This is a genomic window from Pseudogulbenkiania ferrooxidans 2002 (genome assembly GCF_000174355.1).
Lineage (GTDB): Bacteria > Pseudomonadota > Gammaproteobacteria > Burkholderiales > Chromobacteriaceae > Pseudogulbenkiania > Pseudogulbenkiania ferrooxidans.
The window spans coordinates 240,416-334,317 of the sequence record NZ_ACIS01000006.1; the positions used below are offsets into that span (position 1 = coordinate 240,416).

General features: G+C 66.6%; 76 protein-coding genes. 43 read left to right on the forward strand and 33 right to left on the reverse strand.

The window, feature by feature from the left end:
* Positions 1–342 (forward strand): S1 RNA-binding domain-containing protein (locus tag FURADRAFT_RS21425; RefSeq protein ID WP_456238949.1); only part of this gene is annotated, 342 nt, incomplete at its 5' end.
* Between the two features lie 81 nt (positions 343–423).
* Here the strand turns inward: FURADRAFT_RS21425 and FURADRAFT_RS12350 are convergent.
* The gene (locus FURADRAFT_RS12350) at positions 424–648 is read right to left on the reverse strand and encodes a DUF2249 domain-containing protein (protein ID WP_008954496.1); all 225 of its coding nucleotides are present in this window, start codon (positions 646–648) and stop codon (positions 424–426) included.
* A 58-nt stretch (positions 649–706) separates the two neighbouring features.
* Positions 707–1,972, reverse strand: coding sequence for an NnrS family protein (locus FURADRAFT_RS12355; protein ID WP_236261583.1), 1,266 nt, complete (start codon positions 1,970–1,972; stop codon positions 707–709).
* An 84-nt stretch (positions 1,973–2,056) separates the two neighbouring features.
* On the opposite strand from FURADRAFT_RS12355, the gene FURADRAFT_RS12360 reads away from it, so the two are divergent.
* The 13 genes from FURADRAFT_RS12360 (at position 2,057) to FURADRAFT_RS12420 (ending at position 15,710) form a co-directional block, all read left to right on the forward strand.
* Positions 2,057–2,737 carry a Crp/Fnr family transcriptional regulator gene (locus tag FURADRAFT_RS12360; RefSeq protein ID WP_008954498.1) on the forward strand — a complete coding sequence of 227 codons (681 nt, stop codon included), beginning with the start codon at positions 2,057–2,059 and terminating at the stop codon, positions 2,735–2,737.
* Positions 2,738–2,882: 145 nt separating this feature from the next.
* The gene (locus FURADRAFT_RS12365) at positions 2,883–4,097 is read left to right on the forward strand and encodes an aspartate aminotransferase family protein (RefSeq protein WP_008954499.1); all 1,215 of its coding nucleotides are present in this window, start codon (positions 2,883–2,885) and stop codon (positions 4,095–4,097) included.
* 127 nt (positions 4,098–4,224) lie between these two features.
* Positions 4,225–5,259 carry an arginine/ornithine succinyltransferase subunit alpha gene (gene aruF, locus FURADRAFT_RS12370; protein ID WP_008954500.1) on the forward strand — a complete coding sequence of 345 codons (1,035 nt, stop codon included), beginning with the start codon at positions 4,225–4,227 and terminating at the stop codon, positions 5,257–5,259.
* Complete coding sequence (astA, locus tag FURADRAFT_RS12375; RefSeq protein WP_008954501.1) at positions 5,256–6,290, forward strand: arginine N-succinyltransferase; 1,035 nt, start codon at positions 5,256–5,258, stop codon at positions 6,288–6,290. The genes aruF and astA overlap by 4 nt, the downstream gene beginning before the upstream one ends.
* Entirely contained in the window at positions 6,291–7,751 is a 1,461-nt protein-coding gene (astD, locus tag FURADRAFT_RS12380; RefSeq protein ID WP_008954502.1) for a succinylglutamate-semialdehyde dehydrogenase, read from the forward strand.
* Positions 7,748–9,097, forward strand: a complete 1,350-nt coding sequence (gene astB / locus FURADRAFT_RS12385; protein WP_008954503.1) for an N-succinylarginine dihydrolase — start codon at positions 7,748–7,750, stop codon at positions 9,095–9,097. The genes astD and astB overlap by 4 nt, the downstream gene beginning before the upstream one ends.
* A gap of 490 nt (positions 9,098–9,587) precedes the next feature.
* The gene (locus FURADRAFT_RS12390; protein ID WP_008954504.1) at positions 9,588–10,517 is read left to right on the forward strand and encodes a branched-chain amino acid ABC transporter permease; all 930 of its coding nucleotides are present in this window, start codon (positions 9,588–9,590) and stop codon (positions 10,515–10,517) included.
* Positions 10,518–10,536: 19 nt separating this feature from the next.
* Complete coding sequence (locus tag FURADRAFT_RS12395) at positions 10,537–11,622, forward strand: ABC transporter permease subunit (protein ID WP_008954505.1); 1,086 nt, start codon at positions 10,537–10,539, stop codon at positions 11,620–11,622.
* Positions 11,623–11,625: 3 nt separating this feature from the next.
* On the forward strand, positions 11,626–12,396 hold the full coding sequence (locus tag FURADRAFT_RS12400) for an ABC transporter ATP-binding protein (protein WP_008954506.1): 771 nt from the start codon (positions 11,626–11,628) through the stop codon (positions 12,394–12,396).
* Positions 12,393–13,103 carry an ABC transporter ATP-binding protein gene (locus FURADRAFT_RS12405; protein ID WP_008954507.1) on the forward strand — a complete coding sequence of 237 codons (711 nt, stop codon included), beginning with the start codon at positions 12,393–12,395 and terminating at the stop codon, positions 13,101–13,103. The genes FURADRAFT_RS12400 and FURADRAFT_RS12405 overlap by 4 nt, the downstream gene beginning before the upstream one ends.
* Before the next feature lie 12 nt (positions 13,104–13,115).
* Positions 13,116–13,919, forward strand: coding sequence for a YdcF family protein (locus FURADRAFT_RS12410; protein ID WP_008954508.1), 804 nt, complete (start codon positions 13,116–13,118; stop codon positions 13,917–13,919).
* Positions 13,920–14,043: 124 nt separating this feature from the next.
* The gene (locus tag FURADRAFT_RS12415; RefSeq protein WP_008954509.1) at positions 14,044–14,796 is read left to right on the forward strand and encodes a competence/damage-inducible protein A; all 753 of its coding nucleotides are present in this window, start codon (positions 14,044–14,046) and stop codon (positions 14,794–14,796) included.
* A gap of 128 nt (positions 14,797–14,924) precedes the next feature.
* Positions 14,925–15,710 carry an endonuclease gene (locus FURADRAFT_RS12420; RefSeq protein ID WP_008954510.1) on the forward strand — a complete coding sequence of 262 codons (786 nt, stop codon included), beginning with the start codon at positions 14,925–14,927 and terminating at the stop codon, positions 15,708–15,710.
* A 128-nt stretch (positions 15,711–15,838) separates the two neighbouring features.
* On the opposite strand, the gene mmsB is transcribed toward FURADRAFT_RS12420, so the two are convergent.
* The 7 genes from mmsB to FURADRAFT_RS12455 form a co-directional block, all read right to left on the reverse strand.
* Positions 15,839–16,726, reverse strand: a complete 888-nt coding sequence (gene mmsB / locus FURADRAFT_RS12425; RefSeq protein ID WP_008954511.1) for a 3-hydroxyisobutyrate dehydrogenase — start codon at positions 16,724–16,726, stop codon at positions 15,839–15,841.
* A gap of 244 nt (positions 16,727–16,970) precedes the next feature.
* Positions 16,971–18,095, reverse strand: coding sequence for an enoyl-CoA hydratase/isomerase family protein (locus FURADRAFT_RS12430; RefSeq protein ID WP_008954512.1), 1,125 nt, complete (start codon positions 18,093–18,095; stop codon positions 16,971–16,973).
* A 151-nt stretch (positions 18,096–18,246) separates the two neighbouring features.
* Positions 18,247–19,029, reverse strand: a complete 783-nt coding sequence (locus FURADRAFT_RS12435) for an enoyl-CoA hydratase (protein ID WP_008954513.1) — start codon at positions 19,027–19,029, stop codon at positions 18,247–18,249.
* Between the two features lie 196 nt (positions 19,030–19,225).
* Positions 19,226–20,386: an acyl-CoA dehydrogenase family protein gene (locus tag FURADRAFT_RS12440; RefSeq protein WP_008954514.1), complete on the reverse strand. Its 1,161-nt coding sequence runs from the start codon at positions 20,384–20,386 to the stop codon at positions 19,226–19,228.
* A 96-nt stretch (positions 20,387–20,482) separates the two neighbouring features.
* Positions 20,483–21,985, reverse strand: a complete 1,503-nt coding sequence (locus FURADRAFT_RS12445; protein ID WP_008954515.1) for a CoA-acylating methylmalonate-semialdehyde dehydrogenase — start codon at positions 21,983–21,985, stop codon at positions 20,483–20,485.
* 196 nt (positions 21,986–22,181) lie between these two features.
* Positions 22,182–23,033, reverse strand: coding sequence for a 3-hydroxybutyryl-CoA dehydrogenase (locus FURADRAFT_RS12450; RefSeq protein ID WP_008954516.1), 852 nt, complete (start codon positions 23,031–23,033; stop codon positions 22,182–22,184).
* A gap of 185 nt (positions 23,034–23,218) precedes the next feature.
* Positions 23,219–25,468: an HDOD domain-containing protein gene (locus tag FURADRAFT_RS12455; RefSeq protein ID WP_008954517.1), complete on the reverse strand. Its 2,250-nt coding sequence runs from the start codon at positions 25,466–25,468 to the stop codon at positions 23,219–23,221.
* A gap of 261 nt (positions 25,469–25,729) precedes the next feature.
* Here FURADRAFT_RS12455 and cysD point away from each other — a divergent pair, with 261 nt between their 5' ends.
* The 3 genes from cysD (at position 25,730) to pgaB (ending at position 30,412) form a co-directional block, all read left to right on the forward strand.
* Positions 25,730–26,644: a sulfate adenylyltransferase subunit CysD gene (gene cysD / locus FURADRAFT_RS12460; protein WP_008954518.1), complete on the forward strand. Its 915-nt coding sequence runs from the start codon at positions 25,730–25,732 to the stop codon at positions 26,642–26,644.
* A gap of 87 nt (positions 26,645–26,731) precedes the next feature.
* The gene (cysN, locus tag FURADRAFT_RS12465) at positions 26,732–28,168 is read left to right on the forward strand and encodes a sulfate adenylyltransferase subunit CysN (protein ID WP_008954519.1); all 1,437 of its coding nucleotides are present in this window, start codon (positions 26,732–26,734) and stop codon (positions 28,166–28,168) included.
* A 390-nt stretch (positions 28,169–28,558) separates the two neighbouring features.
* On the forward strand, positions 28,559–30,412 hold the full coding sequence (gene pgaB, locus FURADRAFT_RS12470; protein ID WP_236261584.1) for a poly-beta-1,6-N-acetyl-D-glucosamine N-deacetylase PgaB: 1,854 nt from the start codon (positions 28,559–28,561) through the stop codon (positions 30,410–30,412).
* Positions 30,413–30,503: 91 nt separating this feature from the next.
* On the opposite strand, the gene FURADRAFT_RS12475 is transcribed toward pgaB, so the two are convergent.
* On the reverse strand, positions 30,504–31,349 hold the full coding sequence (locus FURADRAFT_RS12475) for a 23S rRNA (adenine(2030)-N(6))-methyltransferase RlmJ (protein ID WP_008954521.1): 846 nt from the start codon (positions 31,347–31,349) through the stop codon (positions 30,504–30,506).
* A 148-nt stretch (positions 31,350–31,497) separates the two neighbouring features.
* On the reverse strand, positions 31,498–32,259 hold the full coding sequence (locus FURADRAFT_RS12480; RefSeq protein ID WP_008954522.1) for a tRNA pseudouridine(65) synthase TruC: 762 nt from the start codon (positions 32,257–32,259) through the stop codon (positions 31,498–31,500).
* A gap of 129 nt (positions 32,260–32,388) precedes the next feature.
* Between FURADRAFT_RS12480 and FURADRAFT_RS12485 the strand changes: the two genes are divergently transcribed.
* The 5 genes from FURADRAFT_RS12485 (at position 32,389) to FURADRAFT_RS12505 (ending at position 37,690) form a co-directional block, all read left to right on the forward strand.
* A complete protein-coding gene (locus tag FURADRAFT_RS12485) occupies positions 32,389–33,594 on the forward strand; it encodes a cation:proton antiporter (protein WP_008954523.1) in 1,206 nt (401 codons plus the stop codon).
* The gene (locus FURADRAFT_RS12490; RefSeq protein ID WP_008954524.1) at positions 33,591–34,706 is read left to right on the forward strand and encodes a YbdK family carboxylate-amine ligase; all 1,116 of its coding nucleotides are present in this window, start codon (positions 33,591–33,593) and stop codon (positions 34,704–34,706) included. The genes FURADRAFT_RS12485 and FURADRAFT_RS12490 overlap by 4 nt, the downstream gene beginning before the upstream one ends.
* A gap of 11 nt (positions 34,707–34,717) precedes the next feature.
* Complete coding sequence (locus tag FURADRAFT_RS12495) at positions 34,718–35,506, forward strand: gamma-glutamyl-gamma-aminobutyrate hydrolase family protein (RefSeq protein WP_008954525.1); 789 nt, start codon at positions 34,718–34,720, stop codon at positions 35,504–35,506.
* Positions 35,507–35,910: 404 nt separating this feature from the next.
* Positions 35,911–36,639, forward strand: a complete 729-nt coding sequence (locus FURADRAFT_RS12500) for a pseudouridine synthase (protein ID WP_008954526.1) — start codon at positions 35,911–35,913, stop codon at positions 36,637–36,639.
* A gap of 40 nt (positions 36,640–36,679) precedes the next feature.
* A complete protein-coding gene (locus tag FURADRAFT_RS12505) occupies positions 36,680–37,690 on the forward strand; it encodes a hypothetical protein (protein ID WP_008954527.1) in 1,011 nt (336 codons plus the stop codon).
* 11 nt (positions 37,691–37,701) lie between these two features.
* Here FURADRAFT_RS12505 and FURADRAFT_RS12510 read toward each other — a convergent pair whose 3' ends face one another.
* Together FURADRAFT_RS12510 and FURADRAFT_RS12515 are read right to left on the reverse strand one after the other, a co-directional pair.
* Positions 37,702–38,100: a putative zinc-binding protein gene (locus FURADRAFT_RS12510; RefSeq protein WP_008954528.1), complete on the reverse strand. Its 399-nt coding sequence runs from the start codon at positions 38,098–38,100 to the stop codon at positions 37,702–37,704.
* A 72-nt stretch (positions 38,101–38,172) separates the two neighbouring features.
* The gene (locus tag FURADRAFT_RS12515) at positions 38,173–39,354 is read right to left on the reverse strand and encodes an alkaline phosphatase family protein (RefSeq protein ID WP_008954529.1); all 1,182 of its coding nucleotides are present in this window, start codon (positions 39,352–39,354) and stop codon (positions 38,173–38,175) included.
* Positions 39,355–39,716: 362 nt separating this feature from the next.
* Between FURADRAFT_RS12515 and FURADRAFT_RS12520 the strand changes: the two genes are divergently transcribed.
* Together FURADRAFT_RS12520 and FURADRAFT_RS12525 are read left to right on the forward strand one after the other, a co-directional pair.
* Positions 39,717–40,064: a YkgJ family cysteine cluster protein gene (locus tag FURADRAFT_RS12520; RefSeq protein ID WP_008954530.1), complete on the forward strand. Its 348-nt coding sequence runs from the start codon at positions 39,717–39,719 to the stop codon at positions 40,062–40,064.
* Positions 40,065–40,143: 79 nt separating this feature from the next.
* On the forward strand, positions 40,144–41,328 hold the full coding sequence (locus FURADRAFT_RS12525) for an acetyl-CoA C-acyltransferase (RefSeq protein WP_008954531.1): 1,185 nt from the start codon (positions 40,144–40,146) through the stop codon (positions 41,326–41,328).
* A 42-nt stretch (positions 41,329–41,370) separates the two neighbouring features.
* Here the strand turns inward: FURADRAFT_RS12525 and FURADRAFT_RS12530 are convergent, their stop codons facing one another.
* Together FURADRAFT_RS12530 and dsbD are read right to left on the reverse strand one after the other, a co-directional pair.
* Positions 41,371–42,453, reverse strand: coding sequence for an AI-2E family transporter (locus FURADRAFT_RS12530; protein WP_008954532.1), 1,083 nt, complete (start codon positions 42,451–42,453; stop codon positions 41,371–41,373).
* Positions 42,454–42,699: 246 nt separating this feature from the next.
* Positions 42,700–44,490 carry a protein-disulfide reductase DsbD gene (dsbD, locus tag FURADRAFT_RS12535; protein ID WP_008954533.1) on the reverse strand — a complete coding sequence of 597 codons (1,791 nt, stop codon included), beginning with the start codon at positions 44,488–44,490 and terminating at the stop codon, positions 42,700–42,702.
* A gap of 157 nt (positions 44,491–44,647) precedes the next feature.
* Between dsbD and FURADRAFT_RS12540 the strand changes: the two genes are divergently transcribed.
* Positions 44,648–45,457, forward strand: a complete 810-nt coding sequence (locus FURADRAFT_RS12540) for an alpha/beta fold hydrolase (RefSeq protein ID WP_008954534.1) — start codon at positions 44,648–44,650, stop codon at positions 45,455–45,457.
* Positions 45,458–45,531: 74 nt separating this feature from the next.
* Here FURADRAFT_RS12540 and folE2 read toward each other — a convergent pair whose 3' ends face one another.
* From folE2 to FURADRAFT_RS12580, 8 genes are all read right to left on the reverse strand, one after another.
* Positions 45,532–46,326 (reverse strand): GTP cyclohydrolase FolE2, encoded by a 795-nt coding sequence (folE2, locus tag FURADRAFT_RS12545; protein WP_008954535.1) that lies wholly within the window; start codon positions 46,324–46,326, stop codon positions 45,532–45,534.
* Positions 46,327–46,414: 88 nt separating this feature from the next.
* The gene (locus FURADRAFT_RS12550; RefSeq protein WP_008954536.1) at positions 46,415–47,710 is read right to left on the reverse strand and encodes an MgtC/SapB family protein; all 1,296 of its coding nucleotides are present in this window, start codon (positions 47,708–47,710) and stop codon (positions 46,415–46,417) included.
* Between the two features lie 18 nt (positions 47,711–47,728).
* A complete protein-coding gene (gene dxs / locus FURADRAFT_RS12555) occupies positions 47,729–49,585 on the reverse strand; it encodes a 1-deoxy-D-xylulose-5-phosphate synthase (protein WP_008954537.1) in 1,857 nt (618 codons plus the stop codon).
* A gap of 20 nt (positions 49,586–49,605) precedes the next feature.
* Positions 49,606–50,502, reverse strand: coding sequence for a polyprenyl synthetase family protein (locus FURADRAFT_RS12560; RefSeq protein ID WP_008954538.1), 897 nt, complete (start codon positions 50,500–50,502; stop codon positions 49,606–49,608).
* Positions 50,492–50,725 (reverse strand): exodeoxyribonuclease VII small subunit, encoded by a 234-nt coding sequence (locus FURADRAFT_RS12565; RefSeq protein WP_008954539.1) that lies wholly within the window; start codon positions 50,723–50,725, stop codon positions 50,492–50,494. Before FURADRAFT_RS12565 ends, FURADRAFT_RS12560 begins: the two co-directional genes overlap by 11 nt.
* 243 nt (positions 50,726–50,968) lie before the next feature.
* Positions 50,969–52,075: a WD40/YVTN/BNR-like repeat-containing protein gene (locus FURADRAFT_RS12570; protein ID WP_008954540.1), complete on the reverse strand. Its 1,107-nt coding sequence runs from the start codon at positions 52,073–52,075 to the stop codon at positions 50,969–50,971.
* A 15-nt stretch (positions 52,076–52,090) separates the two neighbouring features.
* The gene (locus FURADRAFT_RS12575; RefSeq protein WP_008954541.1) at positions 52,091–52,360 is read right to left on the reverse strand and encodes a MoaD/ThiS family protein; all 270 of its coding nucleotides are present in this window, start codon (positions 52,358–52,360) and stop codon (positions 52,091–52,093) included.
* A gap of 84 nt (positions 52,361–52,444) precedes the next feature.
* Positions 52,445–53,338: a DMT family transporter gene (locus tag FURADRAFT_RS12580; protein WP_008954542.1), complete on the reverse strand. Its 894-nt coding sequence runs from the start codon at positions 53,336–53,338 to the stop codon at positions 52,445–52,447.
* 96 nt (positions 53,339–53,434) lie between these two features.
* On the opposite strand from FURADRAFT_RS12580, the gene FURADRAFT_RS12585 reads away from it, so the two are divergent.
* From FURADRAFT_RS12585 to lon, 4 genes are all read left to right on the forward strand, one after another.
* A complete protein-coding gene (locus FURADRAFT_RS12585; RefSeq protein WP_008954543.1) occupies positions 53,435–54,223 on the forward strand; it encodes an AraC family transcriptional regulator in 789 nt (262 codons plus the stop codon).
* A gap of 138 nt (positions 54,224–54,361) precedes the next feature.
* Positions 54,362–58,696: a DEAD/DEAH box helicase gene (locus FURADRAFT_RS12590; protein WP_008954544.1), complete on the forward strand. Its 4,335-nt coding sequence runs from the start codon at positions 54,362–54,364 to the stop codon at positions 58,694–58,696.
* 56 nt (positions 58,697–58,752) lie between these two features.
* Positions 58,753–59,172, forward strand: a complete 420-nt coding sequence (locus FURADRAFT_RS12595; RefSeq protein ID WP_150105064.1) for an Hsp20/alpha crystallin family protein — start codon at positions 58,753–58,755, stop codon at positions 59,170–59,172.
* The gene (gene lon, locus FURADRAFT_RS12600; protein WP_008954546.1) at positions 59,169–61,598 is read left to right on the forward strand and encodes an endopeptidase La; all 2,430 of its coding nucleotides are present in this window, start codon (positions 59,169–59,171) and stop codon (positions 61,596–61,598) included. Before FURADRAFT_RS12595 ends, lon begins: the two co-directional genes overlap by 4 nt.
* A 132-nt stretch (positions 61,599–61,730) precedes the next feature.
* On the opposite strand, the gene FURADRAFT_RS12605 is transcribed toward lon, so the two are convergent.
* Positions 61,731–62,432, reverse strand: a complete 702-nt coding sequence (locus FURADRAFT_RS12605; RefSeq protein WP_008954547.1) for a pirin family protein — start codon at positions 62,430–62,432, stop codon at positions 61,731–61,733.
* A gap of 392 nt (positions 62,433–62,824) precedes the next feature.
* On the opposite strand from FURADRAFT_RS12605, the gene FURADRAFT_RS12610 reads away from it, so the two are divergent.
* Complete coding sequence (locus FURADRAFT_RS12610) at positions 62,825–63,253, forward strand: hypothetical protein (protein ID WP_008954548.1); 429 nt, start codon at positions 62,825–62,827, stop codon at positions 63,251–63,253.
* A gap of 341 nt (positions 63,254–63,594) precedes the next feature.
* Positions 63,595–65,790 carry an FUSC family protein gene (locus tag FURADRAFT_RS12615; RefSeq protein ID WP_008954549.1) on the forward strand — a complete coding sequence of 732 codons (2,196 nt, stop codon included), beginning with the start codon at positions 63,595–63,597 and terminating at the stop codon, positions 65,788–65,790.
* A gap of 39 nt (positions 65,791–65,829) precedes the next feature.
* Here the strand turns inward: FURADRAFT_RS12615 and FURADRAFT_RS12620 are convergent, their stop codons facing one another.
* Complete coding sequence (locus tag FURADRAFT_RS12620) at positions 65,830–67,368, reverse strand: CYTH and CHAD domain-containing protein (protein ID WP_008954550.1); 1,539 nt, start codon at positions 67,366–67,368, stop codon at positions 65,830–65,832.
* Positions 67,369–67,874: 506 nt separating this feature from the next.
* On the opposite strand from FURADRAFT_RS12620, the gene FURADRAFT_RS12625 reads away from it, so the two are divergent.
* From FURADRAFT_RS12625 to FURADRAFT_RS12635, 3 genes are read left to right on the forward strand one after another with little or no spacing between them, the layout of a single operon-like run.
* Entirely contained in the window at positions 67,875–68,690 is an 816-nt protein-coding gene (locus FURADRAFT_RS12625; protein ID WP_008954551.1) for a polysaccharide deacetylase family protein, read from the forward strand.
* Positions 68,687–69,979, forward strand: a complete 1,293-nt coding sequence (locus FURADRAFT_RS12630) for a putative glycoside hydrolase (RefSeq protein WP_008954552.1) — start codon at positions 68,687–68,689, stop codon at positions 69,977–69,979. The genes FURADRAFT_RS12625 and FURADRAFT_RS12630 overlap by 4 nt, the downstream gene beginning before the upstream one ends.
* The gene (locus tag FURADRAFT_RS12635; RefSeq protein ID WP_008954553.1) at positions 69,976–72,312 is read left to right on the forward strand and encodes a serine hydrolase; all 2,337 of its coding nucleotides are present in this window, start codon (positions 69,976–69,978) and stop codon (positions 72,310–72,312) included. The genes FURADRAFT_RS12630 and FURADRAFT_RS12635 overlap by 4 nt, the downstream gene beginning before the upstream one ends.
* Positions 72,313–72,330: 18 nt before the next feature.
* Here the strand turns inward: FURADRAFT_RS12635 and FURADRAFT_RS12640 are convergent, their stop codons facing one another.
* The 4 genes from FURADRAFT_RS12640 to FURADRAFT_RS12655 form a co-directional block, all read right to left on the reverse strand.
* Complete coding sequence (locus FURADRAFT_RS12640) at positions 72,331–73,461, reverse strand: ABC transporter permease (RefSeq protein ID WP_008954554.1); 1,131 nt, start codon at positions 73,459–73,461, stop codon at positions 72,331–72,333.
* A gap of 8 nt (positions 73,462–73,469) precedes the next feature.
* On the reverse strand, positions 73,470–76,211 hold the full coding sequence (gene rbbA, locus FURADRAFT_RS12645; RefSeq protein ID WP_008954555.1) for a ribosome-associated ATPase/putative transporter RbbA: 2,742 nt from the start codon (positions 76,209–76,211) through the stop codon (positions 73,470–73,472).
* On the reverse strand, positions 76,208–77,467 hold the full coding sequence (locus FURADRAFT_RS12650; protein ID WP_236261585.1) for an HlyD family secretion protein: 1,260 nt from the start codon (positions 77,465–77,467) through the stop codon (positions 76,208–76,210). Before FURADRAFT_RS12650 ends, rbbA begins: the two co-directional genes overlap by 4 nt.
* A 173-nt stretch (positions 77,468–77,640) precedes the next feature.
* Entirely contained in the window at positions 77,641–78,306 is a 666-nt protein-coding gene (locus FURADRAFT_RS12655) for a GntR family transcriptional regulator (protein WP_008954557.1), read from the reverse strand.
* Between the two features lie 184 nt (positions 78,307–78,490).
* Between FURADRAFT_RS12655 and FURADRAFT_RS12660 the strand changes: the two genes are divergently transcribed.
* The 7 genes from FURADRAFT_RS12660 (at position 78,491) to tcuB (ending at position 88,010) form a co-directional block, all read left to right on the forward strand.
* Positions 78,491–79,828, forward strand: coding sequence for a glutamine synthetase family protein (locus FURADRAFT_RS12660; RefSeq protein ID WP_008954558.1), 1,338 nt, complete (start codon positions 78,491–78,493; stop codon positions 79,826–79,828).
* A 217-nt stretch (positions 79,829–80,045) separates the two neighbouring features.
* On the forward strand, positions 80,046–81,404 hold the full coding sequence (locus FURADRAFT_RS12665; RefSeq protein WP_008954559.1) for an aspartate aminotransferase family protein: 1,359 nt from the start codon (positions 80,046–80,048) through the stop codon (positions 81,402–81,404).
* 345 nt (positions 81,405–81,749) lie between these two features.
* On the forward strand, positions 81,750–82,847 hold the full coding sequence (locus FURADRAFT_RS12670) for a 4-oxalomesaconate tautomerase (protein ID WP_008954560.1): 1,098 nt from the start codon (positions 81,750–81,752) through the stop codon (positions 82,845–82,847).
* A gap of 29 nt (positions 82,848–82,876) precedes the next feature.
* The gene (gene dctA / locus FURADRAFT_RS12675) at positions 82,877–84,217 is read left to right on the forward strand and encodes a C4-dicarboxylate transporter DctA (RefSeq protein WP_008954561.1); all 1,341 of its coding nucleotides are present in this window, start codon (positions 82,877–82,879) and stop codon (positions 84,215–84,217) included.
* Positions 84,218–84,460: 243 nt separating this feature from the next.
* Positions 84,461–85,372: a LysR family transcriptional regulator gene (locus FURADRAFT_RS12680; protein WP_328269464.1), complete on the forward strand. Its 912-nt coding sequence runs from the start codon at positions 84,461–84,463 to the stop codon at positions 85,370–85,372.
* A 78-nt stretch (positions 85,373–85,450) separates the two neighbouring features.
* On the forward strand, positions 85,451–86,854 hold the full coding sequence (tcuA, locus tag FURADRAFT_RS12685) for an FAD-dependent tricarballylate dehydrogenase TcuA (protein ID WP_008954563.1): 1,404 nt from the start codon (positions 85,451–85,453) through the stop codon (positions 86,852–86,854).
* Complete coding sequence (gene tcuB / locus FURADRAFT_RS12690) at positions 86,841–88,010, forward strand: tricarballylate utilization 4Fe-4S protein TcuB (RefSeq protein WP_008954564.1); 1,170 nt, start codon at positions 86,841–86,843, stop codon at positions 88,008–88,010. The genes tcuA and tcuB overlap by 14 nt, the downstream gene beginning before the upstream one ends.
* Before the next feature lie 172 nt (positions 88,011–88,182).
* Here the strand turns inward: tcuB and FURADRAFT_RS12695 are convergent, their stop codons facing one another.
* The 4 genes from FURADRAFT_RS12695 to FURADRAFT_RS12710 all read right to left on the reverse strand — a co-directional run bounded on the left by FURADRAFT_RS12695 (position 88,183) and on the right by FURADRAFT_RS12710 (position 92,498).
* The gene (locus tag FURADRAFT_RS12695; protein ID WP_008954565.1) at positions 88,183–89,076 is read right to left on the reverse strand and encodes a transporter substrate-binding domain-containing protein; all 894 of its coding nucleotides are present in this window, start codon (positions 89,074–89,076) and stop codon (positions 88,183–88,185) included.
* Between the two features lie 167 nt (positions 89,077–89,243).
* A complete protein-coding gene (locus FURADRAFT_RS12700; RefSeq protein WP_008954566.1) occupies positions 89,244–89,615 on the reverse strand; it encodes a YfeK family protein in 372 nt (123 codons plus the stop codon).
* Complete coding sequence (locus tag FURADRAFT_RS12705; RefSeq protein ID WP_008954567.1) at positions 89,612–91,207, reverse strand: phospholipase D family protein; 1,596 nt, start codon at positions 91,205–91,207, stop codon at positions 89,612–89,614. Before FURADRAFT_RS12705 ends, FURADRAFT_RS12700 begins: the two co-directional genes overlap by 4 nt.
* A 379-nt stretch (positions 91,208–91,586) precedes the next feature.
* Complete coding sequence (locus tag FURADRAFT_RS12710) at positions 91,587–92,498, reverse strand: LysR family transcriptional regulator (protein ID WP_008954568.1); 912 nt, start codon at positions 92,496–92,498, stop codon at positions 91,587–91,589.
* 121 nt (positions 92,499–92,619) lie between these two features.
* Here FURADRAFT_RS12710 and FURADRAFT_RS12715 point away from each other — a divergent pair, with 121 nt between their 5' ends.
* Together FURADRAFT_RS12715 and FURADRAFT_RS21430 are read left to right on the forward strand one after the other, a co-directional pair.
* Positions 92,620–93,612, forward strand: a complete 993-nt coding sequence (locus tag FURADRAFT_RS12715) for a bile acid:sodium symporter family protein (RefSeq protein WP_008954569.1) — start codon at positions 92,620–92,622, stop codon at positions 93,610–93,612.
* A gap of 13 nt (positions 93,613–93,625) precedes the next feature.
* The gene (locus tag FURADRAFT_RS21430) at positions 93,626–93,766 is read left to right on the forward strand and encodes a bifunctional ornithine acetyltransferase/N-acetylglutamate synthase (RefSeq protein ID WP_086007384.1); all 141 of its coding nucleotides are present in this window, start codon (positions 93,626–93,628) and stop codon (positions 93,764–93,766) included.
* The last annotated feature ends 136 nt before the right edge of the window (positions 93,767–93,902 follow it).

Here is a 93,902-nt window from a genome sequence, read left to right on the forward strand (position 1 = left end):
AAGGTGCTGATGCCGCNNCAAGAAGCGCATCGAGGAAATCACCGTCGAAGTCGAAGTAGGCAAGATCTACGAAGGCACCGTGGTGAAGATTCTCGACACAACGTCGGCGCCATCGTATCGATCCTGCCGGGCAAGGATGGCCTGGTACACATCTCGCAGATCGCCAACGAGCGTATCAAGAACGTGTCCGACTACCTGAAAGAAGGCCAAGTGGTGAAGGTCAAGGCGATCGAGATGGACGACCGCGGCCGTATCCGCCTGTCGATCAAGGCCCTGCTGGAAGACGAAGCCAAGACGGCGCGCGAAACCGCCGACTCCTTCGGTCTGAAGGCCGGCAGCTGAGTCTGATCGCTGCCAGTGAAAAGCCCGCGCATGCGCGGGCTTTTTTGTTGCCTTGGGTGTGAGGGCACCGCCGTATCGCGTTTAGTCTTCCGCCGGACGGCGCAGGTGCAGCAGCACACCGCCTTCGCTGCCGGTTTCGAAGCGGTACTCGAGTGCGGCATACTCGTCCAGCATCGGGATCAGCGGGCCGGGAAAGTGCGGTAGGATGAAGGAGGCTTCGCCTCCTGCTTGAAGCTCATCGGCCGCATTGAGGATGATTTCGATCGGCCCGGGCGGGGCCATGTTTCTCAGGTCTTGGGCTGGCATGATGGGTCTCTTGGTCGGGTGGTCGGGTCGGTAGGTGCGCTACGGAGAAAATCGATACTTAGCCGGGCTTGCCGTCCTCGCGCCGCTTCAAGTAGGCCGGGATGAACAGCCTACCCCAGCATAGCAGCGTGAGCAGCCAGCCGCCGGCGGCGACCACATACAGCACGCTGGTCAGCCCAGCGGGGGGGAGGTCGGCGAGCACCCGCGCCAGCGCCATCCAGTGGGCGGCGAGGTAAAGCCGCCATATCCCAGGACTGGCTTCCAGCGGCCGCCCTGAATGGCCGAGACTGACCCGTGTCACGAAGGCGATCATCATGGTCAGGAAGAAGCCGGTGGTGATGGCGTGCAGCGGCGCGAGCCCCAGTAGGGGTTGGCCGAAGAGGGCGGCCCCTTCTTGCAGGACGTACAGGGTGAAACCGATCGCCAGCCAGGCAAAGGCCAGGTGCAGCATGCCCAGCAAGCGCACCGACAGGCTGGCACGCAACTGCCAGCGCCACGAGGTGTAGGCCAGCAGCAGGGCGAACGGCAGGTCGGCGGGCAGGGTGGTGACGCCGGCGATGTGCAGCAGGCCGTGGCCGAACGAGCCGCCCAGCAGGGCATAGAGCAGCCAGTTCGGTCGCCATACGGTATAGCCGGCAAGCACGCTCGAGGAAAAGAACGGTACCATGCGATGGCTGACGGTCAGGAAGACCGGCAGCAAAAAGCCCCATAGCGCCAGGTCACGCATCACTGCCCAGCCGAGGGTGTCACCGCTGAGCAGCCAGCAGAGGGCGGCCATCAGCCCGGCGAGGCCGACGATGAAGGCCAGTTCCACCGCGATGGCGTGGCGCCGGTCGGGTTGCGGGCTGGCCAGGATGATCTGGCCGAAGACCAGCACCAGTCCGGCAAAGCCCAGTGCATAACTCAATAGGCCGGCCACGGCCAGGCCCGGGCCCAGCGCCAGGGCGGCGAGCCACGCTACCAGGCCGCCCGCCATCAGGGCCGGAATGGCCAGGTAGCGGGCGCGAGACGGCGCGTCGACGTTGAGCCAGCGTGGTCCGGCGGTCAGGATGAAGCCGGTCATGAAGAACGGAAAAATGCCGTACAGCATCAGGAAGCCGTGCGCCAGCGTGGCGGGGATGGATAGCGGCAGGGCAAAGCCTGCCAGGCGGTGGCTCATTTCCAGCGACCAGCCTGCCAAGAGCGTGATGGCGAACACCATGCCGGGCAGGAAGGCCACGCGGTGCGGTGCCTGCAAGAAGGCCGGTAGCGTGACTGCCGGCGATGGTTTTGGAGCCAGGCCGGGGCCGGGAGTGGGGGTGGGGGATAGCGGTCGCATCTTCATACAACTCCGGATGGGGTATTAGGGAGTATCGGACGCACGTCGTCCGAGCTGAATGATCAGAGTCAAGAATCGAGGGAGAAAATCATGTCCGGGCCGTCAACGCACGCCTTTCTCAAGCACATTCCATTGTTCAGCGTTTGCCATGAGGATGAACTGTCCAGGTTGGCCGAAAGGGCGATCGAGCAGCGCTACGAAAAGGGGCAGATGCTGTTCCAGCGTGGCGACCCGTGCCAGGGCATGTACGTGCTGGTGTACGGCCGTATCAAGATCGCCATCGTCGCGCGCCAGGGAACCGAGAAAGTGATCGAAATCATTCACCCTTCGCAAAGCTTCGGCGAAGCCGTGATGTTTCTCGAGCAGCCCTATCCGGTGATGGCGCAGGCGGTGGAAGATTCGCTGGTGCTGTTCATCCCGGCCGAAACCCTGTTTACCGCGCTGGATGACGACAGCCGCCTGGCACGACGCATGCTGGCGGGCTTGTCGATGCGGCTGCGAACGCTACTCAAGGATGTCGAGACCTACACGCTGGAGTCGGCCGTGGAGCGCGTGGTGGGCTACCTGCTCAACAGCCTGGAGGACAGCGACGACAACGTGGTCAACCTGCCGGTCAACAAACAGACGCTGGCCTCACGCCTCAACCTGACCCCGGAAACGTTCTCCCGGGTTCTGCAAAAACTCTCCGAACAGGCCGGGATCGTGGTGGAAGGCCGGGAAATCCGCGTTCCTGACCGTAATAAGCTATCCGAAATGCGCAATCTGGCCTGATTTGCGCTGAATTCACGCGCTTTCGGGCTCCGAGGTTTTTGTAATCGCATGTCGCAAACCGGATATGGGGCTGTTTGCGGATTCGATTAGAATGATTCGGACAATTACCCAAAAGTACCCGTTACTGCACGAAGGAACTATCAAGATGAGCAACGCTGTTACCCGCGCTACCTTCGACCAGGTCATGGTCCCCAACTACTCTCCCGTCGAGTTCATTCCGGTGAAAGGGCTGGGTTCCCGTGTATGGGATCAGCAGGGCAATGAGTACATCGATTTCGCTGGCGGCATCGCCGTCAACTCGCTCGGTCACTGCCACCCGGAGCTGGTGGCCGCGCTGACCGAGCAGGGCAACAAGCTGTGGCACCTGTCCAACGTCTTCACCAACGAACCGGCGCTACAACTGGCGACTCGTCTGACCGAGCTGACCTTTGCCGAGCGTGTGTTCCTGTGCAACTCCGGTGCCGAAGCCAACGAAGCGGCTTTCAAACTGGCCCGCAAGTACGCCACCGACCATTTCGGCGCCGACAAGTACGAAATCATTTCCTGCAAGAACTCGTTCCACGGTCGTACCGTGTTCACCGTCAACGTCGGCGGGCAGCCCAAGTATAGCGAGGGTTTCGGCCCCAATCCGGCGGGCATCACCCACGTCGAGTTCAACAGTATCGAGGCCCTCAAGGCCGCCATCTCCGACAAGACCTGCGCCGTGGTGATCGAGCCGGTGCAAGGCGAGGGCGGCGTGCTGCCGGCTGACAAGGCCTACCTGGAGGCGGCCCGCGAGCTGTGTAACCAGCACAACGCGCTGCTGATCTTCGACGAAGTGCAGACCGGTGTCGGCCGTTGCGGCACGCTCTATGCCTACCAGTCTTACGGTGTGACCCCGGACATCCTGTCCTCGGCCAAGGGCTTGGGCGGCGGCTTCCCGGTTGGGGCCATCCTGACGACCGCTGCCATCGCCAAGAGTCTGGGCGTTGGCACCCACGGCACTACCTACGGCGGCAACCCGCTGGCATCCGCCATCGCCGGCAAGGTAGTCGAGATCGTCAGCCGTCCGGAAGTGCTGGAGGGTGTGCGCGTCAAGCACGACCGTTTCGTGGCCGGCCTGAACGCCATCAACGCCAAGTACCACGTGTTCAAGACCGTGCGCGGCATGGGTCTGTTGATCGGCTGCGTGCTGGCCGACGAGTACGCCGGTCGTGCCAAGGACTTCCTCAAGGCCGCCGAGAAAGAACGCCTGATGGTATTGGTCGCAGGGCTGAACGTGGTGCGCCTGGCGCCGTCCCTGGTGGTTGAGGACAAAGACATCGACGAGGGTCTCGCCCGCCTCGATGCCGCCATCGCCAGCTTGGTTAGCATCCGCTAAACCCGCCCCCTTCTCTTAACAATTGACGTTTTTCACCCGCGACCTGCCCGGCTGGGCAGGTCGTAGGGGACGGCTGCGCCTGAAAAACGTCGCGACAATGATTTGACATGCTTGGGAGGGCTTGCCCATGTTAGTCGTCCGTCCAGTCCGGACCTCCGATCTGCCTGCAATCGAGCGCATGGCAGTGGCCAGCGGCATCGGCGTGACCAGTTTGCCCAATGACCGGGACAAGTTGTTCGAGCGTATCCAGCAATCGGCCAGCGCTTTCGAGCACGAGGCGGTGCCGGATACCGGCCGCGAATTCTATATGTTCGTGCTGGAAGAGCACGGCGAGGTGGTGGGGACTGCCTCGATCAGCGCTTCCGCCGGTTTCGATGAACCATTCTACAGCTATCGCAGCGAGACCTTTGTGCACGCCTCGCGTCCGCTCAAGGTCAACAACCGCATCCATGTGCTGAATATCTGCCACGACCTGACCGGGATGGTGCAGTTGTGCGGCTTCTACGCCGACCCGGCCTACCGTGGCCTCGGCAGCGAGCTGCTGTCGCGTGCCCGCCTGCTGTTCATCGCCGGGCAGCGCGAGCGCTTCGGCAAGCGCATTCTGGCCGAGATGCAGGGTATTCACGACGAGCAGGGGCAGTCGCCGTTCTGGAACGCCATCGGCCGGCGCTTCTTCAATATGGATTTCATCCAGGTGGAGCAGGCCTTCGTCTCGCACAGCAAGACCTTCATCGCCGAACTGATGCCGGCCTACCCGATCTACGTGCCCTTGCTGCCGGACGAGGCGCAGAACGCCATCGGCCAGGTCCACCCGGATTTCGAGCGGCCGTTCATGCTGCTGACCAGCGAGGGCTTCGAGGCCGACAACTACCTCGACATCTTCGATGGCGGCGCGGTGCTGACCGCCGACGTCGACCGGCTGTGGACCGTCGAATGCAGCGGTACCTATCCGGTGGAAGTGTCGGTCAGCCTGCCGCCGTCCGCCACCACCATGCTGCTCAGCAATGGCTGCACCGACCGCTTTGCCGCGGTGGCGGCCCGCGTTGCCTTGGTCAACGGGATGGCGCTGATGACCCAGGATGTCGCTCAAGTGCTGGCGCTGTCGAACGGCCAGCCGGTGCGTGTGGTGCCGCTGCACGAGGCCAAGGAGAAACAATCATGATGGTGATCCGTCCCATTACCCGCGATGACCTGCCGGGGCTGATGAAGTTGGCGGCGAGTGCCGGCGTGGGCCTGACGTCGCTGCCGATCAACGAGGAACGTCTGGCCAAGCGCATCCTGCGCTCGGTGCGCTCGTTCAGCGGTGAGGCCGAGTTGGCCGAACAAGGCTACGTGTTTGTGCTGGAAGACGGCAGCAACGGCACCGTCGCTGGCATCTGCGCCCTGGAGGCTGCGGTCGGCCTGCACGAGCCTTGGTACAACTACCGTGTCGGCACCATCGTGCACGCCTCGGAAGAGTTGAACGTCTATTCACGCCACGACACCCTGTTCCTGTCCAACGACCACACCGGCTATTCGGAATTGTGCACGCTGTTCCTGCACCCGGATTACCGCGTCAACCGCAACGGTGGCTTGCTGTCGAAGAGCCGCTTCCTGTTCCTGGCCCAGTTCGCCGACCTGTTCGGCAAGATGGTGGTGGCCGAAATGCGCGGGGTCTCGGACAGCGACGGCAAGTCGCCGTTCTGGGAGGCGCTGGGCCGGCACTTCTTCTCCATGGAGTTCGCCGAAGCCGACTACCTGACCGGGGTCGGGCAGAAGGCCTTCGTTGCCGAACTGATGCCCAAGCACCCGGTGTACATCGATTTCCTGTCGCCAGAAGCCCGGGCCGTGATCGGGAAGACGCACGAGAACACCCGGCCGGCGGTCGCCATGCTGGAGTCCGAGGGCTTCCGTTACGAGGGCTACGTCGACATCTTCGACGCCGGTCCGACGGTGCAGGCCTATACCAGCGAAATTCGCGCCGTGAAGCAGAGCGTCATGGCCAGCGTCCGCGTCGTGACCGCTCCGGTCGAGGGCGAGCGCAAGAACCTGCTGGTGTCGAACACCCAGTTTGAAGGCTTCCGCGTGATTCTGGCGGAAACCACCGTCGTCGATAACGAGATTCTGCTGACGCCCGAAGAGGCGCACGCCCTGCAAGTGGGCGAAGGTGACCCGGTGCGCTGTGTCACGCTCTCGCCCAAGGAGACTATCTAAATGACAACGCTGTGTATCAATGGAACCTGGCTGGCCGGTGACGGCGAGCCGTTGAAAAAGACCAACCCGGCCACGACCGAGCTGATCTGGGAAGGCAAGGGCGCCTCGCCGGCTCAAATCGACGCCGCCGTTGCCGCCGCTCGCGCCGCCTTCAAGAGTTGGTCGCGCACTTCTTTTGACGAGCGGGTAGCCATTGCCCGTCGTTTCGGCGAGCTTCTGGCCGCCAACAAGAATGCTTTGGCCGAGGTGATCGCAAAGGAAACCGGCAAGCCGATGTGGGAAGCGCTGACCGAGGTGACCACCATGGTCAACAAGGTCGACATCTCGGTCAAATCGTACAACGAGCGCACCGGCGAGCGCGCCGCCCCCATGGGCGACGCTCAGGCGGTATTGCGCCACAAGCCCCACGGCGTGGTGGCGGTGTTCGGTCCGTACAACTTCCCGGGCCACCTGCCCAACGGCCATATCGTGCCGGCACTCTTGGCCGGCAACACCGTGATCTTCAAGCCGTCCGAACTGACGCCGTGGACCGCCGAGGAAACCGTCAAGCTGTGGCAGCAAGCCGGCTTGCCGGCGGGCGTGATCAACCTGGCCCAGGGCGCCAAGGAAACCGGCATCGCCTTGGCCAACCATGCCGGCATCGACGGCCTGTTCTTCACCGGCAGTTCCGCCACCGGCAACCTGCTGCACAAGACCTTCGGCGGCCAGCCGGAGAAGATCCTGGCGCTGGAGATGGGCGGCAACAATCCGCTGATCGTGGGTAAGGTGGCCGAGGTCGATGCCGCCGTGCACCACGTGATCCAGTCTGGCTTCATCTCCGCCGGCCAGCGCTGTACCTGCGCACGGCGTCTGCTGGTCCCGGCCGGGGAGTGGGGCGATGCCTTCGTCGGACGTTTGGTCGAGGTCGCCGCGAAGCTCAAGGTGGGGCTCTACAACGAAGAACCGGCTCCGTTCATGGGCTCGGTGATTTCCAACACCGCGGCCGACGCGCTGCTCAAGGCGCAGGCCACGTTGCGTGAGAACGGCGGCAAGGTGCTGCTGGAAATGCGCCGCCTGTCCGAGACCGGTGCCATTCTGTCGCCGGGCATCATCGATACCACCTCGGCACAGCGTCCGGATGACGAATTCTTCGGCCCGCTGCTGCAGGTGATCCGCTACACCTCGTTCGACCAGGCCATCGAGATCGCCAACGACACCCGCTTCGGCCTGGCTGGCGGCGTGCTGTCGGACGACCGCGCCGAATACGAGCGCTATCTGCTGGAAAGCCGTGCCGGCGTGGTGAACTGGAACAAGCCGCTGACGGGTGCCTCCAGCGCCGCTCCGTTCGGTGGCATCGGCGCCTCGGGCAATCATCGCCCCAGCGCCTACTATGCAGCCGATTACTGTGCCTGGCCGGTCGCTTCGCTGGAGTGCGACAGCCTGACCGTTCCGACTCAACTTTCTCCGGGGATCGTACTGTGAGCAACGCTTTTGAAGTGAACTTCGACGGCCTGGTTGGCCCGACGCACAACTACAGCGGCCTGTCCTACGGCAACGTCGCTTCCACCGGCAACCAGAACGCCGTGTCCAACCCGAGGCTGGCCGCCAAGCAGGGGCTGGCCAAGATGAAGGCGCTGCACGACCTGGGCTTCAAGCAAGGCGTGCTGGCGCCGCACGAGCGCCCGGATGTGGCGAGCCTGCGTCTCCTCGGCTTTGGCGGCAGCGATGCGCAAGTGATCGAGCGCGCGGCCAAGGAGGCACCGGCCATCCTGGCGGCCGCCTCGTCCGCCTCCTGCATGTGGACCGCCAACGCGGCCACCGTCAGCCCGTCCGGCGACACCGCCGACGGCCGCGTGCACTTTACCCCGGCCAACCTGAACAACAAGTTCCATCGTTCGATCGAGTACCCGACCACTCGACGCATCCTGCAGGCGATGTTTGCCGACCGCGAGCGCTTCATGGTGCACGAGGCGCTGCCGGCGCAGATGCACTTCGGCGACGAAGGCGCAGCCAACCATACCCGTTTCTGCGACCGTTACGACGGAGCCGGTGTGGAGTTCTTCGTGTTCGGTGCCGCTGCTTTCGACAACCGCTATCCGAAACCGGCCCGGTTCCCGGCACGCCAGACGCTGGAAGCGTGCCAGGCGGTGGCCCGGCTGCACGGCCTGAAGGAGGAGGGCGTGGTCTACGCCCAGCAGGACCCGGACACCATCGATGCCGGCGTGTTCCACAACGACGTGATCTCGGTCGGTAACCGCAACGTGCTGTTCCACCACGAGAAGTCCTTCCTGCATCAGGCCGAGGTGCTGGCCGAGCTGGACCGCAAGCTGGCGGCGGCAGGCGGCGACTTCATCGCCATTGAGGTGCCGCAGGCCGAAGTGTCGGTGGAGGAGGCGGTGAAGAGCTACCTCTTCAATAGTCAGCTGCTGTCCAAGCCGGGCGGCGGCATGATCATCGTGGTGCCGGAAGAGTGCCGCAATATCGAACGTGTCTGGGCCTACCTGGAGAAGCTCAAGGCCTCGGGCGGCCCGATCGACGAGGTGCGCGTGTTCGATCTCAAGCAAAGCATGCAGAACGGCGGCGGGCCGGCCTGCCTGCGTCTGCGCGTGGCCTTGTCCGAGTCGGAAATCGCCGCGGTCAACCCGCGCGTGATGATGTCCGAGCAATTGTTCGGCACGCTGAACGCCTGGGTGGACAAGCATTATCGCGATCGCCTGTCCCCGGAAGACCTCGGTGACCCGCAACTGTTGCTGGAATGCCGCACCGCGCTCGATGAATTGACCCAAATCATGGGACTTGGCGCGGTGTACCCGTTCCAGCTGGTTTGAGTCCGGTTCTGGTGCAAAAAAGGCAGCCCGATGCGGGTTGCCTTTTGTATTTTGTATACAACAAAAATTGCCGTTGCTCGACGCGAGTAGCAACGGAAAGAGCTTGTTTTCACGGCGTTTTCTTGCCAGCCCATCAGAGCTCATGACGGAAAATCGCTATTTGATCGAAAATCTGCAGGAAAATCGTCGGTTCAATCCGGGGCGTGCGATGTTTTGTTCTGGTGCAGTGCAGCGCGTTTCGGTTGTGTTTCGAGATTAATAAAAAAAATCCATAAAAAACAATTACTTGTGTCATGTTTGGGAGTCTATTCTTTAGGGGTTTTTGGGGCTCTTGTTAAGATTGACAGTCGATTGTAGACACACGCATAATCCGCCGAAGTTTCCGGATAGTGACAGCAAAAGTCATCAACCGGACGCTAGATGGACGATAACGAAAAGAGGGCCACCCCCGTCGTGTCGTCGGGTCTTCAATCAAAGGAGAATTCCCACCGTGGACATTTTTTTGCAACAGATACTCAATGGCCTCGTGCTGGGTAGCATCTACGCGCTGATCGCGCTGGGCTACACCATGGTGTACGGGATCATGGGGCTGATCAACTTCGCCCATGGCGAAGTCGTCATGATGGGGGCCATGGTCACCATCACCGTCGTGACCTCGCTGATGGGGGCCGGAGTCAACCTTCCGGGGCCGATACTGGTTCTGATTGGTCTCGTTATCGCCATTCCGGCCTGCGCGCTGTTGGGCTACACCATCGAACGCGTCGCCTACCGTCCGCTGCGCAACGCGCCGCGCCTGGCGCCGCTGATCACCGCGATCGGCCTGTCGATCGTGCTGCAGCAGGTGGCGATCCTGATCTGGGGCCGCAACTACATCCCGTTCCCGTCGATCCTCAGCCATGACACCGTCGAGATCTTCGGCGCCAGCATCACCGTGCTGCAGATCATGATCATCGTGCTGTGCCTGGTGATCATGGCCGGTCTGTTGATCATGGTCGAGAAGACCAAGCTCGGCCGCGCCATGCGCGCCACCAGCCAGAACCCGGGCGTGGCCTCGCTGATGGGCGTCAACGTCAACACCATCATCTCCTCCACCTTCATGCTGGGCTCCGCGCTGGGCGCCATCGCCGGCGTGATGGTCGCCACCAACTACGACCAGGCCCACTACTACATGGGCTTCCTGATCGGCCTGAAGGCGTTCACCGCGGCGGTCCTGGGCGGCATCGGCAACCTCGGCGGCGCCGTGGCGGGCGGTATCCTGCTCGGCATCATCGAGAGCCTGGGCGCCGGCTACATCGGCACCCTGACCGGCGGCTTCCTCGGCAGCCACTACCAGGACATCTTCGCCTTCATGGTGCTGATCCTGGTGCTGATCTTCCGTCCGTCCGGCCTGCTGGGCGAAAAAATGGCCGACCGTGCCTGATCGAAGGGGAGAAACAAACATGACCATGGCACTAGAAATGAACAAGCTCGACACCAACAAGAAGGTCGGCCTGTTCCTCGTGTCGGCCATCGTGCTCGCGGTGCTGCCGTTCGTCGTCGGCGGCCTGCTGGGCAACTCGTGGCTGCGCATCATCGACTTCGCGCTGCTGTACGTGATGCTGGCGCTGGGGCTCAACATCGTGGTCGGCTTCGCCGGCCTGCTGGACCTGGGCTTCATCGCCTTCTACGCCGTCGGCGCCTACACCTTTGCGCTGTTGGGTTCGCCGCACTTCGACATCCACCTGCCGTTCTACATCACCATCCCCCTCGGGGCGCTGGTGGCAGCGTTCTTCGGCATCCTGCTCGGCACCCCGGTGCTGCGCCTGAAGGGCGACTACCTGGCGATCGTGACGCTGGGCTTCGGTGAGATCGTGCGTATCTTCATGAACAACCTGAACGCGCCGATCAACATCACCAACGGCCCGCAGGGGATCAACCTGATCGATCCGGTCAAGATCGGCGGGCTGTCGTTCGGCAAGCCGCTGGAGATCGCCGGCCACAGCTTCAACAGCGTTTACCTGTACTACTACTTCTTCCTGGCGCTGACCGTGCTGGTGGTGATCATGGCCTGGCGCCTGCAGCACTCGCGCATCGGCCGTGCCTGGGTGGCGATGCGTGAAGACTCGATCGCCGCCGCCGCGATGGGGCTCAACATCCGCAACATCAAGCTCTTGGCGTTCTCGCTGGGCGCGCTGTCGGGTGGTGTGGCCGGTGGCCTGTTCGCCTCGTTCCAGGGCTTCATCTCGCCGGAATCGTTCGGTCTGTTGGAGTCGGTAATGATCCTGGCGATGATCGTGCTGGGCGGCATGGGCCACATCCCGGGCGTGATCCTGGGGGCGGTGGTGCTGACCGTGGCGCCGGAAGTGCTGCGCGACGTCATCGGCCCGCTGCAGATGCACACCTTCGGTCGCATGCTGATCGACCCGGAAAACGCCCGCATGCTGATCTTCGGCCTCGCCTTGGTCATCATGATGCTGCTGCGTCCGGAAGGCATGTGGCCGTCCAAGCGCCGCAAGGCCGAGTTCGACGACGCGAAGAAAGGTTAAGCCATGGCACACGCTCTGCTGAAAATCGAAGGCATCAACAAGCGCTTTGGCGGCCTGCATGCCCTGAACAATGTCGGTCTGACCATCAACAAGGGTGAGATCTACGGCCTGATCGGCCCGAACGGCGCCGGCAAGACCACGCTGTTCAACGTGTTGACCGGTCTCTATCAGCCCGACGAAGGTACCTTCACCTTCGACGGCCAGGACCTGTTCCGCGCCAAGCCGCACGTGGTGGTCGGCACCGGCATCGCCCGGACCTTCCAGAACATCCGCCTGTTCGGTGAGATGACCGCGCTGGAGAACGTCATGGTGGGTCGCCACATCCGCTCCAAGGCCAACGCCCTGGGTGCGATCCTGCGCGACAAGAAGACCATGGCCGAAGAGAAGGCGATCGAAGCCAAGGCGTGGGAGCTGCTGGCCTACGTCGGCATCACCGACGTTGCCTTTGAACGCGCCCGCAACCTGTCGTACGGCCACCAGCGCCGCCTGGAGATCGCCCGTGCGCTGGCCACCGAGCCCAAGCTGTTGGCGCTCGACGAACCGGCCGCCGGCATGAACCCGAGCGAAACCGAAGACCTCAAGGTGCTGATGGAAAAGATCCGCAAGGACGGCGTGACCGTGCTGCTGATCGAACACGACGTGAAGCTGATGATGGGCCTGTGCGACCGCATCGCCGTACTCGACTACGGCAAGAAGATCGCCGAAGGCGTGCCGGAAGTGGTGCGCAAGGACCCGAAAGTGATTGAAGCCTACCTGGGAGCGGCCCACGCATGAGTCTCTTGGACGTGAAGAACCTGCAGGTGTCGTACGGCGGCATCCATGCGGTGAAGGGGATCGACCTGCACATCGAGCAGGGCGAACTGGTGACGCTGATCGGTGCCAACGGCGCCGGCAAGACCTCGACGCTGCGCACGCTGGTGGGGATGGAGAAGAAGTCTGGCGGCAGCATCGTCTACGACGGCAAGGAAACCGCCGGGATTCCGGCGCACAACTTCGTGCGCCGCGGTCTGGCCATGGTGCCGGAAGGCCGCGGCATCTTCGCCAAGCTGACGGTGGAAGAGAACCTGCTGATGGGCGCGTTCTACCGCGACGACAAGGCGGCGATCCAGAACGAGCTGGAACACGTCTACGAGCTGTTCCCGCGCCTGAAGGAGCGCTTCAAACAGCTGGCCGGCACGCTGTCGGGCGGCGAGCAGCAGATGGTGGCGATGGGCCGGGCGATCCTGTCCAAGCCCAAGCTCTTGCTGCTGGACGAACCGTCGATGGGCCTGGCGCCGATCATCGTGCAGAAGATCTTCGAGATCATCCAGATGATCTCGGCGCAGGGCGTGACGATGCTGCTGGTTGAGCAGAACGCCAAGCTGGCGCTGGAGATCAGCCAGCGCGGCTACGTGATGGAGAGCGGCCGCATCACCATGAGCGGCCCGGCGCGCGAGCTGCTGGACGACGAGCGCGTGCGCAACGCCTATCTGGGCGGCTGACCCGAGCTGACAATGAATGCGACTCTTGGCCCCGGCGTGCTGGTTCACCAGCTCCTCGGGGCTTTTTTCTTGCCCCCGCTCAACGTCATCCTGCTTGTCCTGCTGGGGCTGTGGCTGAGGCGGCGCCATCCGAGGGCGGGGAGTGTGGTCGTTGCGCTCGCGCTGGGCTTGTCGTATGCCCTGGCGACCCCGCAGATGGCGATGTGGCTGAACCGTTCGCTCGAGCGTTTTCCGCTGGTGGCGCTGTCCCAGGTGCGGGAGACCGGTGCCATCGTGGTATTGGGGGGCGGCAAGAAGCCGGCACCAGAATACGGCCGTAACGAGCCGTCGGCCGACACCCTGATGCGGCTGCGTTATGCCGCCTACCTGGCGCGGCACAGTGGCCGTCCCGTGCTGGTCAGCGGCGGTGCACCGCTGGGGGGCGAGGCGGAAGCGCCGGTGATGGCCCGCACCTTGGTGAGCGATTATGGCGTTCAGCCGCGTTGGGTCGAGCAGGGCTCGGATACCACGTTCGACAACGCACGCCTGTCGGCGCAGCTACTCAAGGCCGACGGCGTGCGTTCCATCACGCTGGTCAGCCAGGGCTGGCACCTGGCACGGGCCGTGCCGCTGTTCGAAGAGCAGGGCCTGAAGGTGCTGCCGGCGCCGACCGGACTCGTACGCTACGATGGTGGTGGCGTGATGTGGTACCTGCCTTCCGGGCGGGCGATGCAGGAGACGCACGCCGCGCTGCGCGAATGGGTGGGGCGGCTGTATTATGCCGTACGCGAGCGGGGTACCGCGTTGCTCCGCTCGGTCTCGCATCTCAAATCCTGAGCGCGTCGGAGAACGGCATTGCCGCCAGTGTCGAAGCACCGTCGTGTCGGTGGGCGACGTGCCTCGCCCGGCCGGATGGGGCGCGCAGCAGATTTATTCACGAACACTCTGACAGGAGCCAGTCATGCAGGTAGCAGCCATCATCATCGGCGACGAATTGTTGTCTGGAAAGCGCCAGGACAAGCATTTGCAGGCGCTGATCCGTATCCTGGCCGCTCGCGGCATGCCACTTGCGGCGGCCGAGTACCTCGGAGACGATCCGCGTCGGATCGAGGCGGCGTTGAAGCATGCCTTCGCCAGTGGCGACCTGGTGTTCAGCTTCGGTGGCATCGGCGCCACCCCGGACGACCATACCCGTGGCTGTGCTGCCCGCGCGCTGGGGGTGGAGCTGGCGGTGCACCCGGAGGCGCGCGCCATTATCGAGGAGCGTTTCGGCGACGAGGCCTATCCGCACCGCATCAACATGGGGGCGTTCCCGCTCGGCGCGCGCCTGATCCCGAACCCGGTCAACCGCATCGCGGGTTTCTCGGTGCAGGACGTGCATTTCGTGCCGGGTTTTCCGGCCATGGCGTGGCCGATGATCGAGTGGGTGCTCGATACGCACTACCCGCACCTCCGGAACGATGTGCCGGATGTCGAACGTAGCGTGATCGCCATCAACGCCCGCGAGGGTGACCTGATCGGGCTGATGGAGGCGTTCAGTGCGCGCTACCCGGCGCTGAAGCTGTCCAGCCTGCCCAACTTCGGCAACGACGCCATCCCGCAGATGCACATCGAGTTCGGTTTCAGCGGCCAGCCGGCGCTGGTCGGCATCGCTTTGTCCGAGCTGGAGAAGGAATTGGTCAAGCGCGGCTACGAGGTGCGAAGCACAGCATGATTTGCAAGTATTTGTTTTGAAATAAACCATCTATTTGGCATTATTTTAAATTGTTTATATTTGTTTCCTGCGCTTGAGTTGTCCTGAGCAGGCGGGCTAGGGTGGCGGTTTTTTGCCTGCCACCCGCCATGAAACGCTTGCTGTTTTTGCTGTTGCCCTTGCTGCTGAGCGCCTGCCTCGGCCATGACCGTCCATCCCCCGTCGCCCGGGACGTTTCCTCGTACACTCCGCCCCCCGCCGAAGCAGTCACGTTGGTATCCGGCAAGCACAGCGTGGGTCACCGCGATTTCAATAACGCCAAGAAAGTGTTGCCGGAGGTCTTTGCCGGCATGGAGGAAGACTTCTACTGTGGCTGCAAGTACAGCGGCAAGGACGTCAATTTCGCTTCCTGTGGGTATCAGCCGCGCAAGAATGCCGCGCGTGCCAGTCGCATCGAGTGGGAGCACGTGGTGCCGGCCTGGGTACTGGGGCATCAGCGGCAATGCTGGCAGCAGGGCGGGCGCAAGAACTGCGTGGCCACCGACGCGGCGTTCCGCATGGCCGAGGGCGATTTGAACAACCTGGTTCCGGCGGTAGGCGAGGTTAACGGCGATCGCGGCAACCTGTCGTACGGCGCCTGGACGCGCACTCCGACCCCGATGTACGGCCAGTGCCGGACCATTGTCGACTTCAAGAACCGGCGCGTGCAGCCGCGCGAAGAGGTGCGCGGACGCGCCGCGCGCATCACCCTCTACATGCACGACCAGTACGGCCTGCGCATGAGCAGCCAGGATCGCCAACTGATGTGCGCCTGGGCCAAGACCTACCCGGTGGACGAATGGGAGCGACAGCGCGAAGCGCGCATCGTGGCGTTGCAGGGCAGCGGCAATCCTTACGTGAGCGACCCGCAGCAGCTGGCCAAGCGCTGCGGCTGAGCGCTTGCGAGGTACGATCTGACAGGAGACAGGGCAGGGCATGACTCTCGTGTGCCGGAGCGGCAGCCCGGCCGTCTCCCTGGATGTACGCAGAGACGGGGGCCGAAAGCGGCCGGGCGGCCTGCCGCTCAGTCGCGGTAGAAGTGCTTGAGGATGCTGGAGAAGTCGAGCTTGCCGTGGCCGTCGGCGACGTGCTCCTCGTATAGGTTGCGCGCCAAGGCACCGAGCGGGTTGGCGGCGTGGCAGGCCAGCGCCGCCTGTTCGGCCAGGCCCAGGTCCTTCAGCATCAGTTCCGCCATGAAGCCGCCGCTGTAGCCGCGGCTGGCCGGCACGTTTTCCATCACCCCTGGCCAGGGGTTGTACAGCTCCAGCGCCCAGTTACGGCCGGAGCTCTTGGCCATGATCTCGGACAGCACCTTGGGGTCGAGCCCGCTCTTGACCCCCAGCGCCAGCGCCTCGGCGGTGCCGGCCATCAGGATGCCGAGCATCATGTTGTTGCAGATCTTGGCGCTCTGGCCGGCGCCGTGGCCACCGGCGAGGAACACGTTCTTACCCATGGCCTCGAACAGCGGGCGTGCCTGTTCCAGGTCAGCCGCCTCGCCGCCGACGATGAAGGTCAGGGTGCCGGCGGCGGCGCCGGCGGTGCCGCCCGATACCGGCGCGTCGAGCATGCGCAGGCCGGCGGCGAGCGCGGCCTCGGCCACCTTGATGGCGCTGGCGGCGGCGATGGTGCTGCAGTCGATCACCAGCGTGCCCTTGGGCAGTTGGGCGAGCAGGCCGTTTTCACCCAGGTACAGGCCCTCGACGTGGTGGCTGGCGGGCAGCATCGACAGAACGATGTCGGCTCCGGCGACGCAATCGGCGGCGCTGGTGGCGACCGTGGCGCCGGCTTCGGCCAACCTTTGCATGGCCTCGGCGGAGAGGTCGAAGACCTTGATGGCAAAGCCTTTGCGGAGGAGATTGAGGGCCATCGGCCCGCCCATGTTGCCGAGGCCGATGAAAGCGGTGTGAGTCATGGTTGTCTCCTGAGGTGCCCATTTCATTTGAGTGTAGGCAGGCTGCGTGCGAATTTTTCGCTGGGCAAATCCCTGCGTGCCAAACTTCGATTGGCTCAGCGAGAGATTTGCACGCAGTCATCCGCTCGGCGATACGGAATCCTCATGGACTGCGTGTCCATTCCGGTTCCTGTGCGCTGGCGGCCCCCAATCTGCTTTGGCTCGCTCGCCTACTGTAACGGGCTCTCCCCTTTAAGTTGGTAACTCAGCCCAGTGCCGCCAGCGGGTGTTCGCCATCCCCCCACGGCGCGGTGAAGTGGCTGTCGACCCAGGCCTGGTCGACTTCGGCCAACGTCTTGCGGCTCCACTGCGGCTGGCGGTCCTTGTCCACCAGCAGCGCGCGCACGCCTTCGCGGAAGTCCGGCTTGCTGCAGAAGTTGACCGACAGGATCAGCTCCATGCGCAACGCCTCGGCCAGCGACAGGTGCTTGGCGCGGCGGTAGATTTCCCAGGTGACCGCGGCCGAGCTCGGGCTGCCGTGGGCGAAGCTGTGCGCCGCCGCCTGCAGCCAGGGGTCGTCGAAATGGCCGTCGGTCAGCGCCTGCGCCACGGCGGCCAGGCTGCCGCGGTTCATCAGGCGGTGGATGGCCACCAGCTGGCGCTCGACGTTGGACATCGGCAAGGAGGCGTGGGTAGCGCATTCCATGTCGTTAAGCAGGGCGGTGACGGCGGCGTGGTTGGCCGAAGCGGTATCGGACCAGGCGGTGTCGGTCAGACGTGCCAGCAGCTCGGGATAGCCGTCCAGCGCGACGACATGGTCGGCCAGGTTGACGATCAGCGCGTCGTGGGCGTTGAGCGGGGCGCCGGTCAGGCCGAGGAACAGCCCGAGCTTGGCCGGCATGCGCTGCAGGAACCAGCTGCCGGCCACGTCCGGGTATAGGCCGATGGTGATTTCGGGCATGGCGATGCGCGTGGCCGGCGTGGCGACACGGTGGCTGGCGCCGACCATCAGGCCGAGCCCGCCGCCCATGACGATGCCGTGACCCCAGACGATGACCGGTTTGGGGAAGGTGTGCAGGCGATGGTCGAGGGTGTATTCCTCGCGGAAGAACGTCACCACCTCGGGAATCGGACCGTCGCCGTGGTGGGCCAGGATGGCGTCGCGCACCGCGCGCACGTCGCCGCCGGCGCAGAACGCCCGTTCGCCGGCCCCGCGCAACAGCACGCAGGCGATGGTGTCGTCGGCGGCCCAGCGCTGAAATTGCGCGTCGAGCAGGCGGATCATGCCCAGCGTCAGCGCGTTGAGCGATTTCTCGGCGTTGAGCGTGGCCACGCCGATGCGCCGGCCGTTGCTGCTGGCCAGTTCTTCAAACAGGACTTCGTCGTTCATGGTGTTCCTTTCGGCCAACTAGTCAGAATCGACTTACGGTCTCGCGGCGCGTTCCCGATCGGGGTTCAGGTGTGCCGCGTGCGAATCTTTGCGGGTCTCCGCGGAAGATCGGCACGCAGCGATACGCTCGCGACGGATCGTGAGCCGGCTCTCAGGCATTCTTCCACTGCGGCGGACGCTTTTCCAGGAAGGCGCCGACGCCTTCCTTCTGATCCTCGGTGTCGAACAGCTTGATGAAGCGCTCGCGCTCGTGGATCAGATTGTACGACGGCGGCTCGACACGGGCGCGCTGCACCAGCGTCTTGCATGCCGCCACCGACGACGGCGACTGGCGTGCCACCTTCTCCGCCAGCGCCAGCGCGGCGGCGCGCGCCTGCCCCTTGCCGACCACTTCTTCCACCAGCCCGATGCGCAGCGCGGTGGCGGCGTCCACGCGCTCGCCGCACAGGATCATGCGCTTGGCCCAGCCTTCGCCCACCAGCCAGGGCAACAGCTGGGTGCCGCCGGCGCAGGGCAGCAGGCCGACGGCCGCTTCCGGCAGCGCCATCTGAGCTTGTTCCTCGGCGATGCGGATGTCGCAGGCCAGGGCGCATTCCAGCCCGCCGCCCATGGCGTAGCCGTTGACGGCGGCGATGCTGACGCCACGGAACGCCGAGAGCGCCTCGAAGGCCTCGCCGAACAGCATGGTCATCTCGGTGGCGACGGTCTTGTTGCCGTCGGCGAACAGCGTCAGGTCGGCGCCGGCCGAGAAGAACTTCTCGCCGTCGCCGGTGATGACCAGGGCGTAGATGTCGCGCTCGGCGTTGAGGTCGGCCACCAGCGCCTTGAGGGCGGAGAGGCTCTCCCGGTTCCAGGTGTTGGCGGGCGGGTTGGCGATGGTTACCAGCGCGGTGTGGCCGTGTTTTTCGACGTTGAGATGGGCGTAGCTTGGCAAAATGTTCTCCTTAGTTATATGGCAATCCTTGCTTAGCTCTTGTGAAAGAAATCGTCCCACGGGGATTCCCTGCGGTCATCGCCGCGCCTCCAGGCTGGTTCGACCCAGAGAAAATCGAAAGGCTCAGCCGTACAAATGGTACGGCGAGCATCACAGGCCCGGGACCGGGGCGCGCAGCAGATTTATTCACAAGAGCTCAGCGCAGTGTGTCGAGCGCGCCGTCCTTCAGCAGGTGGCGCGCCACGATCATGCGCATCACCTCGTTGGTGCCTTCCAGAATCTGGTGCACGCGCAGGTCGCGCACGTGGCGCTCGAGCGGGAAATCCTTCAGGTAGCCGTAGCCGCCAAACAGCTGCAGTGCCTGGTTGGCGACGTTGAAGGCAAGGTCGGTGGCGAGGCGCTTGGCCATGGCGCAGTAGGCGGTGGCGTCGGGGCTGCCGCTGTCGAGCTTCCACGCCGCCAGGCGCACCATCTGGCGCGCGGCGACGAGCTCGGTCAGCATGTCGGCGAGCTTGAACTGCACGGTCTGGAAGTCGGCCAGCGCATGGCCGAATTGCTGGCGCTCCTGCACGTAGCGCTGCGCGGCAGCGAGCGCGGCCTGGGCGGTGCCGACGGCGCAGGTGGCGATGTTGATGCGCCCGCCGTCCAGCCCCTTCATGGCGAAGGTGAAGCCCTGGCCTTCCTCGCCGAGCAGGTTGGCGGCCGGAATCTCGACGTTGTCGAAGGTGACAGCGCGCGTGGGCTGGCTGTTCCAGCCCATCTTCTTCTCCTTCTTGCCGTACTGGATTCCGGGCGCGTCGGCCGGCACCACGAAGGCGGACACCCCCTTCGGGCCGGGGCCGCCGGTGCGCGCCATCACGACCAGCACCTCGGTGCTGCCGGCGCCGGAGATGAACATCTTGGAGCCGTTGAGCAGGTAAACGTCGCCCTTCTTCTCGGCGTGGGTCTTGAGCGAGGCGGCGTCGGAGCCGGCGCCCGGTTCGGTCAGGCAGTAGCTGCCGAGCTTGGCGCCCGTCACCATCTGCGGCACCCAGTGCTCGGCCACCTCGGGCTTGGCGAAGCTGGCGATCATCCAGCTCACCATGTTGTGGATGGTGAGGTAGGCGGCGGTGGAGGTGCAGCCGGCGGCGAGCTCCTCGAACACGATGGCGGCGTCGAGACGGCTGAGCCCCAGCCCGCCGTAGGCTTCCGGGGTGTACAGGCTGAGAAAGCCCATCTCGCCGGCGCGGCGGATGACGTCGAGCGGGAACTCCTCGCGTTCGTCCCATTCCGCGGCATGCGGCGCCAGTTCGTGCGTGGCGAAGGCGCGCGCGGCGTCCTGGAAGGCGATCTGTTGTTCAGTCAGGGCAAAGTCCATGTTTTCAGCCAATCTTGTCAGCCCCGCCGGGTCGGCGGGAGGATGTCGATATGCGGCGCGTCCGGGTTGGATGAGCGCGCCGCGCCTGATGATGCGTCAGTGCAGCGCAATGGTGGTGTTGACCTTGCCGCTCGAGGCGGCGTCGTCGAACCAGCGGCTGGTGACGGTCTTGGTTTGGGTGTAGAACAGGATCACCTGCTTGCCGTACGGTCCCAGGTCGCCCAGTTTGGAACCGCGCGAGCCGGTGAACGAGAACAGCGGCACCGGCACCGGGATCGGCACGTTGATGCCGACCTGGCCGACGTCGATCTCCTCCTGGAACTTGCGCGCCGCGGCGCCGCTCTGGGTGAAGATGGCGGTGCCGTTGCCGTGCGGATTGGCGTTGATGAGTTCGATGGCCTCGTCGAGGCTATCCACCCCCACCAGGCACAGCACCGGCCCGAAGATTTCCTGGTCGTAGATCGCCATGCCGGGCTTCACGCCACTGAAGAGGGTTGGGCCGACGAAGTTGCCGTGCTCATGGCCGGGCACCTGCACGGCGCGGCCGTCCAGCTCCAGCTTGGCGCCTTGTTCGATGCCCTTGGCGATCAGTCCCGCGACGCGCGCCCGCGCCCGGGGGGAAATCAGCGGCCCGAGGTCAGGGTTGTCCCGGCCGGGGCCCACCTTGAGCGCCCGGGCCTTGACCACCAGCTCGGGAATCCAGCCCTGCGCCTCGCCCACCAGCACCGCCACCGAGATCGCCATGCAACGCTGGCCGGCGGCGCCGAATCCGGCGCCGACCAGCTGGTTGAGCGCCTGTTCCTTGTTGGCGTCGGGCAGCACGATGGCGTGGTTCTTGGCGCCCATCATGCACTGCACGCGCTTGCCGGCCTGGCTCGCGCGCTGGTAGACGTGGGTGCCGACCGGCGTGGAGCCGACGAAGGACAAGGCCTTGATGTCGGGGTGGTCGCACAGCGCGTTGACCACCTCGGGCCCGCCGTGCACCACGTTGAGCACGCCGGGCGGAATGCCGGCTTCGATCGCCAGTTCCACCAGGCGCATCGTCACCATCGGGTCCTGCTCGGACGGCTTGAGCACGAAGGTGTTGCCGCAGGCGATGGCCATCGGGAACATCCACAGCGGGATCATGGCCGGGAAGTTGAACGGCGTGATGCCGGCGCACACCCCGAGCGGTTGCTGCACGGTGTAGGTGTCGACGCCGCTGGCGACGTTCTCGGCGTGCTCGCCCAACTGCAGGTTGCCGATGTTGGCGGCGTGTTCGACCACTTCCAGGCCGCGGAACACGTCGCCCTCGGCATCGGCCAGGGTCTTGCCCTGCTCGGCGGTGAGGATCGCCGCCAGCTCCTTCATGTTGTCGCGGATCAGCTGCTGATACTTGAGGAAGAGGCGGGCGCGGGCGCCGATCGGCGTCTTCTTCCAGCTCTTGAAGGCTTCCTTGGCCGCCGATACGGCGGCGTCGACTTCCTCCGGCGTTGCCATCGGTACCCGCGCCAGCACTTGCTGCGTGGCCGGGTTGACGACGTCGCGCCAGTCGCTGGTGTTGGACTCGACGAATTCGCCGTTGATCAGCAGTTTGATGGTGGGGACGGCAGTGCTCATCGTGGTTTCTCCTCCGCGTGGCCGGACAGGAGCCGGTGTTCGATGCTGCCCGGCGCGGGCCGGCAGCGCATGGAAACCCTCTGCGCCGGGCCCGCGATCCGGTATGGCTCCCGCGACGGGTATGAACAGGGGCTTCGGCCAACCTTTATGATGTTCTGTTTAGACCATGCACCGGGTGCGCGTTCTCCCCATGTCGTCAGTCGTAGCGGTAGAAGCCGTGCCCGCTCTTGCGCCCGAGCCGGCCGGCCGCCACCAGCTGCGCCAGCAGCGGGCAGGCGCGGTACTTGCTGTCGCGGAACTCGTCGTGAAGGATGTCCATGATGGCGAGGCAGGTGTCCAGGCCGATCAGGTCGGCCAACGCCAGCGGGCCGATCGGGTGGTTCATGCCGAGCTTCATCACGGTGTCGATGTCCTCGGCGCTGGCCAGGTTCTCGTACAGCGCGAACGCCGCCTCGTTGATCATCGGCATCAGCACGCGGTTGGAGACGAAACCCGGGCCGTCCTTCACCGTTACCGGGGTCTTGCCGATTTCCACCGCCAGCGTGTGCACCGCCTGGTGGGTGGCATCGTCGGTCTGCAGCGCGCGGATGATCTCCACCAGCGGCATCAGCGGCACCGGGTTCATGAAGTGCATGCCGATCACCCGCTCCGGGCACTCCACCCAGGCCGCGATGCGGGTCAGCGAGATCGACGAGGTGTTGGACGCCAGGATGGCGTCGGCGGGCAGGGTGCGCGCCAGCTCGCGGAAAATCTTTTCCTTGATCGCGGGGTTCTCGGTGGCGGCTTCCACCACCAGCTGGCAGCCGGTCAGGGCGGCCAGCGTGTCGGCGGTGGTGATGTTGGAGAGGGTCAGCTCGACGTCGGCGGGGCTCAGCAGCGCCTTCTTTTCCAGCTTGGCGAGGCTCGTCCGGATGGTGGCGAGCCCTTTTTCCAGCGCTGCGGCCGAGGTGTCGACCAGGGTGACCTGAAAGCCGTGGCGGGCGAAGGTCTGGGCGATGCCGTTGCCCATGGTGCCGGCGCCGATAACGCCGATGCGGGTGATTGCCATGATGTCTCCTTGTGCACTGATTCCGTGAACATAAGATAACGTTTACGTAAACGTCAATATGCGACGCCGCAAAACGTTCGAATCCTTCTCTCACATTCCCGTCAATTATAGTCCGGCAGACCACGAAACCCGGCGCGAGCCATCGGCAAGACGGGCCGGGTAGGGGGTGTCGCGGCGTTCCGCCATCAGGCTCCGCCGGCGGACTGTTTCTGGCGGATCGCCAGCAGCGCCTGATTGCGCAGCGCCTTCAGCAGGTTCAGCGTTTCCGCGTCGGGCTTCAGGCTATGGGCATGCCTGCGTTCGCCGTACAGACAGCCGATCGGCTTGTTCTCCAGCACCAGCGGCAGGATCAGGAAGGTCTCCGCCGGCGTGGCGCGGCGCAGCCAGTTGGGGATGCGGCTGGCGATATTCGGCGCGTTGACGTCCTCGATCAGGATGTCGGCGTTGTGCTCCAGCGCCACGCAGAACACGTTGGCGGACTCCTGCAGGCTGAAGCGGAATGCCGGGATCATCGCGCCGATCCGCTCGCCAAAACCGGAACGCGCCACCATCTGTCCCAACCGCGGGTCGCGCGTGCACAGCAGCACGTGCTCGAACGGGGTGGCGCGAAACAACGTTTCCAGCACGGTCTGCAGCAGCTCGTTCAGGTTGAACGGGCCGAGCAGAGCGTGGGTGAGTTCCTGCATGCCGGCGCTCAAGCGGCGCGCGCTGCTGTCGTCGCAGGGCTCTGGTACGGCTGCGAAATCCAGCATCAGGTCGAGCTCCAGCTCTTGCGGCCGGGCTGCCTGGATGGCTTGGGCGAGCGGCGGAGGGCGAACGCCCGGACGCGTCGAGCCGGCGAGCAGCGCTGAGCCGCGCAGCCGCGCCAGGAAGCTGTCGGGACGGGCGCTGACCCCGATCGGCTCGACGTGCTCGTCGAACGCCCGCAGCGCGGCACGCACGTGCTCTATCGCCTGCTCCGCGTTCAGCGGCAACACGCGTTGATAGCGTTCCAGTAGCGTCTCCAGCGGCTGGCGCGGGGTGCTGCCGGGGTCTTGTGTCAGTTGCGTCAGCTCGGCGGCCAGGTTGGCCAGGATGCACAGCCGCGCCGCGGCACTGGCTGGCGGGCGGATCGGCCCGGCCGGCAGCAGCTCCATGCTCTGCACGATGCGTGCCGGGAAGCTCCAGTGCTCGGCCACGCTCATGCCCAGCGCGGCGAAATCCAGCCCCAGGGTATGGATGGTGGCCTGGGTCAGGCTCAGCCCGTTCTCGACCTTGAGGTCGATCAGCCGGCTTTCTTCGCGGAAATAGAAGCGGCACAGGAGTTCGCCCAGGTGGTGGAACATGCCGCAGATCAGCGCTTCCTCGCTGTCCCCGGCGGCACCGTGCTGCGCCAGTTCGCGCGTCAGCAGGCCGCAGAAGAAGGTGCGCAGCGCGGTGTCCTTCAAGGTGGCCGCGTGCGCCTTGTTGTGCATGTGTTCGAACAGCAGCAGCGTGATCGCCAGGTTGCGGATGGTGTCGAAACCGAGGATGACAATGGCGCGCGACACCGTGCTGACCGCGCCGCCGAAGTGGCTGTAATGCACCGAGTTCACCACCCGCAGCAGCTTGTTGGTGAGGGAGAAGTCCTGCAGGATGATTTCCGCCAGCTCTTGCACCCGGCCGGTATGGTCCTCACTCACCTGGTTGATGGCCTGGATCGCCTGCGACAGGGCGGGAAAGTCGGCTGAATAGCGCATGCGCTCCAGCAGGCTGTCCCAGGCGGTCGGGCTGGCGCTGCCCTTGATGAAGCGGTGCTGAGCGGTGAGCCAGGCCTGCAGCGCCGCCAGCAGCGAGGCGGCGTCGGCAAAGCCCTGTCCCGGCGTCGTGTCGAGCGCGCTCGCCATGATGGCGTCCAGTTCGTCATCGATCAGCGGGTTCAATTGCCGCAGCGGCGTGCTGCCGGGCGGCTGGCCGGTCAGCAACTGGTGCAGGATGCCGGCCAGCGCGGCGAGGTCGCGCTGGCGCATGCGGGGCAGGGCATTCGCCGGCGGTGCCGGCAACAGCCCGAGCCCGAGCAGGTGCGGCGTGCGCTCGTCGTCGAGCAGAATGTGGTCCAGGCTCAGCCAGCCGTGCGCCACGCCTTGGGCGTGGGCGTACATCAGCGCGCCCAGCAGGTCGCAGCACAGTCCCACCGCCTCTTTGCCCGGGAGCACCCCCGAGAGCGCCAGCAGGCTGGCCAGCGGATGCCAGGCCGGCAGGTCGTAATGCCAAAGGCAGAGCCCGTCGCGCAGTTCCTGCTCGCTGGGCGGGACGATGCCGGGATGTTTCAGCCGGGTGGCGGGAAAGGTGGCGACGGTCAGTTTCTGCGGCAACGACAGGGTATGGCGGAGCGTGCCGCCGGGGGCGGAAACCGGCAAGCCGGCCAGTAGCTGGGCGGCGTCGTGGCTCAGGATCGGTGCGGCGTGTGTTGTCATTCTTTTTCTCCCCCGCTGACTATATAAGCAATCTCCCGACTCCGGACAACTTTATCCTCGCCGTGGGAGACAGGGCCGCCATCGGGGGCGCCGCTATATGTCCGGTTAGATAGTTTTTTGCTTCCAATAGCGCATATTGATATATCCATTCGGTTTTGCCTGGCTAGGGGGCTTCCGGTAGATTGGCGTCAAATGGCAGGCGGGTGTGCCGCCTGCTGGCAGGAACAGAACTGGCCACGTGCCAATAGCGGGCGGAGCAAGATGACTATCAGTGAAGCAAGACTGACTCACCTCAAACAACTGGAAGCAGAGTCGATCCATATCATTCGCGAAGTGGCGGCGGAGTTCGAGAACCCGGTGATGCTGTACTCCATCGGCAAGGACTCGGCGGTGATGCTGCACCTCGCGCTCAAGGCGTTCTACCCGGGCAAGCCGCCGTTCCCCCTGCTGCATGTCGATACCACCTGGAAGTTCCGCGACATGATCGCGTTCCGAGACCGCATGGCGGCCAAGGTCGGCATGGAACTGCTGGTGCACACCAACGAAGAAGGGCGGGCGGCCAACATCAATCCGTTCGACCACGGCAGCGCCAAGTACACCGACGTGATGAAGACCGACGCCCTCAAGCAGGCGCTGAACAAGTACCAGTTCGACGCCGCCTTCGGCGGGGCGCGCCGCGACGAGGAAAAGTCGCGCGCCAAGGAGCGTGTTTATTCCTTCCGCGACAAGAACCATCGCTGGGACCCGAAAAACCAGCGTCCGGAACTCTGGAACATCTACAACAGCAAGATCAACAAGGGCGAGAGCATCCGCGTGTTCCCGCTGTCCAACTGGACCGAGCTCGACATCTGGCAGTACATCTACCTCGAAAACATCGAGATCGTGCCGCTCTATTTCGCCAAGCCGCGCCCGGTGGTCAACCGCGACGGCATGCTGGTAATGGTCGACGACGAACGCCTGCCGCTCAAGGAAGGCGAAGTGCCGGAAATGCGCAGCGTGCGCTTCCGCACCCTGGGCTGTTACCCGCTGACCGGCGCGGTCGAGTCAGAAGCGGCCACGCTGCCGGAGATCATCCAGGAAATGCTGCTCACCACCACCTCCGAGCGCCAGGGCCGCCTGATCGACCACGACCAGGCCGGCTCGATGGAGAAGAAGAAGATGGAAGGCTATTTCTAAGCCTGTCCTGACGAGCTTGTCGCGAATACCGCGTGCCGACGTGAATGCCCCCGGCCTCACGTTGGCCGAAGATGACGGAATACCACCATGTCTCACCAATCCGAACTGATTGCCAGCGATATCCTGGCCTACCTGAAACAGCACGAAAACAAGGATCTGCTGCGCTTCATCACCTGCGGCAACGTCGACGACGGCAAGTCCACGCTGATCGGCCGGCTGCTGCACGATTCCAAGCTGATCTTCGAAGACCAGCTGGCCGCGATCCAGAAGGACAGCAAGAAGTACAACACCACCGACGAGGACATCGATCTGGCCTTGCTGGTCGACGGCCTGCAGGCCGAGCGCGAGCAGGGCATCACCATCGACGTGGCCTACCGCTACTTCTCCACCGAGAAGCGCAAGTTCATCATCGCCGACTGCCCGGGCCACGAGCAGTACACCCGCAACATGGCCACCGGCGCCTCCACCTCGGACCTGGCGGTGATCCTGATCGACGCTCGCCGCGGTGTGCAGACCCAGACCCGCCGTCACAGCTACATCGTGAGCCAGCTCGGCATCCGCCACGTCATCGTGGCGATCAACAAGATGGACCTGGTCGACTTCAGCCAGGAGGTGTTCGACAAGATCCGCGACGATTACCTCGCCTTCGCCGAACACCTGGCGATTCCGGACATCCGCTTCGTGCCGATCTCGGCGCTGCGCGGCGACAACGTGGTGAAGCCGAGCGAACGCGCGCCGTGGTACGACGGCGCCACCTTCATGCAGCTCTTGGAGTCGGTCGAGCTGTCGCACGACGCCGCGCTCGACGCCTTCCGCCTGCCGGTGCAGTACGTCAACCGCCCGCACCTGGACTTCCGCGGTTTCTGCGGCACCATCGCCTCCGGCCGCGTGCACCCGGGCGACCAGATTATGGTGTTGCCGTCGGGCAAGACCAGCAAGGTCAAGGCCATCGTCACCGCTGACGGCGATCTGGCCAGTGCCCACGTCGGCCAGGCGGTCACGCTGACGCTGGAAGACGAGATCGACTGCTCGCGCGGTGACATGATCGTGCGTAGTGGCGAGGTGGAACCCCAGGTCTCGGCGGCGTTCGATGCCCACATCGTGTGGATGAACGAGGTGCCGTTGCAGGTGGGCAAGGAGTACGCCTTCAAGCTGGCCGGCAAGAACGTGTTCGGCCGTGTCGAGCACATCCTGCACCGCGTCGACGTCAACACCATGGAGCAGTATGCCGCCGACGAGCTCAAGCTCAACGAGTTCGGCCTGTGCCGCGTCGTCGTCAATGCCCCGGTGGTGTTCGACGCCTACCGCCAGTGCCGTGGCAGCGGCAACCTGATCGTGATCGACCGCCTGTCCAACGCCACCGCCGGCGCCGGCATGATCACCGGCGCCGCGCAGAGCGACAGCAGTGCCCAGGATGCCAACGAACTGGCCCGCCTGCGTGCCTTCGAGCTGGAGTTCAACGCGCTGGTGCGCAAGCACTTCCCGCACTGGGAAGCCAAGGACATCAGCCAGCTGCTGAAGTAAGCACGGCCAAAGCCCGCCGGTTCAATGCCAGTCAGTCGATCTGACTGGCATTTTTGTTTTGTCGGGGCGCCGCAAGGAAAGAGTGTGTCGGTCGGGCGGGCATCTGGCGTGGCCCGGTAGCCACGTCGGCAGTACGGCAGCTTTGGCGGGTTGTGCGAAATATGCTATTGTGCTGAATTTTGCGGCGATGGCAGCCGGAATGGCGCTGGCCGCCGGCCCCGGCGGGGCTTCTTCTTCAGCAAATTACAATTAGTAACAAACAGATACCCGTCCCGCTACGGATTGTGGCGTCTTCTTTGTTATGATGTAACGAATCGTAATGTCAGCGGGTCGACCCCACTGGCCAACGTCCAATTCCTGCCTCACCCGCTAGTTGCAACTACCTACCCGATGACAATGAATCGCATCCTGTCCCTTGCCATGGGCCTGCTTATCGCCCTGACATCCACCCTGACCCTGGCGGCGTCCCAGCTGCAGATACTGGGCTATCACGAAATCACCGATAAAGAACAGGCGCTGATTCCGCAGTACGCCATCAGCCCGGCCACCTTTCTGGCCCAGATGCAGTGGTTCAAGAGCAACGGTTATCACTTCGTCAGCGTCGACGACGTGCTGGCGGATCGCGCCGGCAAGAAGCCGCTACCGCCCAAGGCCGTGCTGCTGTCGTTCGACGACGGCTACGAGGACGTCTACAGCCAGGTTTTCCCGATTCTGAAGCAGTTCAACGCGCCGGCCCAGATCGCCCTGGTCGGCAGCTGGCTGGAGCCGCAGGACGGCATGGTCAACTTCGCCGGCCAGGCGGTGCCGCGCAGTCGCTTCCTGTCGCAAAGCCAGATCAGGGAAATGGTGAAAAGCGGGCTGGTGGAAGTCGCCAGTCACACCTACGGTCTGCACGAAGGCGTGGTGGCCAATCCCCAGGGCAACACCCAGCCGGCCGCCACCACCCGCATTTTCCGGGATGGCCGCTATGAAACCGAGAAGGAATACCGCGCCCGGGTGGCGGCCGACCTGCGCCATAACAACGCCTTCCTGCGTCGCTACACCGGCCAGACCCCGCGCATCATGGTGTGGCCGTACGGCAGCTATAACCAGCCGCTGGTCGAGATCGCCGCCAAGCTGGGGCTGGTGGTCGACCTGACGCTGGACGATGGCCCCAATACCGGCCGCATCGCGCTGACCGGGCTGCGCCGCATCCTGCTGGAAAGCGATACCAGCCTCAGCGATCTGGCCACCGATCTGGCCCTGCGTGCCGGGCCTCACGAGATCATCACGCTGCCCGGCAAGATCATGCATGTCGCGATCGACGACATCTACGACCCGGACCCGGATCGCCAGAATCAGAACCTCGGCAATCTGCTCGAGCGCATCGTCGCCAGCGGGGTCAATACCGTTTACCTGAAGGCGTTCGCCGATCATGACGGCAACGGCACCGCCGATGCCGTGTACTTCCCCTCGCGGCGTCTGCCGATGCGGGCCGACCTGCTCAACCGCGTGGTCTGGCAAATCAAGACCCGTACCTCGGTGCAGGCGGTGTACGCCTGGGGGCCGTTGCTGGTCAGCGCGGCCGCCTCGGGCTCGGTCGAGCGTCCGGGCGCCGTCACGGCGCGGCTGTCGCCGTTCAGCGCGCGCGGGCGCCAGCTGCTGCGCCAGCTCTACGAAGAGATGGCGTTGGCCGGGCCGATCGACGGTTTGCTGTTCAGCGAGGAACCGGCGTCTGGCGACGCGCCAAGCGGCCGCCAAGAACCGGGCATGACCGGGCAGTGGGACCGCTTTGCCCTGGAACTGGCCGCCATCGTGCGGCGCGAGCACCCCGACCTCAAGACGGCGCGAACCCTTTACCGCGCCCCGCTGCTGAGCACCCAGGGGGCGAACCAGTACGCCCAGGCGTTCCGGCAGATGCTGTCCAGTTACGATTTCACCGTCGCCGCGGTGGCGCCCGCCGAGGATGGCTGCGTGCCGGAGCGTGCCCTGCACGAGGTGGTGCGCCTGGCGGCCAACCATCCGGGCGGCCTGACCAAGACCGTGTTCGATCTGGCGGCGCCGGGGTGTGACCGTTTTGCCACGCTGCCGGGCGAGCCGATGGCCAAGACGGTGAGCCAGCTCTACAGCCGGGGCGTGCAGCACATCGCCTTCTACCCCGCGCCGCTGGCGGGCGACCAGCAGGCCACGGCGGCGCTGGCGCAGGTATTCGCCATCAAGGGCAACATGATCGGTGCCAAGCCCCGCGCCACCGTGACGCAGTGACCCCTGGCGCACTCGCGTAGCGAGCCGACAGCAAAAAGCCCACGAAAGTGGGCTTTTTGTCGTCGGGCAACAGATAAGGTTGGCCGAAGCCTCAGTTCTCGTGCTGCTCCAGCGTGAAGCCGGCCCCCTTGTCGAGCCCCAGAACCTCGACCAGGTACGGCATCACCTGCTGCAGCGTGGCGTGTAGCGTCCAGGGCGGGTTGAGGATGAACATGCCGCTGCCGTGCATGCCGAAGCCATCCTTGGAGGGGCTTTGCACCGACAGCGTGACGTTGAGCCAGCTCTTCACCGGCAGCTTCTTCAGCTGCTGCGGCAGCTCCGTCGCTTCCTGGCGTTGCAGGCAGGGATACCATACCGCGTAGGTGCCGGTGGCGAAACGCTTCAGCCCTTCCTTGAGCGCCGTCACCACGTGCTGGTAGTCGCGCTTGTCCTCGTACGGCGGATCAATCAGCACCAGGGCGCGGCGCGGCGGCGGCGGCAGGATCGCCTTGATGCCTTCGAAGCCGTTGGCGGCCTGCACCTGCACCCGGCGCCCGGCATTGGCGAAGTTGTTCTGCAGGATCTGGCTGTCGGTGGGGTGCAGTTCGAACAGGCGCAGCTTGTCGCCGGCCGGCATCACCTCGCTCGCCACAAGGGGTGAACCGGGGTAGAGCCGCAGCCGGCCGTCCGGATTGAGACGGCGCACCACCTCGACGTAGCCGGCCAGCGGCTCGGGCAGGTCGTCGCGCTGCCACAGCCGCGCGATGCCGCTCTCGAATTCGGCGTTCTTGGTGGCGTAGCCTTCTTCCAGCGAGTAGCAGCCGGCGCCGGCGTGGGTGTCGACGTACCAGTAGGGCTTGTCCTTCTGCCCGAGGTAGCGCAGCAGTTCGACTTCGACAAAGTGCTTGAGCACGTCGGCGTGGTTGCCGGCGTGAAAGGCGTGACGGTAACTCAGCATGAATCGGTCTTTCTTCGGTCAGGCGCAGATTGTAGCCGATGGCCGGCGACGCCGCTGCCAGAACCTGGCCGCGCCAGGCGGCACATGCCGGTGCACAGCGGCGGCCACACGGCACCCCGCTCGGACGCGGAGCGCCGCGGACGCCTGCTCAAAGGTTGGCCGAAGCCGCGCTTCCCAGCCACGCGGACGGCAGCGCGTCCTCCCAGCCCAGGGCGCGCACCACGCCGGCAAAATCGTCGGCCAGCGGCGCGGTCAGGGTCACGGTTTCGCCGCTGACCGGGTGGGCAAAGCGCATTTCCATGCAGGCCAGCAGCAGGCGCTGGCTGCCGAACAGTTCGCCGAACAGCCGGTTGTGCCGGCCCTTGCCGTAGGTGGCGTCGCCGATGATGGGATGGGCGATGTGCTTGAGGTGGCGGCGCAGCTGGTGGCGCCGGCCGGTTTCCGGCGTCAGCTCGACCAGCGCGTAGCGGCTGTGCGGGTACTTGTCGACGGCGTAGGGCAGCTCCACCGTGGCCAAGCGGCGAAACCGCGTCAGCGCCGCCTGCGGCGCGGTGTCGACCTTCTCGCCCACCCATTCCAGATCGTCCGGGCGGCGCGTCAGCGCGTGCTCGATCTCGCCCTGTTCGTCCGGCCAGCCGCGCACCACCGCCAGGTAGCGCTTGTCGACCTGCTGGCGCTCGAACTGCCAGCTCATCTCGCGTCCCATGTCGCGGTCGAGCGCGAACAACAGCACGCCCGAGGTGCCCTTGTCGAGACGGTGCACCGGGTAGACTCGCTGGCCGATCTGGTCGCGCAACAGCTGGATGGCGAAGCGGGTTTCGTGACGGTCGAGCACGGTGCGGTGCACCAGCAGGCCGGAGGGTTTGTGGATGGCGATCAGGCGTTCGTCGCGGTAAAGAATCGGCAGCATGGGGCGGGCCAGAGGCGAAAGAGCCGGCATTATGCGCGCCGATGTCGTACCGGGAAAGGCCCACCCCGGCGTTGTGCGGCGGCAAAGTGTTCTATGGTGGTAATACGTGAAATGACGTTGGAGAACGCCATGGCCCTGGGTGCAGCGCAGAGTTTCCTGCCTTCCTGGCCTCTGCCGGTCGGTGGTGTGTTCTGGATCGCGGTGACGCTGGTGTTGACCGGCCTGGCCGGCGAGTGGTGTTACCGGCGCCTGGGTTTTCCGCGCATCGTGGCGTATTCCGCCACCGGCATGGCGATCCGCCTGGCCGGAGTGGAGCCCATGCTCAGGGTGGACGATTCCGGGTTGCGCGTGGTGCTGGACCTGGCGTTGGCGCTGCTGCTGTTCGAGCTGGGCGCCCGCGTCGACGTGCGCTGGTTGCGGCGCAACCCCTGGCTCTTGGCCAGCAGTGTCGCCGAGGCGGGCTTGAGCTTCGTCGTGGTGGGCTCCCTGCTGTCCTGGTGGGGCGTTTCGCCGCCGGTGGCGCTGAGTGTGGCCGCCATTGCCATGGCGGCGTCGCCGGCCATCGTCAGCCGGGTGGTCAGCGAGTTCCAGTCAGTAGGGCAGGTCACCGAGCGCCTGCTGCTCATGACCACGCTCAACAGCATCTACGCCATCCTGCTGGTCAAGCTGCTCACCGGCTGGATGCACAGTGCCGCCGGCAACCCGCTGCTGGCGATCAGCGTGCCGCTGTACGTGCTGACCGGGTCGCTGCTGGTGGCCTTGCTGCTGGCGGGGGGCGTGGAGCGGCTGTCGCGCAGCATGGATGTGCAGAGCGAGGCGGCCACCGTGCTGCTGTTCGGCCTGATCCTGCTCGCCACCGCCTTGCTGCAGATGCTGAACCTTTCCACCTTGCTGGCACCGCTGCTGGCCGGAGTGGTGTTCCGCAGCCGGCGGCTGCGGCCCTGGGTCTGCCCCGATCATTTCAGCGCCGCCGGCAGCCTGCTGGTGGTGGTGCTGTTCGTGGTGAGCGGCATGATGCTATCGCCAGGACAGTTGCTGAGCGGAGCCGTGATGGCGGTGGTTCTGCTGTCGGGTCGCTTCGTGGCCAAGCTGGTCGGGGTGCTGGCGTTTGCCCGGCTGAGCGGGCTCAGCCTGCGCCAGGGCGTGACGCTGTCGCTGGCGCTGACGCCGCTATCGATCGTGGCCTTCGTGCTGGCGACGGATCTGGGGCTATCCTTCCCCACGCTGCGCCAGGAGCTGAACTCGGTCTTGCTCGGTGCCGTGGTACTGATGGAGCTGGCCGGGCCGCTGCTGGTGAAATGGGCGCTGGAGCGCAGCGCGGAGATCAAATCATGAGCCTGGAACGTTTTGCCCCGTCCCGCCCTCTGACCATGGGAGTGGAACTGGAACTTCAGGTGGTCAACCGTCACGACTACGACCTTGCTCCCAGCGTGGAAGACCTGCTGCGTCTGATGAAAGGGGTCGATATCCCGGGCGAGGTCAAACCGGAAATCACGGACTGCATGATCGAACTGTCGACCGGCATCTGCAACAGCTACCAGGAGCTGATCGATCAGCTCGAGCTGATCCGCAACGAGTTGCTGCGCGCGGCCGACAAGCTCAACCTCGGCCTGTGCGGCGGCGGCACCCATCCGTTCCAGCAGTGGACCCAGCGCCAGATCTTCGAAACGCCGCGCTTTCTGCATCTGAATGAGCTGTACGGTTATTTGTCCAAGCAGTTCACCGTGTTCGGCCAACATGTGCACATCGGCTGCCCCGGCCCCGACGAGGCGCTGTGCATGCTGCACGCCTTGTCGCGCTACATTCCGCATTTCATCGCGCTGTCGGCCTCCTCGCCGTACGTGCAGGGAGTGGATACCGGTTTCGATTCGGCCCGCATCAATTCGGTAACGGCCTTTCCGCTCTCGGGTCGGGCACCGTTCCTGCTCTGCTGGGACGATTTTTCGTGCTACTTCGAGCACATGACGCGGACCGGCGTGGTCGAAAGCATGAAAGACTTCTATTGGGATATCCGGCCCAAGCCTGAATACGGCACCATCGAGGTGCGCGTGATGGATACGCCGTTGAGCTTGGAGAAGGCGGCCCGCATCGCCGCCTACATTCAGGCCATCGTGCGCCGCCAGCTGGTGGAAAAACCCGACCGGCCGCTCGAGGACGATTACCTGGTGTACAGCTTCAACCGTTTCCAGGCCTGCCGTTTCGGCTTCGACGGCGTGTTTGTCGATCCGCGCACGCTGGAGCACCGCACCATCCGCGACGACATCCTGCTGACGCTCGATATGCTGGAGCCGCACGCCATCGAGCTGGGCAGCAACGGCGCCTGCCGAGAGTTGCGCCTCGATGCCCTGAATCGCGGCAACGATGCCGGCTGGATACGCGCGCTGCAGCGCCAGGAAAACCTGCTGCCCGAGGTGGTGCGGCAGCAGTGCCTGCGTTGGAGCCAGTAAAGCAGACACCTATGGAAAAGAGACCCCTCAAGATAGGGCTATCGGCACGGCTGATGCATACCCCGCCCAAGGAGCTGGGGTTCCGCAACAAGGTGCTCCAGTACATCGAGCAGTCCATCGCGCACTGGGTGATGGCACACGGCGCGCTGGCCTTCATGGTGCCGACCCTCGAGACGGGCGGGGAAGTGCAGCGCTCCAGTCTGTCGATCAAGAGCGTGGTACACGAACTCGACGCCCTGCTGCTGCAGGGCGGGTCCGACGTCTGCCCGCTGAGCTACGGCGAGGAGGCATTGCGGCCGGAGTGGTCGGGTGACCGCATCCGCGACCTCTACGAAATCGAGCTGTTCTGGGAATTCGTGTTCCAGCGCAAGCCGGTGCTGGGCATCTGTCGCGGGGCCCAGCTGATCAACGTCGCCATGGGCGGGACGCTGTATCAGGACATCCTGACCCAGCATCCGGACGCCCATCCGCATGTCGATGCTGACCTCTACGACAAGTATTCCCACCGCATCGAAATCCTGCCGGAGTCTCACCTGGCGCAACTGTATCCCGAGTCCGCCGCGGCCCATGTCAACAGCATTCATCACCAGGCGGTGAAGGACCTGGGGAACGACCTGGCGATCGAGGCGGTGTCGGCGCAGGACCGCATCGTTGAAGCCATCCGTTGGAAGGGAGAGGGTTTTGTCGCCGGTTTTCAGTGGCACCCGGAGTTTCACGGCAGCAATCGCAACCTGCTCGATAGCGCGCCGGCGTTGCTGGATTTCCTGTTTGCTGCCGAACAGCAGCGCGATAGCCGATGATGCATATTAGTTTTTATTTGTTATTTGAGTTTCAATTGGAATTATAAGAATTTTTACGAATATCGCGATGTCGAATCCGCCGCTATAGTGACGACCTATCAAGCACTGAATGTGAACCGGCGCTTTCGCCCCGGCGAATCCGGTTCGGGCGCTGCACGCTTTTTGGGGAGTTTCGGCTGTCTTGACGTCGCGCCTTCTCCGATTTCAGGTTTGCTTCGATATTGGTAATTGGTCCCTTGTCCGGGTCCGCCAACGGCGGGCCCGGTTTTTTTTTGCCGCCTTGAGCGGACCGTCGACGCCCTGCCGCGCGCATGCCGTCATGGCCTCCGCCCGCCTTATCTCCTACAATACGGGCCAGATCAACCGGGCGGCCATGCAGCCGCTTTTTTCTTTCAGGATGTGCCATGGAACCCGTACGCCTTTCTAAACGTCTCGCCGAGCTTGGCATCTGTTCGCGCCGCGAAGCCGACAGCTACATCGAGCAGGGCTGGGTGAAAGTGGACGGCCAGGTGGCGGTGCTCGGCTTCAAGGTGCTGCCGCATCAACACATCGAACTCGACCCGCGCGCGAAGAAGGCGCAGTTGGAGCGCGTCACCATCCTGCTCAACAAACCGGTGGGCTATGTCTCGGGCCAGGCGGAAAAGGGCTACAAGCCCGCCGCCATGCTGGCGGTACCGGCCAATCACTGGGAGGGCGACAAGAGCGGCATCCGCTTCAGCCCCAACCACCTCAAGGGATTGGCGCCGGCCGGCCGGCTTGATATCGATTCGGTCGGCCTCCTGGTGCTGACCCAGGACGGCGTGGTGGCCAAACGGCTGATCGGCGAGAATTCCACCGTGGAAAAGGAGTACCTGGTACGCGTCACCGGCGAGCTGAGCCCCGAAGGCCTGAAACTGCTCAACCATGGCCTGTCGCTCGACGGCCAGCCGCTGCGCCCGGCCAAGGTCAGCTGGCAGAACGAAGACCAGCTGCGTTTCATCCTGCGCGAAGGCAAGAAGCGCCAGATCCGGCGCATGTGCGAGCAGGTCGGCCTGTACGTGGTGGGGCTGAAGCGGGTGCGTATCGGCAACGTCATGCTGGGCGATCTGCCGACCGGCCAATGGCGCTACCTGCGCGAAGACGAGCAGTTCTGACGCGCCATCCAACCCGTCCTCTTTCACTTGGTAATTCCGTATGCTGAAGCGACTGGTCGACCTGTTCCTGAGCCCCCGTCACGGTTCAGCCAAGCCACGGCGGCAGCTGCAGGCCGAACTGGAGAGGGTGGTCGAGATGGTCGAGCCGCGCCTGCGCCTGGTCACCGGCTATCCGCGCGTGTTGCTGCGGGGCATGGCGCGCACGCTGGATTTTGCCGAGCAGCTGACGCAGGATCTGCCGGAGGTGCTGGAACTGTCCTGGCGCGGCTTCACCAGCGACCGTCGCCTGGGTATGTTCTTTTCCTCGCCTGCCAGTCTGCTCGATCTGCTGCAGACCAGTTCCGAACTGGATGCCTTCTTCGCCCGGCCCGGCAACGGTGATGTGGCTTTCTGCCTGCTCATCATGCAGCGCAGCGACAACCAGCGCCTTGGCATGGTCAGCCAGAACGGCGAGGTGGTCGCCGAGGTGCCGCAACTGGTGGTCAGCTTCGACAACCACCGCCTGACCCTGCCCAGCGCCACGCTCGATGAATTTGTCCCGCGCCTGGCCGAGCGGGGGGTAGAGCGCCTCACCGGGGTGATCGCCCGTCGCTTGCGCGACAAGGAGGCACAGCGGGTCGAGCTGGAAAGCGAGCTGCTGCGCGTCGAGCTGAAACTGAAGACCCTGCGCGCTCCCGGCCAGCTCGTGGTGGATGCCATGGCGGACCAGGGGCCGGCCTTGCCCGATTCACCGCAGGCGCTGCAAAGCCGTTTCGAGGCGGTGCGTACCGACCTGGCGGCACTCAAGGCCGAGCTGACCCTGGACGGCAAGCTGCGCGAGGTGCGGCAGATCCTGGAGCATCCGGCCGATTATTTCAGCAGCCGCAGCGTCACGCTCAACCTTGACCGCATGGGGGTGTTGCAGCCGGATGACGAGTCGGGCAATGGCCACCCGATCTGCTTCGAAGAGGTGCTCTTGGGCGAGATACCGCCGGTGCGCCGTGTGGTGGTGCCCGCCAGGGTTACCCAGCAAGCGATCCGCGAGCTGGAAGAGAATTTCGGCACAGGCTGAACCCAGGCGGTTCAGCCTTTTTTTTCGTGGTCCCGGGGCTGGTCGGCAAGGGCTTCCGACTCGGTCTGTATCCGTGGCCACAGCCGTTCGGCCTCGGCGGCGTCGTAATCGTGATGCTTGCGCTTGACCACGCCGAATTCGGACAGCACCACGTGCCGGTCGGCGCTGACCCCGGCGTTGGCGAGACAGGCCTTGACGCAGGCCAGCGGACAGCCGTCCAGTGCCAGCACCGGCCGGCCGGAGCGGGCCATCCGCACCAGCGCCGGCACGCCGCCCCCGACTCCCGAGATGCAGGACATCTCGGCCAAGCCTTCGCGGGTCAGCTTCAGGGCAAAATCGTTGGCCATCTGGGCGGCGCTGGAACAGCCGGAGCAGGCGTAGACGAGAGGGAGGGTAGTCTTCGCTTTCATAGCCTTACGTTACGACGGCGGCCAGCCGGATACCATCCCCCCATTAGGGTAGGGGGGTCTAGTCCATGCGGCCTAGCGGCCGTGGAACACGATCAGCGGCACCGCCATCTCCGCCGCGCTGACGCCGGCGTGCACGCCGGGCAGGTAGTAGGGCTTTTCGCCGGGCACGAGGTCGCGCAGGGTCCAGTCGTCTTTCATGATCAGCACCGCTTCGCCGATGCGTTGCGCCAGTTCCGCATGCTGCGGGCCGGGGCCGAAAACGCCTTGCTCCAGCAGCACCCGGCTTTCCAGGCACCAGGCGGCGTGGCCGAGCCGGTGCCGGGCGTTGGCGAGAAAGGCCTCGCAGCGGCCCGGTCGCACGTGGCAGAACGCCACGCGCCGCTCGCCGGACAAGGGCGCGCGCAGATCGGCCACCAGTTCGGGATAGTCTTCCAGATCGATCTGCCTCTCCAGCGGCGCATCGATAAAGCCGTGATCGGCGGTGACCAGCACGGTGACATCCTGGCCACGCAGTGATTCGGTGAATTGCCGGAACGCCTGATCGATCCGTTCGAACAGCAGACGTACCGGCTCGGCTCGCGTGCCGTGGGCGTGCATCGTGCTGTCGAGCTGCGGTAGGTAGCCGTAGACAAAACTCGGGCCACCGTCGGCCTGCATGATCTGCTGCAGCTGGCCGAACATGTCCTCGATGTTGCGATAGGGTAGGCGCCGGGCCTGCCCCGAGTGCTGGCGGCTGTAGGGTGAGTCGCTGATGTAGGCCGGCTGCAGCACCGTGGCCGGGCGGTCGAAGCGATCGAACAGAGCGGGTGTCTCGAACAGGGTCTCGGCTACGGTGGCGGCATCGCTGGTGTCGTCTTCCGGCCAGCGCACCGTCAGCGGCAGGGCGGCCACAATGCGCTCCGGGTTGTTCTGGTAAACGTGCCAGCCCGTCAGCCCATGCCGCACCGGTGGCTCGCCGGTCATCAGCGTGGTGATGGCGGCGGCCGTGGTGGGCGGGAAGACCGAGGTCAGCGTGCCATGCTGGTGCCGGCGCAGAGCGCTCTCCGGCCCGAGCGCCTGCAGCTGCTGTTCTCCCAGCCCGTCGATAACCAGCAGTACCACGTGGCGGCGTGCCGCCAGCCCGGCCAGGGCGGGGTGTCGCAGCAGAGGGTGGCCGATGGGGCAGCCGAGGGCTTCGGCCAACGTGGCGGTGAGATTGAGCAGGCTGTGGCCGCGGTAGTCGGGCCAGCTGGAGCCGGGGCAATGCTGTTGCATGGTGTCGTCTCGCCGTGAGTGTGGGGGGATAAGCGCTGTTGCGCGTTCCCATACCGGTCTCGCGCCGCTGTCGGTGCGTCGTCAAGCTTCTACCGTTGGCCTGAATTTGCCCACAGTAACGTCATTCGCCCATGCCGAGGGTTGCCGCGGAAAGGGCATGAAGGCATTATCCGCCAGAAAACCGAACCGTATTCCACTTTGCCTTGGAAGCGATAACGTTGCCGGTGGCGTTACCTGGACCGCATGCGAATCTTTGGTTCGCTCGGCGGACCCTTGCCGTGCTGTCTGCGGCCCTGCGCACCGGCCTTCGCGTTCTCATTGCCACTGCTTTTTGGAACTAGCCTGCATCTGGAGCTTCCTTCGTGACGGACCGCCTGCACAATACCTGTCTTTCCTGTGGCGCCTGCTGCGCCGCCTTCCGTGTTACCTTCCACCGCTCCGAGCTCGACTGCGAGCCGGGAGGGCGTGTGCCGGAGCGGCTGGCCGACGAGGAAACCGCCTCCCTGGTGCGGTTGCGTGGCACCGATTACGCCCGGCCGCGCTGCATCGCGCTGGTCGGCAAGATCGGTGAGGAAGTGCGCTGCGGTATCTACGAACATCGGCCGTCACCCTGTCGCGAATTCGCCATGCGTGCCGGTATTGGCGTGTTCGAGGAGGCCTGCAACCGGGCGCGCGCTCAGCATGGCCTGCCGCCGCTGCCTTTGGGATGAGGCCGCTGCAGGGTGATTGATTTTACGTTGACGTTAACGTAATGTAATCGAATCAACGTTCCCTTTATCGAGGTGCAGCATGCAGAACCAGTCTATCGTGATCGTCGGAATGGCCAGGACCCCGATGGGAGGGCTGCAGGGCAGCCTGTCGCCGCTGACGGCGAGCGAACTCGGTGCGGTGGCGATGGCGGCGGCGGTCGAGCGCGCCGGCATCGATGCGGCCAGCGTCGACGAAGTGATCATGGGCTGCGTGCTGCCCGCCGGACAGGGCCAGGCGCCGGCCAGGCAGGCCAGTCTCAAGGCCGGACTGCCGCTGGCGACCGGTTGCACCACCATCAACAAGATGTGCGGCTCGGGCATGAAGGCGGTGATGCTGGCGCACGATCTGCTGCTGGCCGGCTCGGCCAAGGTGATGGTGGCGGGCGGCATGGAAAGCATGTCCAACGCGCCTTACCTGATCCCGAAGGCGCGTGGCGGTCTGCGTCTCGGGCATGGCGAACTCAAGGATCACATGTTCCTCGACGGGCTGGAAGACGCCTACGACAAGGGTAAGCTGATGGGGGTGTTCGCCGAGCTCTGCGCCGAGCGCTTTGGTTTCAGCCGGGTCGCTCAGGACGAGTTCGCGCTGAGCTCGCTGGCGCGCGCGGTGGCGGCGATCGAAAGCGGTGCCTTTGCCGGCGAGATCGCCGCTGTCAAGTTGCCCGGCAAGTCGGGCGAGACGGTGGTCGATACCGACGAGCAGCCGCTCAAGGCCCGCCCGGACAAGATTCCTTCTCTGAAACCCGCCTTCAAGCCGGACGGCACCGTGACGGCGGCCAACGCCAGCTCGATCTCCGACGGCGCCGCGGCGCTGGTGTTGATGAGTGAGGACGAGGCACGCGCACGCGGGCTCACGCCGCTCGCCCGCATTGTCGGCCATAGCACCTTTGCCCAGGAGCCGTCCTGGTTCACCACGGCGCCGGTCGGCGCCATGCGCCAGCTGTTTGCCAAGACCGGCTGGCAGGCTGACGAGGTCGACCTGTTCGAAATCAACGAAGCTTTCGCCGTGGTTACCATGGCCGCGATGCAGGAACTGGGCTTGCCGCACGACAAGGTCAACGTCAACGGCGGCGCCTGCGCGCTGGGACACCCGATCGGCGCTTCCGGGGCGCGTATCCTGGTCACGCTGATCGCAGCGTTGCAGCGCCGGGGCGGCAAGAAGGGCGTGGCCAGCCTGTGTATCGGCGGCGGCGAGGCTACCGCGCTGGCGCTAGAGCTGGTATGAGGTGAGGGATGACAGGCCGGACGGTGTTCCGGCCTGTCGTTTTCAGCGGTGTTCCGGCTTCGCTTCGGCCTCTTCGTCGTTGTTGAGCCAGAACTGGAACAGCGTGAAGCCGATCGCCAGCAGGGTGGGGCCGATGAACAGGCCGATGATGCCCCAGGCCAGCAGGCCGCCGATGACGCCGAGGAAGATCAGAGACAGCGGCAGTTTGGCGCCCTGGCTGATCAGCAGGGGCTTGAGTACGTTGTCGATAGTGTTGACCAGCAGGAAGCCCCACAGCAGCAGGAACACGCCCATGCCGGTTGCGCCGGTATAGAACACCCAGCCGGCCGCCGGCAGCCAGACCAGCAGGGTCGGCAGTTGGGCCACCGCGATCACGAAACACAGGAAACCGAGCGCCAGAGCGCCGGGTACCCCGGCAATCAGCAGCCCGATCACGCACAGGATGGTCTGGGCCAGTGCGGTGCCGACCACGCCGGTGGTGACGCCGCGTATCGTGCGTGCCACCACTTGAGGCAGCTCGCTGGCCGAGGCTCCGCCCAGCTTGTTAATGACGCGCTCGGCGATGCGCCACAGCGCCTCGCCGTTGGCCAGCAGCAGCCCGGCCACGATGATGGCCATGACGATTTCCAGCAGGCTGACCCCCAGCATTGCCCCGCGTCCCAACAGCCACAGGGCCCCCTGGTTGATCCACGGCTTGAGCCGGGCGAGCAGGCCGGGTAGATCGGTCTGCGCCGTGACCCAGTACTGGGTGAGCGCTTCACCCGTCAGCGGAATCTTGCCGAGCCAGGCGGGAGGGGGTGGCAAGGTGAAGTTGGCCAGACCGTGGGCGATGCCGTTCAGGTGGGGCAAGGTATCCGTCAGCGTCAGTACCATCAGCCCCAGGGGGACGGCCAGCGCCAGGCCAAGCAGGAGAACCACCAGCAAGGCCGCGAGATTGCCGCGCCCGCGTAGGCACTGGGTCAGGCGCTGGTACAGCGGCCAGGCGGAAATGGCGATGATCACAGCCCAGGTCAGCGCCCCAAGAAAGGGCAGGATGACCTGCAGGCAGGCCCAGACCAGGAGCGCAACGATGGCGACTCGTAGCACGGCCATGACGCCGATTCCGGCAAAACCCTTGTCCAGCATGAATGAACCCCGTCGGGTAAGAGACAAGCCGTCATTCTAGCCGGGAGGAACAGGCTTGTCCGGCGGGCACTGCAGTCGACGCGGTTTAAGGCGCCAGCTTTTGCAGTTCCGTAGGATGGGTGACGCGCGGCAGAACCCATCCGTTGCGATGGGCTACGGCGCTGACTGAGCGAGGCAAGCGTAGCGTCGCGAAGGAATAGTGCCTACCCCCATCCTATGTTGCGGCATGTGGGGTGAGCAGGGGGCTTAGCGCGCCAGCTTTTGCAGCCGCGCCAGGAACGGCTCGGCTTCCATGAAGCCGATGATACGATCGGCCTCGCGGCCCTGACCGTTGAACAGAATGATGCCGGGAGGACCGAACAGGCCGAAGCGCTTGAGCAGAGCCTGCTGTTCGGCGCTGTTGGCAGTGACGTCGGCACGGATCAGAACGAACTGGTTCAGTTTGTCGGCGACGCGGGCGTTGCCGAAGGTGGACTCGTCCATTTCCTTGCAGGAGACGCACCAATCGGCGTAGAAGTCGAGCAGCAGCGGTTTGCCGTCGCCACTGGCCAGTTTCGCATCGAGTTCGGCCAGGTTGCCGACGCGCTGGAATACCGGGGTGATGCTGCGTGCCTGGGCGTTGCTGCCGCTCAGCCATTTCAGCGGGTAACGTGGATTGGTCTCGCCACCCAGCACGCCGATCAGCTGGGCGGCACCGATCAGGAACAGCGCGAGGCCGATGGCCTTGCCGATCTTCGCCACCGGATGGGCGTTGCCGGGCAGGTTCTCGAAGGTTTTGAGGAAGACTGCCGAGCCGATGCCCAGCGCCGCCCACAGCAGCATGACCAGCGGACCGGGCAGGAACGGGGTGGCAAGCCAGATCGACAGGCCCAGCATGACCACGCCGAAGACGCCCTTGACGCCGCGCATCCAGGCCCCGGCGCGAGGCAGGATATGACCGCCGTAGGTGCCGATCAGGATCAGCGGCAGGCCGAGGCCAAGCGCCATGGCGTACAGCGCCGCGCCGCCCAGCACGGCGTCGCCGGTGGTGCCGATATAGCCCAGCGCCAACGCCAGCGGGGGGGCCACGCAGGGGCCGATGATCAGCGCGGAGAGCGTTCCCATGCCGAATACGGTGGCGACCTTGCCGCCGCTGAGACGGTTGGAGGTTTCGCTCAAGCGAGTCTGCCAGCTGCTGGGCAGCTGGATCGAGAACACGTCGAACATCGACAGCGCGAAGACCACCAGCAGGGTGCTGGCGGTGAGCACCACGGCCGGTTGCTGCAGCCACACCGTGAGCAGCGACCCGGTCAGGCCGGCCACCACGCCGACGGCGGTATAGGTCAGGGCGAGGCCCTGCACGTAGGTCAGCGACAGCTGGAAGCCGCGGCGGCGGGTGAGGGTGTTGCCCTGGCCTGCGATCAGCGAGGACACGATGGGCAGCAGAGGATACATGCAGGCGGTGAACGCCATGCCGAGCCCGGCCAGGAAAAACGTGCCGAGTGTCGTCAGCCAGCCCTGGCCGGCGAGCCGGATGGCATCGCTCTGGCCGCTGACGGTGCCTGCTACCGCGGTACTGGTCAGCCAGGAGGGCAGGGTCGAGGCGGCCTGGCCGCCCACGGTGAGGGTCTGGGTCAGCGGCGGGTAGCAGACGCCGACGTCGGCGCAGCCCTGGGCGGTGACTTTGAGCTTGAGCCCGTCTGCGGCTGCCGTCGTGAGCGGCACGGTGATGGCGATTTGCTTGTGGTAGACGTTCTGCTTGCCGAAGAACGGATCGTTTTTCACGTCGGCAGTGGGGAAGACCGGCTCGCCGATCTGCCCGGCGGGATCCGAGACGATGTGGGTGCGGTCGCGGTAGAGGTAGTAGCCGTCGGCGATCTCGAAGATCACCCGCAGGTCGTTGCCGTTTTGTTCGAGGCGGGCGGGAAAGGCCTTTTCCGGCGGCAGCAGGTCTTCCTGCGCCACCGCCAGGGCGAGCGTCGAGGCGCACAACAAGGCCAGCAGCAGGATCAGGCGCTGCCAGAGGGAAAGCGAAGCAGATCGGGTCACGGTCAACATAACGGCATCGTTCTAGGGGCTAGCTGAAGGACCACGGCACGCGGCCCAGGTTCCGCGACGGACGTTTTGGGAACCCACGTCGCCGGGAAAGCGGAACCGTATGATAGCGCAGCCATCACTCAAATTATCTGACACGAATCAGGGGCAAGGCAAAAACATGAGGGAGATTATTCATTTCGCCCACGCCAACAGTTTTCCGGCGAGCGTGTACCGCAAATTTCTCGCTACCTTGGCCGAACACTACCAGATCGGCTATCTCGATGCGGTGGGGCATGACCCCGCTTATCCGGTGACCGACGGCTGGCCGTATCTGGTGGACGAGTGCATTCGCCACATCGAACAGTATGGCCGGCCGGTGATCGGGGTCGGCCATTCCCTGGGCGGGGTGTTGTTGCTGTATGCCGCCATGCGCCGGCCGGAACTGTTTCGCGCGCTGGTGATCCTGGATTCGCCGCTGTTCGGCCCCTTGCGTTCGCGTACCGTCTGGCTCGCGAAGCGCCTGGGGTTCATCCAGAAGATCACACCGGGCGGCAATCCGCTGCGCCGGCGTGACAGCTGGCCCAGCGTGCAGCGGGTGTGCGAGTATTTTGCCCGCAAACCGGCATTCGCCCGTTTCGATCCGGATTGCTTGGCCGACTACGCCGAACACGGCACCGTGCCCGACGCGCAGGGCGGGCGCCGCCTCAAGTTCCGCCCCCTGGTCGAATACCAGGTATTCGAAGGCTTGCCGCACGATTTGCCACGCTACCGCGGTCGTCTCACGGTGCCGACGCTGTTGGTGGTGGGGCAGCAGTCGGGGGTACTGAAACCGGCCGACCTGGCTTTTGCCCGGCGTCATTTCGGCATGCAGATCACGCAACAGGCCGGCTCGCACCTGTTCCCGCTGGAGCATCCGGTGGAAACCGCGCAGCGCATCATGGAGCGGCTGCCGGCGCTGCTGTCGCCGCCCGCAGCGGCCGGCCCCTAGCCATACCGCCCTGGCGTGGCGCACAAACAAAAGCGGCATCCCTTTGGGATGCCGCCTGGCTTGCTACGTAGCGTTCAGCCCTGGCGCTTGTCGCGCTCGATCAGGGCGTAGGCCGAGTGGTTGTGGATGGATTCGAAGTTTTCCGATTCCACCACGTAGGCGTGGATGCGCTCGTCGCGGTCCATCGCGGCGGCGACGTCGCGCACCATGTCCTCGACGAATTTCGGGTTTTCGTAGGCGCGCTCGGTGACGAATTTTTCGTCGGGGCGCTTGAGCAGGCCATACAGTTCGCACGAGGCCTGGTCTTCGGCGATGTCGATCAGCTCTTCGATCCAGACGTGCTCGTGGGTGCTGGCGGTCAGCGTGACGTGCGAGCGCTGGTTGTGCGCGCCGTACTGCGAGATTTTCTTCGAGCACGGGCACAGGCTGGTCACCGGGACCACCACTTTCATGGTGAAGTGGTACTCGCCGTCGCGCAATTCGCCAACGTAGGTGACTTCGTAATCGAGCAGGCTCTGCACCCCGGAAACCGGAGCGGTCTTGTTGACGAAGTAGGGGAAGCTCATCTCGACGTAGCCGGACACGGCCTCGAGGCGCTGCACCATCTCGCGCACGATCTGCTCGAACGAGGCCACTGAAATTTCGCGCTCGTGCTGGTTGAGAATCTCGACGAAGCGCGACATGTGCGTACCCTTGAAATGGGCCGGCAGGTGCACGTACATGTTGAACAGACCGATGGTGTGCTGCACGCCGTTGTCGCGCTCGGCCACCTTGATTGGGTGGCGGATGGATTTGATACCCACCTTGTTGATGGGAATATTGCGGCTGTCGTGCGAGCTTTGCACGTCAGGAATGGTGGTTTGGTTCATTGCGTTATTGTGTAACACACGAGATGGGTACTTGGCGAGTATAACGCCAGAGTAATAGTTGAGTAAAGAAGTCGGAATTGGCCGCTCGTCAAGCGACGCCGGTGCCGAGCAAGAGGAGCCCGCCCAGCATGCCCGCCCCGGAAAGGATGAAGGTCGGCAGGCAGCGCCAGGCCAGGGTGCGTCCGCCCAGGCTTGCGATCAGCCCGAATTTGAACAGGTTGTTGGCGAACACGGCAAGCACAACGCTGATGATGACCTGATGAATGTCCAGACGGTGCTCGCCGAACAGGTTGAGCACGGTGAGGGTGATGGGGTCGACGTCGTTGACGCCGGAAATCAGCGCCACGGCGTAGATGCCGCGGCTGCCGTAGAGGTCGTGCAGCCAGGCCGAGCACAGCACCACTACGGCGAATATCAGGGCAAAGCCCAGTGCCAGCTTGAGTTCGGTGGGGTTGGACAGCGTCAGTTCCGGATGGCCGTCCTGGTTCTGGTCGTGGCGAAAGCGCAGGAAGACGGTGATCAGCCCCAGCCCCAGCGCCGGCAGCATCACCATCGCCATGGCGCCCAGCGCCTCCGGCACCAGGATGGCGGCGAGCACGATGAGCCGCAGGAAAAGCACGATGTTGGCGAGCAGGATCACGGAGGTGGCGAAACTCAGCGATCCTGGGTTGCTGCGTGCCTCGCGGGCGTAGACCAGGCTGGTGGCGGTGGACGACACCATGCCGCCAAGCAGGCCGAGCCAGGGGCCGCTGGCGCGTCCGCCCAGCAGCCGCACCGCGAGGTAGCCGGTCAGGCTGACGCCGACGATCAGCACCACCATGAGCCAGATCTTGTGCGGGTTGAGTGCAAGATAGGGGCCCATGGCGCGGTTGGGCAGGATGGGCAGGATGATGAAGGTGAGGGTGGCGAACTGCAGCAGCGACAGCAGGTCGCGCCGCTCCAGCTTGCGGGCGATGCCGGTGAGTTCGGGCTTGAGGTAGAGCAGTGCCGTGGCGAGAATGGCGGTGGCGATGGCCAGTTCGCTCTGGTTGTACCACACCAGGGCGCCCAGGCCGTAGGCCAGCATCAGGCTGACCAGGGTAGTGGTGCGCGGCTCCTGCACCTCGGCTTCCTGATGTCCCTCGGGCAGAAAGCCCAGCGCGATCACCCCGGCGAGCCCGACGGCGACCAGTGCCGGGGTGGCGGTCATCTGCCCCAGCATGGTGAGCATGGTGCCCAGCATGGCGGCGAGCGGGAAGGTGCGGATGCCAGCCAGCGGGTGCTGCTTGCGTTCGCGCTCCACCCCCAGCAGTAGGCCGATGGCGAGGCTGGTGACGAAGCGCGGCAGCACTGCGAACGGCGTGCCTTCCAGGTTCAGCCATGCCTCCACGCCGATGCCGCTCATGCCGGCTCCTTAGTCGGTTTATCGCGATGCCAGACGGGCTGCGATGCTCGCTTCGATGCCTTTGGCGTCGAGGCCGCAGTCGGCCAGCAGCAGGGCAGGGTCTCCATGTTCAACATAGTCGTCGGGCAGGCCCAACTGCAAGACAGGGGCGGTGATGCCCTGGGCCTCGATGGCTTCGACGCAGGCCGAGCCGGCACCGCCCATGACGACGTTTTCTTCCACGGTGACGATCAGTTCGTGGCTTTCGGCCAGGCTCTTGATCAGCCCGGTGTCCAGCGGCTTGACGAAGCGCATGTCGGCCACGGTGGCGTCGAAGGCTTCGGCGGCCTGCAAGGCCGGCGTCACCATGCTGCCGAAGGCGAGGATGGCGACACGGCCCTGGCCCTGGCGGCGGATGTGGCCGCGGCCGATCGGCAGCGCGCTCATCTCGTGCTGGATGTGCGCGCCGGGGCCGGTGCCGCGCGGGTAGCGCACGGCGGTCGGGGTGTCGAGCGTGAACGCGGTGTACAGCATCTGGCGGCATTCGTTCTCGTCGGACGGCGCCATCACCGTCATGTTGGGAATGCAGCGCAGGTAGGAGATGTCGAAGGCGCCGGCGTGGGTCGGGCCGTCGGCGCCGACCAGACCGGCGCGGTCGATGGCGAACACCACCGGCAGGTTCTGCAGCGCCACGTCGTGGATCAGCTGGTCGTAGCCGCGCTGCAGGAAGGTGGAGTAGATCGCCACCACCGGCTTCATGCCGTCGCAGGCCAGCCCCGCCGCGAAGGTGACGGCGTGCTGTTCGGCGATGGCGACGTCGAAGTAGCGGTCCGGATGTTCTTTCTCGAAGCGCACCAGGCCGGAGCCTTCGCGCATCGCCGGGGTGATGCCGACCAGGCGCGTGTCGTGCTTGGCCATGTCGCAGATCCAGTCGCCGAAGATCTGCGTGTAGCTCGGCTTGCTGCTGCCCGATTTGCCGCCGGACAGGCCGTTGGCGGGGTCGAACTTGGTGACGCCGTGATACGCCACCGGGTCGTTTTCGGCCAACTTGTAGCCCTGACCCTTCTTGGTGACGATGTGCAGGAACTGCGGCCCTTTCAGGCTCTTGATGTTCTTCAGCGTGTCGACCAGCACGTCGAGGTCGTGGCCGTCGATCGGGCCGATGTAGTTGAAGCCGAATTCCTCGAACAGGGTGCCCGGGGTGAACATGCCCTTGACGTGTTCTTCGACCTTGCTGGCGATCTCGCGCAGCGGCGGGGCGATGCCCAGCACCTTGCTCGAGCCCTGCTTCATGGCGGCGTAGAAGCGGCCGGACATCAGCTTGGCGAGGTAGTTGTTGAGCGCGCCGACGTTGGGCGAGATCGACATGTCGTTGTCGTTGAGGATCACCAGCATGTCGAGGTCCATCGCCCCGGCGTTGTTGAGTGCCTCGAAGGCCTGGCCGGCGGTCATGGCGCCGTCACCGATGATGGCCACGCTCTTGCGCTCGATGCCCTGCGCCTTGGCCGCCGCCGCCATGCCCAGCGCGGCGCTGATCGAGGTGGAGGAGTGGCCGACGCCGAAGGTGTCGTATTCCGATTCCTCGCGCTTGGGGAAGCCCGCCAGGCCGCCTTTCTGGCGCATGGTGTGCATCATGCTGCGGCGCCCGGTGAGGATCTTGTGCGGGTAGGTCTGATGGCCCACGTCCCACACCAGGCGGTCGTGCGGGGTGTCGAAGACGTAGTGGAGCGCGATGGTCAGTTCGATGCTGCCGAGGTTGGAAGCGAAGTGACCGCCGGTCTTGCTCACCGACTCCACCAGGAACTGGCGCAGTTCGCCTGCCAGCTGCGGCAGTTCGTGGCGCGCCAGGCGCTTCAGGTCGGCCGGATAGTTGATCGTGTCGAGCAGCGGGTACATGTGTGCGTGTGTGTGCTGTTTTAGAAGGAGCGGGCGACGATGTAGTCGGCCAGGTCCTTGAGTCGTTGGGCCGCGGGGCCGAATCCGTCCAGTGCGGCGAAGGCTTCGTCGCGCAGTTCGCGGGCGAAGGCGCGCGCTTCGGGCAGGCCCATCAGGCTGACGTAGGTCGGCTTGTCGTTGGCGGCGTCCTTGCCGGCGGTTTTGCCGAGGGTGGCGGTGTCGGCATCGACGTCGAGCACGTCGTCGACCACCTGGAAGGCGAGCCCGATGCGCTTGGCGAAGTGGTCGAGCCGCTCGGTTTCCTCGGCCGACAGCGGGGTGCCGGCGAGCGCGCCCAGCAGCACCGCGGCGCGGATCAGGGCGCCGGTCTTGAGGCAGTGCATGTATTCCAGCTCGGGCAGCGACAGCGTCTGGCCGACACTGGCCAGATCGATGGCCTGGCCGCCGGCCATGCCGCCGTGGCCCGAGGCGCGCGCCAGGGTGCGCACCATCTCCAGCTGGGCGGCGGCAGCGACGCCGTCCAGCGGCGTGGCCAGCACGTCGAAGGCCAGGGTCTGCAGTGCGTCGCCGACCAGGAGCGCGGTGGCGTCGTCGAAGGCGACGTGACAGGTGGGCTTGCCGCGGCGCAGGACGTCGTCGTCCATGCACGGCATGTCGTCGTGCACCAGCGAGTAGGCATGGATCATTTCCACCGCCGCGCCGATGCGTGCCAGGTGCTCGGGGTTGGCCGAAACCAGTTCGCCGGCGGCGTGTACGAGGAGCGGGCGCACGCGCTTGCCGCCGTCCAGCGTGCTGTAGCGCATCGCCTCGTGCAGGCGTTGGGGGGCGGACTCGGGGTTGGGCAGGAGGCGCGCGAGCGCGTCTTCCATGGTTTGCTGGATGCCGGTCATCCAGCCGATGAAGTTGTCATTGGCCATTCGGCAGATCCAGCGTTTTGAGTTCGTTGTTTTCGAGGATTTTCAGCTGCTGCTCGGCGTCGGCCAGCTTGCCCTGGCAGAACTTGATCAGCTCGACCCCCTGCTTGTACGAGGTCAGGGCTGTCTCCAGCGGCATGTCGCCGCTTTCCATCGCCTGGATGATGTCCTCCAGCTGGGCCAGCGAGACTTCGAAACTGGCCGGGGCTTTGGTGGATTTGGCCATGGCGGTCCTTCCATGTTCTTGGAGTAAGACCGCCATTTTACGGGGTTTGCCCCTCGCCTGTCAGCGCGGGGGAGGCGAATTGTTGACGTGGGCGGTCGCGGGGGACGCGGTACAGCTTGCGGACGGAGTCACGACAACCGAACTGGGCGGCCATCCGCTCTGCCGGCACTGGCAATGCGGGGCAAGCCAGGGGCGGGTGCATGATGCGGCCGGGCAGGGGCGCCGGGCGGCGATGCCGTGGGATCAGCCGAAGCGCACGCAATAGATCGGCGGCAGGTGCGCCGACAGGCACTGCCAGTGCTCACCGCCGTTTTCGGACAGCCACAGCCCGCCGGTGGTGGAGCCCATGGCCAGGCGTAGGCCCGTGGCGTCCACCTCCAGGCCGTGGCGGTAGACCAGATCGTAGGCCGGGGGCGGCGGCAGGCCGTCGTCCAGGGGCTCGAAGCTGGCGCCGCCGTCCTGGGTGCGCGTGACGACGAAGCGGGCGTCCACCGGGACACGGCATGCGTCCTTGACGGCCGGGACGAACCAGGCGGTGTCGGGCTCCAGCGGGTGCACGGCGACGGCGAAGCCGAAGCTGGAGGGTTGGGCGAAGAGCCGCTGCCACTGCGCGCCGCCGTCGCGGGAGCGGAAGATGCCGTTGTGATGCTGTACCCACAGCGCCTCGGGCGCGCCCGCGCATTGCACCATGCGGTGCGGGTCCTGGATGTTCGGGTCTTCGCGCCGTTCCGGCGGCATGTAGTCGGCCTCCAGGCCGGCGCTGGTGCAGCTCCAACTGGCGCCGTCGTCATGGCTCTGCCACACGCCGCCGCAGGAGACGGCGAGGGTGAGGTGGCGGCTGTCGCGCGGGTCGACGCAGATGGAGTGGATGCCGGGGGCGTCATAGCCGCCGCCGAACCATTCCGCGCGCTCCGGGCGGTCCCACAGCGGGCGGTTCAGCACCCAGCTGTCGCCGCCGTCGTCGGAGCGGAACAGGCCGCCCGGGATGGTGCCGGCCCACAGGACGCCCGGTTGGTCGGGGCCGCCGGGTTCCAGCGCCCAGATCTGCTGCAGCGACCAGGGTGCGGCGGGCGGGTGATCCGGCAAGGGCTCGGGCAGCGGGGCGGGCTGCGGCGGGTACACCGGCACCGCGCACGGCTCCCAGTCCGTGGCGCCGGCGCGGCGCCGCCACAGCTTGACGCCGAAATGGCCGAGGTTGAGGGCGGCGTACAGCGTACCGTCGCGCGGGTCGGCCAGCGTCATGCTGACCGGTTCGCCGAGGAAATGGGTCTCTGTGGTCTGCCACCGACCATCATGGTGGTGCAGGATGAACAGCCCTTTGCGCGTGGCAACGAGGAGTCGGTCGTTCATGGGGGGAGTCCTGTATCAGCCGCCGGAGAGCGCCTGCACCACGTAGATGCGGCTGTCGGGAGCAACGTGGTCGCCCAGGCGCTGGCGGTCGCGGATGGCGTGGCCGTCGACGAAGATGGCCATGTGGCGGCGCAACTGCCCCTGGTCGTCGAGGAGGTAGCCGCGCAGCTCCGGCTGCAGTGCAAACACCGCCTCCAGCGCCGCCCCGACGGTCGGTGCGACAACCTCCCGTTCCGGGCAGACGATATGACGCTGGATGGCGGCGGCGAAGGTGATGTGGGGCATGGCAAAACGCCGTGGCGACGGACATCTTCACAGTGTAGGCCATGGTGCCGGGCTTGCCCGTCGGCGCGCCCGCCGCGCCCGGGCTCACCCCGCCTGCAGTCGCCAGCGCTTGAGCACGCTGCCGAAGCCGCCCTGGGTCAGGCTCACCCCGAGCAGGATCAGCCCGCCGCCCAGCCAGTGGTGGGCGTGGATGGTTTCGCCGAGCAGGGCGCTGGCGATCAGGGCGGTGAACAGCGGCAGCAGGTTCATGAAGATAGCGGTGCGCTCGCTGCCCAGCCGTTCGATGCCGCGCATCCAGAAGTAGGCCGCGAGTACCGATGAGGCGATGCCGGCGAACAGCACCAGCCCGACGCCTTGCGGCGGAATGGCCAGGCTGTCGGCGGTGAGCGCCAGCGGAGCCAGCATCGCCACTGCCAGCAGTACTTGCACGTACAGGTTGAGCCACGGTCCGAACGGCGGCGCCCAGCGCTTGAGCAGGATGCCGTACAGCGCGTAGGCGGTTGAGCCGACCAGGATCAGCGCGTCGCCACGATTGACGCCGGCGGCGAGCAGGCTGGCCGGATCGCCCCGGCCCAGCAGGTAGAGCACGCCCGCCAGCGACAGGGCCACGCCCAGCATCGCCGCCGGGCCGACACGTTGGCCGAACACCAGGCCGTTCAGCAGCAGGCCCAGCAGCGGGATCAGTGCGCAGATCACTCCCATATTGGTGGCGCTGGTACTGTGCGCAGCGTAATAGGCCAGGCACTGGTACAGCACCATGCCGAGCACGGCCAGCACGGCAAAGCGCGGCAGATGGGGGAGCAGGGCGTGGCGCTGGCGCCACAAGGGGCGCAGGCAGAACGGGCTGAGCACCAGCGCGGCCACCAGCCAGCGGTAAAAGGAGATCGCGGCGGGGTCGAACACCGTGGCGGCGGCCTTGGACACCACGGTATTGGCGGCCCAGATCAGCACCGCCAGCAGGGGAAACAGCACGGGCATGGCCGGCTCCTTGGGATGGAATACCGCCAGTGTAATCTTGTCGTTTTCTCTGCTTATAATGCGAACCAGACAAAGCGATGAGGCAAAGCCGACAATATGGACCTGCCCTATAGGGACGCCGACCTGCAACTGCCGCCACCGTCGCCGCTCTACTTCCGCTACGACCAGTTCGAGCCTCATACCGGCTTCGAGCTGCACCGCCATCCCTGGGGGCAGCTCAACCGCATCAGCCTGGGCCTGATCGAGCTGGAGTTGGAAGGGCGCAAACTGACCGCCCCGGCCGACTACCTGGTGTGGGTACCCGCCGATCTGCCGCACGCCGCCTACGTGCGCCTGGCGATGGAGTACACCTCGGTCTACGTCGACGCCGCGCTGGCGGCGCGCCTGCCTGCCACGGCCTGCCTGATCGCGCAGACACCGGTGGTGCGGGCCTTGCTGGAGGACTTCTGCCAGCGCCGCGTGACGGCCATGGCCGACGACTGGGACGTGCGCCAGGCCGAGTTGCTGGTGGAGCACCTGGTGCGGGCGGGGGCCGAGGACAGCTATCTGCCGGAGAGTGCCGACCGCCAATTGGCGCCAATCCTGCACGCCATCCGGCTCGATCCGGCCGATGCCACCACGCTGGCGCAGTGGGCCGAGCAGGTGCACTGCACCGAGCGCACCCTGGCGCGGCGCTTCCAGAGCGAGCTGGGCATGAGCTTCGTGCAGTGGCGCAACCGCGTGCGTCTGCTGCAGGCGCTGGCGTGGCTGAAGGAGGGCTGGCCGGTGCAGGAGATCGCCGCTCGCCTGAGCTATGGCACCGCCTCGGCGTTCATCGCGATGTTCCGCAAGCAGATGGGGTTCTCGCCGGAGCGCTACCGGCGCCAGCTGCGCGGCGAGATATAGGGGACTGTCGCGGACGGGCTCGGCCATCGCATATCGCTGGTCCTCCCGGCCGATAGGCCGGCTCGCCGGGTACGCATCCCCATCCCCATTGCCGGCTGCACTACCATGAAAGCGTCCCCCTTTGCCGCGATGTGACGCGTGAATCCGCTTCCCTTCTTCCATCCCGCCGTGGCGCGCTGGTTCGTCGCTACCTTCGCCACGCCCACCGCCGCCCAGGCGCAGGCCTGGCCGGTGATACAGTCCGGCCGCCACGTGCTGATCGCCGCGCCGACCGGCTCCGGCAAGACGCTGGCCGCGTTTCTCGCCGCCATCGACGCGCTGGTGCGCGAGGGGCTCTCCGGCGGGCTGCCGGACGAGACGCAGGTGGTCTACGTCTCGCCGCTCAAGGCGCTGTCGAACGATATCCAGAAGAACCTGGAAACGCCGCTGGCCGGCATCCGCGACGCGCTCGCGGCCTGCGGCCTGCCCGAGGTGGACATCCGCACCCTGGTGCGCACCGGCGACACCCCGCAGGCGGAGCGCGAGAAGATGCGCCACCGCCCGCCGCATATCGTGGTCACCACCCCGGAATCGCTCTACGTGCTGTTGGGGTCCGAATCGGGCCGCAGGATGCTCGCCACCACCCGCACCGTGATCGTCGACGAGATCCACGCGCTGGCGCCGAACAAGCGCGGCTCGCACCTGGCGCTGTCGCTGGAGCGGCTGGCGGCGCTGAGCGGAGACAAGCTGGTGCGGGTCGGCCTGTCGGCCACCCAGAAGCCGATCGAGGAGGTGGCGCGCTTCCTGGTCGGGGCCGCAGCGGATGGCGGCCGCGCGCCGGACTGCACCATCATCGATACCGGCCACGCGCGGCGGCGCGACCTGGCGCTGGAGGTGCCGCTCTCGCCGCTCGAGGCGGTGATGTCGGGCGAGGTGTGGCAGCAGGTGTACGACCGGCTCGCCACGCTGATCGACGAGCATCGCACCACGCTGGTGTTCGTCAACACGCGCCGATTGGCCGAACGCGTCACGCGCCATCTGTCGGAGCGCCTGGGCGAGACGTTGGTGGCGGCGCATCACGGCAGCCTGGCGCGCGAGGCGCGGCTGGACGCCGAGCAGCGTCTCAAGCGCGGCGAACTGCGCGCGCTGGTGGCCACCGCCTCGCTGGAACTGGGTATCGACATCGGCGACGTCGACCTGGTGTGCCAGCTCGGCTCGCCGCGCTCGATCTCGGCGTTTCTGCAGCGCGTCGGCCGCTCCGGCCACGCCGTGAGCGGCACGCCGAAGGGGAGGCTGTTCCCGCTGTCGCGCGACGATCTGGTGGAGTGCGCGGCGCTGCTCGACAGCGTGCGGCGCGGTGAACTCGACTATCTCATCATCCCGCCGCAGCCGCTCGACGTGCTGGCGCAGCAGATCGTCGCCGAGGTGGCGGCGCAGGACTGGGGCGAGGACGCGCTGTACCAGCGCCTGCGCCGCGCCTGGCCCTACCGCGCCCTGGCGCCGGAGGATTACGCCGCGGTGCTCGCCATGTTGGCTGAAGGCTACAGCACCCGGCGCGGCCGCCACGGCGCGCTGATCCACCACGACGCGATCAACCGCGTGCTGCGCGGCCGGCGTGGCGCCCGGCTCACCGCGCTGACCAGCGGCGGCACCATCCCGGACACCGCCGACTACCAGGTACTGCTGGAGCCGGAAAACCACATCATCGGCACCGTGAACGAAGACTTCGCGGTGGAAAGCGCAGCCGGCGACGTGTTCCAGCTCGGCAACAATTCCTACCGCATCCTGCGCATCGAGCGCGGCACGGTGAGGGTGGAAGACGCGCACGGCCAGCCGCCCTCGATCCCGTTCTGGTTCGGCGAGGCGCCGGGCCGCAGCGACGCGTTGTCGCAGGCGGTGGCACGGCTGCGTGCCGAAACCGCCGCCTGCTTGCGGCACGACCCGCAGGGCGACACCGCGTTGGGCTGGCTGGCCGACGACCTGGGCATCGGCGCGCCGGCCGCGCGCCAGCTGGTCGATTACCTGGCGGCGGCGCACGCCGCGCTGGGCTGCCTGCCGACGCTGGACACCCTGGTGTTCGAACGCTTCTTCGACGCGGTCGGCGGCATGCAGCTGGTGATCCACTCGCCGTACGGCAGCCGCGTCAACCGCGCCTGGGGGCTCGCCTTGCGCAAGCGTTTCTGCCGCAAGTTCAACTTCGAGCTGCAGGCCGCCGCCACCGAGGACAACATCGTGCTGTCGCTCACCACCGCGCACAGCTTCGATCTGGCCGAGGTGGCGCGCTATCTCCACTCGGCCAGCGCGCGCCTGGTGCTGATCCAGGCGCTGCTCGACGCGCCGATGTTCATCACGCGCTGGCGCTGGGTCGCCTGCATCGCGCTGGCGCTGCCGCGTTTTCGCGGCGGCAAGAAGGTGCCGCCGCAGCTGATGCGCATGAATGCCGAAGACCTGATCACGGCGATCTTCCCGGACCAGCTCGCCTGCGCCGAAAACCTGGTCGGCGAGCGCGAAATCCCCGACCACCCGCTGGTGCGCCAGACCCTGGCCGATTGCCTCACCGACGCCATGGACGTGGACGGCTTCGAGCGCCTGCTGGCCGGCCTGGAGTCGGGTGCCATCCGCGTCGAGGCGCGCGACCTGACCGAGCCCTCGCCGCTGGCGCTCGAGGTGCTCACCGCCAAGCCCTACGCCTTCCTCGACGACGCACCGCTGGAAGAGCGCCGCACCCAGGCGGTGATGAGCCGGCGCTGGCTCGACCCGGACACCGCCGCCGACCTCGGCCGGCTCGACCCTGCCGCCATCGCCCGGGTGCGCGAGGAAGCCTGGCCGGACCCGGCCAACGCCGACGAACTGCACGACGCGCTGGTGTGGCTGAGCTTCGTCACCACGGCGGAAGTGGCGGCGCAGCCGGGCTGGGGCGAGTGGCTGGCGGCACTGGCGAAACAGCGGCGCGTGGCGCGTGTGCAGCACGACGGCGCGGCGCTGTGGATCGCCGCCGAGCGGCTGAGCCAGTTCCGGACGCTGTGGTCCGGACTCAAGACGCAGCCAGCCATCAGCCCCCCGGAGGGCGAGGCCCTGCGCGATTGGACGCCGGACACCGCCTTGATCGCGATCGTGCGCGGCCGGCTCGAAGGTCTGGGGCCGATGACCTGGCCGGCGTGCGCCGCCGCGCTGGGCGAAGACCCGGGTCGGGTGCAAGGCGCGCTGCTGGCGCTGGAAAACGAGGGCTTCGCGCTGCGCGGGCGCTTCACCGCCGAGGCGGCGGACGACGAATGGTGCGAGCGGAGGCTGTTGGCGCGCATCCATCGCTACACCGTCAAGCAGCTGCGCGCCGAGATCGAGCCGGTGGCCGCGCGCGACTTCCTGCGCTTCCTGTTCGACTGGCAGCACGTGGCCGCGGACTCGCGCATGGAAGGACAGGACGCGGTGGCGGCGGTGGCCACCCAGCTGGAAGGCTACGAGGCCCCGGCCGGCGCCTGGGAGACCGAGCTGCTGCCGGCGCGCATCCCGGCCTACGAGCCGGCCTGGCTGGACGACCTGTGCCTGGCCGGGCGCCTGTCGTGGGCGCGCCTGACGCCGCGCAGCGTTCAGCCGGACAAGGCCGGCAAGGGCGTGACGCCGGTGCGCACCACGCCGATCACGCTGTTCGCCCGGCGCAACGCCCAGCTCTGGACGCAGCTCGCCGCCACCCCGGACGCGCCGCCGCTCAGCGGGCGTGCCCAGGCGGTGGCCGACTGCATCCGCCAGCACGGCGCCTCGTTCTTCGATGAACTGCGCGACGGCACGCACTTGCTGGGGGTGCAGGTGGAAGAGGCGCTGGCCGAGCTGGTGGCGGTCGGGCTGGTGAATGCCGACAGCTTCGGCGGCCTGCGCGCGCTGCTGGTGCCGTCCGAGCGGCGCCGCCCCAGCGGCGGCAGCACGCGCCGACGCCACCACCGCACCGTGATGTTTGGCATGGAAGACGCCGGGCGCTGGGCGCTGGCACGGCGCGGCGCGGCTTCGGCCAACCTTGACGAGGCGCTCGAGCACGTCGCGCGTACCTTGCTGCGCCGCTACGGTGTGGTGTTCTGGCGCGTGCTGGAGCGCGAGGCCGACTGGCTGCCGCCGTGGCGCGACCTGCTGCGTGTGTACCGCCGGCTCGAAGCGCGCGGCGAAATCCGCGGCGGCCGCTTCGTCGCCGGTTTCTCCGGCGAGCAGTTCGCCCTGCCCGAGGCGGTGGGGCTGCTGCGCGAGGTGCGGCGCAAGCCGCCCACGGGCGAGTGGCTGTCGCTGTCCGGTGCCGACCCGCTCAACCTGGTCGGCATCCTGACGCCCGGACCCAAGCTCGCGGCGCTCACCGGCAACCGCGTGCTGTTCCGTGACGGCCTGCCGGTCGCCGTGTTCGCCGCCGGCGAGGTGCGTTACCTCGAAACCCTGGACGCGCAGGAGCAATGGAGCGCCCACAACGCGCTGTTGCGCCGCCACGTCCCCCCGATGCTGGCGGATTTTTCCTGACGCGGGAGCCGGCTTGAAAGCGGCGCCGTGAACGCCATTTACCCCCCATGGGAGGCATGAACACCATGAGATCACGCGACCTGATGTCCTGGATGTGGGGCGACGCCCTGTCCCTGCTGGAGCAGGCCGAGCGGCTGCACTGCCAGTTCTTTCGCAGCGGCCCGGCGCGCGCACCCTGCCTCGAGCCGCCGATCGACGTGGTGGAGAGCGAGGACGCCATGATCGTCTACGTCGCCCTGCCGGGGGTGCCCGCGGCGGCCATCGTCGTGGCGTTCGAGCCGGGCGGGGTCACGGTGGCGGCGGAGCGGCGCTTCCCCGCCTCCCGGGCGGCCCATATCCACCGCATCGAAATTCCCTACGGACGCTTCGAGCGCCACATCCCTCTGCCCCTGCACATCCTCGAGCCGGCCCCGCCGGAACTGGCGGATGGTTGCCTGGTATTGACCTTCAGAAAAGTAAGGGAGGTTCCACGATGAAGCACTGGTCCAAGCAGCAGCACATGCGCACCGACGAGACCCCCGGGGCGTCCGCCGGGGCCCAACCGCCGGCCGCGGCGCCGCTTGCCGCCGGCAGCAAGCGTCTGCCGGAGGACGCGATGATCCTCATCCCGCTGCGCAGCGCGGTGCTGTTTCCCGGCGTGCTGTCGCCGGTGACGGTCGGACGCGCTGCCTCCATCGCGGCGGCGCAGGAGGCCGCGAAGAACGAGCTGCAGGTGGGATTCCTGCTGCAGCGCGACCCGCAGAAAACCGAGGTCGGGCCTTCCGATCTGTACTGGGTGGGCACCGCCGGACTGATCGCGCGCTACATCACCGGCAAGGAAGGGGCCGATCACCTCGTGGTGCAGGGGCTGTCGCGCTTCCAGGTACTGGAATTTCTCGATGGCTGGCCCTTCCTCGTGGCGCGGGTGGCGCTGATCGCCCAGCCGGAGATGATGACGCCCGAGATCGAGGCGCGTTTCCTGCAGCTCAAGGAACGCGCGATCGAGGCGATCGGCCTGCTGCCCCATATGCCGGGCGAGCTGAACGACGTGGTGCGCGGCATCGACTCGCCGGCGGCCCTGGCCGACATGGTGGCCAACCTCATCGACGTCAAAGTCGAGGAAAAGCAGGACATCCTGGAAACCTTCGACCTCTTGCGCCGCCTCGACAAGGTGCTGGCGCTGCTGTCGGCGCGGGTCGAGGTGCTCAAGCTCTCGCGCGAGATCGGCGAGAAGACGCGCGCCCAGTTCGACGAGCGCCAGCGCGAGCACATGCTGCGCGAGCAGATGCGGCAGATCCAGAAGGAACTCGGCGAGGACGAGGAGAGTGCGGTCGAAATCGAGGAACTGAAGCAGGCCGTCGCCACGGCCGGCATGCCGCCCGAGGTGCAGAAACATGCCGAGAAGGAACTGAAGCGGCTGCAGCGCGTGGGCGAGGGCGGCACCGAGTACGCCATGCTGCGCACCTACCTCGAGTGGCTGACCGAGCTGCCGTGGAAAGCGGAGGCGCCGCAGCCGATCGACATCGCCGCCGCGCGGCACGTGCTGGACGAGGATCATTTCGGGCTGGACAAGATCAAGCGGCGCATCCTGGAGTACCTCGCAGTGCGCAAGCTCAACCCGGAGGGCAAGAGCCCGATCCTGTGCTTTTCCGGCCCGCCCGGCGTGGGCAAAACCTCGCTCGGCCAGTCCATCGCCCGCGCCACCGGACGCGCCTTCCAGCGCGTCGCCCTGGGCGGGCTGCACGACGAGGCGGAAATCCGCGGGCACCGGCGCACCTACATCGGCGCCTTGCCAGGCAACATCATCCAGGCGCTGCGCCGCGCCGGCACCACCCACACCGTGCTGATGCTCGACGAGATCGACAAGCTCGGCGCCGGCGGCTTCCATGGCGACCCGGGCAGCGCGCTCTTGGAAGTGCTCGATCCGGAGCAGAACCGCACGTTCCGCGACAACTACCTGGGGGTGGATTTCGACCTGTCGCGGGTCATGTTCGTCTGCACCGCGAACGTGCTCGACACCATCCCCGGACCCTTGCGCGACCGCATGGAGATCATCCAGCTCCCCGGTTACACCGAGGAGGAAAAGATCGAGATCGCGCGTCGTTACCTGGTGCGGCGCCAGCTCGAGGCCAACGGCCTGACGACCGAACAGGCTGGGCTGACGGATGCGGCGCTGACCGCGATCGTGCGCGACTATACGCGCGAGGCCGGGGTGCGCAACCTGGAGCGCGAGCTGGGTTCGGTGCTGCGCCGCGTGGCGATGCGCATCGCCGAAGGCCTGGCCGAGCGCGTCACGGTGGATGCCGCGGACCTGGCCGACATCCTCGGCGCGCAGCGTTACGAGAGCGAGGTGGCGCTGCGCACCAGCCTGCCCGGCGTGGCGACGGGGCTCGCCTGGACGCCGGTGGGCGGCGACATCCTGTTCATCGAGGCCAGCAAGGTGCCGGGCAGCGGGCGCCTGATCCTGACCGGGCAGCTGGGCGAGGTCATGAAGGAATCGGCGCAGGCGGCGCTGACCCTGGCCAAGATCTGGACTGGCGATTCGCTCGCCGGCATCGACGTGCACGTGCACGTGCCGGCCGGGGCGACGCCCAAGGACGGGCCCAGCGCCGGGGTGGCGATGTTCCTCGCCCTGGTGTCGCTGTTGACCGACAAGCCGGTACGCTCCGACGTGGCGATGACTGGCGAGGTGAGCCTGCGCGGGCTGGTGCTGCCGATTGGCGGCGTCAAGGAAAAGACGCTGGCCGCCTTGCGCGCCGGCATCCACACCGTGATGCTGCCGCGCCGCAATCAGAAGGATCTGGAGGACGTGCCCGCCGAGGCGCGCGCGAAGCTGCAATTCGTCTTGCTCGACCGGGTCGAGGACGCGGTGCGTTTTGCCATCGGGGACGTCGCGCCGGACCATCAGGACAGCGCGGGTTGATATTGCCCAGCTTGCAGGCGACATGGCCGGGCGTGCTGCGACAGGATTTGCCGGATGCGGCGCCACGTGGCGCCGCATCCGGCGGTTTGGTGCCCAAAGCAGCGGGGCGGGGCGGTGCTTCCCGCCTGGCGCTTACGGCACCATGTCGAAGAACAGCACCTCGGCCGCTGCGCCCTCGCTTAGCAGCAAGCGCGAGTCACCCTGTACCTTGACGCCATCGCCGGCCTGCAAGGGATAGCCGTCCAGTTTCACGCTGCCGCGCGCCACGTGGATATAGCCCAGACGCGGCGCCGTCTGCACCCACTCGACCTGCTCCTCGCCGTCGATCAGCGCGCTGTAGAGCGCCACGTCCTGACGAATGCTCAGCGAGCCGTCGCGGCCGTCCGGCGATACCAGCAGGCGCAGCTTGCCGCGCTTTTCCTCGGTCTCGAAGCGGCGTTGCTGGTAGCTCGGACGCAGGCCGTTTTGCTCCGGCATCACCCAGATCTGTAGGAAATGCACCGGCTCCTGGTGCGAATGGTTGAATTCGCTATGGGCGATGCCGGTGCCGGCACTCATCAGCTGCACGTCGCCCGGCACGATCACCGAGCCGGTGCCCAGGGTGTCCTTGTGCTCCAGCGCACCTTCCAGCACATACGAGATGATCTCCATGTCGCGGTGGCCGTGGGTGGGAAAGCCGCTGCCGCCGGCCACGGTGTCGTCGTTGATGACCCGCAGCGGCCCCCAGCCCATGTGGTTGGGGTCGAAATAGCTGGCAAAGGAGAAGGTATGGTAGCTATTCAGCCAGCCGTGGTCGGCATGTCCCCGTTCGTTCGCTTTCCTGACGTTCAGCATGATCGGCTCCTGTTGGTGGGGCGGTATCGGCCCCGATTCATCATGGCTGTCAGTATGGGCGTTATTTTTTCGATTGAATAACGCAAAAAATACGGCTATTTGATCTGATTTTTAGATGTGTTGCGCCGCGCCCAAGCTGTGGCCCGGCGCTGCGCCTCGTCGCGCGGCAGGCCGGGCAGCGCAACCGTGAGTTCGACTTCGCTGCCGAACCCGTCCGGGAGGGTGCCGCTTTGCGCGTGCCTTGCCAGGCGGCAGCGCCGGCGCGCCGGGAACGTTATGCGCCGATCACAATCTATGCAAGTAGCGATGCCGTCAGCTAAGTCTTAGACTGGGATGGATTGGAGATGTCCGTCACCCGGCGTTTTGCACCACAGCTCAAGGAAAGGACTTTGATGAAAAAGCTCTTGCTAGCCTCGCTATTCGCCGCGGCAACCTCCTCGGCGCTGGCTGCCGATGTCGGGGTATCGATCAGCATCGGCGATCCTAATTTCTACGGCCAGATCGACATCGGCAACTTCCCGCGGCCTGCCGTCATCTATGCGGAACCCGTCATCATCCGGCGCTCGCCCGTGGTGTATGAACCGATCTACCTGCGCGTTCCCCCTGGCCATGCCAAGCACTGGCGCCAGCACTGCGCCGAATACCGCGCCTGCGGCCGGCCGGTGTATTTCGTGCGGGACGAGTGGTACAACGACGTCTACGCGCCACGCTACCGTCGGCACGACTACGACCGCCGCGATGGCCGCCGCGACGAGCGCCGTTACCCCGGTAACGAGCACGGCCACGGCCATGGCAAGGGGAAATGGCAAGAGGACCGCTAACCCCGCCGAAAACACCCGCTCGCTCGCAGCGGGTGTTCTTTAACGCCCCATTTCGCTTTGCTCACGACCACCTCGCGACACGACGTCTCCGCGGCCGCCATCCCGGCACCGCATCCGGACCGCATCGTCAGGTGGCGTTGCCCATGCTTGTCGCCGCCCGTGGGTCACCTCGGGCGCGGCGGCGAGCTTGCAGCCTTCTCCTGACCCGTTGCTGTGGGTGATCCAATCAGGGTATAACCCAACGAACCAAGAACAACCCGGACGAGGGTGTCGCGGCCGCTGCCCGGACGGATGTCCTCCGCCGTCGTACCCGGCGCCAGGGTGGCCGATTGATATTGACCATGCAGATACCCCCCTCATTTTTGCGCCGCCACCAGGCCATCCTGCGCGTTGCGTTCAGCTATTACGTGGCCAACGGCCTGTCGGCGGCGCTGGGCCTGTTGCTGATATCGGGCGTGGTGCATCTGACGCTGGGCGCGTTTGCCGCCTCCGCCGCGTCCGTCGGCGTCATCGTCTGCATTCCGCCCGACCAGGCCGGTCCCAAGCGCGGGAAATTCTTCCATCTGTTGCCGGCGGCGCTGATCGGCGTGCCGCTGTTCTTCGGCGTGCAAGTGCTGCATGCCTCGCCGCTTTACCTGGGGCTGCTGCTGGTGCCGGCCAGCTTCATCGCCTTTCTCGCCGCGGCATGGGGCAAGCGCGGCCTGCCGATCTCGATTTCAGCCATGTTCGCAATGGTGTTCTCGATGGCGGCGCCGGCCCACAGCCACAGCGCCACGGCGCTCAGCAGCACCCTGTATTTCGCCCTGGGAGCCGGGGCGTACGTGGTGTACGCCACGCTTGCCCACGCCTTGCTCAACCCGTTCTACCGCGTGCAGATGTTGGCCGAAACCTTGCTGGCGCTGGGCACGCTGATGCGCACCCAGGCGCAGCAATTCGCCCCGGCGGGCCGTGGCGAGGAGGGCGGCCGCATGCCCCTGATCGGGCGCCTGCTGCGCGAGCAGGCGGCGCTGGCCGACCAGCTGCAAGCGGCGCGCGACATCCTGCTCGAATCGCCGCGCACCGCGCGCCGGCAGCAGTTGGCGGGCATGCTGATGCAGGCACTGGAAATGCGCGACCACCTGCTCGCCTGCGAACTCGATCTCGATACGCTGAAGACGCATCCCGGCCACGCCCTGGTGCTGGACGAGCTGCGCGAGGTGCTCAACGCCCTGGCCGACGAAATCGACGCGCTGGCCGATGCCATGCTCTACCGGCGCCAACCGGCGCTGTTTGCCAGCCATCGCCCGCGGCTGGCGGCCCTGCATTGGGCGGAGGAGGAGGCGGCGTTGCCGGACGCCGTTGCCACGCCGTCGCCGGCGGTGCTGGCACGCGGCCTGGCCAACCGTATCGGCAACATGAACGACGAAACCCTGCGCCTGATCGCGCTGGCGCGCGGCGAGGCCGAGCCCGACCTCGACGTGGTGCGGGCCGCCTGGCGGATGTTCGTGAGCCCGACTGCCTGGTCGTGGCGGCCGTTCACCGCCTTGTGGCGCTGGGATGCGCCGCCGCTGCGCCACGCCATCCGCGCCGCGCTCGCCATCGGCAGCGCCTACGCCCTGTCGCTGGCACTGCCGTGGGGGACGCACGACTACTGGATTTTGCTCACCATCGTGGTGGTGCTGCGCGGCAGCTTCGCCCAGACCCTGGAGCGGCGTGACAGCCGCGTGGCGGGCACCCTGCTCGGGTGCCTGCTGGCCGGGGCCTTGCTGGCGACACATGCGCCGCCGTTGCTGCTGCTGGTGGTCGTGACGCTGGCGCAGGCGGTGGCGCACGCCTTCGCCATCAAGCGCTATCTCATCACCGCCGTGGCCGCCACCGTGCTGGGCCTGGTGCAGGCGCACCTGCTCAATGCCGGCAGCAGCCCGGCGTTTGCCGTGGTCGAGCGCATCGCCGACACGCTGCTGGGGGTCGCCATCGCGTGGTCGTTCAGCTACGTGCTGCCTTCCTGGGAGCGTACCCAGATTCCCAAGCTGGTGGCGCGCACCATGGCGGCCCAGGCGCGCCACGCTCGCGTGGCGCTGGGGCTGGGGCAATTGCAGTCGGTGGACAACGAGCCGGAACTGGAATGGCGGCTGGCCCGGCGCGAGGCCTACGACAGCCTCTCCGCCCTGGTTCAGGCCACCCAGCGCTCGCTCGCCGAACCGCGCGCGGTGCGCCCGGCACTGGAGCCGCTGGGCCGCTTGCTGGCGCACAGCTACCAGTTGCTGGCCCAGCTCACCGCCGTCAAGAGCATGTTGCTGATGCGGCGCGAGCGCCTCAACCTGGAGCAGGTCCGCCCGGCCTTGCAGCAAGCGGCCGCCAGCATCGGCGATGCCCTGGCGGGCAGCCAGGCCATGAGCACCATCCCGGAGGCGCTGCTTCCGGAGCCGGCGGCCTTGCCCGATCCGTTTGTGCATGACCTCAGCCTGTGGCTGCTGCGCCGGCTGGACCTGGCCGTGGGTATCTCGCTGCAATTGCGCGACGACGCTCGCCACGCGCTGCGCCAGCCTCCCGCGTAGCGCCTGCCGGCAGCGGCCGTCCGCTGGGGCAGGACCGTGTCAGCGCCGCCGCTTGGCGGCGTCGGGGCGACGCCAGAAGACCGGGGTGTTTTGCAGCCGTTTCAGCACGCCGGGCAGCTGCTGTTCGGCGTGGTGGGCGCCGTGGGCGAGCCAGCCGGCCACCAGGCCTCCGGCATGTTGAAGTGCGGCATCCTTGGCCAGGGTCTGCGCCAGCAGGGCCTGCGCCGCCACGCTGTCGTTCATGTCGCCGAGGATTTGCTGCAGGGCCTGCAGCCGCTCCAGGTAGCGTGCCACGCGCTTGGGCGGGTAGAGCGGGGAGAAAAACTCGGCGCTGTAACGCAGTTTCTTGGCGCGTTTGCGCAGCTCGTGGCGCTGTTCCTGGCTCAGCGCGGCCCAGTCGCGGGCGAGGCGGGCAAACGGCCGCCAGCGTTGCTGCAAGGCGCGGCGGGCGAAGTCGCGCAGTGGCAGCGTGTTGCCCTTGGGACGGGGCGCCGGCTGATTCAGCCAGGCCAGGAGGCGCAGCTGCAAGCGGCCGTGGCGGGACGAGATCACGGCGGCATGCGCCTCGCGGCGGCACCTTTCGCGTTGGCCTAGCAGGGCGGCTTTGAGGGGGGCGAAATCGGCATCCGGCGCCAGGGCGGCTTCGATGCCGGGCAGCGTCTCGCCCAGGAACACGTCCAGATCCCGCACCCGGCCCAGCTGGGTGGCCAACCACTGCACGTCCGTCATGATGCCCTGCCATTCGTCGCCGGCAGTGAGCGGGGCGAAGGCCTTCCGGGCCGAACGCAGCCGGCGTAAGGCCACGCGCGCTTGATGGACGCACTCCATGTCGTCGTGATCGAGCAGGCCCGGCATGTTGGCCTGTAGGTGGCGCAGGGTTTCCTGCACGACCATCTTGAGGGCGCGATGCGGCGTTTGTTTGCCCCGCAGCGGCGGTAGCCGCGCCTTTGACGCGGCCGGCAACGCGGCGTTGCGGCACAAGGCATAGCCGCGCTCGGCCTTGCTTTGCGGGTCGGGGATCAAGGGCAGGGTGCTGGCCATCTGCAGTGCCAGATCAAACACGGCCTGGACGTGGCCCTGTTTCAGCTCGATCTCGACCTCGTTGAGTTTCATGCTCCGGGCCTGACCCTGGATCGTGCCCTGGTCCAGGCACACTTCCAAAATGTTGCCCCCGGCGTCGCGCAGCATCCAGCGGGTGCGCTTGATGTCGGTGCGGAACAGCGGCGCGAGCGCGCCGGCGACGTCCTCCCGGGTCAACAGCTGCCGGATCGTGCGCTCGGCAATCCGCTCCGGTTCGAGGGCTTCCCCGCTGACCTCCGTTTCCAGTTCCTGGCGCCGGTGCAGACCGCCACCCGCTTGTTCGCCCAGCTTCACTGTCTGCAGCCAGCGGTCGCCGACGCGGCGCAGCCGCAGCCCGATATCGCGTTGCGCCAAGGCCAGGGTGGGCGTGTCGTAGTAGATGCTGAGCAACTGTTCGGTGGCCGGGGCAGCAGCCTCGGCATGTTGCGCCATCCAGCGCCGGAACGCGGCATTCCGGTTGGGGGGGAGCCGAAGCTTGAGTTCGGTTTCTAGCGCCATCGGCAACGGCTTTCTCGTCAATCGGAGTGGGGGCATCCTGAATCTTAGAACCTGTTCACGATCTTGCTGCGCATCCCTGATCGGGGCTCATGTGCACTGCGTGCGAATCTATCGCTGAGCCAATCACTGCGTGCCAATCTTCGATTGGCTCAGCGAGAGATTGGCACGCAGCGATTCGCTCAGCGATCGGGAATCCTCATGTACTCCAGTACATTCCGGTTCCTGCGCTGCTCTTCACCCCGCTGAGGGCTGCTCGCGACAGATCGTGAACAGGTTCTTAGGCGAGGCGCGCGTGGCATGGCGGGCAGAACGTTGCGGAAGAGGGGGGCGGGTCGCGGCTCGGCGCGGGGCGCCTGTACTTCCGGGCGGCGAAGCGTTATAGCTGAAATGCCGTCCCGGCCGAGGGGGCAGGGGCATGGCGGGTTGTAGGCTTGTGCGGCGGGCTCGTCACCCGGCAGGTCGGCCTGTCGCACGCCGAGACGAGCCAACAATGCGGATGGTTTTTCATGACTCAGCGACTACGGCGCCTTGTCTGGCGGTACGGTGTACTCGCCGCACTGGCCGGCCCGGCCATGGCGAGCCAGGCGGAATGGCGTGTGCCGATTCTGGTCTACCACCGTTTCGCCGCCACCGTGACTGATAGCATGACGGTTCGCAGCTCCACCTTCGAGGACCATCTGCGCGTGCTGCGCAGCCAGGGTTACTCGGTGATTCCGCTACACGATCTGATCGACTACCTCTATGGGCGCCGTGCCGGTTTGCCGGCCAAGGCGGTGGTGATGACCGCCGATGACGGCCATCGCTCGGTGTATCAGGTGATGTACCCGCTGGCGCAGCGCTACCGGGTGCCGGTGACGCTGTTCATCTATCCGAGCGCCATTTCCAACGCCCGCTACGCGCTGACCTGGGACGAGTTGCGCCGCATGCAGCAAAGCGGCGGGTTCGATGTCCAGTCGCACAGCTATTGGCATCCGAATTTCCTGCAGGAGCGGCGGCGCCTGAGCCCAGAGGCGTATCGGCAACTGGTGAGGCAGCAACTGCTGCGACCCAGGCAGGTGATAGAAAAGCAGCTGGGGCACAAGGTGGACCTGCTGGCGTGGCCGTTCGGCCTCTACGACGCCGAGTTGATGCAGGAGGCGCAAACCGCCGGCTACCTGGCGGCGTTCTCGCTCGAGGCGCGGCCGGTGACGTGGCGGGACTCCCTGTGGGCGCTGCCTCGTCTGCTGATGGTGGATGCCTACGACGCCAAAACCTTCGCGGCGCTGTTGAAAAAGAACAGCCAGCCCGAGCCGTCCGCCTCTCACGCCGGGTCGCGGCCATGATGCCGCGCCTGTTCGTGCTGCTGGGGCTGCTGCTCTGCCTGGGGGCCGAGCCGGCGCTCGGCCTGGCGGGGGTGGTGGTCGATGCCGTCACCCAGGCGCCGCTGGCGGGGGCGAGCGTGACCACGGCGCAAGGCGTGGTGATGAGCGATGGCGCCGGGCGCTTCCGGCTGGCGCTGCCGGCGGCCTCGCTGTCGCTGCGCGCCGCCGGGTATCGCCGCCGCCAGCTCGCCGTGGCGCCCGGGACGGCGACGTTGAAGGTCGCCCTGCAACCCTTTCGCCCCAAGGCGCTCTATCTGTCGTTTTACGGCGTCGGCAGCACCCGGCTGCGCGGCGCGGCGCTGCGGCTGATCGAGCGCACCGAACTCAACGCGCTGGTTATCGACGTCAAGGGCGACCGCGGCCAGATCGCGTTCCCGAGCCCGATTCCCGAGCGCGCCGGGCTGGGGCCGCAGAAGGTGGTTCCGGTGCGCGACATGGCGGCGCTGGTACGCCAGCTGCAGCAGCGCGGCGTGTACCTGATCGCCCGCATCGTGGTGTTCAAGGACCAGCCGTTCGCCTCGGCGCATCCCGAGCTGGCGGTGCACGATGCGGCGGGCGGCGTGTGGCACGACCGGGAAGGGATGGCCTGGAGCGACCCGTTCTCGCAGGCGGTGTGGCGCTACAACCTCGACATCGCCGAGGCCGCCGCCCGGCTCGGCTTCGACGAAATCCAGTTCGATTACCTGCGTTTCCCCGACACGGCCGGGCTGGTGTTTTCCCGGCCCAACACCCGCGACAACCGGATCGGCGCGATCCAGGGGTTCCTGACGGCGGCGCGCCAGCGCCTGGCGCCCTACAACGTGTTCGTGGCGGCCGATGTGTTCGGCTACGTGTGCTGGAACGAAAACGATACCTTCATCGGCCAGCAGATCGAGCGCCTGGGGGCGGTGGTCGACTACCTCTCCCCGATGCTGTACCCGTCCGGTTTTACCTGGGGCATCCCCGGCTACCGCAACCCGGTGGCCAGCCCCGGCGAGATCGTCGAGCGCTCGCTGCGCCGGGCGATGGCGCGCACCGCCTTGCCGGGCGTGCGCTTCCGTCCCTGGCTGCAGTCTTTCCGCGACTACGCCTTCGACCGGCGCCCCTTCGGGGCCAGGGAGATCCGCGCCCAGATCGACGCCGCCGAGGCGGTGGGCAGCGGGGGCTGGATGCTGTGGAACCCGCGCAACCAGTACAGCGAGGCCGGCTTGAAGCTGCGCGCCGCAGCGCCTCCTGTGCCAGCGGTGCCCGCGCCAGGAGGACGGCCATGAGGTGGTGGCGGTCGTGCCTGCTGGCGCTGTGGCTGGCCCCCGTGCTCGCGGCGATGCCGTCGTCGTGGGCGCCGCTGGAGGCGGCGGTGCGTGCCCAGATTCTGGCCGGGCGCATGCCGGGGGCGGTGGTCATCGTTGGCGATGCCGGCGGCGTGCGCTACCGCCAGGCCTTCGGCTCGCGCGGGCCGGCGGGCGAGCGCATGACCGAAGACAGCCTTTTCGACCTGGCTTCGCTGACCAAGGCCGTCGCCACCACCACCGCGGTGCTGCAGCTGGTGGAGCGGCACTGGCTGGCGCTGGATGCCCCGGCCGCCCGCTACTGGCCGGCGTTCGCCTCGCATGGCAAGGACACCATCACGCTGCGGCAGTTGCTGGCGCACACCTCGGGCCTGCCGGTGGGACTAAACCTGAGCGGCCAGGGGGTGGACCGGGAGGAGATGCTGCGCCGCATCGTGGCGACCCGGCGGGTGGCCGAACCGGGCAGCAAGGTGCTCTACAGCGATATCAATTTCGAGGTGCTGGGGGTGCTGGTGGAGCGCGTCAGCGGCCAGCCGCTGGACGTCTACTGCCAGCGCCATATCTTCCAGCCGCTCGGCATGCGCGACACCGGGTTTCTGCCGGCGGCGGAGCGCTGGCCGCGCATCGCGCCGACCCGGCCGGCTTCGGCCAACCTTGCGCGCGGACGGGTGCACGATCCGGCGGCGCAACACATGGGCGGAGTGTCCGGGCACGCCGGCCTGTTCGCCAGCGCCGACGACCTGGCGCGCTTCGCCCGCGCGCTGCTCAACGACGGCCGCCTGGGCTGGCAGCGCATCCTGCGGCCGCAGAGCGTGGCGCTGCTGTTCCAGCCGCAGTCGCCCACCGAGGCGCCGCACTGGCGCGGCATCGGCTGGGCGCTGGAGGCGCCGCTGGTGGCCAACCGCGACGCCCTGGCCCCGGTCGGGATGATCGGCCAAACCGGCTTCACCGGCACCGGCCTGTGGATCGACCGTGTCACGCAACGCTTCCTGATCGTTCTGAGCAACCGGGTTTACCAGGAGGGCAGCGGCGACGCCCAGCCGCTGCGGCACCAGCTGTTGGCGCTGCTGGCCAGCCTGGAGCCGCCCCGGCCGCCCGCCGCCATCGCCGCCGACCCGGTGCTGGCGACGGCCGCCGCGCTGCCGCCGCCGCTCCTTCCGGCCGACGAGCGCCCCAGGGTGGAAACCGGCATCGACGTGCTCGAAGCGCAGGCGTTCGCGCCGCTGGCGGGCCTGCGTATCGGCCTGATCACCAACCTGAGCGGGGTGGACGGACGGGGCTGGCGCACCCTCGACCGCCTGCGCTGGGCGCCGGGGGTGACGCTGGCGGCGGTCTTCAGCCCGGAGCACGGCGTTTACGGCGACCAGGAAGGGCAGGTCGCGTCGCAGACCGAGCCGTTCTCCGGCCTGCCCGTGTACAGCCTGTACGGTGCGACCCGGCGCCCGACGCCCGCCATGCTGGCGGGACTCGACGCGCTGGTGTTCGACATCCAGGATGCCGGGGTGCGCTTCTACACCTTCGCCAGCACCCTGGGCTACGCCTTGGAGGCGGCCGCGGCGCAGGGCCTGCGCGTTTTCGTGCTGGACAGGCCCAACCCGCTGGGGGCCGATCGGGTCGATGGCCCGCTGCTCGACGACGACCTGACCTCGTTCACCGGCTATTTCCCGCTGCCGGTCCAGCACGGCATGACCCTGGGCGAGCTGGCGCGCCTGTTCAACGCCGAAAAACGGCTGGGGGCCGGGCTCACGGTCGTCGCCATGCAGGGCTACCGCCGCGCCATGCGCTTCGAGGAGACCCGGCTGTCGTGGCTGCCGCCGTCGCCCAACCTGCGCACCCTGGGCCAGGTGCGGCTCTACCCCGGCGTGGCGCTGCTGGAGGGGACCAACGTCAGCGTCGGGCGCGGCACCGAGCGGCCCTTCGAATGGCTGGGCGCACCGTGGATCGACGGCGCGGGGTTGGCCGAAGAACTGAACGCCCGCGCCATCCCCGGGGTGCGTTTCGAGCCGGCCGAATTCGTCCCCGACGACAGCCTCTACCGGGGCGAGCGCTGCCAGGGCGTGCGCCTCATCGTCACCGACCGCCAGGCGCTGCGTGCGCCGCTGCTGGGGGTCGAGCTGATCGCGGCACTGCAGCGGCGCTACCCGCAGCGCTTCGAACTCGCCCAGACGCTGGGCATGGTCGGTTCGCGCCAGGTGCTGGCGGCGCTGCAACGGGACGAGGACCCGCGCCGCATCGAGGCCGACTGGCAGCCCGCGCTGCAGCGTTTCCGCGAGTCGCGCGAGCGCTATCTGCTGTACGACGGGGCGGCGCCATGACGCGGCACAACGGTGCCGTCAGCGCTGCGTCTGGGTGACGGCGCGGCGAAAGCGGGACAGCGCACCGCCGAAGAACACCAGGCCGATCGCGGCGATGGCCAGAAGGTCGGGCCACACCACGTCCAGCCCGGCTCCCCGGTACAGGATGGCCTGGGCCAGCTTGACGAAGTAGGTGGTCGGCGCGCCCAGCATGATGTCCTGCACCGGCAGCGGCATACTCTCGCGCGGGGTGGCGCCGCCCGAGAGCAGTTGCAGCGGGATGATGGTGAGGATGATGAGCAGGCCCAGCTGCGGCATCGAGCGCGCCAGCGTGCCGAGGAAGATGCCGATCGAGGCCGCCGAGAACAGGTACAGTGCGGCGCCGGCCAGGAACAGCGGTACCGACCCGGCGATGGGCACCCGCAGCACCTGCTGCACCACCACCGTCAGCGCGAAGGTGACGCCGATCAGCACCGCCAGCCCGTTGGCCCAGACCTTGGCCGCCATGATCTCGAACGGCGTCAGCGGCATCACCAGCAGATGCTCGAGCGTGCCGTGCTCGCGCTCGCGGAGGAAGGCGGCGCCGACCAGGATGATGGTGAGCATGGTGACGTTGTTGATCGCTTCCATCACGCCGCCGAACCAGACCCCGGTGAGGTTGGGGTTGAAGCGCGCGCGCGTGGTGAGGCGGATGGCGGGCGCGCTCTGCCGGTTGGGCGCCAGGTACGCCGCGATCTCGCCGGCGGCGATGTTGGTGATGTAGCTGGAGCCGATGAAGGCCTGGCTGACGATGGTGGCGTCGACGTTGAGCTGCAGCTCCGGGTGGCGGCCGGCGTTCAGGTCGCGCTGGAAATCGGGCGGGATGACCAGTACGAAGGAATAGCGCCCCTGGTCCAGGACGGGGTCGATCTCGGCTTCGGTGATTATGGCCGGTTTCTTGAAATAGGGCGGATAGAGCGCGTCGACGATGCGCTGCGACAGCGGCGAGCGGTCGCCATCCACCACCGCCACCGGGGCGTTGTGCAGCTCCTGCGAGACCCCGGTGGCGGCCTCGTAGATCGCCCCCGAAAACGACCAGACGATGAGCAGCAGCAGCACCTTGTCCGAGAGCAGGCTGCGCAGTTCCTTGACCCCCAGGCGGTAGATGTTGGCGAGCGTGCGCAGCGACATGGCGGACCCTATTTCTCCTGCTTGCGCAACAGCAGCAGGCTGAGGGTGGTGAGCGCCGGCGGGAACAGCGCCAGAGCGAGGAACTGGCTCGCCAGCTCGGCAAAGCCCAGCGACTTGGTGAAGACGCCGCGGCTGATGGTGAGGAAATAGCTGGCCGGGAAGCACTGGCCGATCCAGTAGCTGGCCCCCTCCAGCGCGCCCACCGGGGTGGTGAAGCCGGAGAACTGCACCGTCGGCAGCATGGTGAGAATGGCGGTGCCGAACAGCGCGGCGATCTGGGTGCGGGTGAAGGTCGAGGTGAGCAGACCGAGCCCGGTGGTGGCGCTGACGAACAGCAGGGCGCCGGCGCTCAAGGCGAGGAAGCTGCCCTTGAGCGGCACGTCGAAGAGGAACACCGCTTCCAGCACCAGCGCGAAGAAACTGCCCATCGCCAGGGCGATGTAGGGCAGCTGCTTGCCCAGCAGGAACTCCAGGCGCGACAAGGGCGTGACGTAGAGGTTGGTGATGGAGCCCAGCTCCTTCTCGCGCACCACGCCCAGCGCCATCAGGATGGAGGGAATCAGCACCAGCAGCAGCGGCATCACCGCCGGCACCATCGCGTACAGGCTCTGGTAATCCTGGTTGTAGCGGTAACGCACCTGGATGTCGGCCGCCGAGGTCACGGTGGTGCCGCTGCTCAGTTGTGCCAGGTCGCGCAGGTAGTGCGCGTGCATCCCTTCCACGTAGCCGCGGATGGTTTCGCCGCGGAAGGGCATGGCGCCGTCGACCCAGGCGGCGATCTCCGGGGCGCGGCCGCTGCGCAGATCCTTGCCGAAGCCGGGGGGGATTTCGAGCGCCAGCGACAGCTCGCCGGAGCGCATGCGCCGCTCGAGGTCGGCGGCATCGAGCACGGCGGGGCGCTCGACGAAGTAGCGCGAGCCGGCGATGTTCTGCACGTAGGCGCGGCTCTCCGGCGTCTGGTCCTGGTCCAGCACGCCGAAACGCAGTCCCTCCACGTCCATCGAGATGCCGTAGCCCAGCACGAACATCAGCAGCAGCGAGCCGAGCAGCGAGAAGGTCAGCCGGATCGGGTCACGGCGCAGCTCCAGCGTCTCGCGCAGGGCGACGCCCAGCATGCGCCGGAGCGAGAAGGCGCCATGGGACGGGGAGGACGCCACCGGGCTGGCCGGTGCCGCCTCGTCCGCCGCCGCCGGCAGGCTCGCCTCCACGCTCTGGCGCGTGGCCTCTTCGAGGTAGGCGATGAAGGCATCTTCCAGCGTGGCGCTGCCCCTGGCTGCGCACAGGGCCGCCGGGGTGTCGCTCGCCAGCACCCGGCCGGCGTGCATCAGCGACACCCGGTCGCAGCGTTCGGCCTCGTTCATGAAGTGGGTCGAGATGAAAATCGTCACGCCGCGTTCGCGCGCGAGTTCGATCAGCAATTGCCAGAATTCGTCGCGCGCGACCGGGTCCACCCCGGAGGTCGGCTCGTCCAGGATCAGCAGCGCGGGCTCGTGCACCACCGCCACCGCCAGCGACAGGCGCTGGCGGATGCCCAGGGGCAGCGCGCCGGCACGCTCGGCGAGGTAGGGGGCGAGGCCGAAGCGCTGGCAGAGGGCGTCGAGGCGCGGCGCAATCGCGCTGGCGGCAAGCTGGAACAGGCGGGCGTGCAGTTCCAGGTTCTGCTGCACGGTGAGCTCGCTGTACAGCGAGAACGACTGCGACATGTAGCCGACCCGGGTGCGCGTGTCCAGGTCGCGCGCATCCAGCGGCTTGCCGAACAGCTGCGCCTCCCCGGCGCTGGGCGGCAGCAGCCCGGTCAGCATCTTCATGGTGGTGGTCTTGCCGCAGCCGTTGGAGCCGAGGAAGCCGAAAATCTCGCCGCGCCGGATGCGGAAGCTGACGTCGTCGACGGCGGTGAAGTCGCCGAAGCGCTGCGTCAGTCCTTCCGCCTCGATGGCGTAGCCGGTGTCCTGCGGCTGCCGCGGCGGGATGACCAGGCTGCGGTGGGTGCGGCGCCGGACCTCCGGCAGCAGCGCGATGAAGGCTTCCTCCAGCGTGTCGCGCCCGGTCCGGGCTTTCAACTCGTCGGGTCGTCCGCTGCCCAGCACCCGCCCGGCGTCCATCGCCGCCAGCCAGTCGAACTGTTCCGCTTCGTCCATGTAGGCGGTGGCGATCAGCACGCTCATGCCGGGACGGCGGCGGCGGATGTGCTCGATGAGGTGCCAGAACTGGCGCCGCGACAGCGGATCGACCCCGGTGGTCGGCTCGTCCAGGATCAGCAGGCTGGGGTCGTGGATCAGCGCGCAGCACAGCCCAAGCTTCTGCTTCATGCCGCCGGAGAGTTTGGCCGCAGGGCGGTCGCGGAACTCGGCCAGCCCGGTGCTGTGCAGCAGCTCGGCGATGCGCGCCTGCCGTTCCGCGCGCGCCTGGCCGAACAGGCGGCCGAAGTAGTCGACGTTCTCGAACACCGACAGGGTGGGGTAGAGGTTCTTGCCGAGCCCCTGCGGCATGTAGGCGATGCGCGGCTGCACCCGGCTGCGCTGGCGCGCGCGCGTCATGTCGGCGGCGTCCAGCACCGCAACCGTGCCGTCCTGGACGCGGCGCGCGCCGGCCAGGATCGCCAGCAGGGTCGATTTGCCGACGCCGTCCGGGCCGATCAGCCCCGCCATGCAGTTGGCGGGAATCGCCAGCGCGACGTCGTCCAGCGCCAGCGTCCTGCCGTAGCGGTGGGTCAGCCCGGCCACCCGGGCGACGCTGGGCAGTGTGTTCATTGCGGCAGCTTGACCTGCAGCCGTTCCGGCCATTGCGCCTCGGGCGAGAGCGGCACGTAGGCCACGCCCGGCAGGCCGGTCTTGACCCGCTCCATGAAGCGCTGCAGCAAGGCCGGGGCGATGCGCACCTTGACGCGGAACATCAGCTTCTCGCGTTCGGTGCGGGTTTCCACCTCGCGCGGGGTGAACTGCGAGCGCGGCGCCACGAACGACACCTTGGCGGGGATGACGTACTGCGGCGCGGCGTCCAGCACGATGCGGGCGTCGCTGCCCACGGTGACGCGGCCGGCCTGTTCTGTGGGCAGGAAGATGGTCATGTAGACGTCGGTCAGGTCGAGCACGGTGAGCACCTTGCCGCCCGCCGCCAGCACCGCGCCCGGCTCCACCAGGCGGTAGAGCACGCGCCCGGCGATGGGGGTGCGCAGGGTGTTCTCGTCGAGGTTGACTTGCATCTGCTCGACCCGCGCCTGGGCGACAGCCACCGCTTGCTGCGCGGAAGTCACACGTGCCCGCGCCGCGGCGATGCCCGCCTCGGCCTCGGTGTGCTGGGCCTGGGTGGCGGCGATGGCGGCCTCGGCTTCGGTGGCGCCGGCGCGGGCCGATTGCAGTGCGGCTTCGGCGCTCTGCAGCGTGGCGCGGTCCTGGTCGAGTTTCTGGCTGGAGACGAAGCCCTTGGCGGCCAGTTCGACCGAGCGCGCCAGGGTCTGGCGCGACAACGCCAGCTCGCTGTCGCGCTGGCTGACGGTGGCCTGCGCGCGCCGCGCCGCTTCCTGCGCCTGGCGCACCTGGGCCTGAATGCGTCGCGCGGCCTGCTCGGCCTGGAGCACCTGCGCCTCGGTCTGCCGCGCGTCCTCGCGCGCCTGCTGCACCAGCGCCTGGGCCTGGCGTAGCTGGGCCTGCAGTTCCTGGGTATCCATGCGCGCCAGCACCTGGTTGGCGCTGACCAGATCGCCTTCCTTGACCAGCACCTCGGTCAGGTGTCCGGGAATCTTGGTGGCGATGTCCACTTCGGTGGCCTCGATGCGGCCGTTGCCCGAGGCCAGGTCGGCCGGCAGCGTGTTGCCGTGCAGCTTCACCCAGCCGTAGCCGGCGGCGAGCGCGGCCGCCAGCAAGGCGAGTGCGATGAAGAGCCGGTTCCTGTTGCCGTACTTCGCCACTCGTGAGCACTCCTGTTGAGCCTGTTGTCCGGTTGCCGCCAGGGGAGGTCGCCGCGTCTTGGCGGCGGCCGCGATGATGCGCTTGGCGGTGTCTTTCATTGTGGTGCTACGCGGCCGGCATGGGGTTGATGCAGCGCAATGCCGGGCGAGAACAGATTGCACCGTGATGGTGTAGGTATAGGTGAGCGCGACGTGGGGCGGACAGGGCGGTCGTGCCGGCTCGGGTTGCTGCCGGGGGAGGGCGCGGGCCAAACCGGCGGCGCGGGCGGGCGTCAGCCGGCGGGCGAATCCGCCGCACACAACTGGCGCAGGTAGCGCCCGGCGCTGCGCAGGTCCTCCGCGATGGCCGCGCGCACGCCCTCGGCGTCGCCCGCCAGCAGCGCCGCAACCAGGGCGCGGTGGGCATCGTTCATGGTCTTCCACACCGCCAGATCCTGGTGCAGCTGGTTGGAAATCGGGCCGACGTAAAGCCACACTGTCTCGATCAGCGACAGCAGCAGCGGCGAGCCGGCGGCACCGTAGAGCAGCCGATGGAAGCGCTCGTTGGCGTCGAGGTAGGCCTTGACGTCGTCGGCGGCGATCGCCGCGTCCATGGCCCGGCACAGCGCCACCAGCTCCCGGCGCGGTTCTTCGGCCAACCTTTGCGCCCCCAGCCACGCCGCCTCGCCTTCCAGCAGGATGCGGTTGTGCAGGATGTCGTCGAATTGCGTCACCGTCAGGCGCGGCACCATGACCCCGCAGTTGGGGACGTTCTGCAGCGCCTTTTCCGCCGCCAGGCGCTGCAGCGCGGCGCGCACCGGCATCGGGCTGACCCCCAGTTCGTCGGCCAGCGGCGCGATCTTCAGCCGCTCGCCCGGCAGCCAGCGCCCCAGCATCAGCCAATGGCGCAGCGTGTCGTAGGTTTCATCTTGCAGGGTGGAGGCAGTGCGGGTCTTCATGTCGGCGGCTGGCGGTCTGTGTCGCGCCAGCATACCAGAGCGTGCGGCACGGAGATCGGAAATTTGATCAAATGTTGACTTTGATATTTGATCAAATCTACGATGGCGGCACCCACGGCATTCTGCCGGGGTTTTCTGTTTGCAAGGACGGGAACCAAAGGACGCGTACCAGAGGAGAACGACCATGAACGAAACACTGGCCAGCTTCATCCGCGAGCACACCATCCACGAGGTGGAGTGCGTGATCCCGGACATGACCGGCGTGGCGCGCGGCAAGATCGTGCCCAAGGCCCTGTTTCTGGCCGAGGACAGCATGAAGATGTCGAAGGCGGTGCTCACCATCACCGTGAACGGCGAATTCGCCGAGTTCGAGCGCTTTGCCGGCGCCAACGACCCGGACATGGTGTGCCGGCCCGACCCGTCCACCATCCGCCTGGTGCCGTGGGCGATCGAGCCGGTGGCGGTGGTGATCCACGACTGCGAGGATTTCGACGGCCGCCCGGTAGGCATCTCGCCGCGCGCGGTGCTGCGCCGCGTGCTGCAGCTGTACGAGAACCGCGGCTGGCGCCCGGTGGTGGCGCCGGAGATGGAGTTCTACCTGATCCGCCAGAACACCAACCCGCACGAGCCGCTGCGCCCGCCGCCGGGGCGCGCCGGCCGTTCCGAGGTGGGGCGCCAGTCGTTCTCCATCGACGCGGTCAACGATTTCGACCCGTTCTTCCAGGAATTGTCGTCGTTCTGCCAGGCGGCCAGGCTCAACGTCGAGACGCTGATCCACGAAGTGGGCGCCTGCCAGATGGAGATCAACTTCAGCCACGGCGACGCCCTGGAGCTGGCCGATCAGGTGTTCCTGTTCAAGCGCGCGGTGCGCGAAACCGCCTATCGCCACAACATCTTCGCCACCTTCATGGCCAAGCCGATGGAGGGCGAGCCGGGCAGCGCCATGCACATCCACCAGAGCATCGTGGACCGCGACAGCGGCGACAACCTCTTCTCCAACCCGGACGGCAGCGCCAGCGCGCTGTTCTTCCAGCACATCGGCGGCATGCAGCACTACCTGCCGCAGGCGATGCCGATGTTCGCCCCCTACGTCAACAGCTACCGCCGCCTGAGCCGCCACACCGCGGCGCCGATCAACGTGCGCTGGGGCTACGACAACCGCACCTGCGGCATCCGCATCCCGCCGTCCGGCCCGGCCGCGCGCCGCCTGGAAAACCGCCTGCCGGGGGTGGACGTCAATCCCTACCTGGCGATGGCGGCGACGCTGGCCTGCGGCTACCTCGGCATGGTGCACCGGCTGGAGCCGTCGGCGCCGATGAGCGACAGCGCCTACGACATGGACTACGAGCTGCCGCGCAGCCTGGAAGACGCGGTGGAACGGATGCAGGACTGCCCAGAGCTGGCCGAGATCCTGGGCGAGGAATTCGTGCAGGCGTTCTGCGCGGTGAAGGAAAAGGAATTCGAAACCTTCAACCGCGCCATCACCGCCTGGGAGCGCGAGCACCTGCAGCTGCACGTGTAAGAACCTGCTGACGGTCTGCTGCGCTTCGGCGCTACGGCGTGAGTTCGATTCAGGGAGGCGCATTGACTTGATGTCCATTCCGCGCCCCTCGGTTTTCGCCTTGGCGCGCTCTCGCTCGCCAGATCGTCAACAGGTTCTCCACGCCTCGTTGAATGAATTTTCGGGTTGCGGCCACGGTTCGCCGCAACCCGCTCAAGACACGACCAAGGAGGCCCCCATGGCTACCCGTCACGGCATCAACTGGGACAAGGCGCTGGCGCTGTACGCCGCCGAGCGCGACGCCTTCATCGGCCGCATGCCACGCTCGCGTGAGCTGTCGGCCGCCGCCGCCAATCATCTGCTGTTCGGCGTGCCGCTGCACTGGATGGACGACTGGTCCACGCCGTTTTCGCTGTACGTGGCGGCGGCGCAGGGCGCGCGCTTCCGCGATGTGGACGGCCACGACTACGTCGATTTCTGCCTGGGTGACACCGGCGCCATGTTCGGCCACAGCCCCAAGCCGGTGGCCGCGGCCATCGCCCGCCAGGCCGAGCGCGGCTACACCGCCATGCTGCCGAGCGAGGACGGGGTGTGGGTGGCCGAGGAGCTGGCGCGCCGCTTCGGCCTGCCGTACTGGCAGTTCGCGCTGTCGGCGTCGGACGCCAACCGCTTCGCCATCCGCTGGGCGCGCGCCATCACCGGCCGCAGCAAGGTGCTGATCTTCAACGGCTGCTACCACGGCACGGTGGACGACGTGTTCGTCGACCTGGTGGACGGCCGGCCGCAGACGCGCGACAGCCTGCTGGGCCAGGTGTACGACATCACCCAGCACACGCGCAGCGTGGAATTCAACGACCTGGCGGCGCTGGAAGCCGCGCTGCAGGACGGCGAGGTGGCCTGCCTGCTGGCCGAGCCGGCCATGACCAACATCGGCATGGTGCTGCCGCAGCCGGGCTTCTGGCCGGCGGCGCAGGAGCTGTGCAAGCGCTACGGCACGCTGCTGCTGATCGACGAAACCCACACCATCAGCAGCGGCCCCGGCGGCTACACCCGCGCTCACGGCCTTGAGCCGGACCTGCTGGTGGTCGGCAAGCCGGTGGCCGGTGGCGTGCCGTGCGCGGTATACGGCTTCAGCGTCGAGCTGGCCCGGCAGGCCGAGGCCGTCAAGCGCAGCGCGCCGCCGGGGCACAGCGGCATCGGCACCACGCTCACTGCCAACCTGCTGGCGATGGCGGCGATGCGCGCCAACCTCGCCGAGGTGATGACCGACGACGCCTACCGTTACATGTTCGGCCTGGCCGAAAGGTTGGCCGAAGGGCTGCGCCGCGTCATCGACGCGCAGCGGCTGCCGTGGTGCGTGACCGGGATCGGCGCCCGCACCGAGTTCCAGTTCGCCGCCGCACCGCCGCGCAACGGCAGCGAGGCGGAGCGGATTCTCGACAGCGAGCTGGAGCACATCGTGCACCTGTTCCTGCTCAACCGCGGCCTGCTGATCACGCCGTTCCACAACATGATGCTGGTGTGCCCGGACACCACGCCCGCCGAGGTCGACCGCCTGGTGGCGGCGTTCGCGGCGTTCGTCGCGGCGGTCAGGTAAGGCCTAAGGTTGGCCGAAGCAGGGCGGTCTGATGGCGGTGACGTGGCGGAGCGCCCGGCGCTGGCCGGCCGTCCCCGTTTCCGGGACCGCTGCAAGGCCTTGCAGCGGTTGACCGGGGCGTTGGCCTGCGCATGCGATGCGGTCTTTGTGCTGGTTGGCTAGGCCGGTAACTTTAGCAAATTTCCGTTAAATTCTGACTTTTACTGCGAAAATCAGTATCGGTAATCCAGTTTAAGTGAATAAATTACCAAAATGCAACAATTCAATAAATAAATGCATTTAACTTTTTTACGGCTTTTCACCACAATCCAGTCACTGATTCAATGCCTGTGGTGGAGCCAATCCATGTTGACCCCGATTCCCTGCCTCCTGATGCGAGGAGGCACTTCCAAAGGCCCGTTCTTCCTGGCCGACGACCTGCCGGCAGATCCGGAAACGCGCAACGCCGTGCTGCTGTCGGTGATGGGCTCGCCCGACCTGCGCCAGATCGACGGCATCGGCGGCGGCGACTCGCTGACCAGCAAGGTGGCCATCGTCAGCCGCTCGCAGCGCCCCGGCATCGACGTCGATTACCTGTTCGCCCAGGTCTCGGTCAGCCAGCGCGCGGTCGATACCAACCCCAACTGCGGCAACATGCTGTCCGGGGTCGGCCCGTTCGCCATCGAGCAGGGGCTGGTGCCGGCGGCCGATCCGGTGACGTCGGTGCGCATCTTCAACGTCAACACCGGCAAGGTGATCGAGGCGCTGGTGCCGACGCCGAGCGGCGAAGTGACCTACGAAGGCGAAGTGCACATCGACGGCGTGCCCGGCGCCGCCGCCGGCATTGTGCTCAACTTCCTGGACGCCGCCGGCGCCAAGACCGGCAAGCTGCTGCCCACCGGGCAGGCGCTCGACATCGTGGACGGCATCGCGGTGTCCTGCGTCGACTTTTCCACCCCCATCGTGCTGGTGGCGGCCGCCGACCTGGGCATCAGCGGCCACGAGAGCAAGGCCGAACTCGATGCCAACGCCGCACTGCTGGCCCGCCTCGAAGCCGTGCGCCAGGCCGCCGCGCTGCGCATGGGGCTGGGCGATGTGAGCGCCAGCGTGTTGCCGAAGATCGCCGTACTGGCCGCCCCGGCCAGGGACGGCAGCATCAGCTCGCGCTATTTCACCCCCTGGGCCTGCCACGCCGCCCACGCCGTGACCGGCGCCCTGTGCGTCGCCGCCGCCTGCCTGATCCCCGGCTCGGTGGCCTCGCGCCTGGTGCGCCGCCGGGCCGATCAGCCCGACCGCATCGCCATCGAACACCCGTCCGGCCAGCTGGAAACGCAGGTCGATCTGCAAGCCGCGCCGGCCGGCGAGCCCCCGGTGATCCGCCGCGTCGGCATCGTCAGAACCGCCCGGCCCCTGTTCAGCGGCCAGGTGCTGATTCCCGGAACGGTCTGGAAAAAAGCCGGCTGAACCGACAAGAAAGAGAGTGAGGAGACATCATGCAAGCCAAAATTTTTAAATCCCTGTACCTGCAGGTGATCATTGCCGTCGTGATCGGCATCGCCTTCGGTCACTTCTTCCCGAGCCAGGGCGCCGCGCTCAAGCCGCTGGGCGACGCCTTCGTCAAGCTGGTGAAGATGATGATCTCGCCGGTGGTGTTCTGCACCATCGCCATCGGCATCGCCTCGCTGGGCGACAAGAGCCAGCTCGGGCGCATCCTGGGCAAGACGCTCGGCCTGTTCCTGGTGCTGACGCTGCTGGCGCTGGGCTTCGGCCTGGCGGCGGTGAACGTGATCCGTCCGGGTGCGGGGATGAACATCGACCCCAGCCAGCTCGATACCAGCGGCATTGCCAAGTACACCCATAGCGCCAAGGGGCTCAACGCCGTCGACTTCTTCATGCACATGATCCCGGACTCGTTCGTCGGCGCCTTCACTCAGGGCGAGGTGCTGCCGGTGCTGCTGCTGGCGGTGCTGACCGGCTTTGCCCTGTCGGCCGCCAGCGGCAAGGGCGGCGACAGACTGCTGGCCTGGCTGGAGGACATGTCGCAAATCCTGTTCCGCGTGTTCAACTTCGTGATGAAGGTGGCCCCGATCGGCGCCTTCGGCGCCATGGCCTTCACCGTCGGCAAGTACGGCGTGCACTCGCTGGCCTCGCTGGGCCAGCTGATCCTGACCTTCTACGTGGCCTGCATCGGCTTTGTGGTGGTCGTGTTGGGCGGCCTGTGCCGCTTGAGCGGGTTCAGCCTGTGGCGCACGCTCAAGTACTTCCGTGAGGAACTGCTGGTGGTGTTGGGGACGTCTTCCACCGAACCGGTGCTGCCGCGCGTGCTGCAGAAGCTGGAGAAACTGGGCTGCAGCAAGGGCGTGGCCGGTTTCGTCCTGCCCACCGGCTACTCCTTCAACCTGGCCGGCACCGCGATCTACCTGTCGCTCGCCAGCCTGTTCATCGCCCAGGCCTGCAATATCGATCTTTCCTGGCAGCAGACGGCGATCATGCTCGGCATCATGCTGCTGTCCTCCAAGGGCGCAGCCGGCGTCACCGGCAGCGGCTTCGTGGCGCTGGCCGCCACCCTGGTGGTGGTGCACGACATTCCCCTGGCCGGTATCGCGCTGCTCTTGGGCATCGATCGCTTCATGTCCGAGGCCCGCGCGCTGACCAGCATCATCAGCAACATCGTGTGCTCGCTGGTGGTCGCGCTGTGGGAGAAGGCCTGCGACCGAGAACAACTGCTGGCGGAACTGTGCGAGCCAAGCCCCTTGGTGGAAGCGGTGGCGGAGGAGGCCGAGCCGCAACTGGAGGGGTTCACGGTGGCGGAAGGGCTGTCGCTGAAGTCCTGAGTGATACGAGGTCTGCGGGCCGGCTCCTGGGAGCCGGCCTTTTTCATTGCCGTGGCCGCGGCGCTGCTACGGCCTCATGCCCGGCTCGCGCCGCCACGATGCCCCCGGCGCGCTCCCGCCCCGGGGGCTCGGCGTGGCCGAGCTATCGCTGGCCTCGGTTTTGCGCCTATGCTTCAGGCGGCCGTCTTCGGCCAACCTTCTTCGGCCAACCTTAGCGATGGGAGAGAGATGGAGCTTCGGCAGTTGCGTTATTTCGTCAGCGTGGTGGAGCAGGGCAGCATGGGCCGCGCCGCGCTGGAACTGGGCGTCGGCACCTCGGCGCTAAGCCAGCAGATCAGCCGGCTCGAGGGCGAACTCGCCACGCGCCTGCTGCAGCGGACGTCGACCGGCGTGATTCCGACCGACGCCGGCCTCGCCTTCTGGCGCCAGGCGCAACTGGCGATCCGCCACGCCGACGACGCCGTGCGTGCCGCGCGCCTGGCGCGGCTGTCCGGCCACGTCAGCATCGGCATGGCGCCCAGCACCTCGGCGCTGCTGGGGCTGCCGTTCATGGCGGCGATGCGCGAGCGTTATCCCGACATCCGCCTGCACCTGGTCGAGAGCCTGTCCGGCAACCTCGCCACCCTGACCGGCGCGCGCCAGCTCGATCTCGCCATCCTGTTCCAGGTCGACCGCACCCAGCGCTGGAGCGTGCAGCCCTTGCTCGAGGAGCGCCTGTTCCTGATCGCCCCGCCCGACATGCCGGGCCTGCCGGCGCCCGGCCCGCTGCGGCTCGACCAGCTGGGCGCGCTGCCGCTGATCCTGCCGAGCGGGCCGCACGGCCTGCGCGCGCTGCTCGACGCCGCGTCCGCCCACGGCCGGCTCGACCTCAACATCGTGGCCGAGATCGACGGCCTGGCGCTGCTGATGGACGCGGTGCGCGCCGGTTACGGCGCCACCCTCCAGCCCGGCGCCGCCATCGCCCGGCTGCGGCACGAAGCGCTGACCCTGATCGAGATCGACGACGCCACGGTGCGCCGCCCCAATCTGCTGGTCAGCCTGTGCGACGACGAGCTGTCGCCGGCCGGCCTCGCCGCGCGCGTGGTGCTGGAGCAGGTCGCGCGCGGCCTGGTCGAGCAGGGGCGCTGGCCGGGCGCCACCCTTCACGAACGCTAAACACCCCTTGCCGCAACCGGTCTGGCGGCCGCTCGCGCCACTCTCTACAGTCTCTCCATCACCAGGGAGACTGTATCGATGTTCGATGTTGTTGTGATCGGCGGCGGTAACGCCGCCCTCTGTGCCGCGCTGATGGCGCGTGAGACGGGCGCCTCGGTGCTGCTGCTCGAAGCCGCCCCGCGCGCATGGCGCGGCGGCAATTCCCAGCACACCCGCAATCTGCGCTGCATGCATGACGCGCCGCAGGACGTGCTGGTCGAAGCCTATCCGGAAGAGGAGTACTGGCAGGATCTGCTGCGCGTCACCGGCGGCCTCACCGATGAGGCGCTGGCGCGGCTGGTGATCCAGGCCTCGTCCCACTGCCGCGACTGGATGCGCCGGCACGGCGTCCACTTTCAGCCGTCCTTGTCCGGCGCGCTGCACACGGCGCGCACCAACGCCTTCTTCATGGGCGGCGGCAAGGCGCTGGTGAACGCCTACTACCGCAGCGCCGAGCGCCTCGGGGTGCAGATCCGCTACGACGCCGCGGTCGATGCGCTGGAGCTTGAGGATGGCCGCTTCGTTGCCGTCCGCCTCGGGGAGGAACGCATCCCGGCCCGCGCCTGCGTGCTCGCCGCCGGCGGCTTCGAATCCAACCGCGAGTGGCTGCGCGAAGCCTGGGGCCAGAACGACAACGGCGAATGGCCGGCCGACAACTTCCTGATCCGCGGCACGCGCTTCAACCAGGGCACGCTGCTCAAGTTCATGATCGACGCCGGCGCCGACACCGTGGGCGAGCCGTCGCAATCGCACTGCGTGGCGATCGACGCGCGCGCGCCGCTCTACGATGGCGGCATCTGCACCCGCGTCGACTGCGTCTCGCTTGGCATCGTGCTCAACCGCCACGCCGAGCGCTTCTACGACGAGGGCGAGGATTTCTGGCCCAAGCGCTACGCCATCTGGGGGCGCCTGGTCGCGCGGCAACCGGGGCAGATCGGCTACTCCATCATCGACGCCAAGGCCATCGGCCGCTTCATGCCGCCGGTGTTCCCCGGCGTCAAGGCCGACACCCTGCCCGAACTGGCGCGCCGGCTCGGGCTCGACGAGGCGGCCTTCGTGCGCACCGTGGCCGACTACAACGCCGCCTGCCGCGTCGGCCGCTTCAACCACACCGTGCTCGACGACTGCCACACCACCGGTCTCACCCCGGCCAAGACCCACTGGGCGCGGCCGCTCGACACCCCGCCGTTCTACGGCTACGCGCTGCGGCCCGGCATCACCTTCACCTACCTCGGCCTCAAGGTCGACGCGCACGCCGCGGTCCATTTCGGCGGCCGGCCCAGCCCGAACCTGTTCGTGGCGGGCGAGATGATGGCCGGCAACGTGCTCGGCCAGGGCTATCTCGCCGGTATCGGCATGTCCATCGGCACCGCCTTCGGCCGCATCGCCGGCACTCATGCGGCACAGGCCGCACGACAAGGGACGCACCATGAAGCAGCTTGATGTCTTGATCCGCGAAGCCGGCCGCTTCGACCTGGCAACGCCGGCCAGCACCACGCTCACCGACAACGAGGCCGAAGTCGGCCGCGTCATGCAGATCTGTAATGCTTGCCGCTATTGCGAAGGGTTTTGTGCTGTGTTCCCGGCCATGACCCACCGGATCGAATTCGAAAAGGCCGACATCCATTACCTCGCCAACCTGTGCCACAACTGCGGCGCCTGCCTGCACGCCTGCCAATACGCGCCGCCGCACGAGTTCGCCGTCAACGTCCCGCAGGCCATGGCCAAGGTGCGCGGCCAGACCTACAGTGACTACGCCTGGCCGCCCGCGCTGGGCGCGCTCTACCGCCGCTCCGGGCTGACCGTGGCGCTGGCGTTGGCAGGGGGGCTGGCGTTGTTCCTGATGCTGCTGCTCGGCACACGCGCCGAGTTGCTGGGCCAGCCCCTGGGCGGAGATTTCTACGCGTTCTTCCCGCACAACACGCTCGCACTGCTGTTCGGTGCCGTGTTCGGTTTTGCGGTACTCGCGCTCGGCGTTGGCGTTAGCCGCTTCTGGCGCAGCATTACGCCGGGAGAGGCCACCGGCCCGGCCGTGGCCGAAGCCACGCACGACGTACTGCGCTTGAAGTATCTCGATGGCGGCCACGGCGAAGGCTGCAACAACGCGGACGATGCCTTCACTTTGTGGCGCCGGCGTTTCCACCACTTCACCTTCTACGGCTTTCTGGCCTGTTTTGCCGCCACCGCCGTCGCCACCCTCTACCACTACCTGCTGGGAATGCCGGCGCCTTACGCCCTGACCAGCCTGCCGGTGTTGCTGGGAAGTATCGGCGGGGTCGGCTTGCTGATCGGTCCGGCCGGCTTGCTGTGGCTGAACTTGCGGCGCCACCCGGCGCAGGGCGATGCCGCGCAAAAACCGATGGACCGTGGCTTCATCGCCTTGCTGCTGCTCACCAGCGCGACCGGCCTCGCCGTGCTGGCCGGGCGCAACAGCGGCGCCATGGGGGTCCTGCTCGCCGCGCACCTCGGGGTCGTCATGGCGCTGTTCGCGACGCTGCCCTACGGTAAGTTCGCGCACGGCATCTACCGTTCGGCGGCCTTGTTGAAGTGGGCGATCGAAAAGCGTCAGCCCAACCGGCTGTCACTGGGGTCGGACTGACCGTCAGCTCATGGCGGCGGGCCCGGTGCGGCCGTGGCGGGGAAGGCAGGGGAGGGGTTCGCTGCTTCGCCGGTACCGGCGGAGCATGCGGGTGATCGAGGTGGAGTCAGGCTGTTTGGGCTGGCGGTGGCCGGCTGTGCCCGCCCGCCGCCTTGCCCGTCGCGGGGCGTTGCTACTGCGCCGGCTTGTCGCTGAGCGCGCTGAGGTTGGCCTTCAGCTGCGCGCCCATCGGCATGTTCAGATTCATGCCTTTGGGGGGGATCGGGGATTCGAACCACTTGCGGTAGAGCCGCGTGAATTCGCCCGATTTCATCAGGCGGGCGAGGGTGCCGTCCACCAGCGCCTTGAACTCGGGATCGTCCTTGCGCAGCATGCAGCCGTAGGGCTCCACCTGCAGCGCGTCCCCCACCACCTCGAGCGAATCCGGGTTCTTGGCGTTCGCTTTCAGGCCAAACAGCAAGATATCGTCGAGCGCCAGCGCCACCGCCTGATCGTTTTCCACCAGTTGCAAAGCGTCGCCGTAGTCCTTGCCCAGGACGAACTGCATGTCGAGGTGGTTGTCGGCGCTGTACTGGCGGATGACCTTCTCGTTGGTGCTGCCCGCCGTCGAGGCCACGGTCTTCTTGGCCAGGTCGGCGTAGCTCGTGATATGGGCGGTCTTCTTCGCCAGCAGGCGCGTGCCGGCATAGAAGTGGCTGATGGCAAACGCCACGTCCTTGCCACGCGCCGCGTTGTTGGTGGTCGAACCGCACTCCAGGTCGTAGGTGCCGTCCACCAGCAAGGGGATGCGGTTCTGCGAGGTGACCGGGATGGCGGCCACTTCGAGGTTCGGTTTTTTCAGCTTCTTGCGCACATCGTCGACGATGGCGTTGGTCAGATCCACGGAGAACCCCACGGCCTTGTCCGAGCCCGGCAAATAACTGAAAGGCACGGCGGCTTCACGGTATGACACGGTGATCTTGTTGCTCGCGGCCACCTTTTCCAGCGTGGACGCCGCAACAGCCGGCAGGGTGCAGGCCAGGCCGGTGGCGATCAAAGCAGTCGTCATGAGTTTCTTGGTCTTCATGTTTTTCCTTTCTGTTGGATGGACTGCTCCAATGGAGGTGCGCTCCTCCTTCTCTGGATGACAGCAACGGTTCCGAATCCGATGCAGTCCAGATCACTATAGAGGTGGGCGTGGCGGCGATGCCTGCTACGGGACAGCTTTGTTTGACGAAGCGCAAGTGTTTGGTTTTAGTGATAGGTCCGAAGCCGCACCAGCTCTTCGTGCAACCATTGCCGGCTTGTCACGGTCGCCCCGCCGTTGCACCGCACCTGGTACGGTTGGCCGCTCAGACTGCTTGCCGTGGCGGCCCGCTCGATAAAGTCCTCGGTGGTCGCGATCAGGTTTCGCGCCACTAAATAGCGGTATTTGTCGCGTATATGCGCCTGCGCCGTTTTGGCGTCGTGCCAGGAGCCATTGCGATAAAACTGGCAGCCGGAGCCTTCGATATAGCCGAGCAGAAAACTCACTTCCATTTGCACCGCGGCGGGGGGCTCCGCACGCGCCGCGGGCGGCCATAGCAGCCCCAGCATCAATACCGCCCCGGCGTATCTCGACTTCATAGTTCCTTGTCCAGTGGCAACAGAGAAAGGGTATGGGCCTTGATTCTTTCCTCGGCGTTGCGGGCCGGCTCTTCGTCGTACTCAACGGCCTTGCCGTTTTCCTCGGTGTGCCACACCAGACCGGGAGCCTTCCCCGTTTCGCTTGGCCGCAGTGTCAGCCGGTAGGAGTTGACCGGCTGTACCATGGCGTCAAAACGCTGGGCAATCTGCCGGGCGAGGGCGGGGCTGTCGATGATCAAGCCTATCTCGGTATTGAGATGCATCGAACGCTGATCGAAATTCATCGAGCCGATGAACACCTTCCGGCGGTCGAAGACAAACAGTTTGGCGTGCAGCGAATAATTGCCGAAACGGGAGATCGCCGCGCTCTGGCCGCTGCCTTTGGCGTTTCCCAGCAACGATCGCACCTCGTACAGCTCCACACCCTGCTCGAGCAGGGGCACCCGGTAATGCATATAGCCGGAATGAGCCAGCAATACGGTGGTCGATTCGAGTGAATTGGTCAGTATCCGCACCCGGACGTTGCGCTGGCGTAGCTGTTTGAACAGGCGCATGCCTTCGTTCCCGGGGATCAGGTAGGGCGTCACCATCAGTAATTCGGATTGCACCGCAAGCGTCGTGTTGGCTACCGGGCGCTGCATCAGCTGCCCTACCATCGCGCCCTGCACCACCTTGCGCTTGTCGGGGCTGTCGTAGACCAGTTGCGCCGGCGCCCAGGTCAGCGGCAAGCGACCGGAGACCATCCCCTCAAAGGGCTCGCCAGTGGCTACCCGCCTGACGTAGTCGACACCACTGGCTTTCAACTCCTGATGCTGCTCGTTCAAGGCGTCGCGATGCTCATTCAATTCGGCATGCGAGGGTTTCTTGCCGACCAGTGCCGCAACCGGGATCGACAGCGGGCTGTTCCAGTACTCATCGAAAGACCTCGAGAGCTGGGGGATGATAGGGCCGGCGGCAAAGACGTCCTCGTCGGCGAACTGGGATGCGGGGTTGATCTGAAAGTATTGATCGCCGATGTTGCGCCCGCCAAGCAGCGCCATGGCGTTGTCCACGACCAGCAGTTTATTGTGCATCCGGTAGTCGAGGCGGGAGGCGTTGAACATGAACTCGATGGATCGGAACAGCTTCGAATGGCCGCGGTACGTGAACGGGTTGAAGAGACGAATCTCGACCGAAGGATGGGCTGCCAGACGGGTAATCTGCTCGTCCCCAGCCTCCGTTTCCGCATCGTCGATCAGCACGCGTACGTGTACCCCGCGATCTGCCGCGCGCAGCACCGCTCCGGTCAGCAGCCGGCCCGTTTCATCCCCACGGAAAATGAAGTATTGAAGGTCGAGAGAGCGTTCGGCGGCGTTGATCATCTGCATGCGGGTCAGAAAGCCGTCGGCGCCGACTGGGATGATGCGAAAACCGGAGTGGCCGGCATGGGCCCGCGCCGCCTGGTCAAACAGCCGGCCAAGCCAGGTCTCCTCGGGGTGAGCCAGCGCCGTGGAGGCGGTTTTGGCAACATCCGACCCCGGTGGCAGCGAACGGCAGCCACTGAGGATGGCGACCATCAGTACGACAAGCACAAGCTGGAGCCGGTGGATCATCACACTACTCCCCGCCGCTCCCGGGAGAGAACCAACCGGTTGGTTGCCAGGTGACGCCATCGTCACCGGCCTGGTTGGAAAACGGACCGTGACGGAACCTCTCCGGCGGGGCGGCTATTGATGTATATGACTCCGGATTCAACCGGTAGATGCAACCGCGGGGTGAAGTTATTTGGCAAGTGTTTTTTAGTGTAGTTTTTCCTTGGTCACGCATGCCCTTTCCGCGCCACCGTATCGAGCCGGGCCGGTGTTTGGCTGACGACGAGTACGCTGCGGTAGCGCGGCGCGAAAGGGCCGCCGAGCGCCTGTGGTCTCCGTTCAAATAAGGCCCAGTCCCTCGGGGCGGGCTGCATCCGCAAGGAGGGCGGAGCCCGCCGCCTCACGGCCAGGTGCGGCTGGCGGCAAACTCGGCGGCCACCTCGCGGATCAGCGCCCATACCGTTTCGGCCAACGGCGACAGCGAGCGATTCTTGCGGCGCACCAGCATCAGCGAGCGCTCGACGGCGGGGAAGAGCGGCCGCACCACCAGATCGCTGGCTTCCGGCAAGGGCAGCGCCAGGATGGGCAGCACGCTGATGCCGATGCCGGCCTCGATCATGCGGTACACGGTGGTGGAATGCCCGAGTTCCTGCGCCACCCGCATGCTCACCTGCTGCTGGGCGAATGCCTTGTCGATGAGCGGCCGGCTGCCCGAGGCGTAGTCGAGCAGCACCAGCGGCTCGGCGGCGAGTTCGCTCCAGGCGACCGACTCGTTTCCGGCGAAGCGATGATCGGCCCGGCAGACCAGGCAGAACGGCTCCTGCAGGATGGTCTCGCAATACAGGTCGTCAGCACCGAGCGGGTCGATGATCACTCCGAAATCGACCTCCCCGCTGCGCACGCTGGCGAGCACCAGCTGCTGCACCTGGTCGCGCAACATCAGCGACAGCTTGGGGTAGCGCTCGGCGCTGCGGGCGATGCACGAGGGCATCAGGTTGGCCGAAATGGTCGGGCTGGCCGCCACCCGCACTCGTCCCTGGCGAGTTTCGCCCAGCTGGCGGGTTTCGGCGAGGCAACCCTCCAGTTCGTCGAGCAGCCGTTCCAGCGTGCCGGCCAGGTTTTGCCCGGCCTCGGTCAGTGCCACGTCGCGGGTGGTGCGGTCGAGCAGCTTCAGGCCCAGCTCGCCCTCCAACTCGCGCAGCGCGTGGCTGACCGCCGGTTGCGACAGGCCGATCGCGTCACCGGCGCGACTGAAACTGCGATGCCGGGCAACGGCAAGGAAGGTACGCAGCTGGCGTAGCGAAATGTTCATGCAGGAATTGAATGAATTGATCAGATAAATCCATTTGAATTCTATATCGGCTGGCAGCAAAAATAACGCCAATGAATGGAGGGCAGCGTTTGCTCTCGCAAGCGATCATCAGGAGCACCCCGTGGCACGACCCCGTTTCCTCCCCGACAACTTCACGCTGGCGCTGGTCATCACCGTGCTGCTCGCCACGTTCCTGCCCTGCGAAGGCCAAACGGCCGTGGTCTTCGGCAAGGTGACCTATGCCGCGATCGCGCTGCTGTTCTTCCTGCATGGAGCGAAGCTGTCGCGCGAAGCGGTGATCGCCGGGGCAACGCACTGGCGGCTGCACCTGCTGGTGTTCGCCAGCACCTTCATCCTGTTCCCGGCGATGGGCTTTGCGCTCAAACCCATCCTGTCCCCGCTGGTGACGCCGGACCTCTACCTGGGCGTGCTGTTCCTGTGCGCGCTGCCGGCCACGGTGCAGTCCTCCATCGCCTTCACCTCGATGGCGCGCGGTAATATCCCCGCGGCGGTGTGCAGCGCATCGGCGTCGAGCCTGATCGGCATCTTCCTGACCCCGCTGCTGGTCAGCGTGCTGGTGGTATCGCACGCCGGCGGCGCCAGCTCGTGGCACTCGATCATCGACATCATGGTGCAACTGCTGCTGCCCTTCCTGGCCGGTCAGGTGGCCCGACGCTGGATCGGCGGCTGGGTGGAGCGCAACAAGGCGATGCTGCGTTTCGTCGATCAGGGCTCGATCCTGCTGGTGGTCTATACGGCGTTCAGCGAGGCCGTCATCCAGGGACTGTGGCACAACACCCCGGTGAAGGCGCTGGCCGGGCTGCTGGTGGTCAACGGCGTGTTGCTGGCGCTGGCGCTGTTCGCGACACGCACCGCGGCGCGCAAGCTCGGTTTCAATAAGGAAGACGAGATCACCATCGTCTTCTGCGGCTCGAAGAAGAGTCTGGCAAGCGGTATCCCGATGGCCAACGTGCTGTTCGCCGGCCATGCCGTAGGCGCAATCGTGCTGCCCCTGATGCTGTTCCATCAGGTCCAGCTGATGGTGTGTGCGGTGCTGGCGCAACGCTACCGGCATCGTCCGGAGAGCCCGGCGGCGGCCAAACAGACCATTTGAACCTCGCGCATCGATGGCAAGCCCTCGCGATCGCACCGTCCGGGAACGGGCTTCCGGGTCAGCCCAGCCAACCCAAGGCCAGGCCAGCGCGACCGTCTGGACCTGCGACTTCTCCTACGACTACGTGCGCATCAACGCCGACTACCGCAGCTGAACCCGATCCCGGGTTGGCCGAAGCCCGGCCCACCCGCCAGAAATGGCACTCACCCTGAAAAAAGCCGGCGATTTCGCCGGCTTTTTGCTTTTTTGCATGGCGCGGACGGGCCGGAAGCGGCGCGGCGGGCGGTATC

Bases quoted from the DNA above. Each gene is read 5' to 3' on its own strand.
- FURADRAFT_RS12350 (WP_008954496.1), bottom strand. From the start codon at position 648: ATGCCAGCCCAAGACCTGAGAAACATGGCCCCGCCCGGGCCGATCGAA.
- FURADRAFT_RS12355 (WP_236261583.1), bottom strand. From the start codon at position 1,972: ATGAAGATGCGACCGCTATCCCCCACCCCCACTCCCGGCCCCGGCCTG.
- FURADRAFT_RS12360 (WP_008954498.1), top strand. From the start codon at position 2,057: ATGTCCGGGCCGTCAACGCACGCCTTTCTCAAGCACATTCCATTGTTC.
- FURADRAFT_RS12365 (WP_008954499.1), top strand. From the start codon at position 2,883: ATGAGCAACGCTGTTACCCGCGCTACCTTCGACCAGGTCATGGTCCCC.
- aruF (WP_008954500.1), top strand. From the start codon at position 4,225: ATGTTAGTCGTCCGTCCAGTCCGGACCTCCGATCTGCCTGCAATCGAG.
- astA (WP_008954501.1), top strand. From the start codon at position 5,256: ATGATGGTGATCCGTCCCATTACCCGCGATGACCTGCCGGGGCTGATG.
- astD (WP_008954502.1), top strand. From the start codon at position 6,291: ATGACAACGCTGTGTATCAATGGAACCTGGCTGGCCGGTGACGGCGAG.
- FURADRAFT_RS12395 (WP_008954505.1), top strand. From the start codon at position 10,537: ATGACCATGGCACTAGAAATGAACAAGCTCGACACCAACAAGAAGGTC.
- FURADRAFT_RS12400 (WP_008954506.1), top strand. From the start codon at position 11,626: ATGGCACACGCTCTGCTGAAAATCGAAGGCATCAACAAGCGCTTTGGC.
- FURADRAFT_RS12405 (WP_008954507.1), top strand. From the start codon at position 12,393: ATGAGTCTCTTGGACGTGAAGAACCTGCAGGTGTCGTACGGCGGCATC.
- FURADRAFT_RS12410 (WP_008954508.1), top strand. From the start codon at position 13,116: ATGAATGCGACTCTTGGCCCCGGCGTGCTGGTTCACCAGCTCCTCGGG.
- FURADRAFT_RS12415 (WP_008954509.1), top strand. From the start codon at position 14,044: ATGCAGGTAGCAGCCATCATCATCGGCGACGAATTGTTGTCTGGAAAG.
- FURADRAFT_RS12420 (WP_008954510.1), top strand. From the start codon at position 14,925: ATGAAACGCTTGCTGTTTTTGCTGTTGCCCTTGCTGCTGAGCGCCTGC.
- mmsB (WP_008954511.1), bottom strand. From the start codon at position 16,726: ATGACTCACACCGCTTTCATCGGCCTCGGCAACATGGGCGGGCCGATG.
- FURADRAFT_RS12430 (WP_008954512.1), bottom strand. From the start codon at position 18,095: ATGAACGACGAAGTCCTGTTTGAAGAACTGGCCAGCAGCAACGGCCGG.
- FURADRAFT_RS12440 (WP_008954514.1), bottom strand. From the start codon at position 20,386: ATGGACTTTGCCCTGACTGAACAACAGATCGCCTTCCAGGACGCCGCG.
- FURADRAFT_RS12445 (WP_008954515.1), bottom strand. From the start codon at position 21,985: ATGAGCACTGCCGTCCCCACCATCAAACTGCTGATCAACGGCGAATTC.
- FURADRAFT_RS12450 (WP_008954516.1), bottom strand. From the start codon at position 23,033: ATGGCAATCACCCGCATCGGCGTTATCGGCGCCGGCACCATGGGCAAC.
- FURADRAFT_RS12455 (WP_008954517.1), bottom strand. From the start codon at position 25,468: ATGACAACACACGCCGCACCGATCCTGAGCCACGACGCCGCCCAGCTA.
- cysD (WP_008954518.1), top strand. From the start codon at position 25,730: ATGACTATCAGTGAAGCAAGACTGACTCACCTCAAACAACTGGAAGCA.
- cysN (WP_008954519.1), top strand. From the start codon at position 26,732: ATGTCTCACCAATCCGAACTGATTGCCAGCGATATCCTGGCCTACCTG.
- pgaB (WP_236261584.1), top strand. From the start codon at position 28,559: ATGACAATGAATCGCATCCTGTCCCTTGCCATGGGCCTGCTTATCGCC.
- FURADRAFT_RS12475 (WP_008954521.1), bottom strand. From the start codon at position 31,349: ATGCTGAGTTACCGTCACGCCTTTCACGCCGGCAACCACGCCGACGTG.
- FURADRAFT_RS12480 (WP_008954522.1), bottom strand. From the start codon at position 32,259: ATGCTGCCGATTCTTTACCGCGACGAACGCCTGATCGCCATCCACAAA.
- FURADRAFT_RS12485 (WP_008954523.1), top strand. From the start codon at position 32,389: ATGGCCCTGGGTGCAGCGCAGAGTTTCCTGCCTTCCTGGCCTCTGCCG.
- FURADRAFT_RS12490 (WP_008954524.1), top strand. From the start codon at position 33,591: ATGAGCCTGGAACGTTTTGCCCCGTCCCGCCCTCTGACCATGGGAGTG.
- FURADRAFT_RS12495 (WP_008954525.1), top strand. From the start codon at position 34,718: ATGGAAAAGAGACCCCTCAAGATAGGGCTATCGGCACGGCTGATGCAT.
- FURADRAFT_RS12500 (WP_008954526.1), top strand. From the start codon at position 35,911: ATGGAACCCGTACGCCTTTCTAAACGTCTCGCCGAGCTTGGCATCTGT.
- FURADRAFT_RS12505 (WP_008954527.1), top strand. From the start codon at position 36,680: ATGCTGAAGCGACTGGTCGACCTGTTCCTGAGCCCCCGTCACGGTTCA.
- FURADRAFT_RS12510 (WP_008954528.1), bottom strand. From the start codon at position 38,100: ATGAAAGCGAAGACTACCCTCCCTCTCGTCTACGCCTGCTCCGGCTGT.
- FURADRAFT_RS12515 (WP_008954529.1), bottom strand. From the start codon at position 39,354: ATGCAACAGCATTGCCCCGGCTCCAGCTGGCCCGACTACCGCGGCCAC.
- FURADRAFT_RS12525 (WP_008954531.1), top strand. From the start codon at position 40,144: ATGCAGAACCAGTCTATCGTGATCGTCGGAATGGCCAGGACCCCGATG.
- FURADRAFT_RS12530 (WP_008954532.1), bottom strand. From the start codon at position 42,453: ATGCTGGACAAGGGTTTTGCCGGAATCGGCGTCATGGCCGTGCTACGA.
- dsbD (WP_008954533.1), bottom strand. From the start codon at position 44,490: ATGTTGACCGTGACCCGATCTGCTTCGCTTTCCCTCTGGCAGCGCCTG.
- FURADRAFT_RS12540 (WP_008954534.1), top strand. From the start codon at position 44,648: ATGAGGGAGATTATTCATTTCGCCCACGCCAACAGTTTTCCGGCGAGC.
- folE2 (WP_008954535.1), bottom strand. From the start codon at position 46,326: ATGAACCAAACCACCATTCCTGACGTGCAAAGCTCGCACGACAGCCGC.
- FURADRAFT_RS12550 (WP_008954536.1), bottom strand. From the start codon at position 47,710: ATGAGCGGCATCGGCGTGGAGGCATGGCTGAACCTGGAAGGCACGCCG.
- dxs (WP_008954537.1), bottom strand. From the start codon at position 49,585: ATGTACCCGCTGCTCGACACGATCAACTATCCGGCCGACCTGAAGCGC.
- FURADRAFT_RS12560 (WP_008954538.1), bottom strand. From the start codon at position 50,502: ATGGCCAATGACAACTTCATCGGCTGGATGACCGGCATCCAGCAAACC.
- FURADRAFT_RS12565 (WP_008954539.1), bottom strand. From the start codon at position 50,725: ATGGCCAAATCCACCAAAGCCCCGGCCAGTTTCGAAGTCTCGCTGGCC.
- FURADRAFT_RS12570 (WP_008954540.1), bottom strand. From the start codon at position 52,075: ATGAACGACCGACTCCTCGTTGCCACGCGCAAAGGGCTGTTCATCCTG.
- FURADRAFT_RS12575 (WP_008954541.1), bottom strand. From the start codon at position 52,360: ATGCCCCACATCACCTTCGCCGCCGCCATCCAGCGTCATATCGTCTGC.
- FURADRAFT_RS12580 (WP_008954542.1), bottom strand. From the start codon at position 53,338: ATGCCCGTGCTGTTTCCCCTGCTGGCGGTGCTGATCTGGGCCGCCAAT.
- FURADRAFT_RS12585 (WP_008954543.1), top strand. From the start codon at position 53,435: ATGGACCTGCCCTATAGGGACGCCGACCTGCAACTGCCGCCACCGTCG.
- FURADRAFT_RS12595 (WP_150105064.1), top strand. From the start codon at position 58,753: ATGAACACCATGAGATCACGCGACCTGATGTCCTGGATGTGGGGCGAC.
- lon (WP_008954546.1), top strand. From the start codon at position 59,169: ATGAAGCACTGGTCCAAGCAGCAGCACATGCGCACCGACGAGACCCCC.
- FURADRAFT_RS12605 (WP_008954547.1), bottom strand. From the start codon at position 62,432: ATGCTGAACGTCAGGAAAGCGAACGAACGGGGACATGCCGACCACGGC.
- FURADRAFT_RS12610 (WP_008954548.1), top strand. From the start codon at position 62,825: ATGAAAAAGCTCTTGCTAGCCTCGCTATTCGCCGCGGCAACCTCCTCG.
- FURADRAFT_RS12615 (WP_008954549.1), top strand. From the start codon at position 63,595: ATGCAGATACCCCCCTCATTTTTGCGCCGCCACCAGGCCATCCTGCGC.
- FURADRAFT_RS12620 (WP_008954550.1), bottom strand. From the start codon at position 67,368: ATGGCGCTAGAAACCGAACTCAAGCTTCGGCTCCCCCCCAACCGGAAT.
- FURADRAFT_RS12625 (WP_008954551.1), top strand. From the start codon at position 67,875: ATGACTCAGCGACTACGGCGCCTTGTCTGGCGGTACGGTGTACTCGCC.
- FURADRAFT_RS12630 (WP_008954552.1), top strand. From the start codon at position 68,687: ATGATGCCGCGCCTGTTCGTGCTGCTGGGGCTGCTGCTCTGCCTGGGG.
- FURADRAFT_RS12635 (WP_008954553.1), top strand. From the start codon at position 69,976: ATGAGGTGGTGGCGGTCGTGCCTGCTGGCGCTGTGGCTGGCCCCCGTG.
- FURADRAFT_RS12640 (WP_008954554.1), bottom strand. From the start codon at position 73,461: ATGTCGCTGCGCACGCTCGCCAACATCTACCGCCTGGGGGTCAAGGAA.
- rbbA (WP_008954555.1), bottom strand. From the start codon at position 76,211: ATGAACACACTGCCCAGCGTCGCCCGGGTGGCCGGGCTGACCCACCGC.
- FURADRAFT_RS12650 (WP_236261585.1), bottom strand. From the start codon at position 77,467: ATGAAAGACACCGCCAAGCGCATCATCGCGGCCGCCGCCAAGACGCGG.
- FURADRAFT_RS12655 (WP_008954557.1), bottom strand. From the start codon at position 78,306: ATGAAGACCCGCACTGCCTCCACCCTGCAAGATGAAACCTACGACACG.
- FURADRAFT_RS12660 (WP_008954558.1), top strand. From the start codon at position 78,491: ATGAACGAAACACTGGCCAGCTTCATCCGCGAGCACACCATCCACGAG.
- FURADRAFT_RS12665 (WP_008954559.1), top strand. From the start codon at position 80,046: ATGGCTACCCGTCACGGCATCAACTGGGACAAGGCGCTGGCGCTGTAC.
- FURADRAFT_RS12670 (WP_008954560.1), top strand. From the start codon at position 81,750: ATGTTGACCCCGATTCCCTGCCTCCTGATGCGAGGAGGCACTTCCAAA.
- dctA (WP_008954561.1), top strand. From the start codon at position 82,877: ATGCAAGCCAAAATTTTTAAATCCCTGTACCTGCAGGTGATCATTGCC.
- tcuA (WP_008954563.1), top strand. From the start codon at position 85,451: ATGTTCGATGTTGTTGTGATCGGCGGCGGTAACGCCGCCCTCTGTGCC.
- tcuB (WP_008954564.1), top strand. From the start codon at position 86,841: ATGAAGCAGCTTGATGTCTTGATCCGCGAAGCCGGCCGCTTCGACCTG.
- FURADRAFT_RS12695 (WP_008954565.1), bottom strand. From the start codon at position 89,076: ATGAAGACCAAGAAACTCATGACGACTGCTTTGATCGCCACCGGCCTG.
- FURADRAFT_RS12700 (WP_008954566.1), bottom strand. From the start codon at position 89,615: ATGAAGTCGAGATACGCCGGGGCGGTATTGATGCTGGGGCTGCTATGG.
- FURADRAFT_RS12705 (WP_008954567.1), bottom strand. From the start codon at position 91,207: ATGATCCACCGGCTCCAGCTTGTGCTTGTCGTACTGATGGTCGCCATC.
- FURADRAFT_RS12710 (WP_008954568.1), bottom strand. From the start codon at position 92,498: ATGAACATTTCGCTACGCCAGCTGCGTACCTTCCTTGCCGTTGCCCGG.
- FURADRAFT_RS21430 (WP_086007384.1), top strand. From the start codon at position 93,626: ATGGCAAGCCCTCGCGATCGCACCGTCCGGGAACGGGCTTCCGGGTCA.